Annotated in this window: 111 protein-coding genes and 1 tRNA gene (2 of these 112 cut by a window edge); 73 read left to right on the top strand and 39 right to left on the bottom strand. The window is 64.3% G+C overall.

Going from position 1 to position 111,231, the window contains the following annotated elements; genetic code table 11:
* The 22 genes from rplP to DFO50_RS01735 all read left to right on the top strand — a co-directional run.
* Nucleotides 1-64, top strand: the end of a protein-coding gene (gene rplP / locus DFO50_RS01840; protein ID WP_028500421.1) for a 50S ribosomal protein L16. It extends 353 nt beyond the left edge of the window; only the last 64 of its 417 coding nucleotides appear in the window; the start codon falls outside the window, past its left edge; its stop codon occupies nt 62-64.
* Nucleotides 65-253 carry a 50S ribosomal protein L29 gene (rpmC, locus tag DFO50_RS01835; protein WP_028500422.1) on the top strand — a complete coding sequence of 63 codons (189 nt, stop codon included), beginning with the start codon at nt 65-67 and terminating at the stop codon, nt 251-253.
* Between the two features lies 1 nt (nt 254).
* Nucleotides 255-521: a 30S ribosomal protein S17 gene (gene rpsQ, locus DFO50_RS01830; protein ID WP_028500423.1), complete on the top strand. Its 267-nt coding sequence runs from the start codon at nt 255-257 to the stop codon at nt 519-521.
* Between the two features lie 181 nt (nt 522-702).
* The gene (gene rplN, locus DFO50_RS01825; RefSeq protein ID WP_028500424.1) at nt 703-1,071 is read left to right on the top strand and encodes a 50S ribosomal protein L14; all 369 of its coding nucleotides are present in this window, start codon (nt 703-705) and stop codon (nt 1,069-1,071) included.
* A gap of 12 nt (nt 1,072-1,083) precedes the next feature.
* Nucleotides 1,084-1,404, top strand: coding sequence for a 50S ribosomal protein L24 (rplX, locus tag DFO50_RS01820; protein ID WP_028500425.1), 321 nt, complete (start codon nt 1,084-1,086; stop codon nt 1,402-1,404).
* A 9-nt stretch (nt 1,405-1,413) separates the two neighbouring features.
* Nucleotides 1,414-1,956, top strand: a complete 543-nt coding sequence (rplE, locus tag DFO50_RS01815) for a 50S ribosomal protein L5 (RefSeq protein ID WP_028500426.1) — start codon at nt 1,414-1,416, stop codon at nt 1,954-1,956.
* Nucleotides 1,957-1,960: 4 nt separating this feature from the next.
* Complete coding sequence (gene rpsN, locus DFO50_RS01810) at nt 1,961-2,266, top strand: 30S ribosomal protein S14 (protein WP_028500427.1); 306 nt, start codon at nt 1,961-1,963, stop codon at nt 2,264-2,266.
* Between the two features lie 14 nt (nt 2,267-2,280).
* A complete protein-coding gene (gene rpsH, locus DFO50_RS01805) occupies nt 2,281-2,676 on the top strand; it encodes a 30S ribosomal protein S8 (protein WP_028500428.1) in 396 nt (131 codons plus the stop codon).
* 13 nt (nt 2,677-2,689) lie between these two features.
* Complete coding sequence (gene rplF / locus DFO50_RS01800) at nt 2,690-3,223, top strand: 50S ribosomal protein L6 (protein ID WP_028500429.1); 534 nt, start codon at nt 2,690-2,692, stop codon at nt 3,221-3,223.
* A gap of 13 nt (nt 3,224-3,236) precedes the next feature.
* Complete coding sequence (rplR, locus tag DFO50_RS01795; protein WP_028500430.1) at nt 3,237-3,590, top strand: 50S ribosomal protein L18; 354 nt, start codon at nt 3,237-3,239, stop codon at nt 3,588-3,590.
* A gap of 13 nt (nt 3,591-3,603) precedes the next feature.
* Nucleotides 3,604-4,119, top strand: coding sequence for a 30S ribosomal protein S5 (gene rpsE / locus DFO50_RS01790; RefSeq protein WP_028500431.1), 516 nt, complete (start codon nt 3,604-3,606; stop codon nt 4,117-4,119).
* Nucleotides 4,116-4,301, top strand: a complete 186-nt coding sequence (gene rpmD, locus DFO50_RS01785; protein ID WP_028500432.1) for a 50S ribosomal protein L30 — start codon at nt 4,116-4,118, stop codon at nt 4,299-4,301. Before rpsE ends, rpmD begins: the two co-directional genes overlap by 4 nt.
* Nucleotide 4,302: 1 nt before the next feature.
* The gene (rplO, locus tag DFO50_RS01780; protein WP_028500433.1) at nt 4,303-4,737 is read left to right on the top strand and encodes a 50S ribosomal protein L15; all 435 of its coding nucleotides are present in this window, start codon (nt 4,303-4,305) and stop codon (nt 4,735-4,737) included.
* Between the two features lie 18 nt (nt 4,738-4,755).
* Nucleotides 4,756-6,078: a preprotein translocase subunit SecY gene (secY, locus tag DFO50_RS01775; RefSeq protein WP_028500434.1), complete on the top strand. Its 1,323-nt coding sequence runs from the start codon at nt 4,756-4,758 to the stop codon at nt 6,076-6,078.
* Between the two features lie 18 nt (nt 6,079-6,096).
* The gene (gene infA / locus DFO50_RS01770) at nt 6,097-6,315 is read left to right on the top strand and encodes a translation initiation factor IF-1 (protein WP_107888849.1); all 219 of its coding nucleotides are present in this window, start codon (nt 6,097-6,099) and stop codon (nt 6,313-6,315) included.
* A 29-nt stretch (nt 6,316-6,344) separates the two neighbouring features.
* Nucleotides 6,345-6,458, top strand: coding sequence for a 50S ribosomal protein L36 (gene rpmJ / locus DFO50_RS01765; protein ID WP_084300338.1), 114 nt, complete (start codon nt 6,345-6,347; stop codon nt 6,456-6,458).
* 59 nt (nt 6,459-6,517) lie between these two features.
* Nucleotides 6,518-6,880: a 30S ribosomal protein S13 gene (rpsM, locus tag DFO50_RS01760; RefSeq protein WP_028500436.1), complete on the top strand. Its 363-nt coding sequence runs from the start codon at nt 6,518-6,520 to the stop codon at nt 6,878-6,880.
* A gap of 15 nt (nt 6,881-6,895) precedes the next feature.
* The gene (gene rpsK / locus DFO50_RS01755; protein ID WP_028500437.1) at nt 6,896-7,288 is read left to right on the top strand and encodes a 30S ribosomal protein S11; all 393 of its coding nucleotides are present in this window, start codon (nt 6,896-6,898) and stop codon (nt 7,286-7,288) included.
* A 20-nt stretch (nt 7,289-7,308) separates the two neighbouring features.
* Complete coding sequence (rpsD, locus tag DFO50_RS01750; protein WP_028500438.1) at nt 7,309-7,929, top strand: 30S ribosomal protein S4; 621 nt, start codon at nt 7,309-7,311, stop codon at nt 7,927-7,929.
* 22 nt (nt 7,930-7,951) lie between these two features.
* Complete coding sequence (locus DFO50_RS01745) at nt 7,952-8,935, top strand: DNA-directed RNA polymerase subunit alpha (RefSeq protein WP_028500439.1); 984 nt, start codon at nt 7,952-7,954, stop codon at nt 8,933-8,935.
* A gap of 30 nt (nt 8,936-8,965) precedes the next feature.
* Complete coding sequence (gene rplQ / locus DFO50_RS01740; protein WP_028500440.1) at nt 8,966-9,361, top strand: 50S ribosomal protein L17; 396 nt, start codon at nt 8,966-8,968, stop codon at nt 9,359-9,361.
* Nucleotides 9,362-9,524: 163 nt separating this feature from the next.
* Nucleotides 9,525-10,286, top strand: a complete 762-nt coding sequence (locus tag DFO50_RS01735) for a basic amino acid ABC transporter substrate-binding protein (protein WP_112691944.1) — start codon at nt 9,525-9,527, stop codon at nt 10,284-10,286.
* Between the two features lie 36 nt (nt 10,287-10,322).
* Here the strand turns inward: DFO50_RS01735 and DFO50_RS01730 are convergent, their stop codons facing one another.
* On the bottom strand, nt 10,323-11,069 hold the full coding sequence (locus DFO50_RS01730) for a pteridine reductase (protein ID WP_028500400.1): 747 nt from the start codon (nt 11,067-11,069) through the stop codon (nt 10,323-10,325).
* An 84-nt stretch (nt 11,070-11,153) separates the two neighbouring features.
* On the opposite strand from DFO50_RS01730, the gene DFO50_RS01725 reads away from it, so the two are divergent.
* Both DFO50_RS01725 and DFO50_RS01720 read left to right on the top strand, forming a co-directional pair.
* On the top strand, nt 11,154-12,308 hold the full coding sequence (locus DFO50_RS01725; RefSeq protein ID WP_028500401.1) for a class I SAM-dependent methyltransferase: 1,155 nt from the start codon (nt 11,154-11,156) through the stop codon (nt 12,306-12,308).
* Between the two features lie 70 nt (nt 12,309-12,378).
* Nucleotides 12,379-12,455 (top strand) — tRNA-Met (locus DFO50_RS01720).
* Between the two features lie 107 nt (nt 12,456-12,562).
* Here the strand turns inward: DFO50_RS01720 and DFO50_RS01715 are convergent.
* The gene (locus tag DFO50_RS01715; protein ID WP_146744999.1) at nt 12,563-13,387 is read right to left on the bottom strand and encodes a hypothetical protein; all 825 of its coding nucleotides are present in this window, start codon (nt 13,385-13,387) and stop codon (nt 12,563-12,565) included.
* A gap of 377 nt (nt 13,388-13,764) precedes the next feature.
* Here DFO50_RS01715 and DFO50_RS01710 point away from each other — a divergent pair, with 377 nt between their 5' ends.
* Genes DFO50_RS01710 through DFO50_RS01700 form a run of 3 tightly spaced genes read left to right on the top strand, consistent with a single transcriptional unit; the run spans nt 13,765 to nt 22,328 of the window.
* Nucleotides 13,765-18,729 carry a S8 family serine peptidase gene (locus DFO50_RS01710; RefSeq protein WP_158537388.1) on the top strand — a complete coding sequence of 1,655 codons (4,965 nt, stop codon included), beginning with the start codon at nt 13,765-13,767 and terminating at the stop codon, nt 18,727-18,729.
* Nucleotides 18,730-18,762: 33 nt separating this feature from the next.
* Entirely contained in the window at nt 18,763-20,898 is a 2,136-nt protein-coding gene (locus DFO50_RS01705; RefSeq protein ID WP_112691942.1) for a type I secretion system permease/ATPase, read from the top strand.
* A complete protein-coding gene (locus DFO50_RS01700; protein ID WP_036385129.1) occupies nt 20,895-22,328 on the top strand; it encodes an HlyD family type I secretion periplasmic adaptor subunit in 1,434 nt (477 codons plus the stop codon). The genes DFO50_RS01705 and DFO50_RS01700 overlap by 4 nt, the downstream gene beginning before the upstream one ends.
* On the opposite strand, the gene DFO50_RS01695 is transcribed toward DFO50_RS01700, so the two are convergent.
* The 3 genes from DFO50_RS01695 to DFO50_RS01685 all read right to left on the bottom strand — a co-directional run bounded on the left by DFO50_RS01695 (nt 22,329) and on the right by DFO50_RS01685 (nt 26,230).
* Complete coding sequence (locus DFO50_RS01695; RefSeq protein ID WP_158537387.1) at nt 22,329-23,906, bottom strand: methyl-accepting chemotaxis protein; 1,578 nt, start codon at nt 23,904-23,906, stop codon at nt 22,329-22,331.
* Nucleotides 23,907-24,099: 193 nt separating this feature from the next.
* Nucleotides 24,100-24,963: a c-type cytochrome gene (locus DFO50_RS01690; protein WP_199489715.1), complete on the bottom strand. Its 864-nt coding sequence runs from the start codon at nt 24,961-24,963 to the stop codon at nt 24,100-24,102.
* Nucleotides 24,950-26,230 (bottom strand): cytochrome c, encoded by a 1,281-nt coding sequence (locus tag DFO50_RS01685; protein WP_112691939.1) that lies wholly within the window; start codon nt 26,228-26,230, stop codon nt 24,950-24,952. Before DFO50_RS01685 ends, DFO50_RS01690 begins: the two co-directional genes overlap by 14 nt.
* 391 nt (nt 26,231-26,621) lie before the next feature.
* Here DFO50_RS01685 and miaB point away from each other — a divergent pair, with 391 nt between their 5' ends.
* From miaB to DFO50_RS01650, 7 genes are all read left to right on the top strand, one after another.
* Nucleotides 26,622-27,956, top strand: coding sequence for a tRNA (N6-isopentenyl adenosine(37)-C2)-methylthiotransferase MiaB (gene miaB, locus DFO50_RS01680; protein WP_112691938.1), 1,335 nt, complete (start codon nt 26,622-26,624; stop codon nt 27,954-27,956).
* A gap of 37 nt (nt 27,957-27,993) precedes the next feature.
* Complete coding sequence (locus tag DFO50_RS01675) at nt 27,994-28,974, top strand: PhoH family protein (protein WP_036385123.1); 981 nt, start codon at nt 27,994-27,996, stop codon at nt 28,972-28,974.
* Nucleotides 28,971-29,468, top strand: coding sequence for an rRNA maturation RNase YbeY (gene ybeY, locus DFO50_RS01670; RefSeq protein ID WP_112691937.1), 498 nt, complete (start codon nt 28,971-28,973; stop codon nt 29,466-29,468). Before DFO50_RS01675 ends, ybeY begins: the two co-directional genes overlap by 4 nt.
* Nucleotides 29,469-29,477: 9 nt before the next feature.
* Nucleotides 29,478-30,341 carry an HlyC/CorC family transporter gene (locus tag DFO50_RS01665; RefSeq protein ID WP_028498159.1) on the top strand — a complete coding sequence of 288 codons (864 nt, stop codon included), beginning with the start codon at nt 29,478-29,480 and terminating at the stop codon, nt 30,339-30,341.
* Between the two features lie 94 nt (nt 30,342-30,435).
* A complete protein-coding gene (gene lnt / locus DFO50_RS01660; RefSeq protein ID WP_233495162.1) occupies nt 30,436-31,947 on the top strand; it encodes an apolipoprotein N-acyltransferase in 1,512 nt (503 codons plus the stop codon).
* A 253-nt stretch (nt 31,948-32,200) separates the two neighbouring features.
* Complete coding sequence (locus DFO50_RS01655; RefSeq protein WP_028498158.1) at nt 32,201-32,773, top strand: xanthine phosphoribosyltransferase; 573 nt, start codon at nt 32,201-32,203, stop codon at nt 32,771-32,773.
* Between the two features lie 63 nt (nt 32,774-32,836).
* Nucleotides 32,837-34,066, top strand: coding sequence for an MFS transporter (locus tag DFO50_RS01650; protein ID WP_107888841.1), 1,230 nt, complete (start codon nt 32,837-32,839; stop codon nt 34,064-34,066).
* Nucleotides 34,067-34,130: 64 nt separating this feature from the next.
* Here DFO50_RS01650 and DFO50_RS01645 read toward each other — a convergent pair whose 3' ends face one another.
* Genes DFO50_RS01645 through DFO50_RS01635 form a run of 3 tightly spaced genes read right to left on the bottom strand, consistent with a single transcriptional unit; the run spans nt 34,131 to nt 36,515 of the window.
* Complete coding sequence (locus tag DFO50_RS01645) at nt 34,131-34,568, bottom strand: SCP2 domain-containing protein (RefSeq protein ID WP_028498157.1); 438 nt, start codon at nt 34,566-34,568, stop codon at nt 34,131-34,133.
* A 1-nt stretch (nt 34,569) separates the two neighbouring features.
* Nucleotides 34,570-35,469, bottom strand: a complete 900-nt coding sequence (locus DFO50_RS01640) for a U32 family peptidase (protein ID WP_373280109.1) — start codon at nt 35,467-35,469, stop codon at nt 34,570-34,572.
* Between the two features lie 38 nt (nt 35,470-35,507).
* Nucleotides 35,508-36,515, bottom strand: coding sequence for a peptidase U32 family protein (locus DFO50_RS01635; protein WP_028498155.1), 1,008 nt, complete (start codon nt 36,513-36,515; stop codon nt 35,508-35,510).
* Between the two features lie 209 nt (nt 36,516-36,724).
* Here DFO50_RS01635 and DFO50_RS01630 point away from each other — a divergent pair, with 209 nt between their 5' ends.
* From DFO50_RS01630 to DFO50_RS19865, 4 genes are all read left to right on the top strand, one after another.
* Nucleotides 36,725-37,942 carry a SpoIIE family protein phosphatase gene (locus DFO50_RS01630; protein ID WP_199489713.1) on the top strand — a complete coding sequence of 406 codons (1,218 nt, stop codon included), beginning with the start codon at nt 36,725-36,727 and terminating at the stop codon, nt 37,940-37,942.
* Nucleotides 37,942-38,529 (top strand): SiaB family protein kinase, encoded by a 588-nt coding sequence (locus DFO50_RS01625; protein ID WP_233495161.1) that lies wholly within the window; start codon nt 37,942-37,944, stop codon nt 38,527-38,529. Before DFO50_RS01630 ends, DFO50_RS01625 begins: the two co-directional genes overlap by 1 nt.
* Nucleotides 38,530-38,537: 8 nt before the next feature.
* Nucleotides 38,538-38,921, top strand: coding sequence for a DUF1987 domain-containing protein (locus tag DFO50_RS01620; RefSeq protein WP_107888840.1), 384 nt, complete (start codon nt 38,538-38,540; stop codon nt 38,919-38,921).
* Between the two features lie 89 nt (nt 38,922-39,010).
* Complete coding sequence (locus DFO50_RS19865; RefSeq protein ID WP_304598466.1) at nt 39,011-41,161, top strand: methyl-accepting chemotaxis protein; 2,151 nt, start codon at nt 39,011-39,013, stop codon at nt 41,159-41,161.
* A 16-nt stretch (nt 41,162-41,177) separates the two neighbouring features.
* On the opposite strand, the gene DFO50_RS01610 is transcribed toward DFO50_RS19865, so the two are convergent.
* Both DFO50_RS01610 and DFO50_RS01605 read right to left on the bottom strand, forming a co-directional pair.
* A complete protein-coding gene (locus tag DFO50_RS01610; protein WP_028498150.1) occupies nt 41,178-41,558 on the bottom strand; it encodes a SirB2 family protein in 381 nt (126 codons plus the stop codon).
* A gap of 3 nt (nt 41,559-41,561) precedes the next feature.
* Nucleotides 41,562-42,107, bottom strand: coding sequence for a gamma carbonic anhydrase family protein (locus tag DFO50_RS01605; protein WP_036385114.1), 546 nt, complete (start codon nt 42,105-42,107; stop codon nt 41,562-41,564).
* 92 nt (nt 42,108-42,199) lie between these two features.
* On the opposite strand from DFO50_RS01605, the gene DFO50_RS01600 reads away from it, so the two are divergent.
* On the top strand, nt 42,200-44,233 hold the full coding sequence (locus tag DFO50_RS01600) for a M3 family metallopeptidase (RefSeq protein ID WP_112691936.1): 2,034 nt from the start codon (nt 42,200-42,202) through the stop codon (nt 44,231-44,233).
* A 76-nt stretch (nt 44,234-44,309) separates the two neighbouring features.
* Here DFO50_RS01600 and DFO50_RS01595 read toward each other — a convergent pair whose 3' ends face one another.
* On the bottom strand, nt 44,310-44,762 hold the full coding sequence (locus DFO50_RS01595) for a GNAT family N-acetyltransferase (RefSeq protein WP_112691935.1): 453 nt from the start codon (nt 44,760-44,762) through the stop codon (nt 44,310-44,312).
* A gap of 2 nt (nt 44,763-44,764) precedes the next feature.
* Nucleotides 44,765-45,181 (bottom strand): MaoC family dehydratase, encoded by a 417-nt coding sequence (locus DFO50_RS01590; protein ID WP_028498146.1) that lies wholly within the window; start codon nt 45,179-45,181, stop codon nt 44,765-44,767.
* A gap of 214 nt (nt 45,182-45,395) precedes the next feature.
* On the opposite strand from DFO50_RS01590, the gene DFO50_RS01585 reads away from it, so the two are divergent.
* From DFO50_RS01585 to DFO50_RS01545, 9 genes are all read left to right on the top strand, one after another.
* On the top strand, nt 45,396-46,145 hold the full coding sequence (locus DFO50_RS01585) for an electron transfer flavoprotein subunit beta/FixA family protein (RefSeq protein ID WP_028498145.1): 750 nt from the start codon (nt 45,396-45,398) through the stop codon (nt 46,143-46,145).
* A gap of 2 nt (nt 46,146-46,147) precedes the next feature.
* Entirely contained in the window at nt 46,148-47,086 is a 939-nt protein-coding gene (locus tag DFO50_RS01580; protein WP_028498144.1) for an electron transfer flavoprotein subunit alpha/FixB family protein, read from the top strand.
* A gap of 169 nt (nt 47,087-47,255) precedes the next feature.
* Nucleotides 47,256-49,040, top strand: coding sequence for an acyl-CoA dehydrogenase (locus DFO50_RS01575; protein ID WP_112691934.1), 1,785 nt, complete (start codon nt 47,256-47,258; stop codon nt 49,038-49,040).
* Between the two features lie 281 nt (nt 49,041-49,321).
* Nucleotides 49,322-51,382, top strand: a complete 2,061-nt coding sequence (locus DFO50_RS01570) for an LTA synthase family protein (RefSeq protein ID WP_112691933.1) — start codon at nt 49,322-49,324, stop codon at nt 51,380-51,382.
* Between the two features lie 229 nt (nt 51,383-51,611).
* Nucleotides 51,612-52,742 carry a glutamine-hydrolyzing carbamoyl-phosphate synthase small subunit gene (carA, locus tag DFO50_RS01565; protein WP_028498141.1) on the top strand — a complete coding sequence of 377 codons (1,131 nt, stop codon included), beginning with the start codon at nt 51,612-51,614 and terminating at the stop codon, nt 52,740-52,742.
* A gap of 23 nt (nt 52,743-52,765) precedes the next feature.
* Complete coding sequence (leuE, locus tag DFO50_RS01560) at nt 52,766-53,422, top strand: leucine efflux protein LeuE (RefSeq protein ID WP_107888835.1); 657 nt, start codon at nt 52,766-52,768, stop codon at nt 53,420-53,422.
* A gap of 28 nt (nt 53,423-53,450) precedes the next feature.
* A complete protein-coding gene (gene carB, locus DFO50_RS01555; protein WP_107888834.1) occupies nt 53,451-56,660 on the top strand; it encodes a carbamoyl-phosphate synthase large subunit in 3,210 nt (1,069 codons plus the stop codon).
* Between the two features lie 176 nt (nt 56,661-56,836).
* A complete protein-coding gene (gene greA / locus DFO50_RS01550) occupies nt 56,837-57,313 on the top strand; it encodes a transcription elongation factor GreA (protein WP_028498138.1) in 477 nt (158 codons plus the stop codon).
* Between the two features lie 34 nt (nt 57,314-57,347).
* Entirely contained in the window at nt 57,348-57,788 is a 441-nt protein-coding gene (locus DFO50_RS01545) for a DUF4149 domain-containing protein (RefSeq protein WP_051528645.1), read from the top strand.
* A gap of 93 nt (nt 57,789-57,881) precedes the next feature.
* Here the strand turns inward: DFO50_RS01545 and yhbY are convergent, their stop codons facing one another.
* Nucleotides 57,882-58,196: a ribosome assembly RNA-binding protein YhbY gene (gene yhbY, locus DFO50_RS01540; protein WP_233495174.1), complete on the bottom strand. Its 315-nt coding sequence runs from the start codon at nt 58,194-58,196 to the stop codon at nt 57,882-57,884.
* A 44-nt stretch (nt 58,197-58,240) separates the two neighbouring features.
* Here yhbY and DFO50_RS01535 point away from each other — a divergent pair, with 44 nt between their 5' ends.
* From DFO50_RS01535 to hemB, 5 genes are all read left to right on the top strand, one after another.
* Nucleotides 58,241-58,858 (top strand): RlmE family RNA methyltransferase, encoded by a 618-nt coding sequence (locus DFO50_RS01535; protein ID WP_107888833.1) that lies wholly within the window; start codon nt 58,241-58,243, stop codon nt 58,856-58,858.
* An 82-nt stretch (nt 58,859-58,940) separates the two neighbouring features.
* On the top strand, nt 58,941-60,848 hold the full coding sequence (gene ftsH, locus DFO50_RS01530) for an ATP-dependent zinc metalloprotease FtsH (RefSeq protein WP_028498134.1): 1,908 nt from the start codon (nt 58,941-58,943) through the stop codon (nt 60,846-60,848).
* A gap of 100 nt (nt 60,849-60,948) precedes the next feature.
* A complete protein-coding gene (gene folP, locus DFO50_RS01525; protein ID WP_112691932.1) occupies nt 60,949-61,782 on the top strand; it encodes a dihydropteroate synthase in 834 nt (277 codons plus the stop codon).
* 56 nt (nt 61,783-61,838) lie between these two features.
* Nucleotides 61,839-63,191 (top strand): phosphoglucosamine mutase, encoded by a 1,353-nt coding sequence (gene glmM / locus DFO50_RS01520; RefSeq protein ID WP_028498132.1) that lies wholly within the window; start codon nt 61,839-61,841, stop codon nt 63,189-63,191.
* A 149-nt stretch (nt 63,192-63,340) separates the two neighbouring features.
* Nucleotides 63,341-64,351: a porphobilinogen synthase gene (gene hemB, locus DFO50_RS01515; protein ID WP_107888831.1), complete on the top strand. Its 1,011-nt coding sequence runs from the start codon at nt 63,341-63,343 to the stop codon at nt 64,349-64,351.
* 90 nt (nt 64,352-64,441) lie between these two features.
* On the opposite strand, the gene rpoS is transcribed toward hemB, so the two are convergent.
* From rpoS to nadA, 5 genes are all read right to left on the bottom strand, one after another.
* The gene (gene rpoS, locus DFO50_RS01510; RefSeq protein WP_028498130.1) at nt 64,442-65,383 is read right to left on the bottom strand and encodes an RNA polymerase sigma factor RpoS; all 942 of its coding nucleotides are present in this window, start codon (nt 65,381-65,383) and stop codon (nt 64,442-64,444) included.
* A gap of 51 nt (nt 65,384-65,434) precedes the next feature.
* A complete protein-coding gene (locus DFO50_RS01505; protein ID WP_233495160.1) occupies nt 65,435-66,517 on the bottom strand; it encodes a peptidoglycan DD-metalloendopeptidase family protein in 1,083 nt (360 codons plus the stop codon).
* A 148-nt stretch (nt 66,518-66,665) separates the two neighbouring features.
* Nucleotides 66,666-67,343, bottom strand: a complete 678-nt coding sequence (locus DFO50_RS01500; protein WP_028498128.1) for a protein-L-isoaspartate(D-aspartate) O-methyltransferase — start codon at nt 67,341-67,343, stop codon at nt 66,666-66,668.
* Nucleotides 67,328-68,071, bottom strand: coding sequence for a 5'/3'-nucleotidase SurE (gene surE / locus DFO50_RS01495; protein WP_028498127.1), 744 nt, complete (start codon nt 68,069-68,071; stop codon nt 67,328-67,330). The genes DFO50_RS01500 and surE overlap by 16 nt, the downstream gene beginning before the upstream one ends.
* 115 nt (nt 68,072-68,186) lie before the next feature.
* Entirely contained in the window at nt 68,187-69,110 is a 924-nt protein-coding gene (gene nadA, locus DFO50_RS01490; protein WP_028498126.1) for a quinolinate synthase NadA, read from the bottom strand.
* 432 nt (nt 69,111-69,542) lie between these two features.
* On the opposite strand from nadA, the gene DFO50_RS01485 reads away from it, so the two are divergent.
* From DFO50_RS01485 to DFO50_RS01460, 6 genes are all read left to right on the top strand, one after another.
* Entirely contained in the window at nt 69,543-72,251 is a 2,709-nt protein-coding gene (locus DFO50_RS01485) for a bifunctional acetate--CoA ligase family protein/GNAT family N-acetyltransferase (protein WP_028498125.1), read from the top strand.
* Nucleotides 72,252-72,344: 93 nt separating this feature from the next.
* Complete coding sequence (rpsP, locus tag DFO50_RS01480; protein ID WP_028498124.1) at nt 72,345-72,590, top strand: 30S ribosomal protein S16; 246 nt, start codon at nt 72,345-72,347, stop codon at nt 72,588-72,590.
* Between the two features lie 52 nt (nt 72,591-72,642).
* Complete coding sequence (gene rimM / locus DFO50_RS01475) at nt 72,643-73,149, top strand: ribosome maturation factor RimM (RefSeq protein ID WP_199489712.1); 507 nt, start codon at nt 72,643-72,645, stop codon at nt 73,147-73,149.
* Complete coding sequence (gene trmD / locus DFO50_RS01470) at nt 73,149-73,916, top strand: tRNA (guanosine(37)-N1)-methyltransferase TrmD (protein WP_028498122.1); 768 nt, start codon at nt 73,149-73,151, stop codon at nt 73,914-73,916. The genes rimM and trmD overlap by 1 nt, the downstream gene beginning before the upstream one ends.
* A 2-nt stretch (nt 73,917-73,918) precedes the next feature.
* On the top strand, nt 73,919-74,293 hold the full coding sequence (rplS, locus tag DFO50_RS01465; RefSeq protein WP_028498121.1) for a 50S ribosomal protein L19: 375 nt from the start codon (nt 73,919-73,921) through the stop codon (nt 74,291-74,293).
* Nucleotides 74,294-74,398: 105 nt separating this feature from the next.
* The gene (locus tag DFO50_RS01460; protein WP_036385189.1) at nt 74,399-74,878 is read left to right on the top strand and encodes a methylated-DNA--[protein]-cysteine S-methyltransferase; all 480 of its coding nucleotides are present in this window, start codon (nt 74,399-74,401) and stop codon (nt 74,876-74,878) included.
* 49 nt (nt 74,879-74,927) lie between these two features.
* Here the strand turns inward: DFO50_RS01460 and clpA are convergent, their stop codons facing one another.
* Together clpA and clpS are read right to left on the bottom strand one after the other, a co-directional pair.
* Nucleotides 74,928-77,237 carry an ATP-dependent Clp protease ATP-binding subunit ClpA gene (clpA, locus tag DFO50_RS01455; RefSeq protein ID WP_028498119.1) on the bottom strand — a complete coding sequence of 770 codons (2,310 nt, stop codon included), beginning with the start codon at nt 77,235-77,237 and terminating at the stop codon, nt 74,928-74,930.
* Entirely contained in the window at nt 77,234-77,545 is a 312-nt protein-coding gene (gene clpS / locus DFO50_RS01450) for an ATP-dependent Clp protease adapter ClpS (protein ID WP_028498118.1), read from the bottom strand. Before clpS ends, clpA begins: the two co-directional genes overlap by 4 nt.
* A gap of 241 nt (nt 77,546-77,786) precedes the next feature.
* Between clpS and DFO50_RS01445 the strand changes: the two genes are divergently transcribed.
* The gene (locus DFO50_RS01445; protein WP_028498117.1) at nt 77,787-77,993 is read left to right on the top strand and encodes a cold-shock protein; all 207 of its coding nucleotides are present in this window, start codon (nt 77,787-77,789) and stop codon (nt 77,991-77,993) included.
* A 93-nt stretch (nt 77,994-78,086) separates the two neighbouring features.
* On the opposite strand, the gene DFO50_RS01440 is transcribed toward DFO50_RS01445, so the two are convergent.
* On the bottom strand, nt 78,087-79,469 hold the full coding sequence (locus DFO50_RS01440) for a PLP-dependent aminotransferase family protein (RefSeq protein ID WP_028498116.1): 1,383 nt from the start codon (nt 79,467-79,469) through the stop codon (nt 78,087-78,089).
* Between the two features lie 119 nt (nt 79,470-79,588).
* Here DFO50_RS01440 and DFO50_RS01435 point away from each other — a divergent pair, with 119 nt between their 5' ends.
* A complete protein-coding gene (locus DFO50_RS01435) occupies nt 79,589-80,455 on the top strand; it encodes a DMT family transporter (protein ID WP_107888828.1) in 867 nt (288 codons plus the stop codon).
* Between the two features lie 79 nt (nt 80,456-80,534).
* On the opposite strand, the gene icd is transcribed toward DFO50_RS01435, so the two are convergent.
* Nucleotides 80,535-81,779, bottom strand: a complete 1,245-nt coding sequence (icd, locus tag DFO50_RS01430) for an NADP-dependent isocitrate dehydrogenase (protein ID WP_028498114.1) — start codon at nt 81,777-81,779, stop codon at nt 80,535-80,537.
* Between the two features lie 473 nt (nt 81,780-82,252).
* Between icd and aceK the strand changes: the two genes are divergently transcribed.
* Nucleotides 82,253-84,064: a bifunctional isocitrate dehydrogenase kinase/phosphatase gene (aceK, locus tag DFO50_RS01425; protein WP_051528643.1), complete on the top strand. Its 1,812-nt coding sequence runs from the start codon at nt 82,253-82,255 to the stop codon at nt 84,062-84,064.
* 74 nt (nt 84,065-84,138) lie between these two features.
* Complete coding sequence (locus DFO50_RS01420) at nt 84,139-84,789, top strand: pseudouridine synthase (RefSeq protein WP_107888826.1); 651 nt, start codon at nt 84,139-84,141, stop codon at nt 84,787-84,789.
* A gap of 68 nt (nt 84,790-84,857) precedes the next feature.
* Here DFO50_RS01420 and DFO50_RS01415 read toward each other — a convergent pair whose 3' ends face one another.
* The 5 genes from DFO50_RS01415 to DFO50_RS01395 form a co-directional block, all read right to left on the bottom strand.
* Entirely contained in the window at nt 84,858-85,283 is a 426-nt protein-coding gene (locus DFO50_RS01415; protein ID WP_146744998.1) for a hypothetical protein, read from the bottom strand.
* 221 nt (nt 85,284-85,504) lie between these two features.
* Entirely contained in the window at nt 85,505-88,039 is a 2,535-nt protein-coding gene (gene mutS / locus DFO50_RS01410; protein ID WP_036385183.1) for a DNA mismatch repair protein MutS, read from the bottom strand.
* 340 nt (nt 88,040-88,379) lie between these two features.
* Nucleotides 88,380-88,712: a helix-turn-helix domain-containing protein gene (locus DFO50_RS01405; RefSeq protein ID WP_028498111.1), complete on the bottom strand. Its 333-nt coding sequence runs from the start codon at nt 88,710-88,712 to the stop codon at nt 88,380-88,382.
* Nucleotides 88,709-89,053, bottom strand: a complete 345-nt coding sequence (locus tag DFO50_RS01400) for a type II toxin-antitoxin system RelE/ParE family toxin (protein ID WP_112691930.1) — start codon at nt 89,051-89,053, stop codon at nt 88,709-88,711. The genes DFO50_RS01405 and DFO50_RS01400 overlap by 4 nt, the downstream gene beginning before the upstream one ends.
* A gap of 184 nt (nt 89,054-89,237) precedes the next feature.
* The gene (locus DFO50_RS01395) at nt 89,238-90,449 is read right to left on the bottom strand and encodes an MFS transporter (RefSeq protein ID WP_036385105.1); all 1,212 of its coding nucleotides are present in this window, start codon (nt 90,447-90,449) and stop codon (nt 89,238-89,240) included.
* 134 nt (nt 90,450-90,583) lie between these two features.
* Here DFO50_RS01395 and DFO50_RS01390 point away from each other — a divergent pair, with 134 nt between their 5' ends.
* Nucleotides 90,584-91,351: a helix-turn-helix domain-containing protein gene (locus tag DFO50_RS01390; RefSeq protein ID WP_036385103.1), complete on the top strand. Its 768-nt coding sequence runs from the start codon at nt 90,584-90,586 to the stop codon at nt 91,349-91,351.
* Here DFO50_RS01390 and DFO50_RS01385 read toward each other — a convergent pair.
* Nucleotides 91,348-92,367 carry a zinc-binding alcohol dehydrogenase family protein gene (locus DFO50_RS01385; protein WP_028498107.1) on the bottom strand — a complete coding sequence of 340 codons (1,020 nt, stop codon included), beginning with the start codon at nt 92,365-92,367 and terminating at the stop codon, nt 91,348-91,350. The genes DFO50_RS01390 and DFO50_RS01385 overlap by 4 nt on opposite strands.
* Before the next feature lie 106 nt (nt 92,368-92,473).
* Between DFO50_RS01385 and DFO50_RS01380 the strand changes: the two genes are divergently transcribed.
* Nucleotides 92,474-93,376, top strand: a complete 903-nt coding sequence (locus DFO50_RS01380; protein WP_028498106.1) for a LysR family transcriptional regulator — start codon at nt 92,474-92,476, stop codon at nt 93,374-93,376.
* 53 nt (nt 93,377-93,429) lie between these two features.
* On the opposite strand, the gene DFO50_RS01375 is transcribed toward DFO50_RS01380, so the two are convergent.
* The gene (locus DFO50_RS01375; protein ID WP_028498105.1) at nt 93,430-94,218 is read right to left on the bottom strand and encodes an inositol monophosphatase family protein; all 789 of its coding nucleotides are present in this window, start codon (nt 94,216-94,218) and stop codon (nt 93,430-93,432) included.
* A gap of 142 nt (nt 94,219-94,360) precedes the next feature.
* Between DFO50_RS01375 and DFO50_RS01370 the strand changes: the two genes are divergently transcribed.
* The 3 genes from DFO50_RS01370 to DFO50_RS01360 are packed head-to-tail and all read left to right on the top strand — an operon-like array spanning nt 94,361 to nt 96,503.
* Nucleotides 94,361-95,122 (top strand): RNA methyltransferase, encoded by a 762-nt coding sequence (locus tag DFO50_RS01370; protein WP_112691929.1) that lies wholly within the window; start codon nt 94,361-94,363, stop codon nt 95,120-95,122.
* A gap of 5 nt (nt 95,123-95,127) precedes the next feature.
* Entirely contained in the window at nt 95,128-96,042 is a 915-nt protein-coding gene (locus tag DFO50_RS01365) for a DUF1853 family protein (protein WP_051528641.1), read from the top strand.
* Entirely contained in the window at nt 96,039-96,503 is a 465-nt protein-coding gene (locus DFO50_RS01360; RefSeq protein ID WP_233495159.1) for a flavodoxin family protein, read from the top strand. The genes DFO50_RS01365 and DFO50_RS01360 overlap by 4 nt, the downstream gene beginning before the upstream one ends.
* 7 nt (nt 96,504-96,510) lie before the next feature.
* Here the strand turns inward: DFO50_RS01360 and fnr are convergent, their stop codons facing one another.
* Nucleotides 96,511-97,266 (bottom strand): fumarate/nitrate reduction transcriptional regulator Fnr, encoded by a 756-nt coding sequence (gene fnr / locus DFO50_RS01355; protein WP_028498102.1) that lies wholly within the window; start codon nt 97,264-97,266, stop codon nt 96,511-96,513.
* 103 nt (nt 97,267-97,369) lie between these two features.
* Between fnr and hemN the strand changes: the two genes are divergently transcribed.
* The gene (gene hemN / locus DFO50_RS01350) at nt 97,370-98,782 is read left to right on the top strand and encodes an oxygen-independent coproporphyrinogen III oxidase (RefSeq protein ID WP_051528640.1); all 1,413 of its coding nucleotides are present in this window, start codon (nt 97,370-97,372) and stop codon (nt 98,780-98,782) included.
* Between the two features lie 15 nt (nt 98,783-98,797).
* Here the strand turns inward: hemN and DFO50_RS01345 are convergent, their stop codons facing one another.
* From DFO50_RS01345 to DFO50_RS01335, 3 genes are all read right to left on the bottom strand, one after another.
* Nucleotides 98,798-99,802, bottom strand: coding sequence for an RHS repeat-associated core domain-containing protein (locus DFO50_RS01345; RefSeq protein ID WP_158537386.1), 1,005 nt, complete (start codon nt 99,800-99,802; stop codon nt 98,798-98,800).
* 140 nt (nt 99,803-99,942) lie between these two features.
* Complete coding sequence (locus DFO50_RS01340; RefSeq protein ID WP_028498099.1) at nt 99,943-100,524, bottom strand: DNA-3-methyladenine glycosylase I; 582 nt, start codon at nt 100,522-100,524, stop codon at nt 99,943-99,945.
* A 16-nt stretch (nt 100,525-100,540) separates the two neighbouring features.
* On the bottom strand, nt 100,541-101,011 hold the full coding sequence (locus DFO50_RS01335) for a DUF1841 family protein (RefSeq protein ID WP_028498098.1): 471 nt from the start codon (nt 101,009-101,011) through the stop codon (nt 100,541-100,543).
* 71 nt (nt 101,012-101,082) lie between these two features.
* Between DFO50_RS01335 and DFO50_RS01330 the strand changes: the two genes are divergently transcribed.
* Nucleotides 101,083-101,592 carry a glutathione peroxidase gene (locus DFO50_RS01330; protein ID WP_112691927.1) on the top strand — a complete coding sequence of 170 codons (510 nt, stop codon included), beginning with the start codon at nt 101,083-101,085 and terminating at the stop codon, nt 101,590-101,592.
* Here the strand turns inward: DFO50_RS01330 and DFO50_RS01325 are convergent.
* The 3 genes from DFO50_RS01325 to DFO50_RS01315 form a co-directional block, all read right to left on the bottom strand.
* Complete coding sequence (locus DFO50_RS01325) at nt 101,566-102,489, bottom strand: RHS repeat-associated core domain-containing protein (RefSeq protein ID WP_107890276.1); 924 nt, start codon at nt 102,487-102,489, stop codon at nt 101,566-101,568. The genes DFO50_RS01330 and DFO50_RS01325 overlap by 27 nt on opposite strands.
* 101 nt (nt 102,490-102,590) lie before the next feature.
* Nucleotides 102,591-103,289, bottom strand: coding sequence for a tRNA (guanosine(46)-N7)-methyltransferase TrmB (trmB, locus tag DFO50_RS01320; RefSeq protein WP_028498095.1), 699 nt, complete (start codon nt 103,287-103,289; stop codon nt 102,591-102,593).
* A 35-nt stretch (nt 103,290-103,324) separates the two neighbouring features.
* Nucleotides 103,325-104,260, bottom strand: coding sequence for an NAD-dependent epimerase/dehydratase family protein (locus DFO50_RS01315; RefSeq protein WP_233495158.1), 936 nt, complete (start codon nt 104,258-104,260; stop codon nt 103,325-103,327).
* Nucleotides 104,261-104,370: 110 nt separating this feature from the next.
* Here DFO50_RS01315 and DFO50_RS01310 point away from each other — a divergent pair, with 110 nt between their 5' ends.
* Both DFO50_RS01310 and DFO50_RS01305 read left to right on the top strand, forming a co-directional pair.
* Nucleotides 104,371-105,396 carry a CDP-6-deoxy-delta-3,4-glucoseen reductase gene (locus DFO50_RS01310; protein ID WP_028498094.1) on the top strand — a complete coding sequence of 342 codons (1,026 nt, stop codon included), beginning with the start codon at nt 104,371-104,373 and terminating at the stop codon, nt 105,394-105,396.
* 347 nt (nt 105,397-105,743) lie between these two features.
* Nucleotides 105,744-107,072, top strand: coding sequence for an amino acid permease (locus tag DFO50_RS01305; RefSeq protein WP_112692028.1), 1,329 nt, complete (start codon nt 105,744-105,746; stop codon nt 107,070-107,072).
* 65 nt (nt 107,073-107,137) lie between these two features.
* Here the strand turns inward: DFO50_RS01305 and DFO50_RS01300 are convergent, their stop codons facing one another.
* The 3 genes from DFO50_RS01300 to DFO50_RS01290 all read right to left on the bottom strand — a co-directional run bounded on the left by DFO50_RS01300 (nt 107,138) and on the right by DFO50_RS01290 (nt 110,677).
* On the bottom strand, nt 107,138-108,640 hold the full coding sequence (locus tag DFO50_RS01300; protein ID WP_051528638.1) for an amino acid permease: 1,503 nt from the start codon (nt 108,638-108,640) through the stop codon (nt 107,138-107,140).
* Nucleotides 108,641-108,728: 88 nt separating this feature from the next.
* Nucleotides 108,729-109,286 (bottom strand): adenine phosphoribosyltransferase, encoded by a 558-nt coding sequence (locus DFO50_RS01295; RefSeq protein WP_028498092.1) that lies wholly within the window; start codon nt 109,284-109,286, stop codon nt 108,729-108,731.
* Nucleotides 109,287-109,363: 77 nt separating this feature from the next.
* Entirely contained in the window at nt 109,364-110,677 is a 1,314-nt protein-coding gene (locus tag DFO50_RS01290; protein WP_373280108.1) for an NCS2 family permease, read from the bottom strand.
* Between the two features lie 178 nt (nt 110,678-110,855).
* Here DFO50_RS01290 and gmk point away from each other — a divergent pair, with 178 nt between their 5' ends.
* A protein-coding gene (gene gmk / locus DFO50_RS01285; protein ID WP_107888821.1) for a guanylate kinase crosses the window boundary here: on the top strand, nt 110,856-111,231 show its 5' portion. Its footprint extends 245 nt past the window's final position; only the first 376 of its 621 coding nucleotides appear in the window; the start codon lies at nt 110,856-110,858; the stop codon falls past the right edge of the window.

Below are 111,231 nucleotides of genomic sequence, written 5' to 3'. Positions count from 1 at the left end.
CCGGCTGGCCGCTGCGAAGCTGCCGATCCCGACCACTTTCGTTGTGAGACAGGTAGGTCAATAAATGAAAGCGTCCGAACTGAGAGCCAAGTCTGCTGACGAGCTCAAGACCGAACTGCTGAGCCTGTTGAAGGCGCAGTTTGGCCTGCGTATGCAGCTTGCTACGCAGCAGCTGAGCAAGACCAGCGAACTGAAAAAGGTGCGCCGCGATATCGCGCGCGTTCGCACCGCTTTGCACGAGAAGGCAGCTTGACATGACCGAAACCAACAAAGTCGTCCGTACGCTGACCGGCAAGATCGTCAGTGACAAGATGGACAAGACCGTGGTTGTGCTGGTTGAGCGCAAGGTCAAGCACCCCATCTACGGCAAAGTGATCCGACTCTCCAAGAAGTACCACGCCCACGACGAGAACAACGAGTTCGGCGCCGGCGACACCGTGACCATCACGGAATGCCGTCCGTACTCGAAGACCAAGACGTGGAAAGTGGCTTCTCTGGTCGAGAAAGCACGCCAGGTGTAAATCGCTGTTGCGGAAGGGGAAACCCTTCCGTATAATGCGATTTCTTTCGCCACCTACCCAGGTGGAAATGCCCTCCGGGCTCGAAAACTGGCCGTCCGTGCGCCGCACAAGCCATTGTGCGGCGTTTCGTCATGATTGCTGTGGCGAAATGGCGGGTTAAGTTCGAAAAAAGGAAAATCCGATGATTCAAATGCAGACCATCTTGGAGGTCGCTGACAACACCGGTGCGCGCAAAGTGATGTGCATCAAGGTGCTCGGTGGCTCCAAGCGTCGCTACGCTTCTGTTGGCGACATCATCAAGGTGAGCATCAAAGATGCTGCGCCGCGAGGCCGTGTCAAGAAGGGTGATGTCTACAACGCCGTTGTTGTGCGTACTGCCAAGGGCGTTCGTCGTCCGGACGGTTCGCTCATCAAGTTCGATGGCAATGCCGCCGTTCTGCTGAACACCAAGCTTGAGCCGATCGGCACCCGCATCTTCGGGCCGGTGACACGCGAGCTGCGTACCGAGCGATTCATGAAGATCGTCTCGCTCGCGCCGGAAGTGCTGTAAGGAGAAGGCTCAATGCACAAAATTCGTAAAGGCGACGAAGTCGTCGTCATCACCGGCAAAGACAAGGGCAAGCGTGGCGCAGTTTTGCGCGTGCTCCCGGTTGAAGGCCGCCTCCTGGTCGAGGGCGTGAATGTCGTCAAGAAGCATCAGAAGCCGAATCCGGTGAAGGGTGTTCCTGGCGGTATCGTGGACAAGACCATGTCGATCGACGTATCGAACGTCGCCATCTTCAACCCGACTTCCAAGAAGGCCGACCGTGTCGGTTTCAAGACCCTGGAAGACGGTCGCAAGGTTCGCGTGTTCAAGTCGAACGGCGAAGTGATCGGCGCGTAAGGAGCAATCATGGCAGCCCGTTTGCAAGAGTTCTACAAGACCACGGTTGTGCCTGAGCTGGTCAAGCAGTTCGGCTACAAGTCCGTGATGGAAGTGCCGCGCATCGAGAAAATCACCCTGAACATGGGTGTCGGTGAAGCGGTTGCTGATAAAAAAGTGATGGATTTCGCCGTTGGCGACCTGCAGAAAATCTCGGGTCAAAAACCGGTCGTGACCAACGCCCGCAAGTCGATCGCCGGTTTCAAGATCCGCGAAGGCTACCCGGTCGGTTGCAAGGTCACGCTGCGTCGCGAACGCATGTTCGAATTCCTTGACCGCCTGGTGACCATCGCGCTGCCGCGCGTTCGTGACTTCCGTGGTATCAACGGCAAGTCGTTTGACGGCCGTGGCAACTACAACATGGGCGTTCGCGAGCAGATCATCTTCCCGGAAGTCGAGTACGACAAGATCGACGCGCTGCGTGGCATGAACATTACTGTCACCACGACCGCGAAGACCGACGAGGAAGCCCGCGCCCTGCTGGCAGCGTTCAAGTTCCCGTTCAAGGGTTAAGCACATGGCAAAACTTGCACTGATCAACCGCGAAGAGAAGCGCGTCAAGCTGGCAGCGAAGTTCGCTGCCAAGCGCGAAAAGCTGCTCGCCATCATCAACAATGCGAGCCTCTCCGATGAAGAGCGCTACGCAGCCCGCCTGCAGCTGCAACAACTGCCGCGCAACGCCAGCCCGGTTCGCCAGCGTAATCGCTGCGCCATCACCGGACGTCCGCGTGGCGTGTTCCGCAAATTCGGTCTGGCCCGCAACAAACTGCGTGAAATCGCAATGCGTGGCGAGATTCCGGGTATTGTCAAAGCGAGCTGGTAAGAGGGATATCGACTATGAGCATGCATGATCCGATCTCCGATATGCTGACTCGCATCCGCAACGCCCAGCGCGCTGCCAAAGCGACCGTGACGATGCCGTCTTCGAAGCTGAAGCTGGCCATCGCTGCAGTGCTGAAGGATGAGGGTTACATCGAGGAATTCTCGGTGGCCGGTGAGGAAAAGAAACCGGTCCTCGACATTCAACTGAAGTATTACGCCGGCCGCCCGGTCATCGAACGCATCGAACGCGTTTCGCGCCCTGGCCTGCGTATCTACAAGAGCACCGGAGACATTCCGAAGGTCATGAACGGTCTGGGTATTTCGATCGTTTCGACTTCGAAGGGTGTCATGACCGATCGCAAGGCCCGTGCGGCCGGCATCGGCGGTGAGCTCCTGTGCATCGTGGCGTAATGGGGGTGAACTAATGTCTCGCGTAGCTAAGAATCCGGTAGTCCTGCCGGCTGGCGTCGAAGCCAAGTTCACCGCTGACGAACTCGTTATCAAGGGTTCGCTCGGCCAACTGGCCCTGGCGCTGAACAGCGAAGTCGATGTGCGTCTTGAAGAAGGCGCCCTGAAGTTCGCTGCCAAAAATGAAAGCAAGTTCTCGCGTGCTATGTCCGGCACCCTGCGCGCTCTGGCTGCCAATGCGGCAACCGGCGTGTCCAAGGGTTTCGAACGCAAGCTGCAACTGGTTGGCGTGGGCTATCGTGCCCAGGCCGCTGGCGACACGCTGAACCTCACGCTTGGTTTCTCGCACCCGGTCGCCCACAAGATGCCGGAAGGCGTCAAGGTGGAAACCCCGTCGCAGACCGAAGTCATCCTTAAGGGTGTCGACAAGCAACAGGTCGGCCAGGTTGCTGCCGAAATCCGCGCTTACCGTGCCCCGGAGCCGTACAAGGGCAAGGGCGTCCGCTATGCGGACGAGCGCGTGGTTTTGAAAGAAACCAAGAAGAAATAATTGAGGCTCAGTCATGGATAAGAAACAAACTCGACTCCGCCGCGCACGCAAAACCCGTGCACGGATTGCGGAGCTCAAGATGGTGCGTCTCTCTGTGCATCGCACCAACTGCCATATCTACGCCCAGATCATTGATGAGACTGGCGGCAAGGTCCTGGCTACGGCTTCGACGCTGGAAGCCGAAGTCCGCAAGGAACTGGCCAACGGTGGCAATGCTGCGGCTGCAACCTTGATTGGCAAACGGATCGCCGAAAAGGCGAAGGCTGCCGGTATCGACAAAGTCGCCTTCGACCGCTCCGGTTTTCAATACCACGGTCGTATCAAGGCGCTGGCTGATGCCGCGCGTGAAAACGGCCTCGTATTCTGATTTGGAGTAGACAATGGCTAAGCACGATATTGAAGAGCGTGGCGACGGTCTCACCGAGAAAATGATCGGTGTGAACCGCGTGACCAAGGTGGTGAAGGGTGGCCGTATCATGGCTTTCTCGGCACTCACCGTGGTTGGTGACGGCGATGGCAGCATCGGCATGGGCAAGGGCAAGGCGAAGGAAGTTCCGGTCGCCGTGCAAAAGGCCATGGACCAGGCTCGCCGCACGATGGTCAAGATCCCGCTGAAGAACGGCACCCTGCAGCACGCCGTTATCGGTCAGCACGGCGCGACCACCGTGTTCATGCAACCGGCGCCGGAAGGCTCGGGCGTGAAGGCGGGCGGCGCCATGCGTGAAGTGTTCGATGCGATGGGCGTCCACAACGTGTCCGCAAAGGTGCACGGTTCGACGAACCCGTACAACGTCGTTCGCGCCACGCTGGACGGTCTCTCGAAGATCAACACCCCGGCCGACATTGCCTCCAAGCGTGGCAAGACCGTCGCCCAGATTCTGGGGATTGAAGAATGAGCGACAAGAAAACCGTCAAAGTCACCCTGGTGAAGAGCCTGATCGGTCGTATCGAAGCCCACCGTGCCTGCGCGCGCGGCCTGGGTCTCAAGAAGATCAACCAGACCGTCGAAGTGCTCGACACCCCCGAAAACCGCGGCATGATCAACAAGATCTGCTACCTGGTTAAATGCGAGGGTTAAGATGTTTCTGAACACCATCAAACCTGCCGAAGGTGCCAAGCACGCCAAGCGTCGCGTGGGCCGTGGCATCGGCTCGGGCCTGGGCAAGACCGCTGGTCGCGGTCACAAGGGCCAGAAGTCCCGTTCGGGCGGCTTCCACAAGGTCGGCTTCGAAGGCGGTCAAATGCCGCTGCAACGTCGCCTGCCGAAGCGTGGTTTCAAGTCGCTGACGAAGGGCCTGACGGTCGAAATTCGTCTCGACGACCTGAATCGTCTGCCGGTCGATGACATCGACTTCCTGGCGCTGGCGCAAGCCGGCCTGGTGAAGACCGGTGCCAAGGCGGCCAAGGTGATTCTCGCCGGCAAGATCGATCGTGCACTGACGCTGCGTGGCATTGCTGCCACTGCAGGCGCCAAGGCTGCGATCGAAGCCGCCGGCGGCAAGTTCGTCGAGTAACGAAAGGCACGACAATCCGTGGCTACTCCTTCTCTAGCGGCTAACGCCAGCAAGTTCGGCGATTTGAAGCGTCGCATCCTGTTCCTGATCGGCGCCCTGATCGTCTACCGCATTGGCGCGCATATCCCGGTCCCCGGGATCAATCCGGCCGAACTAGCGAAGTTGTTCCAGTCGTCGCAGACGGGCCTCCTCGACATGTTCAACATGTTCTCGGGCGGGGCCCTGTCCCGGTTTACGGTATTTGCCATCGGCATCATGCCGTACATCTCGGCATCCATCATTCTGCAGCTGGCAGGCGAAGTCATTCCGAGCCTCAAGCAGCTGAAGAAGGAAGGCGAACAGGGACGACGCAAGATCACTCAGTACACGCGCTACGCGACTGTGGTGCTCGCGACCTTCCAGTCGTTCGGCATCGCGGTCATGCTGTTCAAGCAGCCTAACCTGGTGCTGAGCTCGCAGTTCGAGTTTTACCTGACGACGGTCGTGACCCTGGTCACCGGGACGATGTTCCTGATGTGGCTGGGCGAACAGATCACTGAACGTGGTATCGGCAACGGCATCTCGATGCTGATTTGCGCCGGTATCGCCGCCGGCGTGCCGTCGGCGATCGGCAAGACCCTGACCCTGGCGAGCCAGGGCAGCCTTCCGATCCTGCTGGTGATCGCGCTGTTCGTTGGCGTGGTGGCGGTGACGTGTCTCGTCGTATTCGTCGAGCGCGGTCAGCGCAAGGTGCTGGTGAACTATGCGAAGCGCCAGGTCGGCAGCCGCGTCATGCAGGGCCAGAGCACGCACATGCCGCTCAAGCTCAACATGGCCGGTGTGATTCCGCCGATCTTCGCGTCGAGCATCATCCTGTTCCCCGCTACGGTGGTGGGCTGGTTTGGCAACACCGAAGGTCTGGGTTGGCTGAAGAATATCGGTAACGCATTGCATCCGGGACAACCGATCTATGTGTTGCTGTACGCCGCAGCCATCATTTTCTTCTGCTACTTCTACACGGCGTTGGTGTTCAACCCGAAGGAAACGGCCGACAATCTGAAGAAGAGTGGGGCGTTCATCCCTGGCATCCGCCCGGGTGAGCAGACCTCCCGGTACATCGAGAAGATCATTCTCCGCCTGACGCTCATCGGTGCGATCTACATCGCTCTGGTGTGCCTGATGCCGGAGTTCCTGATCCTCAAGTGGAATGTACCGTTCTACTTCGGTGGCACGTCCCTGTTGATCATCGTCGTCGTGACCATGGACTTCATGGCGCAGGTGCAGTCGTACATGCTGTCGCATCAGTACGAAAGCCTGCTCAAGAAGGCCAACTTCAAGAACGGCGGTCTCCTGTCGCGTTGATGGGGTGGCCGGGAAGTCATGTCGAAAGAAGATACGATCCAGATGCTGGGGGAGGTGCTTGAAAACCTCCCGAATGCAACTTTCCGGGTCAAGCTGGAAAACGGTCATATTGTCTTGGGACATGTCTCCGGCAAGATGCGGATGCACTACATCCGCATCCTGCCCGGTGACCGGGTCACGGTGGAGTTGACGCCGTACGACCTGTCCCGTGCACGCATCGTGTTCCGCGCCAAGTAAGGGCGCGTAGTGAATCTGAAAGGAAAAACATGCGAGTTCAGCCTTCGGTCAAGAAGATCTGCCGCAACTGCAAGATCATCCGCCGCCACGGTGTGGTGCGAGTGATCTGCACGGACCCGCGTCACAAGCAAAAGCAAGGCTGATTTGAAGCCAGCGCTTTTTGCGTGTAACATCAGCAACTTTTCGAGTTTGGGGTAAATGTATGGCCCGTATTGCAGGGGTAAACATTCCTAACCATCAGCATATCTGGGTTGGCCTGCAGGCAATCTACGGTATCGGTGCAACCCGCGCTAAGAACATCTGCGCGGCGACCGGTGTCGTGACCAGCACCAAGGTCAAGGATCTGACTGATGCGGAAATGGAAAAACTGCGTGACGAAATCGCGAAGTTCACCGTAGAAGGTGACCTGCGCCGTGAAGTCACCATGAGCATCAAGCGTTTGATGGACCTAGGCTGCTACCGCGGCTTCCGTCATCGCCGTGGGTTGCCGTGCCGCGGCCAGCGCACCAGGACCAATGCGCGTACGCGCAAGGGCCCGCGCAAGCCTATCGCCGGCAAGAAGTAAATCTAAGGATTGACAATGGCTAAAGCAAACACAGTCCGCGTACGCAAAAAAGTGAAGAAGAGCGTTTCCGAAGGGATCGTTCACGTTCACGCGTCCTTTAATAACACCATCATTACCATCACCGATCGCCAAGGGAATGCACTGTCTTGGGCTACCTCGGGCGGTGCTGGTTTTAAGGGGTCGCGCAAGAGTACGCCTTTCGCAGCGCAGGTCGCAGCGGAAGCAGCTGGTAAAGTTGCCCAAGAATACGGTGTCAAGAACCTCGAAGTTCGCATCAAGGGCCCTGGCCCGGGCCGCGACTCGTCGGTACGCGCTTTGAACGCACTTGGCTTTAAAATCACCAGCATCACTGACGTGACGCCGATTCCGCACAATGGCTGCCGTCCGCCCAAGAAGCGCCGGATCTAATTGGGAGAATGTGAGAAATCATGGCACGTTATACTGGTCCGAAATGTAAACTGGCTCGTCGTGAAGGCACCGACCTCTTCCTGAAGAGTGCTCGCCGTTCGATCGACAGCAAATGCAAACTCGAAAGCCGCCCCGGCCAACACGGTGCTAAACAGCCGCGTCTGTCCGACTACGGTGTGCACCTGCGCGAAAAGCAAAAGATCCGTCGTATCTACGGCGTTCTGGAGCGTCAATTCCGCAAATACTTCGCTGAAGCCGAGCGCCGCAAGGGCTCGACTGGCGAAAACCTGCTCCAGATTCTTGAGTCGCGTCTGGACAACGTCGTCTACCGCATGGGCTACGGTTCGACCCGTGCCGAAGCACGTCAGCTGGTCAGCCACAAGGCCATCACGGTCAACGGCCAGGTGGTGAACATCGCTTCGTTCCAGGTCAAGACGGGTGACGTCGTTGCCGTTCGCGAAAAGGCCCGGAAACAGGCTCGTATCGCCGAAGCGGTCGCGCTCGCTGAACAGATTGGTTTCCCGGGCTGGCTGACGGTCGATTCCAAGAAACTGGAAGGTACGTTCAAGAACGCACCGGAGCGCTCCGAACTGTCTAGCGATATCAACGAGCAACTTGTGGTCGAGTTCTACTCCAAGTAATCGCTAGCCAAAAGGAACCACTATGCAAAACAGCGCTTCGGAATTTCTCAAGCCGCGTCTGATTGACGTGCAGCCGGTCTCGGCCTCGCAAGCGCGTGTGGCCATGGAGCCGTTCGAGCGTGGGTACGCCTATACGCTCGGTAACGCCCTGCGCCGCATTCTGCTGTCGTCGATGCCCGGCTTCGCTCCGACCGAAGTGTCTATCGCTGGCGTTTTGCATGAGTACTCCGCACTGGACGGGGTTCGGGAAGATGTCGTAGACATCCTCCTGAACCTTAAAGGTGTGGTGTTGAAACTGCATGGTCGTGAGTCGGTTCTGCTTGCTCTCAAGAAAGAGGGCGAGGGCCCGGTTCTGGCCAGCGATATCGATTTGCCGCACGACGTCGAGGTGGTGAACCCCGACCACGTCATCTGCAACCTGGCAGCTGGCGGCAAGATCGACATGGAGATCAAGGTCGAGAAGGGCCGTGGCTATCAGCCGGCTCCGGTTCGGATCAAGCAGGATGACAACCGGCAAATCGGTACGATTCTGCTGGATGCGTCCTTCAGCCCGGTTCGCCGCGTCAGCTTTGCTGTTGAAAGCGCCCGCGTTGAGCAGCGTACTGACCTTGACCGTCTGGTGCTGGATATCGAGACCAATGGTGTTGTCGAGCCGGAAGAGGCTGTGCGTTCTGCCGCCCGTATCCTGATCGATCAACTCTCGATTTTCGCCGATCTCCAAGGCACTACCGTCGAAGTGATCGAAGAACGTGCGCCGCAGGTCGATCCGATCCTGTTGCGTCCGGTTGACGATCTCGAATTGACCGTTCGTTCGGCCAATTGCCTGAAGGCGGAAAACATCTATTACATCGGCGACCTGATTCAGCGTACCGAAACCGAGCTTCTGAAGACGCCGAACCTCGGCCGCAAGTCGCTCAACGAGATCAAGGAAGTGTTGGCTTCCAAGGGTCTCACGTTGGGGATGAAGCTGGAAAACTGGCCGCCGGCTGGTCTCGAGAAGCCCTAAGGCCCTCGGTCACAGTTAAAGGACTCTACAATGCGTCACCGTCTAGCCAATCGCAAACTCAACCGCACGTCGAGCCATCGTCTCGCCATGCTGCGCAACCTGGCCAACTCGCTGCTGCGTCACGAAGCTATCGTGACCACGCTGCCGAAGGCAAAGGAACTGCGTCGCGTAGCAGAGCCGCTGATCACCCTCGGCAAGCAGTCGTCGCTGGCCAACCGTCGTCTGGCCTTCGACCGCACGCGCGATCGCGAAATTGTCGTCAAGCTGTTCGACATTCTCGGCCCGCGCTATGCCAACCGTAATGGTGGCTACCTCCGCATCCTGAAGTACGGCTTCCGTCAAGGCGATAACGCGCCGCTGGCGCTGGTCGAACTGGTGGACCGCCCGGAAGTGGACGCTGTTGCTGAAGAGCAAGCTGCTGCTTGATTGCGTAAGCCGTTCATGGAAAAGCCAACCCTCGGGTTGGCTTTTTTACGTTTTGGCGCCGGTGCGAACTTCGCGTACCCTTGCGCACGGCCCCTCACAGGGGCTGACACATTCAAAGAAATACAAGGAGTTTGACGTGAAGCTGCACCGGATCCTGATAGCAATGATGACGACCGCCGTACTGGCCGCCTGCGGAGGCAAAAGCGAAGCCCCCGCCACCGATGCCGCCGCCGCACCGACCGAGAAGGTCTACAAGGTCGGCATGAACGCTGCCTTTGCCCCGTTTGAATCGGTCGACGCATCCGGCAAGCTGGTCGGCTTCGAGATTGACCTGACCCAGGCCGTGGCTGACGCTGCGGGCATCAAGGTCCAGTTCAACAACACGCCGTGGGAAGGCATCTTCGCGTCGCTGGAAAATGGCGACAATGACCTGCTGACCTCGGCCGTGACCATTACCGACAAGCGCAAGGAGAACATGGACTTCTCCGAACCGTACTTCGAGGCCGAGCAACTGATTCTGGTGACCAGGGGCCAGAGCATCTCCAGGGTTGAAGACCTGCAGGGCAAGAAAATCGCCGTGACCACCGGCACCACCGCCGATGCCGTCGCGCAGAAGCTGTTCGGCGCCAACAGCCCGAACACCAAGCGCTTCGAAAGCCTGCCGCTGGTGCTGAAGGAAGTCGAAAGCGGTGGCGTCGATGCCGCGATCGGCGACAACGGCGTGGTGGCCAACTACGTGAAGAACAACTCCGACAAGGGCTTCACCACCGTGCGCGGCGCCGACTTCGACAAGGAGTACTACGGGATGGCCGTGCGCAAGGGTGACAGTGCGCTGCTGGCCAAGCTGAACGCCGGCATTGCCAAGGTCAAGCAGGACGGCACTTACGACAAGCTGTACGAGAAGTACTTCGGTCGCAAGTCCTGATCTGAACTGCATCGCCTCCGCAAGGAGGCGATGTCTTTACAGCACCACGCTGCGACCGCCATCGACCGCCAGTATCTGACCGGTCACATAGCTGGCGTCGAACAGCAGGAAGCCCACTGCCCGGGCGATATCGTCCGGCGTGCCGATACGGGCCAGCGGAATGGTTGCTTCAATGCGGCGGCGCTCGTCCTGATCGAACACGCTGTCGCCCTCCGGCCACAGATTGACGCCGGGCGATACGCCGTTCACGCGGACATGTGGCGCCAGATCGCGCGCCAGCGCACGCAGTGTGGCCGCGTGGCCGGCCTTGGCGGCGGTGTAGACCGCATGGGCGGTCATTGGCCGGTCGACATGGATGTCGATCAGCCCGACCAGCGCACCGCGGCTTGCCGTGAGTGCCGGGGCGGCAGCCTGGGCAAGAAACAGCGGTGCTTTCAGATTGCTGCCGATCAGGTCGTCCCAGGCGGCTTCGTCGATCTGGCCGATCGGGGTCGGAAAGAAGCTGGAGGCGTTGTTGACCAGCCCGTCGAGCCTACCGAAGGCAGACAGCGTCGCCTCGACCAACGCCGGCAACGCCGGAATGTCGAGCAGGTCGGCATGGACCGTGACGGCTGAACCGGCGCGCTGCCGGTTCAGCTCCGTGGCCAGTGTCCGGGCGGCGTCTTCTGCACCGCGGTAATGCAGCATGACACTGGCGCCACGCGCGTGCAGCCCGCGGGCAATGCCCGCGCCGACGCGTCTGGCCGCGCCCGTGATCAGTACCGTTTTGCCGAGCTGATCCATGCCTCCCTCCATCAAGTCTGTTCTCCGCTACCGGCGAATCCTGTTTTGCCGCAGAATTGCTCCATTCTGTCATAGCCACACACAATGCACACACTGCCACAACCAGACCGCGACGCGGTCGCCGCCAGCGCCGGACTGGTCCGGCGCATCCAGCAGGAAATCGACCTCAATGGCGGCTGGCTGCCGTTCTCCCGTTACATGGACCTGGCACTGTATGCGCCGGGGACCGGATATTACACGGGTGGCAGCCGCAAGTTCGGGGCTGACGGCGACTTTGTCACCGCACCGGAAATTTCGCCGTTCTTTGCCGCCGCACTGGCGCAACAGATTGCCGATCTGCTGCCGCTGACCGGCGGCGACCTGTACGAATTCGGCGCCGGCAGCGGCCGGCTGGCTGCCGACCTGCTGCTGGCGCTGGAAGCGGACCAGGCATTGCCGCAGCACTACCGGATCATCGAAGTCTCAGGCGAACTGGCGGCCCGTCAGCGCGAACGCATCGAACAGGCCGCGCCACACCTGCTGTCCCGGGTCGAATGGCTGGAGGCGCTGCCGGCGCGCATGGATGGTGTGCTGATCGGCAACGAGGTGCTCGACGCCATGCCGTGCGAGCTGATCCACTGGGATGCGCAGGGTACCCCGCTGCAGCGCGGCGTCATCCGTGCCGGCGACGGTTTTGACTGGCAGGACCGGCCACTGGCCGATGGTGAGGCACTGGCACGCGCCGAGGCACTGGCGCCGGGCGCCGAATACCTGTCCGAACTGCCGCTGGCGGCATCGGCCTTTGTGCGTACGCTTGGTGAACGGCTGGAACGCGGTGCGGTGCTGCTGCTCGACTACGGCTTCCCGGAAAGCGAGTTCTATCATCCGCAACGCCGTGCCGGCACGCTGATGTGCCATTACCGCCACCATACCCACCCGGACCCGTTCAGCTGGCCGGGGCTGACCGACATCACCTGCCACGTTGATTTCACCGCCATCGCCCAGGCCGGGCTCGATGCCGGGCTTGATCTTGCCGGCTATACCTCGCAGGCGATGTTCCTGATGAACTGCGGCATTGCCCAGTTGCTGGGGCGGCTGGACCCGGAAGACATCGCGAACTACCTGCCCCAATCGACCGCCGTGCAGAAGCTGCTGTCGCCGGCCGAGATGGGGGAACTGTTCAAGGTCATCGGTTTCAGCCGCGGACTGGATGCCGGCTGGCGCGGCTTCGCGGTTGGTGATCGTCGCCGCAATCTGTAAAAGATGCAGGTAGGGGCTTGACAGCCTGCCAGCCCCTCTTTAAGATTCGGGCTCTCTCAAGCGAGAGAACGGCGAATTAGCTCAGTCGGTTAGAGCGACGGAATCATAATCCGCAGGTCCGGGGTTCGAGTCCCTGATTCGCCACCAGTATTTCCAAGGGGTTAGCGCAAGCTAACCCCTTTTCGTTGTGCCGGAAAAATGCGGGGAGGGGGCGTAACCACGCAAGGCCGGACGCCTCTCCCCCTGAGGCCGGCTTACTGTGCTGAAGCGCTGGCGGCAGCCGAAATGGCATTTCGTACCGCGGCATCATTCTGTTGCAGCAGCGCCTGCAGACGGGACAGTGCTTGCTGGTACTGGCCCTGTACGACAGGGTCGCTGAAGTTCAGCTGCTGACCGTCCGGGCTGACATGGCCCTGATGCTGCGCGGCCAGCGCGGCCATGGTGGACGCTTCGACAAGCATGTCATGCCGCAACTGATCCTGTTGTACCGTGAATCCTTCCGTGATCTGGATGGCCTTGTGCAGCTCGATCCGCAATGCATCCTTGATGCCTTCCGGTGCGTGGCTGGTTTCGATGATCTGTTTCATCCCGAGCGTGGCGGACTGGTTGGCCTGGACAAATTGCTGCTGAAGCTCGCCGAGCCTTTTCAGGTCAGCCACGGACTGTGCCGCACCGGCACGCGTGCTCAGACGGGCAGGGTTGATGTTCTGCGCCAGACTGATCTTGCCCATCCGGGCATCCAGCATTTTTGTCTGGCTGTTCATCGCGCGCAATGCCGCAGCCAGTTCATTGAGCAGCTGATTGCTCGCCATCTGCCATTTGTCTTGTGCCGTCAGCGCAACGGGGGAAAGGAATGGCACCGGCACCGTGGCTGCCCCCTGGTTGGCCGCCGCCAGATTCTTCTGCGCCGCAAGCGATGCCTGGCGCAACAGGAACTGGTTGGAGATGACAAGCACCGACCACAGCAGAAACAGGCCGCCCATCACCAGCCGGGCCCGGGTGTAGAAGGCACGGCGGCGGGCGACCAGCGCCAGCAAACCGTAACCCGCCCCCATGCACAGCAGCATCAACCACATCATTTGCCCGCTGGCATCGCCGAATTGCATCAGCAGTGTGGCAACAGGCAGGACAAGCAGGGCGACGAGAGGCAGTGCCCATATGGCCTGCGCCGAAACAGTACGGAATTGCGGAAAGCGTATTGGCATACTGAAAATACTGAATGAATAGGGACGGGCAGTATGCCCTGACCAGGCCCTTTCATAAACAGCACACAGAGAGTTACTCCCGGCCGGGACGAGTCATATCAGACCTCGTGCCGTTCACTGTCTGTTCGCCGCAGGTTCAAGCAGTTTCTGCTATGCCGAATTTCAGATTCGTCCTATAGAAAAGCCGCACGACTCTGGCCTTTAATGCCTCCAGCGTAACGATGCCGGTGGCACTGAGGAGCGATGCAGCAATGAACGAACGGACAGAACGCACAGTGGCGGACGACATTCAGGTCCGTCTGGCGCAGACGGCCGGGAGCGTGCCAGACGTTCCTCCTTCTCCGGTAATCAATGCATTTGACGTATATGCCGGCCGCAACCAGCCGGGCCAGCGCCAGCTCGAAAGCGGTTTCGGCTGGCGACTGATTGTGGACGAGGACTGGCTGGAGCTGGGGCTGTCGGCGACGACCCGCTTTGCCGGCCATGCCGCCGCCGTCTGGATCCTGGCCGACGGCCTGAAGCCCAACAACGGCAATCCGCTGCCCCTCCCGCCATCCCCGTTTCTTCTCGGCAGTGAGGGGCACGACGCCATGCTGTGGCAGACCGGTGAACCGAGCCGGTCCGTTCTCGATGTCGGCATCGTACAGCTGACCGGTGATGCCGGCGTGAGCAAGAACCTGGGCAATGTTGGCCCGGGGGCCGGACTTGCGGTACTGGGCAGCGCCGGTGCCGATGTGCTGTGGGTCAATGATCAGTACCGGGACAGCCTGTTCGTTCACGGTGGTGATGGTGATGACCAGGTGCATGGCGGTGCGGCCAACGATGCCCTGTCCGGCGGTGAAGGGGCAGACTGGCTGCATGGCCGGGACGGAAACGACATCCTGCGCGGGCACCGGGGGCAGGACCGTCTTTATGGTGGCGCGGGCCATGACTACCTGGATGGCGGGCTGGACGACGACAGGCTGTATGGCGGGGCTGGCGACGACATCCTGCAGGGCGGGCCGGGCTGCAATGTCATTGATGGCGGCGAGGGGCAGGATATCGTCCGGTTGTCCGGCCTGTTTGCAGAGTACCGGTTGTCGCGGGAGGACGCCGGGCGGATCCGCATTATTGATACCGTGAACGGCCGGGATGGCGACAACCTGCTGAAGAATGTCGAAAAGCTGCATTTCATCGACTTTAGAATGAACAACATCCCGGACCTGACCCTCAGCGGGCCGGATGCCCCGCTCCCGGCCACGGATGTCCTGACCCATGATCGTGATGGCCTGCGGCTGGGACGGCAGGGCGCCTTCGTGCTGGCTGCCAGGCAACTGCTGGGAAACGATGTCGACTGGCAGCAGGACGCGCTCCGGATCAGTTCGCTGTCCGGCGCGGTCGGGGGTACGGTCAGCCTGGAGCCGAATGGCGACGTGACATTTGTACCGCAGCCCGGCTTCGGCGGCCTCATGCGCTTCAAGTACACCATTGCGGATGCCCGGGGGCACAGGGCCGCCACCCTGCGGAGCGGCGCCGGCGATGAGTCGGCGCGCATGGCTGCCGAGGTCATGCTGCTGACGCCGGACCTGCCCGATGATCCGGCCCTGTACCGGCAATGGCATCTGCAAGAGGCGCGGGTGCTGCCCGTGTGGCGCGACTACACCGGCCGGGGGGTGCGCATCGGCATGTACGAACCCTCTGACATTCATGCCCGCAGCAAGGAAATCATGGATATGCACCACCCGGAGCTGCGGGCCCGCCTGGATCCGGTCTGGCTGGCCGAGGCGCGTCCGGGCCGGCTGGCCGGGATAGGCAGCGACGGGGAGTACAGCCGGCACGCCACCCAGGTGGCCGGCGTGATGGTGGCAGCGCGCAATGGCGATGGCGGTGTCGGCGTGGCTTATGGCGCCACGATGGGCGGACACTGGCTCACCGGGGGGGACTTTGCGTCACTGTCTAGCATGCCTGGATACGATGTGGTCAACCATAGCTGGTCGCTGCGGCAGCCATTCAGCCTGTCTTATTTCTCCGCGGAGGTGGACAGGATATTCAGCGATTACCTGGCCGCGGTCCGCAATGGCCGGGGCGGGCTGGGAACGACGAACGTGGTGTCGGCCGGCAATGGCTGGGCCGGCGGCGGCAATGCCAATTACTCCAACATGACCAACAGCCGGACGAACGTCGTCGTGGCGGCGCTTGATCCGGCCAGCGACCTGTCCATCCTGCGGACAGATGGCAAGCGCTTTTCCAACCCCGGGGCCAATGTGCTGGTCAGTGCGCCGGGCATGAGCATCGTGTCGGCCCAGCGCCGGGTGCAGCTCGACAATGGCTCGATTACGGGGGCGGAGCTGGACTCGGTGAGAGGGACCAGCTTTGCCGCCCCCATTGTGGCGGGGACGGTGGCCCTGATGCTGGAGGCGAATCCGCATCTCGGCTATCGCGATGTTCAGGACATCCTGGCATTGTCGGCGCGGCGTACCGGGCAGGGAGACTGGCAGGAAAATGGCAGCCGAAGCTGGAATGGCGGCAGCATGCATGTCAGCCACGACTACGGTTTTGGCTCGGTGGACGCCCTTGCTGCCGTGCGTCTGGCCGAAACCTGGAACAGGCAGCGTACCGCTTACAACGAATCCTCGATGAGCAGTGCGCTGGCTTCCGGCACGCTGGCCATGGCCATCCCCGATTACCAGGAAAACGGGGTTCGCCACAGCCTGCAGGTGACGGGCCTCGACCTGCAGGTCGAGACGGTGGCAGTCAGGGTAGTGCTGACGCACGAGCATGCCGGCGATCTGGTGCTGAAGCTGGTGTCACCGTCGGGGACCGAATCGATCCTCATGGACCGGCCTGGCAAGAGCAGGCGGCCTGGAGAAGGGACGCAGCACGGCAGCCGCCACTTCAATGACACTAACCATCTGGATTTCGTGTTTTCGAGCACGCACCATCGCGGCGAGGACCCGAATGGCGTCTGGACACTTGAAATCAGCGACCGCGGGGCGGCGAATACCGGCACGCTGGAGCACTGGAGCTTCAATGTATTCGGGTCTGCCGGGCTGGCGGACGATCATTACGTGTACACCGACGAGTATGCGGCGCTGGCATCAGATCCATTGCGCAACTGCCTGTCGGATGACAATGGCGGGCATGACACGCTGAACCTGGCCGCCTTGTCCGGCGCCTGCCAGGTCGATCTCAAACGGAGTACGGCGACGCTTGCCGGTACGGCGCTGACCCTGATTGACGGCCGGCAGATCGAAGACGTGCTGGCGGGCGGGTTTGACGACAGCATTCATGGCAACGAGGGCGCCAATCTGCTGCGCGGGGGGCGTGGTGATGACCGGCTGTACGGGGCTGGCGGGGGGGATACGCTGGAAGGCGGGCCGGGGAACGACCGGATGACAGGCGGCGGCGGGGCCGACCTGTTCATCATTGAGCCGGAGGCGAATGCACAGGACGTGATCCTGGATCTCACCTCCAGCGAAGCTGGGGAGGGGGATATCGTGGCGCTGGTCGGGTTCACCCCGAACCTGCTGGCGGGCAGGAAGTACACCAGCCGAAGGACGAAGGAAACCGGACCGGAAACCCTGATTGAGCTGGGCAATGGCCAGACACTGTTGATCATGGACGGATTGATGAAGCCTGACAGCAGAATCATCGATTTTGCCGACCGTGCGCAGTTGCAGCAATGGCAACAGGCAAGGCATGCGACACCACTGATCGAGGGCGAACGGATACTGGATGCGCGCCGGGGACGTGTCAATCATAAAACCGGCGAGATTGGCGACGGTGCATTTCTCGGCGGAAAAGGGCCTGATCGTTTTCTGGTGCTGGCCAATACACGGCCGAACTGGTGGGTCAGCCTGCTCGCCTCCGTGACCATCAGGGTGTCCAACCTGATCATCGATTTCGACCCGGAGGCCGATACGATCGACCTGAGCCAGTTCGGCGGGCTGCACGATATCGGACAGTTGCGCATACGCGTGGCATACAGGACGTTTGGCTGGGATGGACAGTTGACCCAGGTGGCTGCCGAGCAGGGCGGGCAGTCGCTGATAGTGAATCTGTACAACGTTTCTCCGGAAGCCCTCAGTGAACGCAATTTCATCTTCGCCTCACCCGGAACCGCCGTGCCGCCGCCCGACCATCCCCCCGGCCCGCCGCGCGTCGGTGCGCCGCCTGTGCTGCTTGAGCGATTCGCCCCTGCCGCATTGCCGGTACCGGTCATTGCCGGCACCGGTGCTGCCGATACGCTGCTTGGTGACGCCGGCGGCAATCGGCTGATTGGCGGTCCGGGGGCCGACCGGATGGAGGGCGGTGCTGGCGACGACACCTATGACGTGGATGATGCCGGCGACAGGGTGATTGAACTGGCGGGCGGGGGCCATGACCTGGTGCGTTCGCGCATCGATTTCACCTTGCCGGACGAGGTCGAATGGCTGGAGCTGACCGGTAACGGGGACATCGACGGCACCGGCAATGCCGGCAGCAACCGCCTGGTCGGCAATGGTGCCGCCAACCTGCTGGATGGCCGTGCCGGCAGCGACACCCTGCTTGGCGGAGAGGGGAACGATGGCTACCGGGTCGATGACAGTGCCGACCGGGTTATCGAACTGGCCGGGCAGGGGCACGATACTGTTTTCGCCACGCTCTCGTTCACCCTGCCGTCGCATGTCGAAGACCTGGTGCTGAGCGGGTCGGCCTCGCAGGATGGCAACGGGAATGATCTGGACAACAACCTGACCGGCAACGCGTTGGCAAACCGGCTGTCCGGCGGCGCCGGCGATGACCGGATATACGGTCTGGACGGGCCGGACAGACTGAGCGGCGGTCGGGGGGACGACCTTCTGTACGGCGGGATGGGGGGGGACGTGTTCCAGTTCGGCCGTGGGGACGGGCGGGATGTCATCGGCGATTTCGACTGGGACGATGACATCCTGCGCTTTGGTCCGGATATCGGCATGGAGCAGCTCTGGTTCCGGCGGAGCGACGCGGGGGACGTGAATGTCGGCGTGATCGGTACCGGCGACAGCGTCACCCTGGCTGGCGCCGGGCCGGCGGCGGCGGCGGTGCGCTACGATTATGCGATCGAGCTCCAGAATGGCAAGCAGTTGCTCAGCCACCAGGTCGATCAGCTGATCGAGGCCATGGCCCGCTTTGCGCCGCCGCCGATGGGGCAGCAGAGCCTGCCGATGGCCAATCATCCGGTGCTGGCCAGCCTCGTCGCCAGCAGCTGGCGATGAGGGCGTCGCTTTCTCTCTGCCCGGTGCTGCGCCATGCCGGATAAGTCCGCGGTCGAGGTGCTGCCCGACACCGGCCTGATCTGCCTGGCGATGATGGCCCGGCTGCATGGCAAGATTGCCGATCCGGTGCAACTGGCCCATCAGTTCATGCCTGACGGGGGGCGCTTCGGCACTGCCGATATCCTGCTGGCGGCCCGCTCGCTGGCGCTGCATGCCCGTGCGGTCCGGGTTCCGGCCGACAGACTGGCGCGCACACCGCTGCCGGCACTGGCCCAGGATGCAGACGGGCGCTTCTATCTGCTGGCCCGCGTTGACCGGGACAGCGCACTGATCCACGACCCTTGCCAGCCGCAGCCGGAACGACTGTCGCTGGCGGCGTTGCGGGCGCGGGGCTGCGACGAACTGATCCTGTTCACCTCGCGGGCATCAGTGCTGTCCCGTCTCGGCCGTTTCGATTTCAGCTGGTTCATCCCGGCGATCGTCAAATACCGCCGGCTGCTGCTGGAAACACTGCTGGTCAGTGTTGCGCTGCAGTGCTTTGCCCTGATCACGCCGCTGTTTTTCCAGGTGGTGATGGACAAGGTGCTGCCGCATAACGGACTGTCGACGCTCGACGTGGTGGCCACCGCGTTTCTGGTCGTGGTCATCTTCGAGTCGGTGCTGGGCGCCTTGCGCGATTATGTTTTCGCCCATACGGCCAGCCGCATCGACGTCGAGCTGGGCGCAGTGCTGTTCCGCCATCTGCTGAAACTGCCGCTGTCCTATTTTCTGGCCCGCCGGGTGGGGGATTCGGTGGCCCGGGTGCGCGAGCTGGAAAATATCCGCGCATTTCTGACCGGCAATGCGATCACCCTGATCCTGGACCTGGTCTTTTCGCTGCTGTTCATCGTCGTCATGCTGTTCTACAGCGCCTGGCTGACACTGGTGGTGCTGGCCTCGTTGCCATGCTACGTCATGCTGTCGCTGCTGGTGACGCCGGTATTGCGCGCGAGACTGGACGAGAATTTCAATCGCGGCGCGGAGAACCAGGCGTTTCTGGTCGAGTCGGTTTCCGCCGTGGCGACGATCAAGTCGATGGCGGTCGAGCCGCAACTGACCCGGCACTGGGACCGGCAACTGGCCGCCTATGTGACATCCAGCTTCCGGGCCGGGGCCGTCGGCACGCTGGCGCATGCCGGGGTGGGGCTGATCGGCAAGCTGGTCACCGTCGCCACGCTGTGGCTCGGGGCGCGGCTGGTGCTGGAGCAGCAGCTGACCGTCGGGCAACTGGTGGCCTTCAACATGCTGGCCGGCCATGTGGCACAGCCGGTCATGCGGCTGGCCCGGCTGTGGACCGATTTCCAGCAGGTCGGCATTTCGATGCAGCGGCTGGGCGACATCCTGAATGCGCCGACCGAGGCGGCCGGCAACAGGACCATGATGCCGACGCTGGGTGGCGACATCCGCTTCGAGCAGGTGTTCTTCCGTTATGGGCCGGATGGGCCGGATGTACTGAAGAACGTCACGCTGGCGATCGCGCCGGGTGAGGTCATCGGCATCGTTGGCCGTTCGGGCTCGGGCAAGAGCACGCTGACCCGGCTGGTGCAGCGGCTGTATGTGCCGTCGCGCGGCCGGGTGCTGGTGGACGGCATGGATCTGGCGCTGGTCGACGCGTCATCGCTGCGTCGACAGATTGGTGTCGTGCTGCAGGAGAACATCCTGTTCAACCGGTCCATCCGGGAAAACATTGCGCTGGCCGACCCCGGTGCCAGCCTGGAAGCCGTCATGGCCGCAAGCCGGCTGGCCGGCGCGCATGACTTCATTGCTTCGCTGCCGGAGGCATACGACACGCCGGTCAGCGAACAGGGGGCGAGCCTGTCCGGCGGGCAACGGCAGCGCATTGCCATTGCCCGTGCGCTGATGGGCCGGCCGCGCGTCCTGGTGCTGGACGAGGCCACCAGCGCGCTGGATTACGAATCCGAGCGCATCGTCCAGGAAAACATGCGGGCTATCTGTCAGGGACGAACCGTCATCATCATTGCGCACCGCCTGTCCGCCGTGCGCGATGCCCACCGCATCGTGGTGATGGATGACGGCGAGATCGTCGAACAGGGGGCGCATGCGGCACTGCTGGCGATCCCCGGCGGGGTGTATGCCGGGCTGCACCGCCTGCAGCAGGGGGAAACATGAGGGGCCGGATCCGTGTCGGCCTGCAGGCTGCACTGCTGGTCCTGAGGCAGCATGCCGATGTCTGGCGGCTGACGTGGCGCCAGCGCAAGCTGCTGGACCCGCCACGGCGGCTGGCACAGGAAAGGGAATTCCTGCCCGCTGCGCTGGCCCTGCAGGACACCCCGGTGTCGCCGCTGCCGCGGCTGGCAATGTGGCTGCTGATCGGATTCCTGCTGATCGCCCTGCTGTGGTCCTGCATCGGCCAGGTCGACGTGGTGGCGGTGGCGGGCGGCAAGGTCATTCCGAACGGGCATACCAAGACCATCCAGTCGATGGAGGCGGCGGTCGTTCGCCAGATCCGGGTCGCCGACGGGCAGCGAGTCAGGGCCGGCGAGGTGCTGATTGCGCTGGACACGACCGGCGTGCATGCCGACCGGGACCGGATCCGGGGCGAGCTGGCCGTGGTCAGTGCGCAGCTCGCACGCAGCCAGGCCATGCTGGCGGGGCTGGGGCTGGGCCGTCTGCCGGCCATGGCACGGCCTGCCGGTGTGGATGATGCGCTGTGGAGCGAGGCCATCCGGCTGGCACAGGGGCAGTTCGACGAGTTTGTTGCCCGGCGGCGGCGGATCGAGGCGGAAGTGGCGCGGCGCGAGGCCGAACTGAAAGCCTCGCAGGCCCTGGTCCACAAGCTGGAGCTGACGCTGCCGTTTGCCCGTCAGCGCGAGGCATCGTACAAGGATCTGGCCGAACGGCAGTTCGTCTCCCGCCATGGCTATATGGAGCGCGAGCAGGCCAGGATAGAGCTGGAGGCGGACCTGGCGGCGCAGCGCAGCCGGCAGCAGGAAACGACGGAAGCGCTTGGCGAGGCGCGGGCGCGCCTGGTCGAGCTGGACACGGAGACGCGCCGGATTCAGCTGCAGGGCATCAACGACAGCCTGCAGAAAACCGCGGCACTGGAGCAGGACCGCATCAAGGCCGACATGCGAACCCGCTGGATGACGCTGACCGCACCGGTGGACGGGACGGTCCAGCAACTGGCAGTGCATACCGTCGGCGGGGTGGTGACGCCGGCCCAGCCGCTGATGCTGGTGGTGCCGCGGGACGGCGCGCTGGAGGTGGAGGCGTTTGTCGCCAACAAGGATGTCGGTTTCGTCCATGCCGGGCAGTTGGCCGAGATCAAGGTGGAGACCTTCCAGTTCACCCGCTACGGCACGATCCCGGCAACGGTCGTTTCGGTGTCGCACGATGCGATCAACGATGAGCGGCGCGGGCTGGTCTATGCGGCCCGGATCCGGCTGCACCGGACGTCGATCCGTGTCGACGGGCGCGAGGTCGGGCTGGCGCCGGGCATGGCGGTCTCGGCCGAGATCAGGACCGGCACGCGCCGGGTGATCGATTTCTTCCTCAGCCCGCTGCAGCAGTACCGGGACGAAAGCCTGCAGGAACGCTGATCAGGTGTGGCTGGCCGGCAGGCGGAAGATGGCGACGGTCTGCTCCAGCGCCTCGACCGTTGCATTCAGCGTGTCGGTGGTGCTGGCCAGATTCTCCGTGGCCTGGTGATTGTTGGCGGTCATGCTGGCGACCTGCTCGACACGCCTGGCGATATCGAGCGCGCCGGTCCGGGTTTCGCTCAGGGCGGCCAGGATGCGGCCCAGCTCGCTGCGCGCCGTGTCGGCGTCCTGGCGGACATCGCTCATGATGGCCAGCGCCTGGTTTGCGTCGCTGACGGTGCTTTGCACCTGCTCGGCCCCGTCGTGAATGCTCCTGACCGCCTGGCGGGTCAGGCCGGTCACGTCGATGGTGACCCGGTTGATCGATTCGGTCGCGGTCGCCGTGCGCTCGGCCAGTTTGCGGACTTCGTCCGCCACCACGGCGAAACCGCGACCGGATTCGCCGGCGCGCGCCGCCTCGATGGCGGCATTCAGCGCCAGCAGATTGGTCTGGTCGGCCACGTCGCGGATCAACTGCACGATATGGTCGATTTCGACGATCTTCTCGTCGAGTTGCTGGATCTCGTCGGCAGCCTGGCCGACCGTTGTCGCAGCATGGGTCACCAGATTGACCACACTGCGGATGCTGGCCTCGCCCTGCAATGCCGATTCGCCGCTTTCCTCGACCTTGCGCGTCGCGTCGAGCATGGTGTCGATGGCGACCGACAACTGCTCGGTCGCCGACGCGATGGCATCGGTGGCCAGCGTTTGCTGGCGGCTGTTGCCGCTGAGCGAATGCGCGTGTGCACCGACATCGACCGAGACGCGCTGCAGTACCTGCGCCTGCTGGTTCAGCCGGGACAGAATGTCGCGCCAGCGCGACTGCATGTTGACCAGTGCCGTCAGCAGGCTGTTCTCGCTGGAGGCGCCGGTCTTGATGGTGTGGGTAAAGTCGCCATCAGCAATCGACTGGGTCAGCTTGCGTGCCGTGACCGGTTCGCAGCCGAGCTGGCGGAAAATGCTGCGGTACAGACCCCACGAGGCGATGATGACCACCGCCAGCGAGATCAGGCACAGCAGGATCAGCCCGTAGCGCGTCATGTCGAGAGCGTTGAGCTGTTTTGCCCCGCTGTCCCGGGCTTCGGTGACAATTTTCTCGCGCAGGGCCTGCAGGCGCTGGTCCGACGCGCTGGTCTGGGCATCGAAGCCATCGGGCGCCTGCATGATGGCATTGCCGGCTTCGCGGCTCTGCTGGTAGGCGGCGGCCATGCGGATGCCGGTGTCGTACAGATGCCGGGCCGCACTGGCGAGTGCCTGGCTGTCGTCGCGCAGGGGCGGGGCCAGCCTGGCGATATCGTCGAGGCGGGCCAGTGCGTCATCGCGGGCCTTGGCGGCTTCCTTCAGACTGTCGGCGTTGCCAGTGGCGGCGGTGTCGGTCATGAACTGCTGGATCTGCACGAAGTCGTAGCGGACCTCGGCCAGATCGGCGACCAGCGGCTCGACCACATTGCGGTTGGTATCGTACAGGGCGGACAACTGTTGCAGACGCAGCAGCGGGACGATGGTCAGCGCCAGAATCAGACCGATGCTGAGCAGCATGAAACCCTTCAACAGGGGCCCGACCCGATTCATTGACAGCCGCATGCCGCTCTTTCATTGTCGGTTGGAGTAACTACGACAATAGCATGCGGCTTTGCCATGCACTGCAAAATCCTTAGCGCCGGGCGGGCGCCGGGCAAAAAAAACCCGCCATGGCTGGCGGGAAAAGTAACCTTGAAAAAAACCTGGAGAATCAATCGCGGGCGTCTTTGGGTTTGCCTCCTTTCGGCCAGTCTTTCAATCGGTCGGGGAAATCGGGTCGCGGCTGGTGGGTGAAATATTCGGCCACGTCGACGGCGTCCTGCGGGCTCAGCGCGCCGCCCTGACCCAGCGGGGCATTCAGTCCGTGCGCAATCGGCATGTTGTGCAGCACGAAGGCCGCGGCGGTATAGGTCCGGGCCATGCCGGCGCCGATATTGAAGGACTGGGGGCCCCACAGCGGCGGGAACACGAACTCGCCATCCCGCTTCCTGCCCTGCCCGTCGTCGCCGTGACAGCTGGCGCAACTGGCGGCGTATACCGCCTTGCCGCGTACCGGATCGGGAACCAGATCCTTGTTGATCTTGCCGATGCCGCGACCGGTCCTGTCACCGCGCGGCACGTCGGCCGACAGCCAGCGCATATAGGCCAGCATTGCGCGCATCTCGCGCGAATCGGGCGGCAGCGGCTTGCCGTTCATCGAGCGGCGGAAACAGCCGTTGATGCGTTCGGTCAGCGTGACGTCGCGACCGGCGCGCGGGTTGTAGCCGGGATAGTCGTTCCAGACGCCGACGAATGGCGAAGCCTTCGCCACCTTGCCGGCGCCGAGGTGGCAGCTCGAACAGTTGAGCGCGTTGCCGACATTGCCCGGCAGCAGGCGCGCGGTCTCATTGGTCAGCCGCTGTCCGAGCCGGATCTGCGCGCCGGCCTCGCCGGGCGGCATGCTGCTGTCGCGCGGCGGCGAGAACGGGCGCGCGCCGGCCGGCTGCGCCCAGGCGGGCGACGCGGCCAGGCAGAACGCCAGGGTGGCGGCGCCGGCCCAGCCGGCGAGGACGGAGATGCGGTCAGCGGCGTTCATGCGATTTCTCCAGCGATTCGCGGACAGCGGCGACATCGGCCTCGCTGACCGCGCTTGCGTGATTGCCCCAACTGGAGCGGATAAAGGACAGGACCTCGGCGGTTTCGCGGTTGTTGAGCTGCGGCAGGCCAGGCATGGCAAAAGCCATGGTGTCGGCGACGGTATGCGGCATGCGCCCGCCCTCGAGCACGATGCGGATCAGCGAGCGCGTATCGTCGGTCAGCAGTACCGAGTTGCCGGCCAGCGCCGGATAGATGCGCGGGAAGCCGCCGCCATCATCGCGGTGACAGCTGGCGCAGAACTCGACATAGGTACTGGCGCCCGGCTGACGGTAGTCGCCGCTGCGCAACTGGCCCCGGGTGACATGGGCGCCGGCGGCCGAATAGACCGTTGGCGCACCGGCACTGGCCGGCAGGGCCTTCAGATAGGTCGCCACGGCGGCCAGATCAGTCCGTTCCAGATGGCTGCTGCTGTGCTCGATGACCTCGGCCATGCCACCGAATGCCGCGCTCTTGTCATTGCGGCCGGTTTTCAGGAATTCGACGATATCGGCCTCGCTCCAGTCGCCGAGCCCGCGGCCCTTGTCGCCGCGCAGGCTCTTGGCGAACCAGCCGCCGATATTGTTGCCGGCCAGGAACTCGCTGCCGTCGCGCGCGCTCAGTGCCTTTTCCTGATAGGCGAGGCCGCGTGGCGTGTGACAGGAACCGCAGTGGGCCAGCCCCTCGACCAGATAGGCGCCACGATTCCATGCCGCACTCCTGTCCGCCTGGACCCTGTAAGGCCGCGCATCGACGAACAGCCAGTTCCAGATCTTCAGCGGCCAGCGCATGCTCAGCGGCCACGGGATGTCGCTGCCCCGGTTTGGCTGGCTGACTGCCGGCACGCCGGCCATGAAGAACGCGTACAGATCGCGCATGTCGGCGTCGCTGACGCTGGCATACGACGGATACGGCATGGCCGGGTACAGCGGGTCGCCATTGGCGGCCACGCCTTCGCGGACCGCACGGGCAAACTGGTCGTAGCTGTAGTTGCCGATGCCGGTTTTCCGGTCGGGCGTGATATTGGTCGCGTAGATGCGGCCGACCGGCGTGTCGAACGGCAGACCGCCCGCGTAGGCGGCGCCACCCGGCCGGGTATGGCAGGCGATACAGTCGCCGGCCCGGGCCAGGTACTGACCGCGTCTGATCGAATCCGTGCTGAACGCGGCCTGCACGCAGGCAGGCAGCAACAGCAGCATGAGCGCGGCGCTGAGTCCTGAATGTCGCATGGCACCCCCCTGGATGAATCGCTATGGAATGCCGCCAATCTATCCATCGGCCCGCCGGCCGGCATGGGGGAGACGCGCAACCCGGCTAGGCGATCAACACAATTGTCCGGTAGGCGGAAATGTGCTAGCCAGTCAGGGGGTTGAAGCAACTGTTTGATTCTGATGCGGTTTCATGAAATGTCGTCGTTCTGCGCCGCAGGCGGACAAATGCATGCCGTTTGCTGCAGATCAACCGTGCCGGGGCCGGGGCTGCGCGCCAGAGACGGGATATTGTACGGCCGGCGGTTTTTCGCCCGGTTGATGCAGATGCTACAATTCGCGTAACCGAATTCATTTCGAGGCACAAAAACCGGCATTGGCCGGTTTTGCCTTCTTATTTTCATAAAGTCGCATGAAAAAGCTCTATATCAAGACCTTCGGCTGCCAGATGAACGAGTACGACTCGGACAAGATGGCCGATGTGCTCGGCGCAGGCGAGGCACTGTCCAGAACCGACTCGCCGGAAGACGCGGACATCATCCTGTTCAACACCTGTTCGGTGCGGGAAAAGGCCCAGGAGAAAGTGTTCTCCGATCTGGGGCGCGTTCGCCACCTGAAACAGTTGAACCCGGATCTGGTGATCGGCGTCGGTGGCTGCGTGGCCTCGCAGGAAGGGGACGCCATTGTCCGGCGCGCACCGTTCGTCGACGTGGTGTTCGGGCCGCAGACCCTGCACCGTCTGCCGGAAATGATTGCCGCACGCCGTGCCGAAGGCCGGGCCCAGGTCGATATCTCGTTCCCGGAAATCGAAAAATTCGATCACCTGCCGCCGGCCCGGGTCGACGGTGGTGCCGCCTTCGTGTCGATCATGGAAGGCTGTTCCAAGTACTGTACCTTCTGTGTCGTGCCGTACACGCGCGGCGAGGAAGTCAGCCGGCCGCTGGCCGACGTGCTGGCCGAAATCGCCGGGCTGACCGCGCAGGGCGTCAAGGAAATCACGCTGCTGGGCCAGAACGTCAACGCCTATCGCGGCCGGATGGACGATGGCGAAATCGCTGACTTCGCCTTCCTGCTCGACTGCGTGCACGAGGTGCCCGGCGTCGAGCGCATCCGCTTTACCACCAGCCACCCGCGTGAATTCACCGACCGGCTGATCGACTGCTTCGCCCGGCTGCCGAAGCTGGTGTCACACCTGCACCTGCCGATCCAGTCCGGTTCCGACCGCCTGCTGGCGGCGATGAAGCGCGGCTATACCGTGCTCGAATACAAATCGATCGTGCGCAAGCTGCGCGCGGTACGTCCGGACCTGTGCCTGAGTTCGGACTTTATCGTCGGCTTCCCCGGCGAGACCGACGACGACTTCGCCCGCACCCTCAAGCTGGTCGAGGAACTGGACTACGACGCCAGCTTCGTGTTCATCTACTCGCCGCGCCCCGGTACGCCGGCGGCAGACCTGCCGGACACGACGCCGCACGAGGTCAAGATCCGGCGCCTGCAGGCACTGACGGACGTGCTGGACCGCAATACACTGGCGATCAACGAAGCCATGGTGGGTACCGTGCAGCGGGTGCTGGTCGAGGGCGTATCCCGCCGCGACGGCAACGAGCTGGCGGCGCGCAGCGCCAACAATCGCGTGGTAAATGTGGTCGGTCATCCGCGTTTGCTGAATTCGATGATCGAAGTTGTCATCACGGAAGCCTATTCTCACAGCGTGCGTGGAGAAATCCTCACCGTCGAGTCCGATTAACCCCATCGTCCCCTCGCCACAGCGGGGGGCAAGCCGTATGCCCCATATCGAACATATCGCCTTCAATCCGGTCGACAACGCGCGGCTCATGAACCTGTGCGGCGCGCTGGACGACAACCTCAAGCAGATCGAAACCGCGCTCGATGTTGCCATCTCGCGCCGCAACGAGAAATTCAAGATCGCCGGCAGCCGTGCCCGTGAAGCGGTGCAGGTGCTGGAGTCTTTCTACCTGCGCGCGCAGCGGGCGCTGGATGTCGAGGATATCCAGCTCGGGCTGATCGAACTGAAGCGCGGCATGGATCCTGAGACCACGGCCGAGGTCGAGGGCGGTACGCCGGCGCTGATGACGCGCAAGGGCGACCTGTTCGGCCGCACGCCGGGGCAGAACGTCTATATCCGTGCCATCCAGAATCACGATGTGACTTTCGGCATCGGCCCGGCCGGTACCGGCAAGACCTATCTGGCGGTCGCCAGTGCGGTCGACGCGATGGAGCGCGACGCGGTCAAGCGCATCGTGCTGGTCCGTCCCGCGGTCGAGGCCGGCGAGAAGCTTGGCTTCCTGCCCGGCGATCTGGCACAGAAGGTCGACCCGTATCTGCGGCCGCTGTACGACGCGCTGTATGACCTGATGGGCTTCGACCGGGTGGCCAAACTGTTCGAGAAGAACCTGATCGAGATCGCGCCGCTGGCCTATATGCGCGGCCGGACGCTGAATCACGCCTTCATCATCCTCGACGAGGCGCAGAACACCACCCCGGAACAGATGAAAATGTTCCTGACCCGCATCGGCTTCGGCTCGCGCGCGGTAGTGACCGGCGACGTGACCCAGATCGACCTGGCCCGGCACCAGAAGAGCGGGCTGGTCGAGGTCGAACGCATTCTCAGCAATGTGCGCGGCATTGCCTTTCACCATTTCAACAGCGAAGACGTCGTGCGCCATCCGCTGGTGCAGAAGATCGTCGACGCTTATGACCGCTGGAACGAAACCGGCGACGCAGCAGAAGAAAGACACGCATGAAACTTGCCAGGACACGCTTCCGTCCCGCCCCGAAACAACTCGACCTCGATGTCGGACTCAGCGTCTGTCCGCCCGGCACGCCGTCGCCGTCGGCCTTTGCGCGCTGGATCAGCGCCGCGCTCGGCAACACCCGCCGTGCGCAGCTGTCGCTGCGCGTGGTCGATGAAGAAGAAGGCCGCGCGCTGAACCACCAGTACCGCGACAAGGACTACGCGACCAATGTGCTGACCTTTGCGCTGAGCGAGGGCGAGGACAGCATCGCCGGCCTGCCGCTGTTCGGCGACATCGTGCTGACCGCGCCGGTGGTGGCGCGCGAGGCGGAAGAGCAGGGCAAGAGCATCGAAGCGCATTATGCCCACCTGACCGTGCACGGTGTCCTGCACCTGCAGGGCCACGACCACCAGTCGGACGAGGAAGCGGAAGCGATGGAGTCGCTCGAAACCCGCATCCTGGCCCGCCTGGGATACCCCGACCCTTACGCCGAGGAGCGTTGAACCCCGCTTATGGACGACCCCAGTAGTAGTCACAAACCCGGCTGGCTGGAACGCCTGTCCGCCATGCTGCTGCGCGAACCCGAGGACCGCAAGGAACTCGTGACGCTGCTGCATTCCGCCTTCGAGCGCAACCTGCTCGATGCCGAAGCGCTGTCGATGATCGAGGGCGTGCTGGCCGTGTCCGAGCTGGCCGTGCGCGACGTGATGATCCCGCGCAGCCAGATGGACGTGGTGCAGGTCGACGACTCGGTCGAGACCTTCCTGCCGTTCGTGCTCGAGTGCGCGCACTCGCGCTTCCCGGTCATCGGCGACAGCAAGGACGAGGTGATCGGCATCCTGCTGGCCAAGGAACTGCTGCAGTACTTCGCTGATCCGGCCGGCTTCGACCTGCGCGACAGCCTGCGGCCGGCGGTGTTCATCCCCGAATCCAAGCGCCTGAACGTGCTGCTGCGCGAGTTCCGCCAGACGCGCAACCACATGGCCATCGTCGTCGACGAGTATGGCGGCGTGGCCGGCGTGGTGACCATCGAGGACGTGATCGAGCAGATCGTCGGCGATATCGAGGACGAATACGACTTCGACGAGACCGAGGGCTATATCGTCCCCGGCCGCAACGGGCGCTGGCGGGTCAAGGCGATCACCGAGATCGAGGACTTCAACGAGGCGTTCCACACCGATTTCCCCGATGACGAAGTCGATACCATCGGTGGCCTGGTGGTCGCGCAATTTGGCCATCTGCCGAAGCGTGGCGAAGTGGTCGAGTTTGCCGGCTGGCGCTTCACCGTCCAGCGGGCCGACAGCCGGCGGGTACAGGTGCTGCTGGTCGAGCGCCTGCCCGAGCAGATGTCGCTTCTGGCTTCTTCCGACGAATGAGCGGCCGGCAGGGGTGTACCTTGCCCGCCCGTCATTCCCTGTCTGCAATCCGCCGCGCGGCTGGCCGCGCGGCCTTTTTGTTTGAACCCCATCCGTGAAGCGTCTGCTGCCCTTTCTGTTCACCGGCCTTGTCGGTCTCGCCTATCCTGCCACCCTCGCACCGTACGGACATGGCTGGCTGGTCCTGCCGCTGCTGGCGATCCTGTTCTCGCAGGTGTTCACCGCCCGTCCCGGCCGCGCCTTCGTGCTGGCCTATCTGTGGGCGCTGAGCGGCTTTACCGCCAGCTTCTACTGGACCTATCTGAGCCTGCACGACATTGCCGGCCTGCCGGCGGTGTTTGCCGGTCCGCTGACCCTGCTGCTGCCGGCCTGGCTGGCGCTGTTCCCGGCTGTCGCCACGGCGCTGGCGGCGTGGCTGGCCCAGGCCAGCGGCCGTCGCAGCGGCGCCTGGCTGCTGGCCTGGCCGGCGCTGTGGACGATCTTCGAGTGGGTACGCGGCTGGCTCATCACCGGTTTCCCGTGGGGCTCGCTCGGCTATACGCAGATTCCCGATGGCCCGCTGGCCGGTTATGCGCCGGTGCTCGGCATCTTCGGTGTCAGCTGGGCGGTGGCGTCCAGTGGCGCGGTGCTCGGCTGGCTGCTGTCGCTGCTCGGCGGCAGCCAGACCACGGTGCGCCGGCCGTGGCAGGCGGCACTGTCGACCGGGCTGGTCGCCGTGCTGTGGGCCGGTGGCGCGTCGTTCGCCCGGGTGGAGTGGACCCGTCCGGTGGGGGCGCCGCTGACCGTGTCGCTGGCCCAGGGTGCGATCCCGCAATCGATGAAATGGGACCCGGCCTCGTTTGAACTGACGCTGCAGGTCTATGCGGAGCAGGTGGTGGCCGCGCGCGGCAAACTGATCGTGCTGCCGGAAACCGCCTTCCCGCTGATGTACGACCAGATGCCGCCCGAGTACCTGCAGGCGATGCGCAAGCTGGTCGAGTCGCGCGGGGCCGAACTGGTGTCCGGCGTGCCGGACCGGGGCGATGGCGACCGCTACTACAACAGCGTGGTCAGCGTGACCGGCGGGCAGCAGCGCTACAGCAAGGATCACCTGGTGCCGTTTGGCGAGTTCGTCCCGCTGCCGTGGCTGACCGGCTGGCTGTACCGCTACATGAACATGCCGCTGGCCGGCTTTACCCCGGGCGGCGCCAACCAGGCGCCGATGACGCTGGCCGGACAGCGCGTGGCCTTCAACGTCTGCTACGAGGACAGCTTCGGCGAAGAGCTGATCGGCCCGGCGCGCGAGGCGACCCTGCTGGCCAACGTCAGCAACATGGCGTGGTTCGGTCACTCGAATGCTGCCTGGCAGCACCTGCAACTGGCACAGGCACGCGCGCTGGAAACCGGGCGACCGATGATTCGTGCGACCAATACCGGCCTGACGGCCGTGGTCGACCATCGCGGTCGTGTCGTCGCCAGCCTGCCGCAGTTCCAGCGCGGGGTGCTGGAAAGCACGGTGCAGGGCCGCACCGGGCTGACACCCTACATGCGGCTCGGCAACGGCCCGGTCATCGTGCTGGCGCTGCTGGTGCTGGGGCTGTTTGCGGGCAGACGGCGACGGCGCTGATTCCGCGTAGCGAAGAACGGACGAGCGCCGCGAAGTCTCCACGCGACGGCGGGGCCGGAAGGGGCCGGGCGCAATCAATCCGCCAGACTGCGGTACTCACGACAGGTTCTGCCCGTCGGGCGTGTGCCGACGCCACGGTGGCTGTCGGTGCCCACCGCCATGAGCCCTTTTCGCCGCCATTGATCCCATTCCTGCCCACGAAAGCGGTGGCTGCTGTAAAATCGCGCGCTTTACGCGATTTCCCACTCCCGCCATGGAAACCCTGAAGCGCAAGATCCTCGACGAGGGTCGCCTGCTCGACGGCCACATTCTCAAGGTCGACAACTTTCTCAACCACCAGATCGATGTCCGCCTGCTCGACGCCATCGGCGCCGAATTCGCCCGTCGTTTCGACGGCGAGGCCATCGACAAGATCCTGACCATCGAGGCTTCCGGCATTGCCGTCGCCGTGGCGGCCAGCCCGCACTTCGACCATGCCCCGGTCGTGTTCGCCAAGAAGACCCAGAGTCTGAACCTGGATGGCGAAGCCTACGAATCGTCGGTCTACTCGTATACCAAGCAGGCCACCTACAAGGTCCGCGTGTCCAAGCGCTATCTGCGTGCCGGCGAGCGCGTGCTGATCATCGACGACTTCCTCGCCAACGGCGCGGCGGCCACCGGGCTGATCGACATCGTCCGCCAGGCCGGTGCGGTACCGGTCGCGGTCGGCATCGTCATCGAAAAGGGCTTCCAGCCCGGGCGCAGCAAGGTCCAGGATGCCGGCGTGCGGGTCGAGTCGCTCGCGGTGATCAAGAGCTTCGACGACAACCGCGTCCACTTCGACTGATACCCCTTTCGCGCCGGCCCAGTCCGGCGCGTTGCATTTTCTCTCCCAGCCAGAGTCTTCCCCATGACCGTTACTCCCCGCCTCGGCGGCCCCGTCGCCTGGGCCAACTGGATCGTCGGCACGCTGTTCGTCGTGCTGCTGTTCGACTTCCAGACCGGCTATGCCATCGTCAACAGCGACCTTGCCCGCGATACCGGGCTCGGACTGGGCGACGTCGTTGCGCTCGGCGCGATCTACACCTGGGTGTTCGCCGTCAGCCAGCTGTTCTCCGGCGCGCTGCTTGACCGGGCTGGCGCGCGCATCATGCTGCCGCTGGCGATCGGCTGCTTCGCACTCGGCGCAGCGCTGTTCGCGATGGCCGATTCGTTCGCCATGCTGGCCTGGGCGCAGGCGGTGGTGGCGATCGGTTCGTCGTTCGGTTTCGTCGGCGCCGGCTTCCTTGGCGGACGCTGGTTCGGTTTTGCCAGGTTCGGCCTGATGTTCGCCATGGTGCAGGCCATCGCCGCCATCGGCTCGACCCTGGGCCAGGCCGGCCTGCAGGCCGCCCTCGCCCATGTCGACTGGCGGGCGATGTCGTGGTGGGCCGCCGGCGCCGGTGCCGCACTGACACTGGTGGCGCTGGCCGTGGTGCGCGACCCGCAGCCTCAGCCTCGCTCCAGTGGCGGCGTCGCCGGTTTCGTGACCGGCGTGCTGCACGACATCCTGTCGGTATGCCGCATTCCGCAAGTCTGGTTCGGCGTGATCGCCGGGGCGGTACTGTTCGGTCTGCTGCTGGCGCTTGGCGTGCTGTGGACGCCGAAGATCCTGGCCGCCCATGGCCTGAGCGGGACCGAAGCCGGCTATGCGACATCGGTGTTGTGGCTGGGCCTGGCCGTCGGTGCACCGCTGACCGCGCGCTGGTCGGACGCGGTGCACTCGCGCCGGCTGCCGATGCTGCTGATGACCGTGCTGCTGGTGCTCGGCATGGCCGCACTGCTGTTCCTGCCGCTGACGGCGCTCAGTGCCGGCGTGGTCTGCTTTGTCATCGGGCTGGCCACCGGGGGACACATGCTGTCGTTCGTGACCGCGGCCGAACTGGTCGAGCCGCGACTGATCGGCACCTCGGCCGCCATCGCCAACGGTGCCAAGTTCATTGCCGCCGGGCTGCTGATGGCGCTGCCGAACCGCTGGCTGGCCAGTACCGAACCGTCGCTGGCTGATTACCAGCTGGCGTTCTGGCCGTATTTCGCACTGCTGGTCGTGGCGGCGCTGCTGGCGTGGGGCATGCAGGAAACCTGGCGCGACGCGGAGTAAGGCCAGGTATCAGCAGGCATGAAAAAGCGCGACACTGTCGCGCTTTTTTCATTCTGGCAGGCCCTTACACGGCGATAAAACGCGCCAGCGGCGTGCCGCTCCAGTCGATCGCATCGAGCATGTTCTTCACGATCAGTCCCAGTTCGGTATCGCCCTCGATATCGAGCTTGCGGTTGAAGAACAGCGTGTCCGGATCTTCCTCGCGCAGCGCCAGCCGGGCAAAGTCGCAGGCGCGGGCGGTGAAGTGCAGGTCCGGCGTGTCCGGCCGGGCAATGGCGACGAACTGGCCATTGCGGACGGTGAACGATGCGGTCAGGCCGGCATCGCTGGACTCGACCACGAAGGTGCGCTCTTCGAGCAGCTCCAGCGAATCGGCCGGCAGGATGCCGCGCCGGCCGGCCAGGTTCAGCGCGGCGACCAGCGCCATCGACAGCGGGCGCTGCGGCAGCTTGCGGGCCAGTTTGCCGAGCGGGGCCGGCAGGGTAATGTCGGGAATGCTCATCTCAGGCTCCTGATTGCATGATGCCGGCCTGGCCATGCCAGTAGCCGTTGACCAGCGGGGCGTGCGCCAGCGCGGCCAGATCGGTGCCGGCTGCCGGGGCGCCGTGCGCCATGGCCTGACGGAACGCGGCGGCCACCGCCAGCGTATCGCGCGATTGCGGGCTGATGCGGACGATATCGACACCGGCGTCGGCCAGACCGGGCAGGTCGCCGCACAGGTTCATCACGCCGCCGGACAGGGTCTGGATGCCGTTGACGGTCAGGAAGTCCTGGCCTTCGCGGGTATCGAGTTCCATGCCGTCCGGGTGTTCCAGACAGCGGAACTGGCAGTCATCCTTGTTCAGATTGAAGTGGCGGGCGGTAAAGCAGCGTGCCGAGAACGCCAGCGGCAGCTTGCCCCAGGCGAATACCTCGCATTCAAGGCCGGCCGGCCGGGTCGCCAGCACGGCGGCGATGCGCTCGCGCGGCATTTCCACCGGCGGCACCCAGCGGAAGGCGCCGAGACGGACTACCTGGGCCAGCGTGTCCTCGTTGTAGATATTCAGGTGCGGGCCGGCGATGACCCGGCAGCCGGCATCGCGGGCCAGTTTCAGTGCGCCGAGGTCATTGGCCTCGATGGCGAACTCGCCATGCTGGACGAATTTGCGCTGGCGCTTGAGGTCGGATTCACTTTCCAGCAGTGCCTGTGCCGACAGCACGACTTCCTTGCCGGCGTCGGCCAGGTCGCGTGCCAGACCGAGCCAGTCGTCGGTGCGGATCTGCTGGCGGCGGGAACAGACCACCTCGCCGAGGTAAATGGTGTCGATGTCGGGGCATTGCGAGACATCGGCGTAGAACTGCATGACCGTTTCGCGTGGCCAGAAGAACAGCAGGGGGCCGAGAGAGAGTTTCATGGGGGGCATCGAATCCGGTTGGGGAGATCGCGGCGGCGGGGCCGCGATTATTTCCATGGGCGGTTGTAGGCGCCCAGCGTCTGCTGCTGGCCTTCGGACAGCTTGCCGAGCTCCGTCTGCCACGCCGGTCGCACGACGAAGCGCGAGTCGTCCTGCCAGGCGGCGTCGATGGCGGTGCGCAGCACGCGGGTCACCTGTGCCGCGTAGGCCGGGCTGCGCTGGCGGCCCTCGACCTTGATCGCCGACACGCCGATCGACATGATCTGCGGCAGCATCTCCAGCACGTTCAGACTGGTCGGCTCTTCCAGGGCGTAATAGGTTTCGTCGTTGACGTCGAAGCGGCCCTTGCACAGGGTCGGATAGCCGGCGGCCTCGTCCTTGCCGTAGCGGTCGATCAGGATGCCGTTGAGACGCGCTTCGGTACCGGTGGCGGTCCGTTCCCATTTGACGAACTTGGCCGGCGAGCACACGCCGTGGGTGTTCGGCGATTCGCCGGTCGCATAGCTGGACAGCAGGCAGCGGCCCTCGACCATCACGCACAGGCTGCCGAAGCCGAATACTTCGATCTCGACCTCGGTATGGTCGATCACGTGGCGCACCTGGTCGAGCGTCAGCACGCGCGGCAGCACCGCACGCTGGACGTTGTACAGCTCGCGGGCAAGGTTGATCGCCTCGTAATTGGTGGCCGAGCCCTGCACCGACAGGTGCAGGCGCAGTTCGGGATGACGGCGCGAGGCATAGTCGAGCAGGCCGAGGTCGGCGACGATGATGGCGTCGATGCCGAGTTCGGCCGCTTCGTCGATGGCGCGGTGCCACTTGGCCATTTCTCCGGCCTGGGCATAGGTATTGATGGCCATCAGCACCTTGCGCTGTCGCGCATGGGCATAGGCGATGCCGTCGCGCGCCGACTTGTCGTCAAAGTTCAGACCGGCGAAATTGCGCGCGTTGGTGTTGTTCTTCAGGCCCATGTACACGGTATCCGCGCCATGATCGATCGCGGCCTTCAGGGCCGGCAGACTGCCTGCAGGGCAGACGAGTTCGGGTTTTTTGCGCATAAGCGGGATGTTCTGGCGTCCGGGCGGGCAAATGGGAATGAGCGTAGCAAAGGCGGCCCGCCGGGCCATTGAGTCACATCAATTCCAACAGGCTTGCGGATGTCGTATCTGCCGCGAATCTGTTCATCTGCCTGTCATTGAACGGACAAGGCGATTTAACACGCGCTGCCTACCATCCTGTCCATCCCATTGCCGCAGTGAACCTAGCCATGCGCCAGACCCCTGCCAACCGCCAGACCGCTGCTGCCCTGATGTCGGTGGCGCCGGCCGCCACCCCGGGCCAGACCAACGACGACATCCTGTCGATCTTTACCCGCCATCCGCACCTGAGCGGCCTGCCGGTGGTCGAGAATGACCGCCCGATCGGCCTGATCAATCGCAACCAGTTCATGAACCACCTGGCGCGACCGTTCCATCGCGAGATTTTCGGCCGCAAGAGCTGCATTGCCTTCATGGACAACACGCCGCTGGTGGTGGCGCATGACACGCCGCTGACCGACCTGTCGTACCTGGCGCTGGCCAATGGCGACAAGACCCTGAATGACGGCTTTATCGTCACCGACCACGACCGCTATGCCGGGGTCGGGCTTGGCGTCGACCTGATGCGTGCCATGACCGACCTGACCGCGGAAAAGAACCGCCAGGTGATGGAGTCGATCCACTACGCCAGCGTGATCCAGCAGTCGTTCCTGCGCCATTCGCGCCGCGACATGGCGGCGACGCTGGACGACTACTTCATGCACTGGGCGCCGCGCGATGTGGTCGGCGGCGACTACTACTACTTCGTGCGTCGTCCGGAAGGCTTCTTTGCCGCCGTGATCGACTGCACCGGTCATGGCGTGCCCGGTGCGTTCATGACCCTGATCATGGCCAGTGCGCTGAATCAGGTGCTGCGCCACGCCGATCTGCGCGATCCGGCCGGGCTGCTGGGCGAGATCAACCGCATGGTCAAGGCCTCGCTGGGCCAGCAGGCGGACGAGGTCGTCGCCGCCGACAGCCAGCAGTCGGATGACGGCATGGATACCGCCTTCCTGTTCGTCGACAGCCAGACCCGGCGCATGACCTTTGCCGGCGCCAAGACGCCGGTATTCCTGCTGACGCCGGGCTCGGATGCGTTCGAGGTGCTGGACGGCAACCGGATGGGGGTCGGCTATGTGGCCACGCCGGACGATTACTGCTGGGACAACCGCGAAGTGACGCTGGCGCCGGGCACGACGGTCTATGTGAGTACCGACGGGCTGATCGACCAGATCGGCGGCAGCAAGCGCATCGCCTTCGGCAAGCGTCGGCTGCGCGAAACCCTGCTGCGCTGCCGCGAGCAGCCGCTGCCGGCCCAGCAGGCGGAATTGCTCGAGACCTTCGACCGCTGGCAGGGCAGCGAGCCCCGCCGCGACGACGTGACCGTCTTCGGTTTCCGGCTGCCCTGATGGCGCCGTCCCCTTCCCACTACGGACTGATCATGCTGCAGCATTTTGCCCGTTTCCGTGAGCTCGCCGCCGAGCATCAGGTGGTGTTTTTCTACAACGGTACCTTTTCCCAGCCGGTCATCGCCGCGATGGCCGATGCACTGCGCGCCCGGCTGACGGTGCAGGGCGCGGCCGGCGTGCGCCAGCGCAAGCTGTTCTCCAGCTTCATCGAGATGGCGCAGAACATCGTCCACTACTCGGCCGCCTGCGTCGGCAGCCCTGACCAGCGCGATCACGAGCTGCGCGACGGGGCGCTGTATGTCGGCGAACGTGACGGCCAGCACGTGATCGTCTGCGGCAACCTGATGGACGCACTGGAAGTGCCGCGGCTGACCGCGCGGCTGGAACCGCTGCGACGCATGAGCAGCGAGGAAATCCGCGCGCAGTACCGCCAGGCGCTGCGCGCGGAAAACGAAGCGACCAGCAAGGGCGCGGGGCTGGGCTTCCTGACCGTCGCCCGCGATGCCGCCGAACCCATCGAGTACCGGTTTGCCGCCAGCCCGGCGCATCCCGGCCATGTGATGTTTTACCTGCAAGCCATCATTTGAGGTTGCCCATGAAAGCCATCCATCTGCCGGCCACGGCCTATACGCCGCAAGTCGATTTCGACTTCTCCACCCATCGTCTGTCGCTGCGCGGCGAGTCGTATCCGGAAAACGCCGCCTCGTTCTACCAGCCGCTGATCGACGCCGTGGTGCAGTACATCGGCCAGTTGCAGGAAACGCGCATTACCGTCGATGTCGCGCTGGCCTATTTCAACAGCTCCAGCACCAAGCTGCTGTTCAGCCTGTTCGACCACCTGAACCAGGCAGCGCTGGCCGGCAACGACGTGTCACTGAACTGGCACCATGATCCGGAAGACGACACCATCGTCGAGTTCGGCAATGAGCTGGCCGACGACTTCAACGCGCTGGAATTGCGGCTGGTCGAGATCGTCTGACCCCGGCCGGGCGGTTCACCCGCGGGCATTCTTGGTACGCATATTGCATAGCGGTGTGACGATATCGAGCATGAACGGGATGGAACGCCATGAGCCAATTCAGTGAACGCATGGCGCTGAGCGCGTCCGAACGGCGCTGGCTGCCGTGGTCCGGCCGGACCGGCAAGCTGGCCATGCGCCATGCCTGCTGGCTGAACCGCGACCGCTGTCCGGCCATCGAGAGCACTTTCGATGCGTTCTCGCGCACCCGGGTGGCCCTGCTGACCCAGTGGACCGAGCAGCTGTGGCAGTACCTGGACGGGGCGGCCGAACGTCTGGCCAGCCTGCCGCCGGCGTCGTGTGCCGATACCCTGTCATCCCAGCTGGCCGAGCTGTCCGACGTGACGGAGCTGTTTCTGCTCGGTGCCGACAACTGCGTGCTGGCGTCGAGCGCGCCCGGCCGCACTGGCCGGAGCGGGCCAAACGCCCAGGCACTGGAACAGGGGCTCGGGCGCCCGTTCCTGTACGGGCCGTACTGCGATGCGGACACCGTGGCGCTGGGGCCGCGCTCGTCGCGCTTTCACGACGAGGTGACCCTGCTGTTCCTGCGTCCGGTCCAGCGAGACGGCGAGTGCATCGGCTGCCTGTGCGCACGGGTGCCGAACGATGTGCTGGGTGACCTGATCCAGCGCGAAGCCGGGCATATCTTCCACGAGTCGGGCGACAACTATCTGTTCATGGTCGAGTCGCGCTTCGATCCGACCATTGCGCCGGGCACGGCGCTGTCGCGTTCCCGCTTCGAGGACCGCACTTTCAGCAGCGGCGACAACCTGAAAGATGGCGTGCGCACCGCCTATGGCACCGTAATGGTGCACGAACACACCGAATTCGAGCTGGTGTTCAACGACCCGGCGACCGGTCGGCTGCACCCCGGGGTGCGCGAGACCATCCGCAACGGGCAAAACCTGTTCGTGGCCTATCCGGGCTATGCCGATTACCGCCATATCCCGGTGATCGGCAAGGGCATGGTGTTCCAGCTGCCGGGATCGCCCGACCGCTGGGGCATGATGTGCGAGGCCGATCTGGAAGAGGTCTACCGCTACCGTTCGATCAGCTTCCAGCTGATGTGCGGCTTCATTCTGGTGCAGGCGCTGCTGGCCATCATCGGTCTGGCGGTGCAGGCGCAGTGGTCGCCGTCGGTCTGGGGCATGGCGCTGGTGCATGGCGTGCTGCTGCTGTTCGGCGCAATCGGTTTTCGCCAGGTGATCGCCCGGCCACTGGCGCTGCGGCTGAAAGACACCATCGGCATGGTGCGCAATCTTGCCGAGGGCGATGGCGACCTGACCCTGCGCATCGACCGCAGCCGGCTGAAGGCCGACGAAACCGGCGGGATGGCGCAGTGGGTGAACAGCCTGATTGATCATCTCGACACCACTATCGGCCAGGTGGTGCGGGTCAGCCATGTGCTGGAACACCACAACCGGGCCATGGAGGCGCACAACACCGCCGCCGTGGTGGCGGCCGGGCAGGTATTCAGCACGGTGGAACGCACTCGTGACGGCATTGCCCAGCAACTGCTTGCGCTGGACGAGGCCAGCCGTGATGCCGGGCAGATGGAAACGGCGATGGTGCAGCAGCGCGAGGCCGCCCGCCTGCAGCTGGCCGCCGTCAGCGAACGTACCCTGCATATCCGTGAAACCGTGGGCGAATCGGCACGAACCATCGTCGCCCTCGGCGACAGCACGCGCGAGATTGGCCTGGTGGTAGAGCTGATTCAGGGCATTGCCAATCAGACCAATCTGCTGGCGCTGAATGCCGCCATCGAAGCGGCGCGCGCCGGCGAATCCGGGCGCGGCTTCGCCGTGGTCGCCGATGAGGTGCGCAAGCTGGCCGAACGGACCAGCCAGTCGACCCACGAGATCGGCAGCATGATCGAGCGGGTGCAGGGACAGGCGCAGAATGCGGTCGATACCATGCAGGTCGGCATGGAAAACCTGGAGGAGGGGCTGGCGCTGGCTGAAGCCTCGGCAGGGGAGAACGCCGAGGTCCGGCAGATTGTCGGCACGCTGCTGTCGACCATCGACCAGCTGACCGAATCCGGGCGCGCCCATGCCGGCGAGACCGGCATGATCGGCACCGTGGCCGGCTCGATGCAGAAGGCCCAGTACAGCCTGACGGTCAGTGCCGCGCAGACGCGGCACACCATCGGCTGGCTGGCACTGCTGGCCGGCCGTTTCCGGGTCAGCGCCGCCGGCCGCTAGGCCGGGGCGCGCCGGGTCAGAAGAACGGCAATACCATCTTGGTCTTGGCGATGGCGATGATCCACATCACCACGAACAGGCCGAGCACGAAGGCGATGCTGCGCTGCGACCGGGTCGGGCCGCGGCGCAGCGCCCAGACCCCGAGCAGCACATAGACGACCAGCAGCACGATCTTGGCCATCAGCCACGGCTGTTCCAGCGGGTTGTACTGCGCCTGCCAGGCCAGCATCACGCCGAACACCAGCAGGAAGGTGTCGATGACATGCGGCGCAATGCGGGCGAGGCGCGAACTGCGCCATGGCGAGCCCGCCAGCATCAGCAGGCCGCGAATGAAGAACGACAGCGCGGTCAGGTAACCGAGTCCGGCGTGCGCGTGTTTCAGTGCCAGGTAGTCCATCGCTTACTCCCCCGAGCGGTGTTTGGCCGCAAGGCGGACATAGTGGGCGGCGGAATACGGCAGGAAGGCGCGATCCTCGTCGGTCAGGTCGCGCAGGCGCTTGACCGGGCTGCCGACGTACAGGCCGCCGGACAGCAGGCGCTTGCGCGGCGGCACCAGGCTGCCGGCGCCGACGATCACGTCATCCTCGATGATGGCGCGGTCCAGCACCACGCTGCCGATGCCGATCAGCACCCGATTGCCGACCGTGCAGCCGTGCAGCGTCGCATGATGGCCGACGGTGACGTCGTCGCCGATCACCAGCGGTGCGCCTTCCGGGTCTTCCGGCGGGCGACGGTGGCTTTCGTGCAGCATGGCGAAATCCTGGATATTGCTGCGCTTGCCGATGCGCACCGCGTTGACGTCGGCGCGCACGACCGCCATCGGCCAGACCGAACTGTCCTCGCCGAGCACGCAGTCGCCGATCACCAGCGCGGTGTCGTCGACGAAACAGCTATCGGGAACGGTGGGCGTGATGCCGTCAAAGCGGCGGATATTGCGTTTCTCCATGCGGACCCCATTTGCCTAATCTGAAGTGAATCATTCTCAATGTTGACCGTGACGCGGCAAAAAAGCCATGCCGCCGTCGCCAGGAAGCCGCCATGACCGCACCCAACCCGCTGATCGACTACCCGAACCTGCCGCCGTTCGCCGCCATTCTCCCCGAACACGTGACCCCTGCCGTCGAGCAGGTGCTGGCCGATGCCCGCGCGGTGGTGGCGTCGCTGACCGCCGGGACGTCGACGCCGGACTGGGACACCTTTGTCGAACCGCTGAACGACGCGACCGAGCGCATCGGCCGGGTATGGGGGCCGGTGTCGCACCTGCAGTCGGTGGTCAATACGCCGCCGCTGCGTGAAGCCTACAACGAAAACCTGCCGAAAATTTCGGCGTTCTTCACTGAACTCGGGCAGAACCTGGCACTGTTCGACAAGTTCAAGGCCCTCGTGGCCTCGCCGGAGTATGCAAAGCTGAGTCCGGCGCGGCACAAGGTGCTGGAAAACGAACTGCGTGACTTCCGCCTGTCCGGCGCCGAGCTGCCGGAAGCGCAGAAGCCGCGCTTTACCGAAATCCAGCTCAAGCTGTCCGACCTCGACGCCCGCTTCGAGCAGAACCTGCTTGATGCCACCGACGCCTTTGCCTACTACGCCGAAGAGAGCGAAATTGTCGGCGTGCCCGATGACGTCAAGGCCATGTACCGCGAGGCGGCCGAGACCGACGGCAAGGCCGGCTACAAGATCACGCTGCAATTCCCGTTTTACTACCCGCTGCTGCAGTATGGCGAAAATCGGGCGCTGCGCGAGACACTGTATCGTGCCTATGTGACGCGCGCGTCCGAGTTCGGCGACGAAAAATGGGACAACGGTCCGCTGATCCGCGAAATGCTGACGCTGCGTGCCGAAGAGGCCCGCATGCTCGGTTTCGCCAGTTTTGCCGAACTGTCGCTGGCGGCGAAGATGGCCGATACCCCGGTCCAGGTCACCACCTTCCTGCGTGATCTGGCCGCGCGCGCCAGGCCGTTCGCGGTCAAGGACCGCGAGGAACTGGAGGCGTTCGCCCGCGACACGCTCGGCCTCGACACACTGGAAGCCTGGGACGTGTCGTTCGCGGCCGAGAAGCTGCGCGTGCAGCGCTACGCCTTCAGCGAACAGGAAGTGAAGGCCTACTTCCCCGAAGCCCGCGTGCTGGACGGCCTGTTCGGCGTGGTGCGCACCCTGTACGGCATCGACGTGGCCGAAACCCGGGCCGAGGTCTGGCATCCGGACGTGCGCTTCTTCGAGATCCGCAAGGACGGCAGCAAGCTCGGCGAGTTCTATCTCGACCTGTATGCCCGCGCACAGAAGCGCGGCGGCGCCTGGATGGACGATGCGCGCGGCCGTCGCCGCAAGGGCGCGACGCTGACCACGCCGGTCGCCTACCTGACCTGCAACTTCTCCGCCCCGGTGGCCGGCAAGCCGGCAACCTTCACCCATGACGAAGTGATCACGCTGTTCCATGAATTCGGGCACGGCCTGCACCACCTGCTGACCCAGGTCGACGTGCCGGGCGTGGCCGGCATTTCCGGCGTCGAGTGGGATGCGGTCGAGCTGCCGAGCCAGTTCATGGAAAACTTCTGCTGGGAATGGGATGTGGTGTCCGGCATGAGCGCCCATGTCGAGACCGGTGCGCCGCTGCCGCGCGTGCTGTTCGACAAGATGCTGGCGGCGAAGAACTTCCAGAGCGGGATGATCACCGTGCGCCAGATCGAGTTCGCGCTGTTCGACATGCTGCTGCACAGTGACTTCGACCCGGTCGGTGGCGACTGGCGTGCGCTGCTCGACGAGGTCCGGCGCGAAGTGGCGGTGAACTTCCCGCCGGCGTACAACCGCTTCGTCAACAGCTTCAGCCATATCTTTGCCGGCGGCTATGCGGCGGGTTACTACAGCTACAAGTGGGCGGAAGTGCTGTCGGCCGATGCCTACGCGGCGTTCGAGGAACACGGCGGCGCCAATGCGGAAACCGGCGCGGCATTCTGGCGCGAGATTCTGGCCGTTGGCGGCTCGCGGCCGGCCATGGTGTCGTTCAAGGCCTTCCGCGGTCGCGAACCGGCGCTGGATGCGCTGCTGCGCCACAACGGCATGACGGCAACTGCCTGAGCAGCAAGCCAGCGTGAAAACGCCGTCTCCCGGTATCGGGGACGGCGTTTTTTTGTCTGCACCGCGCGACGGCAGCCTATTTCGCCAATGGTTTGGCGAAATGGAAGGTGGCGATATGCATGCCTTCGCGGAAGTAGAAACGGTGTGCATCATGGCGATGCGTGGCCGAATCCAGGTGCAGCGTGTCGGCACCGGCGGCGAGGGCGCGGGCTTCGAGCGCGGCGATCAGCTGCTGGCCGACCCCCTGTGAGCGCTGCGTGGCCCGGGTGACCAGATCATCGACATAGAAGAACGGTCCGTTGGCCCAGGTGTTGATGTGGCAGCGCCACACCGCCAGCCCGAGCACGTGCCGTTCCGCATCCAGCGCCACCAGCATGCGGCCGCCACCAGCGAACAGCCCGGCCATGAACGCCGGGTAGTCGGCCGGCAGTCCCGGCCGCAGTTCGCGATGGACATCGGCCGCCTGCGCCAGCAGATCGGGGCGCAGCAGCGCGCCGACCGCGTCGGTGACGTCTATGATGTCGATCATGCTCAGCCCCGGCTGGGAGCAATCACAAGTGACTCACCTTCAAGCACTACCGTATCCTTGACCCGGCATTCGGTCTTCAGCGTCACGCGCTTCTTGACCGGGTCCAGGGTGGTGACGGTGCAGCGGGTGTTGACGGTGTCGCCGATGCGCACCGGCGCCTTGAACTTGCAGCTGTTTGACAGGAAGATCGTGCCTTCGCCCGGCAGACGCGTGCCGAGGATGGTGGAAACGAAGCTGGCGGTCAGCATGCCGTGAGCGATGCGCGACTTGAATGGCGTGGCTTCGGCATACTCGGCATTCAGGTGCATCGGGTTGGTGTCACCGGAAACGGCTGCAAACATCAGCACGTCGGCATCGGTGATGGTCTTGCCGAATTCGGCGTACTGGCCGATTTCCAGGTCTTCAAAGTAGAGGGTCATTCCATTACTCCTTTGTTGGTTTGTCGGGCAAAAGTTGCGATGTTGCAATGCAGCACATTACCATGTGTACCCACTTATGCGTCAGAGTGGCCGTTCAGCGCAAGATGCGATTGTCGGCCAGCAAAAAGTCGGGTATAAATTCAAACGCTCGTTTGAGAGTCGCGGAGCCGCGCCGGTCTGTCGGTCGACGCTCACTGAATTCTGCTGGAGGAATATGAAAGCACTAGTCGCCGTGAAGCGCGTTGTCGATTACAACGTGAAGGTCCGCGTCAAGGCGGACGGATCGGATGTCGATATCGCCAACGTCAAGATGTCGATGAATCCGTTCGATGAAATCGCCGTCGAAGAGGCCGTGCGCCTCAAGGAAGCCGGCAAGCTCAGCGAAATCGTCGCCGTGTCCTTCGGGGTCAAGCAGTGCGAGGAAACCCTGCGCACCGCGCTGGCGATGGGGGCCGACCGTGCCGTCCACGTCGAGACCGATGCCGAGCTGCAGCCGCTGGCCGTGGCCAAGCTGCTGGCCAGACTGGTCGAGAAGGAAGCGCCGCAACTGGTGATCCTCGGCAAGCAGGCCATCGACGACGATGCCAACCAGACCGGCCAGATGCTGGCTGCGCTGATCGGTGCCGGCCAGGGCACGTTCGCCTCCAGGGTTGAACTGTCGGCGGAATCGGTGACCGTGACCCGCGAAATCGACGGCGGGCTGGAAACGGTCAAGTTCGGTCTGCCGGCGGTCATCACCGCCGACCTGCGCCTGAACGAGCCGCGCTACGTCAAGCTGCCGAACATCATGGCCGCCAAGAAGAAGCCGCTGGAAAAACTGACCACGGCCGATCTGGGCGTAGATGTCGCCCCGCGACTGAAGACGCTGAAATTCGCCGAGCCGGCCAAGCGCTCCGCCGGCATCAAGGTGGGTTCGGTCGCCGAACTCGTGGCGAAACTGAAGAACGAAGCAAAGGTGCTGTGAGCATGGCCATCCTCGTTATTGCAGAACACGACACCGCCGCGCTGAAGTCGGCAACCCGCAACACCGTCGCCGCCGCGCAGAAGCTCGGCAGCGACATCCACGTGCTGGTCCTGGGCCAGAACGTCGGCGCCGTGGCCGCCCAGGCTGCCGCGCTGGCCGGCGTGCAGAAGGTGCTGACGGCCGACAACGCCGCCTTCGCCCATGCGCTGGCGGAAAACCTGGCCCCGGCCGTGGCGGAAATCGCCCGTGGCGGTTACAGCCACGTGCTGGCCCCGGCCACCACCTTCGGCAAGAACCTCGCCCCGCGCGTGGCCGCCCTGCTGGACGTGGCGCAGCTGTCCGACATCGTTGCCGTGGAATCGGCCGACACCTTCGTGCGTCCGGTCTACGCCGGCAACGTGCTGGCCACGGTGCAGTCGATCGACCCGATCAAGGTCATTACCGTGCGGACGACGGCATTCGAGCCGGTCGCCGACGGCGGCAGTGCCGCGGTTGAAGCCGTGGCGGCGGGCAGCGATGCCGGCCTGTCGGTCCACATCGGTTCGGAGCTGACCAAGTCCGATCGCCCGGAACTCGCCGCAGCCCGGATCGTCGTATCCGGCGGTCGTGCCCTCGGTTCGGCCGAGCAGTTCCAGGCCGTGATCGAGCCGCTGGCCGACAAGCTCGGTGCCGCCGTCGGTGCGTCGCGCGCCGCGGTCGACGCCGGCTACGCGCCCAACGACTACCAGGTCGGCCAGACCGGCAAGGTGGTGGCGCCGGAACTGTACCTGGCACTCGGCATCTCCGGTGCGATCCAGCATCTGGCCGGCATGAAGGACTCCAAGGTGATCGTCGCGATCAACAAGGACGAAGAAGCGCCGATCTTCCAGGTCGCCGACTACGGGCTGGTGGCCGATCTGTTCACCGCCGTGCCGGAGCTGATGGCCGAGCTGTCGAAGTAAGCACCATGACCAGGGTCGCACAGACGGCCCGGTCGGGACGGGGCCTCAGGCCCTGCCCACCCGATTTCACGAGGCGGCGCCACCCTGTCCGGTAACGGACCGGGTCGCCGCCTTTTTGCCGCCGATTACGGCCGGCATCCCGAACAGACGAGAAACAAAGGAGTACATCATGAGCTATCAGGCCCCGCTGAAAGAGATCCGCTTCGCGCTGGAACAGGCGGAACTGACCGCCGTCTGCACCCTGCCGGGTTATGAGGACTGCAACGTCGAACTGACCGATGCGATCCTGGACGAAGCCGCCAAGTTTGCCGAAGGCGTACTGGACCCGATCAACCGTGCCGGCGACAAGGGCAACGTCTGGGCCGACTACGCGGTGACCACCGCCGAAGGCTTCAGCGAGGCGTATGCCCAGTTCCGCGACAGCGGCTGGGGCGGTCTGCGCGCGCCGCAGGCATTCGGTGGCCAGGGGCTGCCGGCGCTGGTGGCGATGGCGACCGAGGAAATGTGGTGCGCGTCCAACCTGTCGTTCAGCCTGGCACCGCTGCTGACGCTCGGCGCGATCGAGGCCCTGGCCCATCATGCCGATGCCGAACTGCAGGCGGTCTATCTGCCGAACATGTGTGCCGGCATCTGGACCGGCACCATGAACCTGACCGAACCGCAGGCCGGCTCCGACCTGGCCCAGGTCAAGACCCGGGCCGTACCGGCCGACGACGGCAGCTACCTGATCACCGGCCAGAAAATCTTCATCACCTGGGGTGAGCACGACATGGCCGACAATATCGTCCATCTGGTGCTGGCCCGCCTGCCGGACGCGCCAGCCGGCGTGAAGGGCATCTCGCTGTTCGTGGTGCCGAAGTTCCTGGTCAATGCCGATGGCAGCCTCGGCGCGCGCAATGACGCCCGCTGTGTATCGATCGAGCACAAGCTCGGCATCCACGGCTCGCCGACGGCGGTGATGAGCTTCGGCGACGAGGGCGGTGCGGTCGGCTATCTGGTCGGCGAAGCCAACAAGGGCCTGTCGTACATGTTCACCATGATGAACCACGCCCGCCTCGGCGTGGCGGTGGAAGGCATGGCGATCTCCGAGCGTGCGTACCAGCAGGCGGTCGACTATGCGCGTGACCGCGTGCAGTCGCGCGAACTCGGCAGCCCCAATCCGGCACCGGCGGCGATCATCCGTCACCCGGACGTGCGCCGCATGCTGATGACCATGCGCGCCCAGATCGAAGCGCAGCGCCTGCTGACCTATCTGGCCGGCGCGACGCTGGACCGTGCGTCCCATCACCCGGTGGCGGCGGAAAAGGCGCGCAACCAGGCGCTGGTCAATTTCCTGATCCCGATCGTCAAGGGCTGGAACACCGAACAGGCGAATGAAATCACCTCGCTCGGCGTGCAGGTGCATGGCGGGATGGGCTTTATCGAGGAAACCGGCGCAGCGCAGTACTACCGCGATGCGCGCATCACCTCGATCTACGAAGGCACGACCGGCATCCAGGCCATGGACCTGATCGGCCGCAAGCTGGCCAGCGAAAACGGCGCGACCGCCCGGGCGCTGCTGGAAGCGGTCAAGGGCGACGCCGCGCGCCTCGATGCGCTGGGCGCGCCGTTCGCCGCCACCCGCGCGCATCTGGAAGCCGGTGTGGCTGCCGCCGAGGCGTGCATCGACTATGTGCTGGCGAATTTCGCCACCGCGCCGCAGGGCCCGGCCGCCGGCTCGGTACCGTTCCTGAAGCTGATGGGCATTCTGCTTGGCGGCTGGCAACTGGCGCGTGCCGCGCTGGTGGTCGACGCCCAGCGCCAGAACGCCGATGCCGACACGGCCTTTATCGACGCCAAGCAGATCACTGCGCGCTTCTTTGGCGAACACCTGCTGCCGCAGGTGCCGGGCCTGGCCGCTGCGATCACTGGCGGTGCCGACTCGGCGCTGGCGCTGGACGACGCTGCATTCTGAGCGGGTCGGCTCATAAAGGCGGGCACCGGCGGCAGCAATGGCGTCGGTGCATGCCGGACTGACAGAAACTGCCGCCAGAACGGCAGTCCGCCTGATTGAATCCTGCCCGTTCCATCCCCGCCGCCGCAGGGGAAACGCCGCTTCGCTGCGGGCGGGGTTTATGGACAGGCTGAAACCGCGTCACCGCAAGGTGACGCGGTTTTTTCGTCCGGGGAGCAAGGTCTGCCGACCGGCGGCCTGCTACACTCGCGCCTTTATGCCGCTGGTCGCTGGTCCGGGAAATGCGCACATACCAATTTGAGTCGTCCGCCGAAGCGGGTTTCTGGGGGCGTTGCCGCCAGGGGCTGCTGCTGGCGGTATTGTTGCTGGTGTTCCTGACCGGAATGCGGGTCTGGCTGGTGCTTGGCTATGCGCCGGCGGATACCGCCGCGCTGAAGCAGGACTGGCTGCATGCCCTGCTGATGGGGCTGCGCTTCGACGCCAAATGGGTCGCCTCGACGCTGCTGCCGGCCTGGCTGCTGCTGGCGCTGGCCCAGGCGTTGCCGGGCGGGCTGCGCCGTCTGCTCGATCAACTGCTGGTGCGGGTCTATGCGCCGCTGGCGGTGGCGGCCCTGACCCTGGTGTCGATCGTCAATCATTTCTATTTCGGTTTCTATCTGAGCCCGATCAATCCGATCGTGTTCGGGCTGTTCGAGGACGATACCGGCGCCATCCTGTCGACGGTGTGGCGCGACTATCCGGTGGTCAGCGGCACGCTGGCCTGGCTGGCCGCCACCGCGCTGATCCTGTGGCTGGCCGGCCGCAGCCGCGGCCGTTCGGCCATTGCCGGCTGGGGCAAGCCCGCCCAGGCGCTGATGGTGGTGCTGACCGTGCTCGGCTTCACCCTGCTGGCGCGCGGCAGCCTCGGCACTTTCCCGCTGCGCGAAACCGATGTGGCGGTATCGACCAACTCCTTCATCAATTCGACGGTGCCGAACGGCCCGCAGGCGCTGTATACCGCCTGGGGCATCCGCAAGGAAATGGACCTCGGCCGCGATCCGTATGCCGGCCTGAAGCGCTTCGGCTTCAAGACGCCGCTGGAAGCCGCACACGCACTGGGCTGGCAGGGCGACGACGAGGCTGCACTGGCCCGCTCGGTCTCGACCTTCGCGAAACCGTCGCTGTCGGCGCCGCGTCCGCACGTGGTGTTCGCGCTGATGGAGTCGTTCGGCCGCGAACTGCTGAATACGCAGGACCCGGTCGCCAATGACGTGCTCGGCCGGCTGGCGCCGCATTTCGACCAGGATTATTACTTTTCGCGCGCGATCTCCATCGAGCACGGGACCTTCCCCAGCCTGGAAGGCCTGCTGTACGGTACACCGATCTCGCCGCTGACCCAGAGCGGCTACGGCTACAAGCCGTTCCCGTTCTCGGCGGTCAAGCCGTTCAAGGACGCCGGCTACAAGGTGGTGTTCATCACCTCCGGCAGCGCCAGCTGGCGCGGGCTGGACCGCTCGCTGAAAGTGCAGGGCTTCGACGAAGTGGACGGCATGCAGCGCATTCTCCAGCGCTTCCCCAATGCGACCACCGGCACCTGGGGCGTCGACGACGACTACATGTTCCGCTTCGCCAGCGAGCGGCTGGCCGAGGCCGACCGCAAGGGCGAGAAGCTGATGCTGTTCACGCTCAGCGTGACCAATCATCCGCCGTACCGGCTGCCGGCCGACTACAGGAAGCGGCCGCTGGACGTGAACCGGCTGCCGGCGCACCGGACGGCCGACACCCGGCTGGCGCAGAGCATCATGGAAACCTACCAGTATGCGAACGACAGCCTCGGCGGCTTCATGGACCGGGTCAAGGGCAGCGCACTGGCGTCGCACACCATTGTCACCGCCACCGGCGACCACAACTCGCGCTCGATTTTCGAGTACCCGGACTCCAGCATCCTGCCGCTGAAATACGGCGTGCCGATCTATCTGTACCTGCCGCCGGCCATGCGACCGCACGGCAAGGTCGACACCCGGGCCTGGGCCAGCCACCGCGACATTTTCCCGACCCTGTATGCGCAGGCGCTGGGCATGGCGCCGTCGTGGTGGGCCGGTCGCAATCTGCTGGCGCCGGCCAGCCGGCCGACGGCGGTCAGCTTTATCCAGGACGAGGGCGGGCAGGGCATCGTCATCAGCGACGACGGCGCCGCCCAGAACCTGACCCGGCCGGCCTATCTGCGCTGGAATGGCGACCAGTTGCAGCCGGCCGGTGCCAATGTGCCGGAAGCGCTGCGCGCCGAGACCCGGCGTGCCCAGGCCTGGCTGGCGCTGTCGGACTGGCGGGTGCGCCGCGCGGCGCTGGCGGAGAAACGCTAGCGGCCTGCGATGACAGGGTGATGGCGACGGAATGATCGATGCAGAGCGGTTTTGCAGAATATTCGCAAGACCTTATTTGCAAATTGAAACATTCATGTCGCTTGATTGAAAATATTGCGACGCAGTAAAATCCGAAGGTTTGACCGAACGGGATGAGCGGCCGACGAGCCTGCTTGTCCCGTTTGGCGCATCTAGCGTCCGTATTCTGCATCACACACAGGAGCAGCCCGTGTCCGATCACCCAGCAATTCTCGCGCTTGCCGACGGTACCCTTTTCCGCGGCCGCGCCATCGGCGCGTCAGGCGTCACGGTCGGCGAGGTGGTGTTCAATACCTCGATGACCGGCTATCAGGAAATCCTCACTGATCCGTCCTATACCCGCCAGCTCGTCACTCTGACCTACCCGCATATCGGCAACGTCGGCGCCAACGCCGAAGACGTCGAGTCGCGCGGCGTGTTCGCCGCCGGCCTGATCATCCGCGATCTGCCGCTGATCCATTCCAGCTTCCGCGCCACCGAGTCGCTTGGCGACTACCTGACCCGCAATGGCACCGTCGCCATCGCCGATATCGATACCCGCCGGCTGACGCGCCTGCTGCGCGAAGGCGGCGCCCAGCCGGGCTGCATCATGGCCGGCGACATCGACGCCGGGCGCGCGGTGGAACTGGCGCGCGGCTTCGGCTCGATGGCCGGCCAGGATCTGGCCCGCGTCGTGTCCTGCAGCGAAGCGTATCCGTGGAAGCAGGCCGAATGGCAGCTCGGCAGCGGTTATCGCGACAGCACTGCCCCGCGTTTCCGCGTCGTCGCCTACGACTTCGGCGTCAAGTACAACATCCTGCGCATGCTGGCCGAACGCGGCTGCGACATCACCGTGGTGCCGGCGCAGACCCCGGCCCGCGACGTGCTGGCGCTGAACCCGGATGGCGTGTTCCTGTCCAACGGCCCTGGCGATCCGGAACCGTGCGACTACGCGATCGCCGCCATCCGCGAACTGCTGGACAGCGGCGTGCCGGTGTTCGGCATCTGCCTCGGCCACCAGCTGCTCGGCCTGGCCACCGGCGGCAAGACCAGCAAGATGAAATTCGGTCACCACGGCGCCAACCACCCGGTGCAGGATCTCGATTCCGGCCATGTGATGATCACCAGCCAGAACCACGGCTTCCAGGTCGACGAGACCAGCCTGCCGGCCAATGTGCGCGTCACCCACCGCAGCCTGTTCGACGGCACCGTGCAGGGCATCGCCCTGACCGACAAGCCGGCGTTCAGCTTCCAGGGGCACCCGGAAGCCAGCCCGGGCCCGCATGACGTCGCCTACCTGTTCGACAAATTCATCGGCCTGATCGAAGCGCGTACGCGCTAGGACGGACCCGGGGAGACAACAGCATGTTCGGCATCACCGATCCCGCCACCTACCTGATCGGCACGATTTTCATCGTGCTGCTGCCAGGCCCCAACTCACTGTACGTGCTGTCGGTCGCCGCATCGCGCGGCATTCGCGCCGGCTATCAGGGGGCGCTGGGCGTGTTCGTTGGCGATGCCGTGCTGATGACGCTGGCCGCGACCGGCATGGCAGCGGTGCTGAAAGCCTATCCGGTGCTGTTCTGGGGGCTGAAATACGTCGGTGCCGGCTATCTGGCCTGGCTCGGCTGCAACATGCTGCGCGCCGCGTGGCGCGCCTGGCGGCAGGCCGGCAGGCCCGCCGCGCCGATCGCGCCGCCGGCCGCCGCCGTGCAGGGCGGGCAGCCGTTCCGCAAGGCGCTGGTCATCAGCCTGCTGAACCCGAAAGCCATCCTGTTCTTCCTGTCGTTCTTCATCCAGTTCGTTGATCCGGCCTATCCGCATCCGGCCGTCACCTTCCTGGCGCTGGCGGCCATCCTGCAGGCATGCAGTTTCACTTACCTGACCGTGCTGATCCTGGCCGGCAGCCGGCTGGCGGACGCGTTCCGTCGCCGGCAGCGGCTGGCATCCGGCGTGGTCGGCGGTGTCGGTGTCATGTTCCTCGGCTTCAGTGCCAAGCTCGCCACGGCGAGCATCCATTAAGATTTCTACAGATTCAGCGGAAGCAGCCATGCCCAAACGTACCGACATAAAGAGCATCCTGATCATCGGCGCCGGCCCGATCGTGATCGGCCAGGCGTGCGAATTCGACTATTCCGGCGCCCAGGCGTGCAAGGCACTGCGCGAAGAAGGCTACAGGGTCATCCTGGTCAATTCGAACCCGGCCACGATCATGACCGACCCGAACATGGCCGACGTCACCTATATCGAGCCGATCACCTGGCAGATGGTGGCCAAGATCATCGACAAGGAACGTCCTGACGCCGTGCTGCCGACCATGGGCGGCCAGACCGCGCTGAACTGCGCGCTCGAACTGGCCCGCCACGGCGTGCTGGAACAGTTCAATGTCGAACTGATCGGCGCCTCGGTCGAGGCCATCGACAAGGCGGAAGACCGCGACAAGTTCAAGCTGGCGATGCAGAAGATCGGCCTCGAGTGCTCGCGCTCGCGCGTCGCCCACAGCATGGACGAAGCGCTGGAAATCCAGGCCGGACTCGGCTTCCCGACCATTATCCGCCCGTCGTTCACCATGGGCGGCTCCGGTGGCGGCATCGCCTACAACCGCGAAGAATTCCTGACCATCTGCGAGCGCGGCTTCGAGGCCAGCCCGACCCACGAGCTGCTGATCGAAGAATCCATGCTCGGCTGGAAAGAATACGAGATGGAAGTCGTGCGCGACCGCGCCGACAACTGCATCATCATCTGCTCGATCGAGAACCTCGACCCGATGGGGGTGCATACCGGTGACTCGATTACCGTTGCCCCGGCGCAGACGCTGACCGACAAGGAATACCAGATCATGCGCAACGCGTCGCTCGCGGTGCTGCGCGAGATCGGCGTCGATACCGGTGGTTCCAACGTGCAGTTTGCCGTCGAGCCGGAAACCGGCCGCCTGATCGTGATCGAAATGAACCCGCGCGTCAGCCGCTCGTCGGCGCTGGCGTCGAAGGCGACCGGCTTCCCGATCGCCAAGGTGGCGGCCAAACTGGCGGTCGGCTACACGCTGGACGAACTGAAAAACGACATCACCGGCGGCGCGACCCCGGCCTCGTTCGAACCGTCCATCGACTACGTGGTCACCAAGATTCCGCGTTTCGCCTTCGAGAAGTTCCCGATGGCGAACGACCGCCTGACCACGCAGATGAAGTCGGTTGGCGAAGTGATGGCCATCGGCCGTTCGATCCAGGAATCGCTGCACAAGGCGCTGCGCGGCCTGGAAACCGGCCTGGCCGGCTTCGACCCGCAGACCACTGACCTGGACACCATCCGTGCCGAAATGGGCGCGCCGGGCCCGAACCGGCTGCTGTACGTCGCGGATGCCTTCCGTGCCGGCCTGTCGGTCGACGAGGTGTACGGCATCAGCCGCATCGATCCGTGGTTCCTGGTGCAGATCGAGGACCTGATCCGCGATGAACAGCAACTGGCCGGCCGCACGCTCGGCACGCTGGATGCCGGCGCAATGCGCGCGCTGAAGCGCAAGGGCTTCTCCGACCGCCGCCTGGCGGCGCTGTTCGGCGTCGACCAGGGCGTGGTGCGCCAGCACCGCTGGGCGCTGGGCGTCCGTCCGGTCTACAAGCGGGTCGACACCTGCGCGGCCGAGTTCGCCACCAGCACCGCCTACATGTACTCGAGCTACGAGGAAGAGTGCGAAGCGCGGCCGACGTCGCGGCGCAAGGTGATGGTGCTCGGCGGCGGCCCGAACCGTATCGGCCAGGGCATCGAGTTCGATTACTGCTGCGTGCATGCGGCGCTGAGCCTGCGCGAATCCGGCTTCGAGACCATCATGGTCAACTGCAACCCGGAAACGGTGTCCACCGACTACGATACGTCGGACCGGCTGTACTTCGAGCCGCTGACGCTCGAGGACGTGCTGGAAGTGGTCAATGTCGAGCAGCCGTGGGGCGTGATCGTCCAGTACGGTGGCCAGACGCCGCTGAAACTGGCGCGCGCGCTGGAAGCCAACGGCGTACCGATCATCGGCACCTCGCCGGACATGATCGACGCCGCCGAAGACCGCGAGCGCTTCCAGAAACTGTTGCAGGACCTCGGTCTGAAGCAGCCGGCCAACCGCACTGCGCGCAATCCGCAGGACGCGCTGCGGCTGGCGGCCGAGATCGGCTATCCGCTGGTGGTGCGCCCGAGCTACGTGCTGGGCGGCCGGGCGATGGAAATCGTCCACGAACAGGCCGACCTCGAACGCTACATGCGTGAAGCAGTCAAGGTATCGAACGACAGCCCGGTGCTGCTCGACCGCTTCCTGAACGACGCGATCGAAGTCGACGTGGACGCGATCGGCGACGGCAAGGACGTGGTGATCGGCGGCATCATGCAGCACATCGAGCAGGCCGGGGTGCACTCCGGCGACTCGGCGTGCTCGCTGCCGCCGTACAGCCTGTTCCCGGCGCTGCAGGACGAGATCCGCCGCCAGACCGTGGCCATGGCCAGGGCGCTGAACGTGGTCGGGCTGATGAACGTGCAGTTCGCGATCCAGGGCGATACCATCTTCGTGCTGGAAGTGAACCCGCGCGCCTCGCGGACCGTGCCGTTCGTGTCCAAGGTGACCGGCCGGGATCTGGCCAAGGTGGCCGCGCGCTGCATGGCCGGCATCACGCTGGCCGAGCAGGGCATCACCGGCGAAGTGGTGCCGCCGTACACCGCGGTCAAGGAGGCGGTGTTCCCGTTCATCAAGTTCCCGGGCGTCGACACCATCCTCGGGCCGGAAATGAAGTCCACCGGTGAAGTGATGGGGGTCGGCCGCAACTTTGCCGAAGCCTTCGTCAAGGCGCAGATGGGGGCCGGCGACCGCCTGCCGACATCGGGCAAGGTGTTCATCTCGGTCCGCAACGGCGACAAGCACGGCATCGTCGACGTGGCGCGCGAACTGCAGCGGGCCGGCTTCGGCCTGTGCGCGACGCGCGGCACGGCCAGGGTGCTGGCCGACGCCGGCATGGGTGTGCAGCGGGTCAACAAGGTGACCGAGGGTCGTCCGCACGTGGTCGACATGATCAAGAATGGTGAAATCGCCATGGTGATCAACACCGTGGAAGAAAAGCGCCAGTCCATCATCGACAGCCAGTCGATCCGTTCCAGTGCCCTGCAGGGCCGGGTGCCGTTCTATACCACGCTGGCCGGTGCGCGCGCCGTGGCGCATGGCCTCAGCGAGAGCCAGGCGCTGGACGTCTATCCGCTGCAGGATCTGCACACCCAGTTGAAGGGCTGAATCGGCCGCAATGACGATGACGTTGGCAAACGCTTGGATTGACCGGCGTTTGCCGCTAGAATCGTCGGCAACCGATTGAATCGAGAGAAGCCGCCGTCCCCGTGACGGCGGCTTGCATTTTATGTCGCGACCGTCGCACCGCGGGTGCCGGACGGACGAGAAGGAGGATGAGTGAAATGATCAAAGTGCCGTTGACCAAGTTTGGCGCCGAGCAGCTCCGGAACGAACTGCAGAACCTGAAGTCCGTGGCCCGTCCGGAAGTGATCGCCGCCATCGCCGAGGCGCGCAGCCACGGCGACCTGTCGGAAAACGCCGAATACGACGCCGCCAAGGAACGCCAGGGCTTTATCGAGGGCCGGATCGCCGATCTGGAAAGCAAGCTGTCCAACGCGCAGGTCATCGACCCGGCGCAGCTCGATGCCGATGGCCGCATCGTGTTCGGCGCCACCGTGCAGCTGGTCGACCTGGAAAGCGATGACCAGGTCACCTACCAGATCGTCGGCGACGACGAAGCCGACATCAAACTGGGCAAGGTCTCGGTGAATTCGCCGATCTCGCGTGCCCTGATCGGCAAGGAAGCCGGCGACGTGGCCGAAGTGGTCGCGCCGGGCGGCATCCGCGAATACGAAGTGCTCGACGTCAAATACCTCTGACGTCCTGATCCTGGCCGCAAGCGGAGGGATGGCGATGGATGGAACACTGGACTGGCTGCGCCGCGTGGCGCAGACCCTGTGGATCGGCGGCATCTGGGCCATTGGCCTGATCGTGGCGCCGGTGCTGTTCACGCGCCTGGAGCGCGGAGCGGCCGGAGCGATCACCTGGCATGTGCTGGGGGTGATGGGCTGGATCGGCCTGGTCTGCGGCCTGGTGCTGCTGATCGACTGGCTGTGGCGGCAGGGGCTGGCCGGCATGCGTGACGGCGGCTTCTGGCTGATTGTCGGCATGCTTGCCTGCACGCTGGTCAACCATTTCGCCATTGCGCCGATCCTGGTCGGAGTCAAGGCCAGCGCGGCCAGTGCCGCGACCGGCATGTTCGGCGGCGGCTTTGGCACCTGGCAGGCGATTTCCAGCCTGCTGCTGCTGGTGCAGAGCCTGATGGGGCTGCTTTTTGTGACCCGGCACGGCTGAGCTGTCCCGTTTCTAAGCAAATCTAAGCAAAATAAAAGGCGCAGCGGTTAGGCTGCGCCTTCGGATTGCGGCATGGCTCAGGCCGGACGGCAGTCAGCGGCCGCGGGGCTTTTTTGCCGCCGGCAGCACGATGCGCTGTTTGTCCGACGGACGGTAGACCACCAGCAGCTTGCCGATGACCTGGACCGGCGCGGCATCGAGATCGTCACAGATCTGTTCGTAAATGGCGAGACGGGCTTCGCGCTCATCGCCGAGTACGCGGATCTTGATCAGCTCGTGCGCGTCGAGGTTGATGGCGATCTCGCGGACCACGGCGTCGGTCAACCCGTTGTTGCCGATCATCACGACCGGGTTCAGGTTGTGGGCCAGACCCTTGAGATGCTGGCGTTGTTCCGGCGTCAGTTCGATTTTCATATTCTGCAAATTGCGGTTTCAAAAGGTGATTTTACGGTATGGCCCGATCCAAGACCAGTGCGGCCTGGCTACACGAGCATGTCAACGATCACTGGGTCCATCAGGCCCAGAAGGATGGCTACCGTTCGCGTGCCGCCTACAAGCTGCTGGAGATCAATGAAAAGGACAAGCTGCTCAGGCAGGGGATGACAGTGGCCGACCTCGGCAGCGCGCCGGGAAGCTGGTCCCAGGTCGCGGCCCGCATCGTCGGCGATCACGGACGGATCTTTGCGCTGGATATCCTCGAAATGGCGGCGATTCCTGGCGTAGACTTCATCCAGGGCGACTTTCGCGAGGACGAGGTGCTGGCACGCTTCGAGGCGTTGCTGGACGGACGTCCGCTTGATCTTGTGATTTCCGATATCGCCCCCAACATCACGGGGATGAGTGCGACCGACCAGGCCCGCTCCGCGTATCTGTGCGAACTGGCGCTGGAATTTGCCCGGCAGCATCTGAAACCGGGTGGTCATTTCCTCGTCAAAGTCTTCCAGGGCAGCGAATTCAATGCTTACCTGGCAGAAATGAGAAGCAGCTTTACCCAGGTTGTGTCCCGCAAGCCAAAAGCGTCGCGGGACCGATCGACAGAAATATACCTATTGGGCAAGGGTTTGCGCTGACAGGCCACTAGCTCATGATTACAATCGAATCATCTTTGCTTTGAAAGCTGGCGTGCGCCCAGTGGCGTAAAGGAGCCTTCACTTGAACAACATCGGCAAGAACATCGCCATCTGGGTGATCATCGGTCTGGTGCTGATGACTGTGTTCAATCAGTTCAGCAAGCGTCAGGACACGCAGAACCTGGTCGAATATTCGCAGTTCATCAGTGACCTGGAGTCGGGGCGCGTGCAGAGCGTGACCATCGAAGGCCATCCGCTGCGCGGACAATGGCTGAAAGGCAAGTTCACCGGCGGCGGCGCGTTCACCACCTACGCGCCGTACGACCCGAAACTGGTCGACGACCTGATCAAGAACAACGTCCGCTTCCAGGCCAAGCCGGATGAGGAACCGTCGATGCTGATGAATATCTTCATCAGCTGGTTCCCGATGCTGCTGCTGATCGGCGTCTGGGTCTTCTTCATGCGCCAGATGCAGGGTGGCGGTCGGGGCGGCGCGTTCAGCTTCGGCAAGAGCCGCGCCAAGATGCTCGACCAGGACACCAACACCATCACCTTCGCCGATGTCGCCGGTTGCGACGAGGCCAAGGAAGAGGTGAAGGAAATCGTCGACTACCTGCGCGACCCGAGTCGCTACCAGAGCCTCGGCGGCCGCGTGCCGCGCGGCATCCTGCTGGCAGGCAGCCCGGGTACCGGCAAGACGCTGCTGGCCAAGGCCATCGCCGGCGAAGCCAAGGTGCCGTTCTTCTCGATCTCGGGTTCCGACTTCGTCGAAATGTTCGTCGGTGTCGGTGCGGCGCGCGTTCGCGACATGTTCGAGAACGCCAAGAAGAATTCGCCGTGCATCATCTTCATCGATGAAATCGACGCGGTCGGTCGCCAGCGTGGCGCCGGCCTCGGCGGTGGCAACGACGAACGCGAACAGACGCTTAACCAGTTGCTGGTGGAGATGGACGGTTTCGACACCAACTCGACCGTCATCGTCATCGCCGCCACCAACCGTCCGGACGTGCTGGACCCGGCGCTGCAACGCCCGGGCCGCTTCGACCGCCAGGTGGTGGTGCCGCTGCCGGACATCCGCGGCCGCGAACAGATCCTGAACGTGCACATGCGCAAGGTGCCGATCGCCAACGACGTGGCGCCGGACATCATTGCCCGCGGCACGCCGGGGTTCTCCGGCGCCGACCTGGCCAACCTGGTCAACGAGGCCGCGCTGTTTGCCGCGCGTCGCAACAAGCGACTGGTGGACATGGAAGATTTCGAATCCGCCAAGGACAAGATCATGATGGGCGCCGAGCGCCGCAGCATGGTCATGACCGACGAGGAAAAGAAGAACACCGCGTACCACGAGTCCGGTCACGCCGTGGTGGCCAAGCTGCTGCCGAAGTCCGACCCGGTGCACAAGGTCACCATCATCCCGCGCGGTCGCGCGCTGGGCGTGACCATGCAGTTGCCGGAACAGGACCGCTTTGCCTACGACCGTGGCTACCTGATGGACCGGATTGCCATCCTGTTCGGGGGCCGGATCGCCGAAGAGCTGTTCATGAACCAGATGACTACCGGCGCCAGCAACGACTTCGAGCGTGCGACGCAGATGGCGCGCGACATGGTGACCCGCTACGGCATGTCCGATGCGCTGGGCCCGATGGTCTATGGCGACAACGAGGGTGAAGTGTTCCTCGGCCGCTCGGTGACCACGCACAAGAACATGTCCGAAGACACGATGCGCAAGGTCGACCAGGAAATCCGCCGCATCATCGACGAGCAGTATGCGCTGGCGCGCCGGCTGCTCGACGAGAACCGCGACAAGGTCGAGGCGATGACTGCAGCGCTGCTGGAATGGGAAACCATCGACGCCGAGCAGATCAACGACATCATGGACGGCAAGCCGCCGCGGCCGCCGAAGCCGACCGCCAGTGTCGGCGGCAGCAGCCCGACGCCGCCGGCCGGCCCGACCCCGGCGCCGAGTTCCACGCCGGCACAGGAAATCTAGTCCTGACGGGCTGCCCGGTTTGAGACCGGGTACGAAATTCAGTGGATAATGACGCGACAGCCTGGCTGTCGCGTTTTCATTTAGCCTTTCCCTACTGCCTATGAATACTCTGCACTGCGGCCGCTTCACGCTGTCGCTCGAACGTCCGCTGGTGATGGGCATCGTCAATGTCACACCGGATTCCTTTTCCGACGGCGGTCGCCATGCGCGGCCGGACCAGGCGCTTGACCATGCACTGAAGCTGGTGCGCGACGGCGCCGACATCCTCGACATCGGGGGCGAATCGACCCGGCCGGATGCGGCGCCGGTAACGGTCCAGCAGGAAATGGACCGGGTGCTGCCACTGCTGGAACGGCTGCGCGACATCGGCGTGCCGCTGTCGCTGGATACGCGGCACACGGTGGTGATGCAGGCCGGGCTCGCGATCGGTGTCGATCTGATCAACGATGTGGCGGCGCTGGAGGACGACGGCGCCGTGGCGCTGCTGGCCGGCAGCGACGCCGCAGTGTGCCTGATGCACAAGCAGGGCGAGCCGCAGAACATGCAGCACGATCCGTCCTATCAGCGCGACGTGGTCGACGAAGTGCAGGCCTACCTGACTGAACGGGTCGCCGTCTGCATCGCTGCCGGCATCGGCCGCGAGCGGCTGCTGGTCGACCCGGGCTTCGGTTTCGGCAAGACCGTCGACCACAACTATGCGCTGCTGGCACATCTGGACCGCTTTGCGACCATCGCGCCGGTTCTGGCCGGGCTGTCGCGCAAGACCATGCTCGGTGCGGTCACCGGCATTGCCGAGCCCGCGGCACGAGTCAGTGCCAGCGTGGCCGGGGCGCTGATCGCCGCCGGGCGTGGCGCGGCCATTCTGCGCGTGCACGACGTGCGTGAAACCTGCGAAGCGCTGGCGGTCTGGCGCGCGACCCGGGCCGCCGGCTAGGTCGTTTCCTACTTTCCCTTACCCCCCGTGCGGCCAGCCCGCATCCGGAGAAACTCATGGCGCAACGCAAGTATTTCGGTACCGATGGTGTTCGCGGCGAAGTCGGCAAGCACCCGATCAGCCCCGATTTCGTACTCAAGCTCGGCTATGCGGCCGGGCGGGTACTGGTCAAGGCCGACAGCCCGCATCCGACCGTGCTGATCGGCAAGGACACGCGGGTCTCCGGCTATATGCTCGAAGCCGCACTGCAGGCCGGGTTTACGGCGGCCGGGGTCAATGTCCGGCTGACCGGCCCGCTGCCGACGCCGGGCATCGCCTACCTGACCCGGGCCTTGCGCCTGGATGCCGGCGTGGTGATCTCGGCATCGCACAACCCGTATTCGGACAACGGCATCAAGTTCTTCGCCGCTGGTGGCAACAAGCTCGACGATGCGCTGGAAGCCGAAATCGAAGCGCTGATCGATGCACCGATGGACACCAAACCGTCGCGGGAACTGGGCCGCGCCAAGCGCATCGACACGGCTGCCGACCGCTATATCGAATTCTGCAAGAGCACGTTCCCGAACGAGTTCGACCTGCGCGGGCTGCGCATCGTGGTTGACTGCGCACACGGCGCGACCTATCACATCGCGCCGTCGGTATTCCACGAACTCGGCGCCCAGGTCATCGCCACCGGCGCCGCCCCGAACGGCTTCAATATCAACGACGGCTGCGGTGCGACCCACCCGCGCCATCTGCAGGCCGCCGTACTGCAGCACGACGCCGATATCGGCGTGGCGCTGGACGGTGACGGCGACCGGCTGATCATGGTCGACAATGCCGGCCGCGTGTATGACGGCGACCAGCTGATCTACGTGATCGCACGGGCGCGGATGCAGCGCGGCGAACTGCAGGGCAGCGGCGTGGTCGGCACGGTGATGACCAACCTCGGCATGGAACTGGCGCTGCAGAACCGCGGCATCGAGTTCGCCCGCTCCAGGGTCGGTGACCGCTATGTGCTGGAAATGCTGAAGGCGCGCGGCTGGCTGCTCGGCGGCGAAGCCAGCGGCCATATCCTGTGCCTGGACAAACACTCGACCGGCGACGGCATCGTGTCGGCGCTGCAGGTGTTCGCTGCGATGAAAACGCTGGATGCGTCGCTGGAGACCATCTGCCGTGACTGGCAGCCGTTCCCGCAGACCATGATCAATGTCCGGGTGCAGAAGGGGACCGACTGGAAGCCGGCGACCGTGGCGCCGATGGCGGCAGCCGAACAGGCGCTGGCCGGACGCGGCCGGGTCGTGCTGCGGCCGAGCGGCACCGAACCGGTCGTCCGGGTGATGGTCGAGGCCGATGATGCCGAGCTGGCCGCCCGCTGGGCGCGCGAGATTGCGAACGCCATCGAAACCGCCGCCCACAGCGCCGCTTAAGGTCCCCGGGCGTATACTTTCGTTGCCATGCGAACCGGATATGACCGTATTCGAAAACACCTGGTTCTGGATCCTGCTCATCGGCGCCAAGCTGGTCCTGACGCTGTGCACGATGATCCGTTTACTGAAAAAAAACTGAGGAAAGCGTAATGACCCCGATCGACCGCCCGTTCCCGGCCTGGCGCGCGCGCCGCATGCGCCGCGACGATTTCTCCCGTCGCCTGATGCGGGAAAACGTGCTGACTGCCAATGACCTGATCTACCCGGTCTTCGTGCTGGACGGCCAGAATCGCGAACAGGCTGTCGAATCGATGCCTGGCGTCAAGCGCCAGAGCCTGGACCTGCTGCTGCGCACGGCAGAAGAGGCGGTGTCGCTCGGCGTACCGGCGCTGGCGCTGTTCCCGGTCATCGAGGACGGCAAGTCGCTGGATGGTGCCGAGGCCTACAACCCGGACGGGCTGGTGCCGCGCGTCGTGCGCGCGCTGAAGCGCGAGTTCCCGCAGCTGGGCATCATCACCGATGGCGCGCTCGACCCGTACACCACCCATGGCCAGGACGGCGTGATCGACGAAAACGGCTACGTGATCAATGACGTGACCACCGAAGTGCTGGTTCGCCAGGCACTGTGCCATGCCGCGGCCGGCGTCGACGTGGTCGCGCCGTCCGACATGATGGACGGCCGCATTGGCGCGATGCGCCAGGCGCTGGAGGCCGAAGGCCATATCCACGTCCGCATCATGAGTTATGCCGCCAAGTACGCTTCGTGTTTCTATGGCCCGTTCCGCGACGCGGTGGGCTCGTCGGCAAACCTGGGACGCGCCGACAAGAAGACCTACCAGATGGACCCGGCCAACAGCGACGAGGCCCTGCAGGAAGTGGCTGCCGATCTGGCCGAAGGTGCCGATATGGTCATGGTCAAGCCGGGCATGCCGTATCTGGATGTCATTCGCCGGGTCAAGGACCAGTTCGGCGTGCCGACGTTCGCCTACCAGGTATCGGGCGAGTACGCGATGCTGCAGGCGGCGATCCTCAACGGCTGGCTCGATCGTGACAAGAGCATCATGGAGAGTCTGCTGGCCTTCAAGCGTGCCGGTGCCGACGGCATCCTGACCTATTACGCGCTGGACGCCGCGCGCCTGATCAAGGCCGGAAATCACTGATCGCCGTGCGGGCGATCAGTGCAGGCTGACACTCCGGAACGCCGCTGGCTGAAGGCCGGCGGCGACCCGGAGTGACGTACGTGGACGCAATCAGAACAGCATGTCCTTGGTCACGCCCTTGCGCCGCAGGATGCGGCGCAGGCTTTCCAGCCCTTCGATCTGGATCTGGCGCACCCGTTCCCGGGTCAGGTTCAGGCTTTCGGCCAGTTCCTCCAGCGTGCAGATCTCGTAGCCGTTCAGCCCGTAGCGGCGCTCGATGACCATGCGCTGCTTGTCGGTCAGCTGCTTCAGCCATGCCCGCACGTAGCGGGTGACCTGATTGCTGTGCAGCTGGACGTCAGGCTCTTCGTGCTGCTCGTCCGGAATCGACTCGCCGATGGTCAGCATCGGGTCGATGTCCAGCGGCGCATCCAGTGATGCCATGCGCTCGTTCAGGCTCATCACCCGGCGCACCTCGTCCGGCGACTTGCCGACCATGTGGGCAATTTCTTCCACGGTCGGCTCGCGGCCGATCTGGCTCTCCAGATGGCGCGAGGCACGCAGGTAGACGTTGAGCTCCTTGATCACATGGACCGGCAGGCGAATGGTTCGCGACTGGTTCATGATCGCGCGCTCGATCGACTGGCGAATCCACCACGTCGCATAGGTCGAGAAGCGGAAACCCCGCTCGGGGTCGAATTTCTCCAGCGCATGCATCAAACCGATATTGCCTTCCTCGATCAGATCGAGCAGGGCCATGCCGCGGTTGATGTAATGCTTGGCGATATTCACCACCAGGCGCAGGTTGTGCTCGATCATGCGCTGTCGCGCCTCGAAGTCGCCCTGTACCACGCGGCGGGCAAGCGCACGCTCCTGATCCGGCGTCAGTAACGCGTTATTGCCGATGTCGTTGAGGTAGATCTGCGTGACATCGGCGATCTCCTCGTAGGCGGGGGTACTGGCTTCTTCTTCGTCCGCATCGCTGGCTTCTTCTTGTGCTTCCGCGATGTCGTCCAGGTTTTCTTCCAGGCGGTCGGTTTCGTTGCTGTCCATGCGTTTCCCCTCATTTGGCCACGCAGTCCGGAGTCGGTCAGTCTCCAGCTACTAGCGTTTGGCCAGATAGTTTTCGGGGTCTACGGGCTTGCCGTAGCGGCGAATCTCGAAGTGGAGCTTCACCTGGTCGGCGTCCGTATTCCCCATTTCGGCGATCTTCTGCCCTTTCTTCACGGCTTGGCCTTCCTTCACCGACAGCGCGCTGTTGTGCGCGTAGGCGGAGAGGAAGGTCTTGTTGTGCTTGATGATGACGAGCTTGCCATAGCCGCGCAGTCCGCTGCCGCTGTAGACAACCTTGCCGTCGGCCGCCGCGACGATGGTCTGTCCGCTCTTGCCGGTAATATCCAGTCCCTTGCTGGTCGCGTTGTAGCGGCCAGCGATCTTGCCATCGGTCGGCCACAGCCAGCCGCCGGCCACCTGTTCATCGCCCGCTGCCGCTGCCGGGGAGGGCGTCGTGGCTGCCGCCGGCTTGTCGGCCGCCGCCTTGTGTTCTTCCGGCGCCGTTCTGGCCGGCGCACTGGCGACAGCCGCCGCGCCATTGCCGTTCTGGCCTTCACTCAACTGTGCCAGCCGGGTGGCGGCATTGTCGCCATACGGCAGCTTGATCGCCTTCGGGTACTGCCTGGACTCGCCATTGCCGCTGCTGATGGGGGCTGACGACGCGCTGGCGGTCTCTGCCGGCACCTCGGCCGCTGCCGTTGCTGCCGGCGTGTGCGGGGTCGGGCTGGCCCCCTGTTCGGAGGCACGCAATTTCAGTACCTGGCCGACCTTGATGTCGGCCGGATTGCCAATGCCGTTCAGTTCGGCCAGTTCGCGGTAGCCGAGGCCATTGTTCAATGCAATCCGGAACAGGTTGTCACCGGGCTTGACCGTATAGGACTCCGGCGCGTCGGAGGCGTTCGCTGCCGGGGCGGAGATTGTCGACGTGCGGCTGCCGCTGATCGGTGCAATGCGCTCGGCCGGCTTGACCGCGTAGACATCCGAGCTGCTGGCGCCGGTGTCCGGGGCCGGCGCCGGCGCGCTGGTGGTCGCCGCGCGGCCGCCGTACTGGACGACCGGTGCGGCGGGCTGCGTCATCGACGAGCAGGCTGCCAGCAGCGTGACACTGCCGATAATCAATGCAATTCGTTTCAAAATAGGGTGTGCGCCGTGCATAGAATCTTTTGGGCTGATACGTGTAAGGGCGAATTGGGCAAATGTCCAGCACTAAATCGGGATTCAGCAATGGCGGCTTTTCCCGTGCCGGTGCATTCTGCCGGACCGTTCGCGGCGGGTGGGAGGCTCAGGACTTGCCTGGCAGCAGCGGGACGAACTTGACCGCGTCGTAGCGGGTCCGGTTGACCCCGTGTGCGGTCTTGTCGACCACCCACAGATACTGTTCCTGCTCGTTGCCGATCGGCAAGACCATCCGGCCGCCGGGGGCAAGCTGGTTGATCAGTTCCTCGGACAGCGCCGGTGCGGCGGCGGCCATCAGGATGCTGTCGAACGGTGCGGCCTCGATCAGACCGAGCCGGCCATCACTGTGCACCAACCGGGGTGTGACCAGCTTAACGGTGCGCAAGTTCATTCTGGCGCGATCGAGCAGGGCACCAATCCGTTCGACCGAGTAGACCTCGCGGATCAGCCGGGCCAGGACGGCGGTCTGGTAACCGCAGCCGGTACCGATTTCCAGTACCTTTTGCGGCTGGCGACCGTCGGCAAGCAGCAGCTCGCTCATGCGCGCCACGGTCCATGGCTGGGAAATGGTCTGGCCGTGACCGAGCGGCAGCGACGTGTCGTCGTAGGCGCGCGACGACAGCGCCGGATCGACGAAGACGTGGCGGGGAATCTCGTACATGGCCGCCAGCACGCGTTCGTCACGGATGCCGTTCTCGCGCAGGCGGTCGATCATGCGCCGGCGGGTGCGCTCGGAAGTCATGCCGTAGCCCCCGCCCGGGGCGAGGCTCAGCGGGTCAGCCATTGGGTCAGTCCGGGAAGTTGGCGATGCGAGGTCAGATCGATGGACAGCGGCGTGACCGACACATGGCCGTTCTTCACCGCGTGGAAATCAGTGTCCGGACCGGCATCCTGCGCCGGGCCGACCGCGCCGACCCAGTACACGGTGTCGCCGCGCGGATTCACGCTCCTGACCACCGGCTCGGCATGGTGGCGGCGGCCGAGGCGGGTGATCTTCATGCCCTTCAGCGCCGAGTACGGCAGGTCGGGCACATTGACATTCAGCAGCGTCGGCTCGGACAGCGGCTGTTCGATCAGCCGCTCGACCAGATCAAGGGTCACGCGGGCAGCCGTGTCCAGCCAGGCGCCGGGCTTGCTGACCAGCGACACCGCGATCGACGGCACGCCGAGCAGGAAACCTTCGGTCGCCGCGGCGACCGTGCCGGAGTACACGGTATCGTCGCCCATGTTGGCGCCGTGGTTGATGCCGGAGATCACCATGTCGGGAATGCTGTCGAGCATGCCGGTGACCGCCAGGTGCACACAGTCGGTCGGCGTGCCGTTGACGAAGTAAAAACCGTTGGGGGCACGCCGCAGGGACAGCGGACGGTCCAGTGTCAGCGAGTTGCTGGCCCCGCTCCTGTCCCGTTCCGGCGCGACCACGGTCACGTCGCCATACGGGCGCAACGCCGCCGCCAGTGCCTCGATACCGGGTGCAAAGTAGCCGTCGTCATTGCTGAGCAGGAATTTCATGCGGAACCTCGAATTGAACTTGTCCGATTGTAACCGTCCCGGCCGGCAAGAGAACCCCCGCTGCAGCTATTGATGGCGCGGGACCGGCCCCGGTTCCGCGCCGCCATGACCTGTATCAGGCGCGGTAGCGCTGCTGGCTGAATTCGAGCATGCGTTCGATCGGCAGACGGGCGGCATCCATCTGTGCCGGCGTCAGGTAATCGATGACCGTGCCGGCGCCCGCCTGCGCGCGGCGCACGGCGTCAACCGTGTTCAGTTTCATGTACGGACAGGAGTTGCACTGACAGCCGGTATAGATCGGCGCCTGGCGCAGGTCCAGATCGGGGCGCGCCTGATGCATGTTGTACAGAATGCCGTCCTCGGTGGCGACGAACAGCACGGCGGACGGGTCGCCGGCGTAATCCCTGACCCAGTTCAGCATGCCGGAGGTCGAGCCGATGTAGTCGGCGCGCTTGAGCACCGGCAGCGGGCTTTCCGGGTGGGCGATCAGGAAGCGGGTGCCCTTGCCGTCGATGGCGGCAAACGCCTCGTCGAGCGCCGCTTCGTTGAACTTGTCGTGCACCTCGCACACCGCACTCCACAGCGGCATGTCGTAGCCGTACTGGAAGTTCAGGTAGGCGCCCATATTGCGGTCCGGCGAGAAAATGACCTTTTTGCCCTGGCTGTACAGGTCGGCGATGATGTCGTCGACGTTGCGGCTGGTGACGATCCAGTCGGACAGCGCCTTGTGCTCGGCCGACGAGTTGATGTACGACACGTGCACGTGGTCCGGGTAGCGCGCGCGCCAGGCCGCCAGGGCACCGACATCGGTCTGGGTGACCAGCGAACAGGTCGAGCCGCTGTCCGGCAGGATCACGGTCGCGCCGGGGTTCAGGATCTTGGCGGTTTCGGCCATGAAGCGGACACCGGCGAACACGATGATGTCGGCTTCGGCGTCACGGGCGTACAGCGACAGCTCCAGGCTGTCGCCGACCTTGTCCGCCATCTGCTGGACTTCGGGCTGGGTGTAATAGTGTGCCAGCGTGACAACGCGGGTCATGGTGCTACTCTCCGGCCGGCGCAGGCGCCGGCAGCTAGTGAATCGAATGCAGAAGTCAGACCGTCTGGCCGGGCGGACGTTCGCCGCCAGCGCCCATGCACGGCCGTCCGGACGGACAAAACCGGAAAACATTATCAAAAAAACCACAGCGCTGCAGCCCATATGCATGAACGGGCGCCGGACAATTGACGGCGCGCAAGCGCTGTCAGGCCATATTGCAGTAATGATGCTCTGGCATGATGTCGCGGCGGCTGGCATTGTGCATGTTCGTCATCCGTCCGGATACCGGGGCCCAGGCCCTGTCCGGACGCGGCGAGTGTTGGACAAACAGGCAGGCCGCCACACTCACGATCCTTTCAATCAGCCGGGCAGGCGCCCGACGCCACTGAAACTGTTGAGCCCCATAACGCAAGTCCGCCTATCAGGATCACCATGAAGCCGCACTACCTCACGCCACTGCTCTCTCCCAAACACATTGCCGTCATCGGGGCCAGCGAAACGCCGGGTTCGGTGGGGCAGGCGGTATTCACAAACCTGATGGCCGGCGGGTTCAAGGGCAAGCTGTATCCGGTCAACCTCAACCACCGCGTGGTCGGCGGCATGGCCGCCGTCAGTTCGGTGCGCTCGATAGAGGGACCGGTCGACCTGGCCGTGGTGACCACGGCGGTGCGCAGCTGGCCGGGCATCATGAAGGACTGTGGCAAGAAAGGCGTCAAGGCGGTGCTGCTGGCCAAGGAGTTCGCCGACGCCGACCCGCTGTCCAGCGAAGTGATGCAGGAGGCGGTGTCGATTGCCCGCCATTACGGCATCCGCGTGCTCGGCCCGAACATGCTCGGTCTGATGCGGCCGGTCATCGGCCTGAACGCCAGCAACTATTCCGGACGCGTCCGCAGCGGCAACCTGGCGCTGGTGTCGCATTCGTCGGCGCTGTGCGCGGCAATGCTCGACTGGGCCGACGCCAAGGGCATCGGCTTTACCAGCGTGATCTCGATGGGCGACAGCGTCGACCTCGACTTCGGTGAAATCCTCGATTATCTGGTGGTGGACCCGCAGACCCAGGGCATCCTGCTGCACGTCCATCACCTGCATGACGCCCGCCGCTTCATGAGCGCGCTGCGCATGGCCGCGCGTACCAAGCCGGTGGTGGTCATCAAGTCGCGGCGCGACGATGCGCCGCTGACCGGCGTCACCCATTCCAGCCATCTGGTCGCCAGCGAGGATGTCTATGACATCGCACTGGAACGGGCCGGCGTGCTGCGGGTCAACACCATCGCCCAGCTGTTCACCGCCGCGCGGGTGCTGGCGGCCAATTACCGGGTGCAGGGTGGCCGGCTGGCCATCGTGACCAACGGCATCGGGCCGGGGATTCTCGCCGCCGACAGCGCGCGCGCCAATCATGTCGAACTGGCCACGCTGTCCGAGGACACCATCAAGCTGCTGAACGATGTGCTGCCGGTCAACTGGTCGCGGCGCAATCCGGTCGACATCATCGGTGACGCCAGCCCGGCCCGCTACCGCACGGCGGTCAAGGCCTGTCTGGACGACCCCGGCGTCGACGGCGTGCTGACCATCCTGACACCGCAGATCGGTACCGATCACTTTGCCACCGCCCAGCTGATGGTCGGACTGCAGAAAGAAATCCACAAGCCGCTGTTCCTGTGCTGGCTCGGCGACACCAAGGTGGCGGAAAGCCGTGCGCTGTTCGTGCAGAACCGCATCGTGCACTTCCACGCGCCGGAGTTCGCCGTCGAGGTGTTCCGCGCGCTGGCGACCTTCCACCGCAACCAGCAGCTGCTGATGCAGACGCCGGGGCCGCTCGAATACGTGGCACAAGTGCCGACCCACCCGAACCGGGCGCGCAAGATCATCCAGGAAGCGCTGGCCGAAGGCCGCACCGTGCTGTCCGAACAGCAGTCGAAAGCGGTACTGGCCGCATTCAACATCCCGGTCAACGAGGCGCGACTGGCGCACGATTCCGACGAGGCCGTCGCTCATGCGCAGGCACTCGGCTATCCGGTGGTGCTGAAGATCGACTCGCTGGACATCATCTACAAGTCCGATGTCGGTGGCGTGGAGCTGAACCTGCGCACCGAAGCGGCCGTGCGGGCAATGTTCGATGCCATCCTGCAGCGTGCGCGGCTGAACCGGCCGGATGCGGTCATCAACGGCATTCTGGTCCAGCCGATGACCCGCCCGCGCTATGGCCGCGAACTGATGATTGGCGTGACCCACGACGAGTCGTTCGGTCCGGTGGTGACCTTCGGCATGGGTGGCATTGCCGTCGAGGTGCTGGACGACACCAGCCTGGCGCTGCCGCCGCTGAACGACTACCTGGTGCGGCAGATGATTGCGCGCACCCGGGTGTCGAAAATCCTCGGCGCGTTCAAGAACATGCCACCGATCGACATGATGGCGCTGACCCAGGTGCTGCTGCGCGTCTCGGAAATGGTCTGCGAGCTGCCCGAGCTGTACGAAATGGACGTCAATCCGCTGATTGCCGACGAGAACGGCGTGATCGCGCTCGATGCGCGGGTCGTGGTGCGCAAGGCCAAGCGCGCGCGCCGCTACTCGCACATGTCGGTGATGCCGTATCCGAGCGACCGCGTCCACAGCGCCAAGCTCAACGACGGCACCATCGTCACCATCCGCCCGATGCGGCCGGAAGACGCCGAGATGCAGCAGACCTTCGTGCGCGGGCTGTCGGAGGAGAGCCGCTACAACCGCTACATGTCGAGCATCAAGCAGCTGTCGCAGCAGCTGCTGGTCCGCTTCACCCAGCTCGACTACGACCGCGAGCTGGCCTTCGTCATGATGCGTGAAGTCGAGGGGCGCGAAGTCGAGCAACTGGCGGTATCGCGCTACTTTACCGAGTCGGACAACGAGACTTGCGAGTTCGCGCTGGTGGTTGGCGATGCATGGCAGGGGCGCGGGATCGGGCCGATCATGATGCAGGCGATTTTCTCCGCGGCGCACGAGCAGGGCCTCAAGAGCATGTATGGCGAAGTGCTTGCCAGCAACAAGGGCATGCTGAAGCTGATGCACAAGCTGGGCTTCAAGATCGAGCCGCATCCCGAGGATCGTGCCCTGACCCTGTGCACGGTCCAGCTGGACGAGGCCAGCAAGGCCAAAGCCACCGCTTGACGACACGTACGTCTTCTGCTTGCCTCTGAGCGGAAAAACCCAGTAAAATCCGCTGTTTCACGTTCACCCGGTTTTTTAGAAAGAGGCAACTCAATGGTTGTGATTCGTCTTGCCCGTGGCGGTGCCAAAGACCGTCCGTTTTACAATGTGGTCGTTACCGACTCGCGTAATCGCCGCGACGGCCGTTTCATCGAGCGCGTGGGTTTCTACAACCCGGTCGCGACCGAAGGCACCGAACGCGTGCGTCTGAACCTGGACCGTCTGAACCACTGGACCAGCGTCGGCGCCCAAGTGAGCGATGCTGTCGCCAAGCTGCTCCAGCAACAAAAGGCTGCCTGATTCAGGCAACCTGATTTCGAATTGAATTGAATTGCAGCAAGGTTCGGCATTAGTGGATACACAAGATCTGGTCGTCATGGGGTATGTCTCCGGCGTTTTCGGCATTCGCGGCTGGTTGCGCGTGCATGCCGACACCGAGTTCGATGACAGCCTGTTCGACTACCCGGTCTGGTGGCTGGGACGTAACGGCGAGTGGCGCGAATACCGCCTCGAGGAAGGCGCAGCCCAGAACAAGGGCATTACCGCCAAGCTCGAAGGCGTTGACGACCGCGATGTGGCCTTTGGCCTGCGCGGCTGTCAGGTGGCCGTGCCGCGGGCGCAGTTGCCTGCACCCGCCGACGGCGAATACTACTGGAACGACCTGGTCGGTCTGGCGGTGTTCAACCGGGCTGGCGAGTCGCTCGGGCAGGTCGAAAGCCTGTTCGAGACCGGTGCGTCCGCCGTCATCGTCGTCCGCGACACCGATACCAAGCACCTGATTCCGTTTGTCGGCGTCTATGTTCTTGATGTCGACCTGCCGGGCAAGCGCCTGACAGTGGACTGGGAACGCGACTACTGATGCAGATCGATGTCGTCACGCTGTTTCCGCCGATGTTCGACGCGGTGACGCAGCACGGTGTGACGCGACGGGCAGTCGAGCAGGGCATCTGGGGCTTTCAGGCCTGGAACCCGCGCGACTACGCCACCGACAATTACAAGACGGTCGATGACCGTCCGTATGGCGGTGGGCCCGGCATGGTCATGCTGGTGGACCCGCTGGCGCAGGCGCTCGATGCCGCGCGGCGGCGACAGCAGGCATTGGGGGTCGAGCGGCCCAGGGTCATCTACCTGTCTCCGCAAGGCCGGCCGCTGACGGATGCCAGAGTGTGCGAACTGGCGGCGACGCCGGGTATCGTGCTGCTGTGCGGTCGCTACGAAGGTGTGGACGAGCGCTTGATTCAACGCGAAATCGACGAGGAAATCTCGATCGGCGATTACGTACTGTCCGGCGGGGAACTCCCCGCCATGGTGCTGATCGATTCGATCGTGCGCAGATTGCCCGGCGTGCTGAACGACGCGCAATCCGCCGAGCAGGACTCGTTCGCGACCGGACTGCTCGATTGTCCGCACTACACGCGGCCCGAGGAATACGACGGCCAGCGCGTACCGGATGTGTTGCTTTCGGGCAACCATGCCGAAATCGCCAAATGGCGACTGAAAATGTCGCTGGGGCGGACCCTCGAAAGACGGCCCGACCTGATGGCGAACAAGCAGCTCAGTAAACAGGAGGCTCGGCTGCTGGCTCAGTACCAGCAGGAACAAGCCCCGGAAAACAACAGGAGTTAACCATGAATCTGATTCAGCAACTCGAGCAGGAAGAAATCGCCCGCCTCGACAAAACCATTCCCGCCTTCGGCCCGGGTGACACCGTTGTGGTGCAAGTGAAGGTCAAGGAAGGCAACCGCGAACGTCTGCAAGCGTTCGAGGGTGTGGTCATTGCCAAGCGTAACCGCGGTCTGAACAGCGCGTTCACCGTGCGCAAGATCTCGTCGGGCGAAGGCGTGGAACGTACGTTCCAGACCTACTCGCCGCTGGTCGTCGCCGTTGACGTCAAGCGTCGTGGTGATGTCCGCCGTGCAAAGCTGTACTACCTGCGCGAACGTTCGGGCAAGTCGGCTCGCATCAAGGAAAAGCTGACCAAGCGCGTGCAACCGGCGGCGTAATGCCGGCGCCGTCGATCCGTCGATGGCGATGCAGCGAACAAAAAGCGCGAACTCAGTTCGCGCTTTTTGTTTGTCCAGACCATGCACAGCGAGAAGGAGGCCTGCATGTACAGCGCCGTGATACCCGCTCCCTGGGGCGGCCGGCTCGGCATCCGTGACGATGGCGCCGTGCTGACCGGGCTCGATTTCCTGCCGGCGCCGACCGCCGTGCAGCCGCCACGGGGCGAACTGGCCATCCAGGTCTGCCATGAGCTGGAACACTACTTCAGCGACCCGTCAGCAACGTTCAGCGTTCCGCAACGGCGCGGTGGCACGCCGTTCCAGCAGCGGGTATGGGCGGCGCTGGTGGCCATTCCGGCCGGCCGCGTGCTGCGCTACGGCGAGCTGGCGGTGCAGCTGGGGTCGAGTGCGCGGGCGGTCGGCCAGGCGTGCGGCAGCAACCCGCTGCCGCTGCTGGTGCCCTGTCATCGCGTGCTGGCCGCGCGCGGGCTCGGCGGCTTCGATCATCGCCAGGACGGCGAGCGGCTCGACATCAAGTTGTGGCTGCTTGGCCATGAAGGCTATCTGCTGCCACTGGTGTCGTGAACGAAAACGCCCGGCTTGCCGGGCGTTTTCTGTTGCACTGCAGGATCGATCAGATTGCTGCCGCCGGGGCCGGTTGCGGTTTCTTCGTTTCCGGTTCGTCGAACAGCAGCACCACGCCGCCCTCCTGGTCGAGATCGACGGTGACGCTGCCGCCGTCGGCCAGGCGACCGAACAGCAGCTCGTCGGCCAGCACCTTGCGGATGGTGTCCTGGATCAGGCGCGCCATCGGCCGCGCGCCCATCAGCGGATCGAAGCCCTTGCTGGCCAGATGCTTCTTCAGCGGCTCGGTGAAGTGAACTTCCACCTTCTTCTCCGCCAGTTGCGCTTCGAGCTGGATCAGGAACTTGTCCACCACCTGCAGGATGATGTCCTCGTTCAGCGTCTTGAACGAAATGATCGCATCCAGCCGGTTGCGGAACTCCGGCGTGAACAGGCGCTTGATATCGGCCATTTCGTCACCGGCCGCCTTGGTCGACGTGAAGCCGATGCTGCCCTTGCTCAGGTTTTCCGCGCCGGCATTGGTGGTCAGGATGATGATCACGTTGCGGAAATCGGCCTTGCGCCCGTTGTTGTCGGTCAGCGTGCCGTGGTCCATCACCTGCAGCAGCACGTTGAAGATGTCCGGGTGCGCCTTTTCGATTTCGTCCAGCAGCAGCACCGAGTACGGGTGCTTGCTGATGGCCTCGGTCATCAGGCCGCCCTGCTCGAAGCCGACATAGCCCGGCGGGGCGCCGATCAGTCGGCTGACTGCATGGCGCTCCATGTATTCGGACATGTCGAAGCGGATCAGCTCGATGCCCAGTGTGTAGGCAAGCTGACGCGCGACCTCGGTCTTGCCGACACCGGTCGGGCCGCTGAACAGGAACGAACCGATCGGCTTTTGCGGGTTGCCGAGTCCGGAGCGCGACATCTTGATGGCCGCAGCCAGCGCATCGATGGCCTGGTCCTGACCGAACACGACGTTCTTCAGGTCGCGGTCGAGGGTCCGCAGGGCATTGCGGTCGTCGTTCGAGACCGTCTTGGCCGGGATGCGGGCGATCTTGGAGATGATTTCCTCGATCTCGTGCTTGGAAATCACCTTTTTCTGCCGGGATTTCGGCAGGATCTTCTGCGCAGCGCCGGCCTCGTCGATCACGTCGATCGCCTTGTCGGGCAGGTGGCGGTCGGTGATGTAGCGCGCCGCCAGCTCCGCCGCCGACGTCAGGGCCGCCACGGTGTACTTGACGCCGTGGTGCGACTCGAAGCGTGACTTCAGCCCCTTGAGGATCTGGATGGTCTGCTCGACCGTCGGCTCGACCACGTCGATCTTCTGGAAGCGGCGCGACAGCGCATTGTCCTTCTCGAAGATGCCGCGATACTCGGTGTAGGTCGTGGCGCCGATGCAACGCATGCTGCCGTTCGACAGCGCCGGCTTCAGCAGATTGGATGCATCGAGCGTGCCGCCGGAGGCCGCACCGGCGCCGATCAGCGTATGGATTTCGTCGATGAACAGGATCGCGTGCGGGTCGTCCGCCAGCTGCTTGATCACTGCCTTCAGCCGCTGCTCGAAGTCGCCGCGGTACTTGGTGCCGGCCAGCAGCGCGCCCATGTCCAGCGAGTACACCGTGGCTTGCGACAGCACGTCCGGCACTTCGCCCCTGACGATGCGGCGGGCCAGCCCCTCGGCGATGGCGGTCTTGCCGACACCGGCCTCGCCGACCAGCAGCGGGTTGTTCTTGCGCCGGCGGCACAGGATCTGGATCACGCGCTCAAGCTCGTGGTCGCGGCCAATCAGCGGGTCGACCTTGCCGGCCTGGGCCAGCTGGTTCAGGTTCTGGGTGTAGTTTTCCAGCGCGCCGCCGGCTGCGGTCGCTTCGGCTTCCTGCTCGGCTTCGCCCTCGGGGGCAGGCGCGGCGGCGCCGCGTGCCGGCGTGGCGTCGCTGCTCTTGTTCTTGGTGATGCCGTGCGAGATGTAGTTGACCACGTCGAGACGGCTGATGTTCTGCTGGTGCAGGAAATACACCGCGTGCGAGTCCTTCTCGCCAAAGATGGCGACCAGGATGTTCGCGCCGGTCACTTCCTTCTTGCCGGAACTCTGGACATGCAGGATGGCGCGCTGGATCACGCGCTGGAAGCCCAGCGTGGGCTGGGTTTCGACGTCCTCGGTACCGGGAACGGTCGGGGTGTGCTGGTCGATGAACTCGGCCAGCTGCCGACGCAACTGGTCGATGTTCGCATTGCATGCGCGCAACACTTCCGCGGCCGACGGGTTGTCGAGCATGGCGAGCAGCAGGTGCTCGACGCTGATCAGCTCGTGCCGTTTCTGGCGCGCCTCCATGAACGCCATGTGGAGGCTGACTTCGAGTTCTTGGGCGATCATTGGTTTTCCTCCATCACGCACTGTAGCGGGTGCTGGTGCACCTTGGCGTATTCCGTTACCTGGACCACTTTGGTACTGGCGACATCCTTGCTGTAGACGCCGCACACACCGCGACCTTCTGTATGCACTTTGAGCATGACTTGGGTCGCATGTTCCCGGTCCATATGAAAAAAGCGCTCCAGTACGATTATCACGAAATCCATTGGCGTGAAATCGTCGTTGAGCAAAACCACTTTGTACATGGGCGGAGGCGCAAGGCGGGTCCGCTCGGGAGCCAGCTCTGTGCCGGGTTGGTGCTGGTTAGGCATACGACGGACTTTCTCACAGCACTATGCTTTCAATTTTGTCCCGCCGGGGACCTTTTTCAAGCGCTGATGAAGTTATGCAATATGGCTTGACGGTAACATCGTACTCGCGTAGAAAGTTTAGCGGTGGTCGATGAAGCGATCGGCTTGACGCCGTGCAACGCCGTCATGTCTGGCTTCGAATGACACACGTAAATGGGTGCGTCACCCGGTTAGGCAACATATAAGCAAGGAAACGTTTCAGATGGCAACTGGTACCGTAAAGTGGTTCAACGACGCCAAGGGTTTCGGTTTCATTACGCCGGATGACGGTGGGGAAGATCTGTTCGCCCACTTCTCGGCCATCAACATGAACGGGTTCAAGACCCTGAAGGAAGGCCAGCGCGTCTCCTTCGAGGTCAACCAGGGTCCGAAGGGCAAGCAGGCCAGCAATATCCAGGCCGCTTCCTGAGTCGTTGGTGAATGTAGAAAGCCCTGCGTCGCTGCAGGGCTTTTTTGTTGCCCTGCGCCCGGTGCCGGCCACCGTGAGCGCACGCGCAGCCCGCTATCCGCGCAGTGCCCGTGCCAGTACCTCGAAGACCCGGCCATCCATCGACTGTGCCACATTGAAGCGCAGGTAGCGACCGGCATCCGGCGAGTGACTGAATGCGTTGCCCGGTGCCAGCACCATCTGCTCCTGCAGGCAGGCACGGGCCACGGCGGGCGCCTCGGCGCCGGCCGGCAGCCGGCACCAGAGGAACATGCCGGACCGGGGAACGTGCCAGGGCGTGATGCCGAGCGCTTCGAGCCGTGGAAGGGTCTGGTCCATGGCTTCCGCCAGCCGCAGCCGCACCGTATCCATGTGCTTGCGGTAGCCGCTGTCGGTCAGCGCCGCCAGCAGGATGTTGGCGGCCAGCCGTCCGCCACTGAAGCTGGTGGCGATCCTGAGGTCGGTCAGGCCGTCGATCCAGTCTGCCCGCGCTGCAATGTAGCCGCAGCGCAACGAAGCCGAGATGGTCTTGGAGAAGCTGCCGATATGGATCACGCGGCCGAGCCCGTCGAAGGCCGCCAGTCTCGGTGCCGGGCTGGTTTCGAGATCGGCAAAGATGTCATCCTCGACGATCACCAGGTCCGAATGGTCGGCCAGCTTCAGCAGCCGGTGCGCCGTGACTGCCGTGAGCGTGGCGCCGGTAGGGTTGTGGATGCCGGAGTTGGTGATGTAGAGCCGGGGCGAGTGCGCCTGCAGGGCGGCGCCGAAGGCCTCGACATCCGGCCCGGCCGGCGTGTACGGCACGCCGACGACCTTGACCCGGTGCGCTTTCAGCAAGGCGCGGAAATTGAAGTAGCAGGGGTCGTCGACCAGTACGGTGTCGCCCGGTTCCAGCAGAAAGCGGCAGATCAGGTCGATGGCATGGGTCCCGGATTCGGTCAGCATGATCTGCTCGGCGGGGACGTCGATGCCGGTGGCGGCCAGCCGCCGGGCGAGGAACAGGCGCAGCGCCGGCAGGCCGGGCGGCGTGGCATATTCCGCAAGCTCCACCGTGTCGGCGCGCGCCATGGCCCGCAGCGCGCGGCGCATTCCCGCTTCGTACATCCACGAGGCGGGAAGCCAGCCGCAGCCGGGCTTCAGTATGCCGGCATCCGTTTCAAGCGATTGCCGCGAAATCCACAGCGGATCGACATCCCTGTCCTGTCTGGGTTCGATCTCCGCCAGCGCCAGCGGGGCCGCCGGCCCGGTGACATAGAATCCCGAGCCCGGCCGCGGGCAGATGATGCCTTCGGCCGCAAGGCGCTCATAGGCTTCGACGACGGTCGAGACCGAAAGCTGCATGGCCTTTGCCTGCGCCCGGACGGAAGGCAACCGCATTCCCGGCAGGTAGGTGCGGGAGGCGATGCCGGTCCGGATCGCGTGCATGACGACATCGATCCGGGTGCTGTGTGGCGTCATTTCATTCCTGACTGTATTGCTTGCTGTGGGATAACAGTTCTTTTGAATTGTACTGGATTGTATCTGGGTAAGCCGGCAGCCCCATGCTCTACTTGAGCCCAATCTGAAAGGGGCGGGCTGTGGACAAGACGACGAGTGGCTGGATAAACGGGTTTATCGGGGTGGTGATTTTTGCCGGCTCATTGCCGGCGACGCGGGTCGCGGTCAGGGATCTCGATCCGGTGTTCCTGACCTGTGCCCGGGCGAGCATCGCCGCCCTGCTCGGGCTGGCGCTGCTGCTGGTCCTGCGGCAGCGTCGCCCGGCGGCAGGCGATGTGCCCTCGCTGGTGCTGGTGGCGCTGGGCTGCGTGGTCGGCTTTCCGCTGCTGACCGCGCTGGCGCTGCAGCACGTGACGTCCGCGCACTCGATGGTCTTCGTGGGGCTGCTGCCACTGTGCACGGCGATCTTTGGCGTGCTGCGCGGTGGCGAGCGTCCCCGGCCGGCCTTCTGGCTGTTCTCGATGCTCGGCAGTGCCTTTGTCATCGGCTATGCGCTGCTGGGCGGCATTGCGGCATCGCTGCCGGGCGACATGCTGATGCTGGCGGCGATTGGGGTGTGCGGTCTGGGCTATGCCGAGGGTGCGCGGCTCTCGCGCCGGCTCGGGGGCTGGCAGGTCATCAGCTGGGCGCTGGTCCTGTCGCTGCCGGTCATGCTGCCGATGACCGCGTGGACGCTGCCGGCATCGCTGGACGCGGTTGGCGTGCCGGCCTGGCTCGGGCTCGGCTACGTTGCCCTGTTCAGCATGCTGATCGGTTTCGTGTTCTGGTATCGCGGCCTGGCGCAGGGCGGCATTGCGGCGGTCGGCCAGTTGCAGTTGCTGCAGCCGTTCTTCGGTCTCGCGCTGGCCGCGCTGCTGCTGCACGAGGCAGTCAGCTGGGCGATGCTGATGGTGACGCTCGGTGCCGTGGCCTGCGTGATGGGCGCGCGAAAGTTCGCAGCGGCCTGACAGGGGCCCGGAAACGAAAACGCGCCCTCATGAGAGGGCGCGTCTGTCCGGGCCGGCCGGCAGTTGCCGGCCGTCGGTATTACATGCGGGCGATCATCGCGTCGCCGAAGGCCGAGCAAGACACTTCCTGCGCGCCTTCCATCTGGCGGGCGAAGTCATAGGTCACGACCTTGTCGCCAATGGCGGCTTCCATCGACTTGATGATCAGGTCGGCGGCTTCGGTCCAGCCCATGTGGCGCAGCATCATTTCGGCCGACAGGATCAGCGAACCCGGGTTCACCTTGTCCTGGCCGGCGTACTTCGGTGCCGTACCGTGGGTGGCTTCGAACATGGCCACGGCGTCGGACAGGTTGGCGCCCGGGGCGATGCCGATGCCGCCAACCTGTGCGGCCAGCGCGTCGGACACGTAGTCGCCGTTCAGGTTCAGCGTGGCGATCACGCTGTATTCGGCCGGACGCAGCAGGATCTGTTGCAGGAACGCATCAGCGATCGCGTCCTTGACGATGATGTCGCCGCCGGTCTTCGGGTTCTTGAACGAGCACCACGGGCCGCCGTCGATCGGCTTGGCGCCGAATTCCTTTTGTGCCAGTGCGTAGGCCCAGTCACGGAAGCCACCTTCGGTGTACTTCATGATGTTGCCCTTGTGCACGATGGTCACCGACGGCTTGCCGTTGTCGATCGCGTACTGGATGGCCTTGCGCACCAGGCGCTCGGTGCCCTGACGCGACACCGGCTTGATGCCGATGCCCGAAGTTTCCGGGAAACGGATCTTCTTCACGCCCATTTCGTTCTGCAGGAAGGCGATGATCTTCTTCGCGCTGTCGCTTTCGGCTTCCCACTCGATGCCGGCGTAGATGTCTTCGGTGTTCTCACGGAAGATCACCATGTCGGTCAGGTCCGGGCGCTTCAGCGGCGAGGGCACGCCGGTGAAGTAGCGCACCGGGCGCAGGCAGGTGTACAGGTCGAGTTCCTGGCGCAGTGCCACGTTCAGCGAGCGGATGCCGCCGCCAACCGGCGTGGTCATCGGGCCCTTGATCGAGATCACGTAGTCACGCAGGGCGGCCATGGTCTCTTCCGGCAGCCAGACGTCGCCGCCGTAGACGCGGGTCGACTTCTCGCCGGCGTAGATTTCCATCCAGTGGATCTGCTTCTGGCCGGCATAGGCCTTCTTCACTGCGGCGTCGACGACCTTCTTCATCACCGGGGTGATGTCGATGCCGATGCCGTCACCCTCGATGAACGGGATGATCGGGTTGTTCGGGATCGCTTGACCCGCGATGATTTTCTGACCGCCTTGTGGCACCTGAATGTGGGACGTGCTCATGCCTGCTCCATCTTTTGTTGAACGGTTATGACAAGTGACCCCGCCGCAGGGGAGGGCTTCGGCGGGACGGACGGAATGCCAGAGAAGGAGAAATGGCAGGCGCGGGCCGGATACGGAAGGAAACGGGCGAGCGCCGCAGTCGGTTTTTTACATCTTTTCGTTATTTTCGGCTTCTCTTCGTCGAGCATCATTATCCGAAAAAAAGCGAGCGGTTGCTAGAGGCGCGCCCGTGCTTTGTCTGTATCCGAAAAGCCGGGCGTCAACCGGCGAAAAACAGCGGTGTTGCGATGCAATATCGCGCCATGTTGACGGCTTGCCGCTGTCCGACAAATGCCCGACCATGCAGGAAAACACCGGCATGACGGCGGCGTTCCGGCCCATGACACGGCGCACAAGCCGGGCCGCGGCGGCGCCCCGCCGGCCACGGTCATTATCCGACAGCAGGCCCCGCACGGCGGGCAGAGAAGGCGAACATGCGCATCCCCGAGGAGAGCAATCCGGTTGCCCGCGACATCGCGCAGGCACTGGTGGACGGTTTCGACAAGCATTACAGCCTGTTTCGTGCCAGTTCGGCCCGTTCGCGCGCCTGGTTCGAGGAAGGCGACTGGGCCGGCATGCAGCAGGGCATCCGCGACCGGATCCAGTTCTACGACGACCGGGTCGAGGAGACCATCCAGCGGCTGCGCACCGAGTTTCATGCCGATCTGCTCGACGACGATATCTGGCAGCAGGCGAAATTCAACTATATCGGCCTGCTGACCAACCATCGCCAGCCGGAACTGGCCGAGACCTTCTTCAACTCGGTGTTCTGCCGCGTGCTGCATCGCGATTACTTCAACAACGACTTCATTTTTGTCCGGCCGGCGATCAGCACGGAGTATCTCGAATCCGACCCGCCGACCTACCGCAGCTACTATCCGGCAGCGGCGGGCATCCGTGCCACCATCGAGCGCATCGTCGCCGATTTCGGCTGGCAGCGGCCGTTTGCCGACCTGCGCCATGACATTGTCTGCCTGCTGCGGATGGCGAAGGACTTCCTTGGCGGCCAGTGGCCGCGACTCGAAGCCAACTACCAGATCCAGGTACTGTACTCGGCGTTCTACCGCAACAAGAGCGGTTACATCATCGGCAAGGTCATCAACGGCGGGCAGAGCTGGCCGTTCGCGATCCCGGTGCGTCATGATGACGACGGACTGCTGTACCTCGATACCATCCTGCTCGAGGTCTGGCGGATCGGCATCCTGTTCAGCTTCAGCCGTGCCTATTTCCTGGTCGACATGGCAGTACCGTCGGCCTATGTGCGCTTCCTGCGCAGCATGCTGCCGATGAAGTCGTCGGCCGAGCTGTACACCATGCTGGGCCTCGGCAAGCAGGGCAAGAACATCTTCTATCGCGACTTCATGCACCACCTGCAGTACTCGGACGACCATTTTGTCGTGGCGCCGGGCATTCGCGGGCTGGTCATGCTGGTGTTCGTGCTGCCGTCGTTCCCGTACGTGTTCAAGATCATCAAGGACGTGTTTGGCGGCACCAAGGAAGTCGACCGGGCGACGGTCAAGCAGAAGTACCTGCTGGTCAAGCATCACGACCGGGTCGGCCGCATGGCCGACACGCTGGAGTTCTCCAATGTGGCCTTTCCGCGCGGGCGCTTCGACCAGGCGCTGCTGGACGAAATCCGCCGCCTGGCGCCGTCGATGCTGGAAGAGGACGACGGCCAGATCATCATCAAGCACCTGTACATCGAGCGGCGGATGAAGCCGCTGAACATCTACCTCGACGAGGCGGCCGACGAGCAGAAAATCGAAGCGGTGCGCGAGTACGGCAATGCGATCAAGGACCTGGCCACCGCCAATATTTTCCCCGGCGACATGCTGTTCAAGAACTTCGGCGTGACCCGCTACGGGCGGGTGGTGTTCTACGACTACGACGAAATCGAATACATGACCGACTGCTGCTTCCGGGACATTCCCGAGGCACAGACGCCGGAACAGGAAATGGCGGCCGAACCGTGGTATCCGGTTGCCCGCAACGACGTGTTCCCGGAGGAGTTCGGTCGCTTCCTGCTCGGCGATCCGGTGGTGCGCCGCACCTTTCTCCACTATCACCGCGATCTGCTGACGCCGCAGTTCTGGCGTGAAAAGCAGGACCGGATCCGGGCGGGCATCCTTGACGATTTCTTCCCGTATCCGGAGGAAATGCGCTTCAGTCGCCAGCGCCGGCGGCGGCCGATGACGGTCTCTCCCGGTGCCGAGGTGGCCGTTCCGGTGCTTGAAGGCGGCAAGTAGTCTTCGCGCGCCGTCACTTGCTGCCCGTGCAATCCGATTACAATCCGGCTCCCGTTTCTGCAAGGAGCCGGTCCATGCCGCGCCTCATCCTGCTCAACAAACCGTTTGGCACCATCTGCCAGTTCAGCCCGAGCCCGCCGCACGCGACACTGGCCCAGTGGGTGCCGGTGGCCGGCGTGTATCCGGCAGGGCGGCTGGATACCGATAGCGAAGGTCTGCTGCTGCTGACAGATCACGGTCCGCTGCAGCATGTGATTGCCCATCCGCGCGCCAAATCGCCCAAGGCCTATTGGGCGCAGGTGGAAGGCACGCCGTCGGCGGAACAGCTTGATGCACTGCGGGCGGGCGTGGATCTCGGCGATTTCGTGACCGCGCCAGCCCAGGCGCGGCTGATCGACACGCCGGACGGACTGTGGGAGCGGGTGCCGCCGGTACGTCACCGGCTGTCGGTGCCGACGGCATGGCTGGAGATCGTGATCAGCGAGGGCAAGAACCGCCAGGTGCGGCGGATGACGGCCAGTGTCGGGCTGCCGACATTGCGGCTGGTGCGGGCAGCCATCGGGCCGCTGCGTCTCGATGGCCTGCTGCCGGGGGCGTGGCGCGAGGCCGGCCCGGAGGCCCTGCCGCCGGCCTGGCGTCAGGCGTGGCTGCAGCCGGCCGCGGACAGGCAGCGGCCGTCGATGCCACGCGCGCAGGACGGCTGGCGCCGGCGCGGGAAGGCATGAGGGAAATCGGGGAGGGGCGCCGTGTCGGCGTAGCCGTTTCCGGCTACGCGACAGGGTTCGACATGGTGTCAGGCACCTGTCGTGAAGTAGGCGACCGGGCCGGTCGTCGTCAGGCCGATGTGGAAGCGCTCATTGTCCTGACGGGGCGCACAGGCCGATGAGGTTTCGAGTGTCCTGACCGTTTCGAACAGGACTTCGGCTTCCTTGAAATACTGGGCTGCCTGGATATCGCAACACAGCACGGCATCGATCAGGTCCGCATCCGGGTGAGCACCGTGGATTGCCATATTGCCTTCCGAAGTGCCGAACAGGTCCAGTGCCGGTGGCAGGCTGATCCCGTGCGCGCCGATCAGCGACATGGCATGTCGGGAAAACTTGCCCAGACAGCGCTGGGCAAGGCTGCGTACCTCGGCCAGCGACGGAGCAACATGGTTGTCATCGGGGCAAAGCAAGGATTGCAAGGCAGGGGCCGTGGCTCCAGGTTGCGCGGACATGTGCTGTTTTCCTTCAGTGCAAGGGACCTGGAAGGGAGGGCCCCTGGGTTATGGTTATGAATGTTGACTAATGGGTTTTGTTTTTGTGTTTTCTACCCATTATGGGTGTCAATTTCTCGCTGTCATCACGGAGTATAAAACCGCTTTTGCTGGGGTTCCGGGTCCGTTGACATAGCCAATATAGAAAACTGTTGGATAATTGCTGGGAATTTTCGGAAAAATCAGAATTTTCCTATTTTTTGTTTGATTCGGAACAGGAACGCCAGTGCCTCGCGCGGGCTCAGCGCATCCGGGTCCAGGTCGGACAGGGCATCGAGCACGGCGGAAACCTCTTCCGGAACCGTTGCTGGCGCTGTTGCCATCGAGAACAGGTCGGGCCCGTCATGTCTGGCTGCCTGGTTTTCCAGTTCGGCCAGTTTTTTCCTGGCCTCACGAACAACCCGGGCCGGCACGCCGGCCAGACTGGCGACTTCGATACCGTAGCTCTGGCTGGCCGGCCCGTCTTCGACATGGTGCAGGAAGACGATGCGATCCTTGTGTTCGACGGCGGACAGATGGACATTGGCCACCGTCGGATAATCCGATGCCAGCCGGGTCAGTTCGAAATAGTGGGTTGCAAATAGAGTATAGGCGCGATTTTTCTCGATCAGCTGGCGGGCGATGGCCCAGGCCAGTGCCAGGCCGTCGAACGTCGACGTGCCGCGTCCGACTTCATCCATCAGCACCAGGCTGTTTGCGTCGCTGTTGTGCAGGATATTGGCGGTTTCTGTCATTTCGACCATGAAGGTCGAGCGACCGCCGGCCAGATCGTCCGAGGCGCCGATGCGGGTGAAAATCCGGCTCAGCTGCCCTATCGACGCCTGCTGCGCCGGCACGAAGCTGCCGATATGCGCCAGCAGCGCAATGTGCGCCACCTGGCGCATATAGGTCGATTTGCCGCCCATGTTCGGCCCGGTGACCAGCAACAGTTTCCGGTCGGCCGCCAGCCGGGTGTCGTTCGGGATGAAACGCTCGACCTGGGACTCGACCACCGGGTGACGACCGGCCTGGATATCGATCACGCTGCTGCTGGTCAGCACCGGCTTGCAGTAGCCGAGGGTGGTGGCACGCTCGGCCAGATTGGCCAGCACGTCGAGCGTGGCAACGGCGCGGGCAATGCGCTGCAGCTCGGGAATGTGCGGGGCCAGTTCGTCGAGCAGTGCCTCGTACAGGCGTTTTTCCAGCGCCAGGGCGCGCTCGTTGGCCGACAGCGCCTTGTCCTCGAAGGTCTTGAGTTCCGGCGTGATGTAGCGCTCGGCATTTTTCAGCGTCTGGCGGCGACGGTAGTCGTCGGGCACCTTGTCGGCCTGGGCGCGGCTGACCTCGATATAGAAACCGTGGACCTTGTTGAATTCGACTTTCAGCGTGGTGATGCCGGTGCGCAAGCGCTCACGGTTTTCCAGCGCCAGCAGGAACTCGCCGCAGTTGTGCTGGATATTGCGCAACTCGTCGAGTTCCGGATGAAAACCGCCGGCGATGACGCCGCCGTCGCGCACCATGGCCGCCGGTTCGGCACTGATGGCCAGTGCCAGCCGTTCGGCGATCGGCGACTGCGCCGGCAGGGCATCATGCAGCACGGCCAGCAGCGCGGCCGGCTGACCGCCGGCCAGTTGCGCCCGCAGCGCCGGCAGGCGCAGCAGGCTTTCGCGCAGGCTGGCGAGGTCGCGCGGGCGGGCACTGCGCAGGGCAACGCGGGCGGTAATGCGCTCGATATCGGCCACGCCGTCCAGCGTGGCGTGCAGCTCGCTGCCGGATGACTGCAGGGCAGCTACCGCATCCAGCCGTGCACGGATGGCGGCCGGATCACGCAGCGGGTGGTGCAGCCACTCGCGCAGCAGGCGGCTGCCCATGCTGGTCGCACAGCGGTCCAGCAGTGAGGCCAGTGTCGGCGACGACTCGCCGCGAATGGTCTCGGTCAGTTCCAGGTTGCGGCGGGTGGCCGCATCCATGTCCAGATACTGGCCGGTATGCTCGACGGTCAGCCCGCCGACATGGCTCAGTTCGCCCGACTGGGTATTCTTTACATATTCGAGCAGGGCACCGGCAGCACCGAGCGACACGCCGAGGTCCTCGGCACCAAAACCGGCCAGATCCTGTACGGCGAAGTGGCGCGCCAGCCGCTGGCGGGCGCTGCTCTCGTCGAAGTGCCAGGGCGGCAGCCGCTTCAGGCTGGCGGCCAGCCCGCCGGGCAGCGCCGGCGTGGCACTGTCGTCGGCGACCAGCATTTCGGCCGGTTTCAGCCGTTCCAGTTCGCTGGTCAGCCGCTCGGCATCGGTTTCGAGTACGCGGAAATCGCCGCTGGCCAGCGACAGCGCGGCAATGCCTAGCCGCCCCTTGCGCCAGGCCAGCGCAACGATCCGGCTTTCGCGCTTGTCGTCGAGCAGTGCGGCATCGGTCAGCGTGCCCGGGGTGACCACCCTGACCACCTTGCGCTCGACCGGTCCCTTGCTGGTGGCCGGGTCGCCGATCTGCTCGCAGATCGCCACCGATTCACCGAGACGCACCAGTCGGGCCAGGTACTGCTCGACGGCATGGAACGGCACGCCGGCCATCGGAATCGGCTGGCCGCCGGACTGGCCGCGGGCGGTCAGCGTGATGTCCATCAGCCGTGCGGCCTTGACCGCGTCGTCGTAGAACATCTCGTAGAAGTCGCCCATGCGGTAGAACAGCAGGCTGTCCGGGTGGTCGGCCTTCAGTCCCAGGTACTGCTGCATCATCGGGGTGTGCTGCGGCGTGCTGGCGGAATCGGTTGCGGGGGTGGGTGTCGGCTTGCCGGCCATCGTGTCCTCAATAAGCGACCGTCCGTCGGTTTACCGGGCGGACGGGACGTGAATGCAAACCGCTATTGTGCAATGCCGCGCCGCGGAACACATACCCCGGATGCGAGAACGCCGGCAGAATCTGCCGGCGTCGGGGGGCAGGATGTCGCAAAAGTGCATCAGACGGCGGAGGGATTGCGTGCACACCGGTGTACCGTGTTCACGATATTTTCTGCCGGTCGGCGTGTGCCGACGCCTCTGTGACCGGCTGTGCCCGCCTTCATGAGCCGTCTGGAGGTCAGTCAATCTCCAGCCTGACCGGTTTTCCTATGCGACCGAGCATCTCGATCAGGGTGTCGATGGAGAACTTCGACGTTTTCCTGTTGATGACATCCGAGACGCGCGGGCGAGAAACCCTCAGGATGCTGGCTGCTTCTGTCTGCTTGAGGTGATGATGTTCAATCCACGATGCCAGCTCGGTCATCAACTGCACCTTGAGACGCTGTGTCTCGTTGATTTCCCTGGCGGCGGCGGCCTGCAGACGCCCGGCCTCCTCTGGCGAAAAGCCGAGTTCGGAGAAGAGGTTGGCGTCTGCCCTGGTCACATGGCGGATTTCGGTATCAATTTTCATCGCTCGAACTTTCTGGCATTGACCACGGCGCGGTAACGCAGCCTGGCGATGTGCTTGTCGCGCTCGCTGGTCGCCCGCGTTTTTTTCCGGAAACTGTGCAGGACATAAACCGCTTCCTCGAACTTGGCGACGTACATGATCCGGTAGATGCCATCACTCTCCCTGATGCGTATTTCCCGTGTGCCGGGACCGATCTCGTCGAACGGTTTCCAGTCGGCAGGGTCGAGCCCTGCCTGCACCCTGCTCAGCTGAAAGCCGGCTTGCCGGCGGGCGTCCTCGGGGAAATCCAGCAAATCGGTGTAGGCCGAGCCTGCCCAGCGAATTTCCTTGTCGATTTCCATGATACGTCATGTATAAAATTTTATACCACGATCAGTGGCCGCGTGTGGGGTCACCCGCAGAGGGCAAGCGTCCTCCTGCGACGTGCCTGCAGCAAATCCCTCCACAGGGTTGCAGGCACAATGTCGCAAAAGTGCATCAGACGGCGGAGGGAACGGTCGCCACCCGGGACCGGGTGGCGGGACCTCAGCGTTTTTCCGCCCGGCGGCCGAGGTCGGGCAGGAAGGCGGTCAGCAGGCCGATCAGCGGCAGGAACGCGCACAGCTGGTACACCATGTCGATACCGTACACGTCGGCCAGCCGGCCGAGGGCGGCCGCGCCGATGCCGCCCATGCCGAAGGCAAAGCCGAAGAACAGGCCGGATACCGCCCCGATCTTGCCCGGCAGCAGTTCCTGGGCGAATACCAGAATGGCCGAGAAGGCCGAAGCGAGGATAAAGCCGATGATGAAGGTCAGCGGGCCGGTCCAGGCCAGGCTGGCATGCGGCAGCAGCAGCGTGAACGGCGCCACGCCAAGGATCGAGCCCCAGATCACCCGCTTGCGGCCGATGCGGTCGCCGATCGGGCCGCCAAGCAGGGTGCCGGCGGCAACGGCAAACAGGAACACGAACAGGTACAGCTGCGCGGACTGCACCGACAGCTGGAACTTGTGGATCAGGTAGAAGGTGTAATAGCTGGTCAGGCTGCTCAGGTAGAAATACTTCGAGAAGATCAGCATCAACAGCACGCCGACGGCCAGTGTGACCTGGCGCGACGACAGCGCATGGCCGGGTGCGGTGCGGGCAGCGGTCTTGCGGGCGCGCTGCTGGCGGCGATACCAGCCGCCGATTTTCCACAGCACGACCATGGCCAGCAGGGCGGCGGCCGAGAACCAGGCGACGCTGCGCTGGCCTTGCGGAATGATGATCCAGGCGGCCAGCAGCGGGCCCATTGCGCTGCCGGCATTGCCGCCGACCTGGAAGATCGACTGGGCTAGGCCGTGGCGGCCACCGGATGCCATGCGTGCCACGCGCGACGATTCCGGGTGGAAAATCGATGAACCGGTGCCGATCAGCGCGGCAGCCAGCAGCAGCGTCGGATAATCGGTCGCCGCCGCCAGCGTCAGCAGACCGACCAGGGTGCAGCCCATGCCGATGGCCAGCGAGTACGGTTGCGGTCGCTTGTCGGTATACAGTCCGACCACCGGCTGCAGCAGCGAGGCGGTGATCTGGTAGGTGAGGGTGATCAGGCCGATCTGGGCAAAGCTCAGATGGAAGCTGCTTTTCAGCAGCGGATAGATCGCCAGGATCAGCGACTGGATCATGTCATTCAGGAAATGCGAGAAGCTGATGGCGCCGAGCACGCGAAAGCCGGTGCGTTCGCTGTCGGCCCGGGGCGGGGCAGTGGTGGTGGTGGTCATGACGTCGGAGCGCAGGGTGGGTGGCGATAGCGACTGATCATAACTGGCGACCTGCTGCCCGTCCTGCGAGAATCAGGCAGCAACTGGCGCAAATCGGGCAGGTGGACTGCACCGATGCCAGCGAAAGGTCATCGATGCAGCTCCCTCCCCGCTATCTGGCCTACGACCGGCGTGACGTGCCGGTGATTGCGATGGCGATCGATTATGCCGACGGTCATGTCACGCCGCCGCACAGTCACCCGAACGCACAGCTGATCCATACCGTGCAGGGGGTGCTGGTGGTCGGCACCGCGCATGGACAGTGGGTGGTGCCGCCGACGCGCGGGCTGTGGATGCCGGCCGGCACCTCGCACTGGGTGCGCATGGTTGGTGATGTGCGCATGCGCACGGTCTTTATCCGCTGCGATGCCGCGCCGGACTTGCCGGACAGCTGCCGGGTGCTCGGCATTTCCGGGCTGCTGCGCGAGCTGATCCTGGCTGCCATCGATGTCCGGATACCTTATCTGTCTGACTCTCGCGACGGGCGGCTGATGCGGTTGCTGCTGGATGAGCTGCGCGAGATTCCGACCCTGCCGTTGCAACTGACCCTGCCGTCGGACCCGGCCCTGCAGCAATTGTGCGCGGCACTGGTGGCCAGCCCCGACGATGCCACCACACTGGCGCAGTGGGCGGCGCGACTGGCGCTCGATCCGCGCACCATTGCCCGGCGTTTTGTGCGCGAGACCGGCATGACCTTCGGCCAGTGGCGGCAACAGGCCCGGCTGCAGGCAGCGCTGGAAGCACTGGCCACCGGCAGCAAGGTGGTCGATGTCGCCCTTGGCCTCGGCTACGACAGCCCCAGTGCGTTCACCGCCATGTTCAAGCGCCAGTTTGGTGTCGCCCCGAGTGTGTTTTTCCGTTAGGACCAGCCTTCCAGTACCAGCTTGCCGATGGTGTGGCCGGCCTCGAGCCGGGCGTGGGCGCGACGCAGGGTAGTGGCGTCGATCGGGCCGAGCACTTCGCCGAGCGTGGAGCGCAGCCGGCCGGCGTCGATGCCGTCGGCGATGCGTGCCAGCAGACGGTGCTGCTCGATGCGGTCGTCGGTGCGGAACATGGCGCGGGTGAACATGAACTCCCAGGCAAAGGCCGCGCTCTTGCTTTTCAGCAGCTCGACCGGCAGCGGGCGGGCATTCTCGACGATGGTGACGATGGTGCCCTGCGGCCGGATCAGCTCGGCCAGTGCCGGGAAGTGCTGGTCGGTGTCGTTGAAGCAGGCGATGTAGTCGACCGTGTCCAGCCCCAGTGCCCGAACCTGTGCGACCAGGTCGCCGCGATGGTCGATGACATGATCGGCACCGAGCTCGCGGCACCAGCTTGCGGATTCGGTTCGTGAGGCGGTGGTGATCACCGTCAGCCGGCCGAGCGTTCTGGCCAGCTGGATGCCGATCGAACCGACCCCTCCCGCACCGCCGACGATCAGTATCGTCTTGCCGGCATCCTGCCCGTCCGGGCTGATGCCAAGACGGGTGAAGCAGGCCTCCCAGGCGGTGATGGCGGTCAGCGGCAGAGCGGCCGCGGCGGCAAAGTCGAGGCTGGCCGGCATCGGGCCGACCAGGCGTTCATCGACCAGCTGGAACTCGGCGTTGCAGCCGGGACGGGTGATGTCGCCGGCGTAGTAGACCCGGTCGCCGGGTTTGAACAGCGTGACATCGCGGCCGACGGCATCGACCACGCCGGCTGCATCCCAGCCAAGCACGCGCGGCGTGCTTTCCTGTTGTGCTTTTGGCGCGCGCACCTTGGTATCGACCGGATTGACGGCAATGGCGCGCACGGCGACGCGCAGGTCATTCGGTCCCGGTTCCGGCAGTGGCAACTCGATATCGAGCAGCGACTCGGCGTGGTCGATGGGCAGGTAGCGGTACAGGCCGACGGCTTTCATGGTGGTGTCTCCAGGCGATGACGATGAGTGATGCCGGAAGTGTAGTCGGCGGTGGATTCGCCGATTAGACTGCCCAATGTGGAAACTTTGTCCGTCAGGATGAACAATGACGCCGGAATTCGACCGGATGGCAGTCTTTGTGCAGGTGGTGGAAAGCGGCAGCTTTACTGCTGCGGCGCAGGCGCTCGGCCTGCCCAAATCCACGGTCAGTCAGCAACTGGCCAGGCTGGAAGCCTCGCTGGGTGTGCGGCTGTTGCAGCGGAGTACGCGCAAGCTGAGTCTGACTGCCGCCGGGCAGCTGTATGTCGGCCACTGCCAGCGCATGGTCGAAGCCGGTCGTGCCGCCGATGCGGCCGTTTCCCGGCTGCGCGATGCGCCGGCCGGCCAGTTGCGCATTACTGCGCCGGAGGCCTCCGGCGCGCTGCTGTTCGCCGGGCTGGTGCCGGCATTTCGCCGCCGCTACCCGCTGATCAGCGTCGACATGCTGGTGACCGATGCCCATCTCGACCTGATCGGCGAGCGCATCGATCTGGCGTTTCGTACCGGGCGGCTGGCGGATTCGAGCTTTGTCAGCCGGCATGTCGGCGAGGTGCGCCGTGCTCTGGTGGCGGCCCCGGACTATGTGGCGCACGCCGGCCTGCCGGTTTCACCGGCCGATCTCGCCGCTCATGCCTGTCTGGTTCATCATCCGGCCCCGGACTGGCCGCTGACGGGGGCGGATGGCCTGCAGCGGGTCGTGCCGTCGCCGGGCATGCGCAGCAGCAGCCTGATGTATCTGCAGCAGGCTGCCGTTCATGGTGCCGGCATTGCCATGCTGCCGGCGTTCATGTGCCGGTGCGAGCTGGCCAGCGGGCAACTGGTCGAACTGCTGGCAGCGTATCCGCCGTTGCCGAACCAGTATTTCGCTGTCTATCCGACCCGCACCCACGTGTCGGCCGCGCTGCGCGCCTTCCTGGATTTTGTCGGAACATGGGGGCTGGCCGAGCGGCTGGCAGCCGTCGATAAATGAAAATGGCAGACCGGAGGTCTGCCATGGGGCGGATCGCAAACTGCCGGAAATGATTACCGGACGTGCGGTGCCAGCGTGTGCAGCATCTGCGCCAGCACCTTCGGGTTGGCGGCGACCACGTCACCGGATTCCAGCCAGCCCTGCTCGCCGAACACGTCGGTGACAATGGCGCCGGCTTCCTGGGCGATCAGGCTGCCTGCGGCGATGTCCCACGATTTCAGGTTCAGTTCCCAGTAGCCGTCCACGCGGCCGCTGGCGACATAGCACAGGTCGAGCGCGGCCGAGCCTTCGCGGCGCACGCCGGCGGTCTTGCGGATCATGTCGGCGAACATGGCCAGGTACTGGTCCAGATAGCTGACGTCGGTGTACGGGAAGCCGGTGGAGATCAGGCTGTCGGCCAGGCTGATGCGCTTGCTGACGCGGATGCGGCGATCATTGAGGAAAGCGCCGCCGCCTTTGCTGGCGGTGAACAGGTCGTTGCGGTTCGGATCATAGACCACGGCCTGCTGGATCTGGCCCTTGTGCGCGAGGGCGATGGATACGCAATACTGCGGATAGCCGTGCAGGAAGTTGGTGGTGCCGTCCAGCGGATCGATGATCCACAGGTATTCGGCGTCGGACAGCGAGGCCCCGCCCGATTCCTCGGCTAGAATGGCGTGCTTGGGGTAGGCATCCCGGATCATGTCGATGATGGCCGCTTCGGCCGCACGGTCGACGTCGCTGACGAAGTCGTTGTGCTGTTTCTGCTCGGCGCGGATCAGGTCGAGGTTGTTCGACGCGCGTTGAATGATGTTGGCGGCGCGACGCGCGGCCTTGACCGCGATGGTCAGCATCGGATGCATGGGAGCCTCTCTGGCAAAGGGGGCGCGCCGCGAATTCTTGCCGCCGCGCGTCTGGATAGTCCGGGTTTAAGGAACGATAAAGACCCGGACAGTTGGATGTTCCGGGCCTTTTGATGGCCGGAATTTTAACGCAGTTTTCTCAATGTCGAAACCCGAAGTCCCTGATTTTTTGCGTAATGTGCGCGTCGTTCTGGCGCGTCCTTCCCATCCCGGCAATATCGGCGCCGCCGCGCGCGCGATGAAGACCATGGGCGTGACCCGCCTGTATCTGGTCGAGCCAAAGCGTTTTCCCGATGCCGAGGCGACCACGCTGGCATCCGGCGCGGCCGATGTGCTGGAGAACGCCGTGGTGACCGGCACGCTCGATGCCGCGCTGGAAGGCGTGTCCATCGCCTGTGCGCTGACCAGCCGCAAGCGCGAGCTGACCACGCCGCTGGCCGCGCCGCGCGACGCCTGTGCCGAGCTGCTGGCGGCGGCCCGCGACGGGGTCGAGGTTGCACTGGTGTTCGGCAACGAAACCTACGGACTGTCGATCGACGAGGTCGCGCGCTGCAACCGGCTGGTCACCATTGCCGGCAACCCGGACTATTTTTCGCTGAACCTCGGCCAGGCGGTACAGGTCATGTGCTATGAGCTGTTCAGCCAGTTGGCATTTCCGCTTGATCATTTGCGGGCCAATGCCGAACTGGCCAGTCATGAAGAGGTCGAAGGGTTCTATGGTCATCTCGACCGGGTGCTCGACGGTATCGGTTTCTATGACCGGCGCAATGGCGAACGGCTGATGCGCCGCTTGCGCACCCTGTATGACCGCGCCAGCCTGGAGCGGCAGGAGATCGATATCCTGCGCGGCATGCTGAAGCAGATCGAACGCCGCTGCGGGCCGGACCCGTACCGACACGACTGAGTCGCGTGAACTGCGCCGCCGATCCCCGCCTGCTGCCGTTGCTGGCCTCGTTGCGCGAACCGGCGGTGCGGGCACTGGCGTCACTGCTGCTCGGGCCGTCGCCGTGGGACAGCGGTGTCGAGTTCGACCGGGCCCTGCTGGCCGGACCGCGGGCTGCCGAACGGCTGCTGGCACTGGACCGCCGCCCTGCCGTATTGCTGGACTGGCTGGCGGCCCGGCGCACCGGGCGCCTTGGCGCCCATGCCGAGGCGCTGCTGGCCTTCTGGCTGGCACAGCGGAGTGCGCAGCTTGAACTGGTGGCGGCCAACCGCGCGGTGCGGGTCGAGGCGCATACCCTTGGTGAGTTCGATTTCCTGCTGCGGCTGGACGGACGGCCGCTCCATGTCGAAATGGCGTGCAAGTTCTATCTGGAAGTCGCGCCGCAGTGCTGGGTCGGGACCGACCTGCGCGATGCGCTGGCGCTGAAACGTGCGCAACTGGTGCGCCAGCTGGCGCTGGCCGGCGATGCGCGTGCGGCGGCGACCCTCCCGCCCGGTTTCGCCGGCTGCCCGGCCTTTACCGTGTTGCGCGGGCAATTGTTCCGGCCGGCCGGCAGCGGCGAACCGGTGCACTGGTGGCGGCATCAGGGGGAGGCCTGGCCGGCACGGGCGGCCGACAGCCGCTATCTGCACCTGCTCCGGCTCGACTGGCTGTCCCCGGCCCGGGCTGGCCGGGCCGACGTGCAGACCGCCGCCGAGCTGCAGGCGCGGCTGGCGGGCAGGAGAGAGGCGCTGATGGTGGCGGAAATGCAGGCCGTCGGCGATGACGACTGGCAGGAAGTGTCGCGCGGCTTCGTGGTGCCGGCGCACTGGCCGGAGCCCGGCCGGCTGGCCACCCTGATGGCGCGCATCGCGGCGCTGGATGGCGGGGAGAAGGAATGATGAAGCAGCTGCTGATCCTGTGGGCCGGTCAGACCGGGCGCAACCTGCAGCTGGCGCGGGCCGCGGCGGCGGCGGCCAGTGAGGCGGGCGAGGGGGAGATCGACGTGCGGCTGCTGCCGGCGCAGCAGGCCGGCATCGACGATCTGCTGGCCTGTCACGGCCTGATTGTCGCCACGCCGGAAAATTTCGGCTACATGGCCGGCACGCTGAAGGATTTTTTCGATCGCACGTTCTACCCGGCCCAGGGGCGGGTGGAAGGATTGCCGTATGCGATCCTGATCTGTGCCGGCAATGACGGCAGCGGGGCGCGAGTCGCGATCGAACGCATTGCGCGCGGCTATCCGCTGACGCCGGCCTGCGAGCCGCTGATCGTGCATGGGGAGCCCGACCAGGCCGCGCTGGAGCGCGCGGCCGAGGTCGGTGCGACGCTGGCGCTCGGCCTGTCGCTGGGACTGTTCTGAACCGGGTTCAGGTGGTGGCAATCGGCATGCTCTGCTGGCAGCCGCCGACCAGGGTCTTCAGGTTCTCCGGCTGAATCAGCTGGATGTGCTTGTGTTCGACAATGATCCAGCCCTGGGCCTGGAATTTCGACAGCGTGCGGCTGACGGTTTCCAGCTTCAGACCGAGGAAGGAACCGATTTCCTCACGGCTCATGCGCAGGATGAAATCGTTGGCGGCGAAGCCGCGGGCGGAGAAGCGCTGGGACAGGTTGAGCAGGAAGGCGGCCAGACGTTCTTCCGCCTTCATGTTGCCGAGCAGCAGCATGACCGACTGGTCACGGACGATTTCACGGCTCATCAACCGGAAGAAATGATGCTGCAGGGTCGGGATGTCACGACCGAGACTGGTCATGCGCGAGAACGGCAGTTCACAGACCTCGGCATCCTCGAGCGCGATTGCATCACAGCCGTGCAGGCTGCTGGAGACGCCATCCAGGCCCAGCAGCTCGCCGGACATCTGGAAACCGGTGACCTGCTCGCGGCCGTCATGGCTGGAAATGCAGGTCTTGAAAAAGCCGGTCCGGATGGCGAACATGGACTTGAACGCCTCGCCGGCGCGGAACAGGTACTCGCCGCGCTTCAGGCGCCGACTCTGCCGGATCACGGCGTCGAGCTGGCTCATCTCCTCGCGATTGAGTCCGATGGGCAGGCACAATTCGCGAAGACTGCAGTTCGAGCAGGAGATCTTCAGCGTGTGGGCAGTAAGCGGATTGTGTTCGGCCATGATGATCCGTTCAGGTTGTTATCATGCCAGGCTTGACGACTATCAAAGGCGCCCCTGCACGATTCAGGCAAAGTGGTTCACTGCCTGAGAGGTTTATCCATTTATGACGACAGCAATTCACGACAACGTGGCTCCCGCCCAGTTCATTTTCGACCGAGAGTTGATCGAACGCCTCGACGGCAGCGGTCCTCGCTACACCTCGTATCCGACGGCAGACCGTTTTACCACCGAATTCAACGGCGTAGATTATCGCCACTGCCTTGAGCAAAGGCAAATCGGCGCCAGCGCCAAGCCAGTATCATTATACGCTCATATACCGTTCTGTAATACAGTCTGCTACTACTGCGCCTGTAACAAGGTCATTACCAAGGACAAGACGCGTGCGGATACCTATCTGGGTTATCTCGAACGCGAGCTGGCGCTGCATGCCGAAGGGCTGGGGCCGCGCCAGGACCTGATCCAGCTGCACTTCGGCGGCGGCACGCCGACCTTCCTGTCCGACGAGCAGATGCAGCGGCTGATGGACGCGATCCGTCGCCATTTCAACCTGTTGCCCACTGGCGAATACTCGATCGAGATCGATCCGCGCAAGGTCAGCGCCGACACGGTGCGGCTGCTGGCGACCCAGGGCTTCAACCGCATGTCGGTCGGGGTGCAGGATTTTGATCTGCAGGTGCAGAAGGCCGTCAACCGGGTACAGAGTGTCGAGGAGACGCTGACGGTCATCGACGCCGCGCGGTCGTCCGGCTTCAAGTCGGTCAGCCTCGATCTGATCTACGGCCTGCCGCACCAGACCGTCGACTCGGTCCGGCGTACGCTGGAGACGGTGCTCAGCATCCGTCCGGACCGGCTGGCGCTGTACAACTACGCCCACCTGCCGACGGTCTTCATGCCGCAGCGGCGCATCAACGAAGCGGATCTGCCGTCGGCCGAGGTCAAGCTCGACATCCTGCAGATGGCGGTGCAGATGCTGACCGATGCCGGTTACGAATTCATCGGCATGGACCACTTCGCCCTGCCGGACGACGATCTGGCCGTGGCCCTGCGCCAGGGACGGCTGCAACGGAACTTCCAGGGCTACTCGACCCATGCCGACCATGATCTGGTGTCCATCGGGACCTCGGCCATCGGCAAGGTCGGCGCCAGCTATCACCAGAACGCAAAAGACCTCGAACAGTATTATGCGATGCTGGACGAAGGTCGGCTGCCGATCGTCCGCGGTCTGCTGCTGAGTGCCGACGACCTGCTGCGCCGGGCAATCATTCAGGCGCTGATGTGCCGCTTCTCGCTGTCGATGGAAGCGATGGGCGAGGGTTTCGGCATCGACTTCAAGCAGTATTTCGCGCCGGAAATGGCCCGGCTGGCCGAATACGAGGCTGACGGACTGGTCGAGCTGGATGACGAGTGGATCGCCGTGACGCCGCAGGGGCGTTTCCTGATCCGCACCATTGCCATGGTGTTCGACCGCTATCTGCGCGAGAAACAGACCCACGCCCGCTACTCGAAGACGATCTGAGCCGCTGACGCCGTATCAATGGTGTGCGTACAGCTGCCTCAGGTAAATCGCTGTGCTCTGCTGTTCGAACCGGACCGTATTGACCAGGCTGGTGCGCGCAGAGGTCCACATGCCCTGAGCCTGGAAGACCCGGACGTCCTCGTACGGCAGCTTGTGCAGCGTGAACGACTTCCAGAGGTACTCGGGTGAAACGGTTCCCTTGCCGGCCACGACAGTCTTGCCCAGCCGGTTTGCGACAACCTGGGCGACGGATGACATGCTGTTGCCCTGGCCTGCGTGACACGACCCCAGCAACACGGTGTCCGTGTCGGCGTCGAGCAGCGGGCGGATACGTCTGGCCAGTTGGGGGGCGCGCAACAGCTTGTTTGCGGCGATCGTCACATGGGGTGAGCCATGGATGCCGACTGTCTGTACGCCCGGCCCCTTGTTCCAGACTCTCAGTGACATGTCAAAATCGGGGTTTTTCCGCAGATGTCTGCCCAACCGCCATGCGCCGAAACCGATGGCGCCCAGGACCAGGCTAACCAGACTCGCGGCGACCCCCAGGCCGTAGGATACCCTTCCCAGCGTTGCTGCCTGTCCAGGGCTTGAGCCGGCCAGCAGATTGGAGGCCGCGCCGGTAGCGACGGAGATGATCGCCAGCGCCAGCCCCAGACTGGCCAGTATGGATGCCGTGCCAAAGGTGGCAATGGAGAGGACCAGACTGACCAGGCCGAGGGCGATTCCGGTGTTGGAAATCGCTGAATAACCGGAAGGATCACGATTGTTGACCGGGTCGCCCAGACAGAATGCATAGGGATTGATGCCTCCCGTCCCGAACGGGCTCAATGGGTCCGGTTGCAGGACGCGCTGAATCATCGGGTCGTAGCTGCGTACACCATTACCCATATGGTAGTAATTTTTGTTGCCGACATAGTCTGAAAGCATGCCATGCAGGCCGAGCCGTGGACGCTTTTTCCAGATTCTGACGGCTTGCGCTGCTGCCCTGGCCGCTGCCGGAGACGGGGGACGTGATGGCATGGCGTTTCCTCCTCGTGGAGTTCCTGGCCGCACATCAATTCGCGGTCGATGGACTGGTGTCTGAACGTTTCCTTCTTCCTGCATAGTAAGGGCTGGTCTGGCGCCGGTTGCAATTCCCGACGAATGGGCTGGCGCTGTCCTCAGACCGACGGTGGCCGGACGTGGTCCGGGTGCGAGGGGCAATCGGCCTGGTGGTCGCTGACCACGCCGACTGCCTGCAGGTACGCCTGGATGACCGTGCTGCCGACGAAATTCATGCCGGCTTTTTTCAGCGCCTTGCTGATCCGGTCAGACAGCGGGGTCGAGGCTGGCGCGTCGGTGTAGCGGGTGAAACGGCTGACGACCGGCTGCCGGTCCACGTGCGACCACAGCCAGTCGGAAAACGAACCGTGCTCGGCCTGCATGGCGACGAAGACCCGTGCATTGCGGCGGGCGCTGACCACCTTGAGCCGGTTGCGCACGATGCCCGGGTCCTGCAGTGCGGCCTCCAGCTCCTCGTCGCTCATCGCGGCGACCCGCTGCGGGTCGAACTGATGGAAGCGGCGGCGGTAACCGTCGCGCTTGCGCAGGATGGTGATCCACGACAGACCGGCCTGGGCGCCTTCCAGGATCAGCATTTCGAACAGCTTGCGGTCATCGTGGACCGGGCGCCCCCATTCCTCGTCGTGATAGGCGATATACAGCGGGTCGGTCCCGCACCACGGGCAGCGCTCACCGGTCATGCCGTTCTCCATCGGTTCAGGGTTCGTCGCCCGGCCGGGCGAGGTCGAAGGCTTCACCCTCGCCGATCCGGCGGCGCAGCACGTTCAGGTAGACGTTCGGGTCCGGCATGCTGCCGTTGCGCTGGGCCAGCCAGATCATCTCCGCCAGACCGTCCATCGCCGCATGCTGGGCATCGTGACGGGTGCCGAGCCGGGCCGCGAGGCGGTCGACCAGATCGCGGACGCCGGCGGGCTGATCGATCGACACCTGCTCCTCGATCGACAGATGCATCATCATGTGCAGGAACGGGTTGGTTTCGCCGCCCTCCGGACGCCAGTCGCGGTCGAGGTAGCGGTCGGGGTCGGCCAGCATCGGCTGGTATTCGGGGTGTTCCAGTTCGATGGCCAGCGCGATCCGTTCGAGGTCGGTCAGCGGCTGTCCGGCATGATGCTTCTGCCAGGTATCGAACAGGAAACGGCGGGCTTCGTCACGGCTGGGATTGAACATGCAGCGGCCAGGGGATAACTTGAGTAGATTGGTAGGGATTATACCCTGTGACCCATTGCCAAGGAGCAGCGATGCCGAGTGTCCATGATTTTTCCGCCGTGCGTCTCGACGGCAGCGAGCAGAAACTGTCCGACTATGCGGGCCAGGTCCTGCTGATCGTCAACACCGCCAGCGAGTGCGGTTTTACCCCGCAATACGCTGGCCTGCAGGCGCTGCAAGAGCGTTTCCATGACCGCCGGTTCAGCGTGCTCGGCTTTCCATGCAACCAGTTCGGCGGACAGGAGCCGGGCAACGAGGCGGAAATCGGCCAGTTCTGCACCACCCGCTTCGGGGTGAGTTTTCCGATGTTTGCCAGGGTCGATGTCAATGGCGCGCAGGCGCATCCGCTGTACGCCTACCTGACGCACGAGAAGCCCGGCGTGCTGAACACCGAGCGCATCAAGTGGAATTTCACCAAGTTTCTGGTCGACCCGCAGGGCGCGGTGGTCGATCGCTATGCGCCTGCGACCAGGCCGGCAGCGCTTGTCGACGCCATCGAGCGCCTGCTGCCGCGCTCAGACCAGAGTGCCTGGCAGTTGTGAGAGGCTGCTGTGCCAGGATAGGGAGCGCGGCAGCCCGCTGGTGAACTGGAGACCCCGCACGTTGAGTTCAAACAGGGACCCGGCAGCGGTCTCGGCATGGAATGCCGCATTGCTCTGGCCAGATGACACCGGCACCGATGCCGGGGCAGACCGCGTTCTGAATGGCGCGTGCCGGGGGGGTAATCTGTGGAAATGCTGCGAGACCCACTGCCGCGTGGTGCTGAACCTTTCTGACAGCATGGACACCGTTCGTGCGGGTCTGCGCCGCAAGTGCTGCAGTGCCGCGAGATTCGCCTGTCTCAGTTGTATCTTGTGGAGGGCGACCATCGCCTTGATGCCATGAACCGCCGTGGCAAAACCGATGGTGTTGCCGATGGCGACCAGGATATTGCCGGCCAGCGACAGAGCATTGCCCAGTGCGGAGTCCGCTCCCAGTGCGCTGCCGGCGCTTTGCAGCGACATGCCTGTCACTGCCACTACAAGGCCGACCGAGGCGATGATGAGGGCCAGCGTGCCGCCACTCATGAAGTTGAGGATGATGCCGGCCAGACTGGCCAGGATGCCGGTGGCGTTGGCAATGTAGCCAGTGATGTCGGTGGTGGTGCCAAGCACGTAATAGCCGGATGGATCGCGCCGGTTGACCGGATCACCGCTGCAGAATGCATACGCATTGATACCGCCCCTGCCGAACGGGCTGTGCGGGTCCAGACGCAGGAAACGCTGGGAAACCGGGTCGTAGCTGCGTGCGCCATTGCCAAGGTGATACCACTGGCGGGTGCCGATCCGGTCTACCAGCTGACCATGCATGCCGACCCGCGTGAGCGGGGCGGGTGACACCGCCGCAGTCAGGCGCGGGCGGGTAGCCGGGGACTGGGCATTCTGAACTGCAGGCATCATGATCTCCACGGCTGGCCGGCGGGGAGCGAGGCCGTACCGTGGTGTCCGGTAGCACTCTCTGCCTGGTCTTTATCTAGATCTAGGCAGGGGTTGCATGACTGTCATTGCGGACTGACGAGTGGTTTCCGGCGGAACACCAGGTCCCAGACCCCGTGGCCGAGGCGCAGGCCGCGCTGCTCGAACTTGGTCAGTGGCCGGTAGTCGGGGCGTGGCGCGTAACCGGCGGCGGTGTTGACCAGATCCGGATTGGCGGACAGCACGTCCAGCATCTGGATGGCGTAGTCTTCCCAGTCGGTCGCCAGGTGCAGGTAGGCCCCCGGCTTCAGTCGCGATACCAGCAGGGCGACGAATCCGGGCTGCACCAGCCGGCGCTTGTTGTGGCGTTTCTTGTGCCACGGGTCGGGGAAGAAGATATGGATGCCGTCCAGGCTGTCGGCCGGCAGCATTTCCCGCACGACTTCGACCGCGTCATGGCGGATGACGCGGATGTTTTCCAGTTGCTTCTCGCCGACCAGCTTCAGCAGGCTGCCGACACCGGGTCCGTGAACCTCGATGCCCAGGTAATCCTGTTCGGGATGGCGCTCGGCGATTTCCGCGCTGGCCTGGCCCATGCCGAAGCCGATTTCGAGGATTTTCGCTGCCTGGCGGCCAAAGGCGGCATCCAGGTCCAGCGGCTGGCCGGTGTACTCGATGCCGAAACGCGGGAACAGCGTGTCGTAGGCGCGCTTCTGTCCCGGGGTCAGGTGCCCCTGACGCAGGACGAAGCTCTTGATATGGCGCTGGAAGTCGGGATTTTCCATGTGGCGGGACGCGGGGAATGACAAAGCCGGCGATGTTACCCGGCGGCCGCGTCGGCGACCAGTTCGATGGTGGCATCAGCGGACGCCAGAAAGGCGTCCAGGGTCGGATAGCGCAAGGCAACGGGCAGTTCGGCATGCATGCGCGCATTCAGCAGCAGGCGAGACTCGCGCAGAAACGACCATTGCGCCGGCGACACGGCCGTGGCCAGTTCGGCATGCGGCAGACGCGGCGGGCGGGTCAGCCGGTAACGGTCGGCGATGGCATCCAGCCACTCGCCGGTGGCCAGCTGGCTGTCGTCGCAGACGTTGTAGCAGCGAATGCCACCATGGCGTTCGAGCGCGGCCACGCACAGCAGGGCCAGATCGTCGGCATGGATGCGGTTGGCCGGCGTGTCCTCGCTGGCGATCGCGCACGGCGTGCCGGCGCGCAGCCGTGCCAGCGGCAGGCGGTCACCGGCATAGATGCCCGGTGCCCTCAGTATGGTGACGCTGGCACCGGTCTGGCGGGCAAATTGTCGCCACAGCCGTTCTGCCGTCAGCCGGCGCATGCCGCGCGCCGAGTCCGGACGGCATGGCGCCGTTTCCGGTGTCGGCGCCCCGTGGCGGTCGCCGTACACGCCGCTGGTACTGATATAGACTATCCGGCGTGGTATGCTTGCCCGCCTTTTGAGTACGTTGGCAAGCCGCGCGACCCGGCTGTCACCACTGGCGGATTCGTCCGGCGGCGCGGTGTACAGCACGCAGTCGGCCAGCCCGGCCAGCCGCTCCAGCGACGCGCGATCGTCGAGATCGGCGTGGATTGGCAGCGCGCCCAGTGCCCGCCACATGGTGGCCTGTTCCGCCCGGCGGTGAACCACCAGCACGCGGTAGCGGCCGGTCAGACGAGGGAGCGCGCGCCGGGCGACATCGCCGGCGCCGACGACGAGCAGGGTCGGGAAATCGGGCATGCCGGCATTGTAGCCGGTCGCCAACGCCACCGCCGAACACGGGGCTTTTTTATCGCAATCAGCCCGGATGGCTGTCGCCGTGATGCGTGGGGTTTGCCGCGTCACCCGCTGTCCGCACCGCATCTGGATCGTTTATGTCCCAAGTGACTTTGCAACCGAGTGGCCGCTGTCTGACGGTCGAAGCGCAGGAAACCATTCTCGAGGCCGCACTGCGCCAGGGCGTGGCGCTGCCGTATGGCTGTCGCAACGGCGCCTGTGGCGCCTGCAAGGGCAAGGTGCTGTCCGGCGAGGTCAGCCACCGTCCGCACCAGGCCAAGGCGCTGCCCGATGCCGAACGCCAGGACGGAATGGCACTGCTGTGCTGTGCCGAGCCGGTCGGCGATGTCACCGTCTCGGTGCGCGAGGTCGAAGCGGCCAGCAGCATCCAGATCAAGACCCTGCCGTGCCGGGTCGAAAAAATCGAACGTGTTCACGACGTCGCCGTGCTCAAGCTGAAGATCCCGGTGTCCGAACGGCTGCAGTTCCTCGCCGGCCAGTACATCGACATCCTGATGAAGGATGGCAAGGCCCGCAGCTTCTCGCTGGCCAATGCGCCGCACGAGGACGGCCTGCTGGAACTGCATATCCGCCACATGCCGGGCGGGACTTTTTCCGAGTACGTGTTCCACCAGATGAAGGAAAAGGAAATCCTGCGTTTCCGGGGGCCGATGGGCAGCTTCTTCCTGCAGGAACACTCCGACAAGCCGATCGTGTTTCTGGCCAGCGGCACCGGCTTTGCACCGGTCAAGGCCATTATCGAGCATGCGATCCATATCGGCGTGACGCGGCCGATGGTGCTGTACTGGGGCGCGCGCACCCTGGCCGACCTGTACATGCCGGCGCTGCCGGAAGCGTGGAAAGCCCGGCTGCCGGACTTCCGCTATGTGCCGGTGCTGTCCGAACCGCTGGCGACGGACGGCTGGACCGGACGGACCGGTTTCGTCCACCAGGCGGTGCTCGACGACTTCAGTGACCTGTCCGGCCACGAGATCTACGCCTGCGGCGCGCCGGTCATGGTTGAGGCGGCGCACGGCAGCTTTATCCGCGAGCGCGGGCTGCCGGAAGATGCGTTTTTCTCCGATGCCTTCTTCCTGTCCAGGGACACCAAACCGGCAGCATAAGCAGGGAAAAATCGCGGCAGGAGAAACTGGGCCGGCATGTTATGACATGCCGGCCCAGACTGCTCATGAAGGAGGGCACCGACGGCAGCAGTGGCGTCGGTACACGCCCGACTGACAGGATCTGCCGTGAGCACGGCAGTCTGTCTGATTGAATCCTGCCTCTTCCGTCCCCGCCGCCGCGGGGAAACCTCGCTTCGCTCGTCCGTTCTTCGCGGGTTAGGGGTGGATGGACAGTCCGGGCCGGCATGTTATGACATGCCGGCTTTTTTACTTTCTGTGCATTTTTTGTTGGAAAACGAGCGGCAATGCCATTACCCTCTGGGTAGGTAAATCAGAGAAAGCTAATGATGGCTGAGAAGAAAAAGGGCCTCGGCTTGTGGATGTGCATTGCACTGGTCTGCGGCAACATGATCGGGTCCGGGGTATTCCTGCTGCCATCGTCACTGGCACCGTATGGCGGGATGGCGATCGTGGGCTGGGTGCTGACGGCGATGGGGGCGGTACTGATTGCGCTGGTGTTCGCCAGCCTGACGGCGCGGATGCCGCGCGACGGCGGACCGTATGCGTACACGCATGATGCGTTCGGCAGCTTTGCCGGCTTCTGGATCGCCTGGGGCTACTGGATTGCGCTGTGGGCCGGCAATGCCGCCATTGCGGTCGCCTTCACCAGCTATCTGTCCGGCTTTTTCCCGATCCTGGCCAGCAACCATTACGCCGGCGGTCTGTGCTCGATCGGCCTGGTGTGGCTGGTGACCTGCATCAATCTGCGCGGGGTCGAGAGCGCCGGCGGGGTGGCGGTGGTGACCACCGTGATCAAGCTGCTGCCGCTGGTGGCCATCGCGACCCTCGGCCTGTTCTGGTTCGATGCCGACAACCTGGTTTTCAATCCGAACAACCTGCCTGTCGGGCAGGGCATCAGCTCGGTCGCCGCACTGACGCTGTGGGCCTTCCTCGGCCTCGAATCGGCGGCGGTGCCGGCCGGCGATGTTGAAAACCCGGAAAAGACCATCCCGCGCGCCACACTGATCGGCACGCTGATCGCTGCCGTGGTCTATATCGGCGTGACCGTTGCGGTCATGGGCGTGCTGCCGCACGACCAGCTTGCCAGTTCGCCGGCGCCGATGGCCGATGCCGCCCGGGTGATGTGGGGTGACTGGGCCTATACCGTGGTCGGCATCGGTGCGGCCGTGTCCTGCCTCGGCGCGATCAATGGCTGGTCGCTGATGCCGTGCCACGTGTCGGCCGCCGCCGCGCGCGACGGACTGTTTCCGAAACGTTTCGCCCAGCTGAGCAAGCGCCGGGTGCCGGCCTTCGGCCTGCTGGTGTCGTCGGTGCTGGTGACCATTCTGCTGATCTGCAACTACTCCGGCAGCCGCGGCATGGTGGAAATCTTCAACTTCATCATCCTGCTGGCGACCATGACCACCCTGCTGCCGTACGCGTTTGCCGCTGCGGCCGAGCTGCTGTTCATCGCCACCGGCCGCAAGCCGGCGCGCCATGTCGGCCGTGCTGTGGCCATTGCTTCGCTGGGCTTCGCCTATTCGGTCTGGGCGCTGTATGGCGCCGGGGCGGAAACCATCATGTGGGGCATGCTGCTGCTGATGCTGGGCCTGCCGATCTATGTGTGGATGGCCGCGGAGAAGCACCGCCACGGCGAGGACACCTCCGAGTCCTGACCCCGGTTGCCCAGGCAACGAAAAAGCCCCCGGCCTGTCTGGCCGGGGGCTTTTTGCAGCTGCTGTCAGTGCTTGTCGCCGGAACGCTCGTGGGCGCTGGTCGGGAACGACATTTCGCTGTACTTGACGAAGCGGGTCTTGTGCTTGATCCGGTAGCCCCACCAGATGGCGAGGAACAGCGGAATGCCGACATAGGTGGCGACGATCGCGCTCCAGTTGATCCGGTTGCCGAGGAAGGCCTCGTAGTTCTGTCCCAGCGTGATCACCATGCACAGGAAGAACGCGAACAGCGGGCCGAACGGGAAGTACGGCGAGCGGTACGGCAGCTCGTCCAGCGAGTGGCCCTGCAGCAGGAAGCCCTTGCGGAAGCGGTAGTGGCTGATGGCGATGCCGAGCCAGGCGATGAAGCCGCACATGCCGGACGTGTTCAGCAGCCACAGGTAGACCACCTGGTCGCCGAACAGCGACGAGGTGAAGCACAGCATGCCGATGGCCGTGGTGGCATACAGCGCATTGCGCGGTACGCCGCCGCTGGACAGCCGGGCGAAGATCTTTGGCGCCATGCCGTTGGTGGCCATGTTGTACAGCATGCGGGTCGACGCATACATGCCGGAGTTGCCGGCCGACAGGATGGCGGTCAGGATCACCGCGTTCATCAGCCCGGCGGCGAAGGCCAGCCCGGCGCGCTGGAAGACCAGCGTGAACGGCGAGGTGCCGATGTCGGTCACGTCGTTCTTCAGCAGCAGCGGATCGGTGTACGGCAGCAGGGCGCCGATAATGAAGATGGCGAACACATAGAACAGCAGGATGCGCCAGAACACCTGCTTGATGGCGCGCGGAATGTTCTTTTCCGGGTTTTCCGATTCGCCGGCGGCAACGCCGATCAGTTCGGTGCCCTGGAACGAGAAGCCGGCGATCATCGCCACGCCGACCATGGCCGGCAGTCCGCCGGCGAACGGGGCGTCGGCAATGAAGAAATTGCTCAGTCCCGGCGACGTGTGGCCGCTCATCACGCCGAAGATCATGGCCAGACCGACGCCGATAAAGACGATGACGGTAATGACCTTGATCATCGCGAACCAGTATTCGGCTTCGCCGAAGCCCTTCACCGAAATGAAGTTCAGCAGGAACATCAGCGCGAGGAAGATCACGCTCCAGTACATCCCGGGAACGTGAGGGAACCAGTAATGCATGACGATCTGGGCCGCGGCGAGTTCGACCGCAATGGTGACCGCCCAGTTGAACCAGTAGTTCCAGCCGAGCGCGAAGCCGAAGCCCGGGTCGACGTAACGTTCGCCATAGGTGGCGAACGAGCCGGAAACCGGCATGTAGGCAGCCAGTTCGCCGAGGCTGGTCATCAGGAAATAGACCATCAGGCCGATCAGCGCATAGGCGACCAGTGCGCCGCCAGGGCCGGCCTGGGCCACCGATGCTCCGGAGGCGACGAACAGCCCGGTGCCGATGGAACCGCCGATGGCGATCATGGTCAGGTGCCGGGCCTTCAGGCTGCGGTGGAGCCCTTCCGGCCCGGCGGCCGGCGGCGTGGTAGTGGGGGGAGTTTGCTGCATTCTCGCTCTCCTGTATGAGGCGGTGGTCTGACCATCTTTGGTTCTGGACAGGGGACCCCGGCGTCATCCGCGCCGGGGAGCGGGCGAATCAGTGGCCGGCGAAATCGCAGACGGTGAACAGCGGGATACCGGCATCGCGGATCACCTGCGAACCACCGAGTTCCGGCAGATCGACGATGGCGCCGGCTTCGACGATGTCCGCACCGAGCCGGCGGAGCAGCTTGACCCCGGCGGTCATGGTGCCGCCGGTGGCGATCAGGTCGTCGATGACGACGAAGCGCTGACCCGGCGTGCAGGCATCGGCATGGACCTCGACCGTGGCACTGCCGTATTCGAGTTCGTACTGCTCGGCGATGGTGGTGAACGGCAGCTTGCCCTTCTTGCGGATCGGGACGAAGCCGACGTTCAGCTCATAGGCAACGACCGAACCGAGAATGAACCCGCGCGCATCGAGCCCGGCCACCATGTCCACGCGCTGGTCCATATAGCGATGGACAAAAATATCGACCAGTACGCGGAAGGTTTTCGGATCCTGCAGCAGCGGCGTGATGTCGCGGAACTGCACGCCTGGCTGCGGCCAGTCGGAAACGGTGCGGATATGCGCCTTGATATAGTCGGCGTAAGTGAGGTGTTGCAACTCGGCCATAAAAATTTTCCAGCTGTCTGGCGCCCGCCTGGTGGCGGGCGCAGCGGACGATGGTAGTCCCGTCGGTAGTGTGGTGGTCAGTGGAAGAACGCAAACTTGACCGCGAACAATGCCGCAATGATGACCACGGTCGGGGTGATGTCGCGGTAACGTCCCGACAGGATCTTGATCAGGGTATAGCTGATGAAACCGAACGCGATGCCATCGGCAATCGAGTAGGTAAACGGCATGCCAACGGCAGTGATCACCGCCGGCGCCGATTCGGTCAGGTCGTCCCAGTCGATTTCCGACAGGCCGCGTGCCATCAGCACGGCGACATAGCACAGTGCCGGCGCGGTGGCGAAGGCCGGAACGGTGCCGGCCAGCGGCGACAGGAACAGCGCCGCCAGGAAGCACAGCGAGACGACGACGGCGGTCAGGCCGGTGCGGCCGCCGACGGCGGTGCCGGCTGCCGATTCGACATAGGCGGTCACGCTGGAAGTGCCGAGGATGCCGCCGGCCATGATGGCGGTGGAGTCGGCGAACAGCGCCTTCTGCAGTCGCGGCAGGCGGCCGTTCTTGTCCAGCAGTCCGGCGCGGTGCGACACGCCGACCAGGGTGCCGGTGGTGTCGAACAGGTCAATGAAGAAGAAGATGAAGATCACGCCGATCAGGCCGCTGTGGAAAGCGCCGGCCAGGTCCATCTTCATGAAGGTTGGTTCGATCGACGGCGGTGCGGCGAACACACCCTTGAATTCGGTCAGGTTCAGCAGCACCGACAGCAGCGTGACCAGCAGCACGCCGATGATGATCGAGCCGGTCACCTTGCGGTATTCGAGTGCGACGATGACGATGAAACCGAACACCGCCAGCAGCGTGCTCGGCGACTGGATGTCACCGAGCGTGACCATGGTGGCCGGCGACGCGGCGATCACGCCGGCGCCCTTCAGACCGATGATGGCGAGGAACAGGCCGACGCCGGCTGAAATCGCCAGCTTCAGCGAATGCGGAATCGCATTGACGATCAGCTCACGGATTTTCAGGCTGGTGATGGCGACGAAGATCACGCCGGAAATGAACACCGCGCCCAGCGCGGTTTCCCACGGTACGCCCATGCCCTTGACCACGGCGAAGGTGAAGTAGGCGTTCAGGCCCATGCCCGGAGCCAGTGCGATCGGGTAGTTGGCCACCAGCCCCATCACCATGGTGCCGAGGGCGGCGGCAATGCAGGTGGCGACGAACACGGCGTTGAAGTCCATCCCGGTCTGGGACAGGATCGCCGGATTGACGAAGATGATGTAGGCCATGGTCAGGAAGGTGGTCAGGCCGGCAATCACTTCGGTTTTGACCGACGTGCCGTGTTCCTTCAGCTTGAAAAACGAATCGAGAGAAGCCATCTCGGCGCATCCCATAAGGTTTGGATAAGGAGGAAGGCGCGTATTCTACGCAAAAAATGCCTGCGCCAACGCGCTGTTATCGCACGGGACTGCGCTGGATCATGTGATCGGCATGGCTGCCGGTGTCGGCGGCGATGGCCTTTTGTGATAATCTGGAAAATTCGACAATTTCGAATCCTTGCCTTCCAATCCCATGCAGAGCGGTAATATCTTCATCGTCACCGCGCCTTCCGGCGCCGGCAAGACCACGCTGGTCGCAGCCCTGCTTGCAGCCGACAAGCAGGTGCAGCTCTCGGTGTCCTATACCACGCGCGCACCGCGGGACGGCGAGACGCACGGCCGTCACTACCATTTCGTCGACCGGGCCACGTTCGAGTCGATGATCGACCGTGGCGACTTCCTCGAATACGCAGAGGTCTACGGCAACTACTACGGCACCAGCGAAACCTGGATCCGCGAGCAGCTGTCGACCGGACGCGACATCCTGCTGGAAATCGACTGGCAGGGCGCGCAGCAGGTACGGCGCACGTTTCCGGAAGCGATCGGGATCTTTATCCTGCCGCCGTCGG

It is taken from the genome of Microvirgula sp. AG722 (assembly GCF_003269145.1).
Lineage (GTDB): Bacteria > Pseudomonadota > Gammaproteobacteria > Burkholderiales > Aquaspirillaceae > Microvirgula > Microvirgula aerodenitrificans.
Note: the sequence above shows the minus strand (reverse complement) of the source record. Positions and strands in the feature narration are given on the sequence as shown.

Bases quoted from the DNA above. Each gene is read 5' to 3' on its own strand.
- hemN (WP_051528640.1), top strand. From the start codon at position 97,370: ATGACGACAGCAATTCACGACAACGTGGCTCCCGCCCAGTTCATTTTC.
- DFO50_RS01690 (WP_199489715.1), bottom strand. From the start codon at position 24,963: ATGAACGCCGCTGACCGCATCTCCGTCCTCGCCGGCTGGGCCGGCGCC.
- DFO50_RS01605 (WP_036385114.1), bottom strand. From the start codon at position 42,107: ATGGAGAAACGCAATATCCGCCGCTTTGACGGCATCACGCCCACCGTT.
- greA (WP_028498138.1), top strand. From the start codon at position 56,837: ATGATCAAAGTGCCGTTGACCAAGTTTGGCGCCGAGCAGCTCCGGAAC.
- DFO50_RS01460 (WP_036385189.1), top strand. From the start codon at position 74,399: ATGTACAGCGCCGTGATACCCGCTCCCTGGGGCGGCCGGCTCGGCATC.
- DFO50_RS01635 (WP_028498155.1), bottom strand. From the start codon at position 36,515: ATGCGCAAAAAACCCGAACTCGTCTGCCCTGCAGGCAGTCTGCCGGCC.
- miaB (WP_112691938.1), top strand. From the start codon at position 26,622: ATGAAAAAGCTCTATATCAAGACCTTCGGCTGCCAGATGAACGAGTAC.
- DFO50_RS01440 (WP_028498116.1), bottom strand. From the start codon at position 79,469: ATGACGCCACACAGCACCCGGATCGATGTCGTCATGCACGCGATCCGG.
- hemB (WP_107888831.1), top strand. From the start codon at position 63,341: ATGACCCCGATCGACCGCCCGTTCCCGGCCTGGCGCGCGCGCCGCATG.
- rpsE (WP_028500431.1), top strand. From the start codon at position 3,604: ATGGCTAAGCACGATATTGAAGAGCGTGGCGACGGTCTCACCGAGAAA.
- DFO50_RS01645 (WP_028498157.1), bottom strand. From the start codon at position 34,568: ATGAGCATTCCCGACATTACCCTGCCGGCCCCGCTCGGCAAACTGGCC.
- clpS (WP_028498118.1), bottom strand. From the start codon at position 77,545: ATGCCTAACCAGCACCAACCCGGCACAGAGCTGGCTCCCGAGCGGACC.
- DFO50_RS01295 (WP_028498092.1), bottom strand. From the start codon at position 109,286: ATGGCCGAGTTGCAACACCTCACTTACGCCGACTATATCAAGGCGCAT.
- DFO50_RS01570 (WP_112691933.1), top strand. From the start codon at position 49,322: ATGCGCACATACCAATTTGAGTCGTCCGCCGAAGCGGGTTTCTGGGGG.
- surE (WP_028498127.1), bottom strand. From the start codon at position 68,071: ATGAAATTCCTGCTCAGCAATGACGACGGCTACTTTGCACCCGGTATC.
- DFO50_RS01500 (WP_028498128.1), bottom strand. From the start codon at position 67,343: ATGGCTGACCCGCTGAGCCTCGCCCCGGGCGGGGGCTACGGCATGACT.
- rplO (WP_028500433.1), top strand. From the start codon at position 4,303: ATGTTTCTGAACACCATCAAACCTGCCGAAGGTGCCAAGCACGCCAAG.
- fnr (WP_028498102.1), bottom strand. From the start codon at position 97,266: ATGGCCGAACACAATCCGCTTACTGCCCACACGCTGAAGATCTCCTGC.
- trmB (WP_028498095.1), bottom strand. From the start codon at position 103,289: ATGGAAAATCCCGACTTCCAGCGCCATATCAAGAGCTTCGTCCTGCGT.
- DFO50_RS01705 (WP_112691942.1), top strand. From the start codon at position 18,763: ATGCCGGATAAGTCCGCGGTCGAGGTGCTGCCCGACACCGGCCTGATC.
- rplE (WP_028500426.1), top strand. From the start codon at position 1,414: ATGGCAGCCCGTTTGCAAGAGTTCTACAAGACCACGGTTGTGCCTGAG.
- rpsD (WP_028500438.1), top strand. From the start codon at position 7,309: ATGGCACGTTATACTGGTCCGAAATGTAAACTGGCTCGTCGTGAAGGC.
- DFO50_RS01400 (WP_112691930.1), bottom strand. From the start codon at position 89,053: ATGGAAATCGACAAGGAAATTCGCTGGGCAGGCTCGGCCTACACCGAT.
- rpsN (WP_028500427.1), top strand. From the start codon at position 1,961: ATGGCAAAACTTGCACTGATCAACCGCGAAGAGAAGCGCGTCAAGCTG.
- rpmD (WP_028500432.1), top strand. From the start codon at position 4,116: ATGAGCGACAAGAAAACCGTCAAAGTCACCCTGGTGAAGAGCCTGATC.
- icd (WP_028498114.1), bottom strand. From the start codon at position 81,779: ATGAGCACGTCCCACATTCAGGTGCCACAAGGCGGTCAGAAAATCATC.
- DFO50_RS01735 (WP_112691944.1), top strand. From the start codon at position 9,525: ATGATGACGACCGCCGTACTGGCCGCCTGCGGAGGCAAAAGCGAAGCC.
- rpmJ (WP_084300338.1), top strand. From the start codon at position 6,345: ATGCGAGTTCAGCCTTCGGTCAAGAAGATCTGCCGCAACTGCAAGATC.
- DFO50_RS01385 (WP_028498107.1), bottom strand. From the start codon at position 92,367: ATGAAAGCCGTCGGCCTGTACCGCTACCTGCCCATCGACCACGCCGAG.
- DFO50_RS01420 (WP_107888826.1), top strand. From the start codon at position 84,139: ATGCCGCGCCTCATCCTGCTCAACAAACCGTTTGGCACCATCTGCCAG.
- DFO50_RS01715 (WP_146744999.1), bottom strand. From the start codon at position 13,387: ATGATGTGGTTGATGCTGCTGTGCATGGGGGCGGGTTACGGTTTGCTG.
- DFO50_RS01640 (WP_373280109.1), bottom strand. From the start codon at position 35,469: ATGCCCCCCATGAAACTCTCTCTCGGCCCCCTGCTGTTCTTCTGGCCA.
- DFO50_RS01375 (WP_028498105.1), bottom strand. From the start codon at position 94,218: ATGCATCCGATGCTGACCATCGCGGTCAAGGCCGCGCGTCGCGCCGCC.
- DFO50_RS01370 (WP_112691929.1), top strand. From the start codon at position 94,361: ATGTCGAAACCCGAAGTCCCTGATTTTTTGCGTAATGTGCGCGTCGTT.
- DFO50_RS01630 (WP_199489713.1), top strand. From the start codon at position 36,725: ATGCGCCAGACCCCTGCCAACCGCCAGACCGCTGCTGCCCTGATGTCG.
- rplQ (WP_028500440.1), top strand. From the start codon at position 8,966: ATGCGTCACCGTCTAGCCAATCGCAAACTCAACCGCACGTCGAGCCAT.
- DFO50_RS01665 (WP_028498159.1), top strand. From the start codon at position 29,478: ATGGACGACCCCAGTAGTAGTCACAAACCCGGCTGGCTGGAACGCCTG.
- DFO50_RS01390 (WP_036385103.1), top strand. From the start codon at position 90,584: ATGCAGCTCCCTCCCCGCTATCTGGCCTACGACCGGCGTGACGTGCCG.
- DFO50_RS01695 (WP_158537387.1), bottom strand. From the start codon at position 23,906: ATGCTGCTCAGCATCGGTCTGATTCTGGCGCTGACCATCGTCCCGCTG.
- aceK (WP_051528643.1), top strand. From the start codon at position 82,253: ATGCGCATCCCCGAGGAGAGCAATCCGGTTGCCCGCGACATCGCGCAG.
- glmM (WP_028498132.1), top strand. From the start codon at position 61,839: ATGGCGCAACGCAAGTATTTCGGTACCGATGGTGTTCGCGGCGAAGTC.
- DFO50_RS01360 (WP_233495159.1), top strand. From the start codon at position 96,039: ATGATGAAGCAGCTGCTGATCCTGTGGGCCGGTCAGACCGGGCGCAAC.
- rpsP (WP_028498124.1), top strand. From the start codon at position 72,345: ATGGTTGTGATTCGTCTTGCCCGTGGCGGTGCCAAAGACCGTCCGTTT.
- rplF (WP_028500429.1), top strand. From the start codon at position 2,690: ATGTCTCGCGTAGCTAAGAATCCGGTAGTCCTGCCGGCTGGCGTCGAA.
- DFO50_RS01300 (WP_051528638.1), bottom strand. From the start codon at position 108,640: ATGCAGCAAACTCCCCCCACTACCACGCCGCCGGCCGCCGGGCCGGAA.
- DFO50_RS01685 (WP_112691939.1), bottom strand. From the start codon at position 26,230: ATGCGACATTCAGGACTCAGCGCCGCGCTCATGCTGCTGTTGCTGCCT.
- DFO50_RS01575 (WP_112691934.1), top strand. From the start codon at position 47,256: ATGAGCTATCAGGCCCCGCTGAAAGAGATCCGCTTCGCGCTGGAACAG.
- mutS (WP_036385183.1), bottom strand. From the start codon at position 88,039: ATGATGCAGCAGTACCTGGGACTGAAGGCCGACCACCCGGACAGCCTG.
- DFO50_RS01535 (WP_107888833.1), top strand. From the start codon at position 58,241: ATGGCCCGATCCAAGACCAGTGCGGCCTGGCTACACGAGCATGTCAAC.
- rpsQ (WP_028500423.1), top strand. From the start codon at position 255: ATGACCGAAACCAACAAAGTCGTCCGTACGCTGACCGGCAAGATCGTC.
- rplR (WP_028500430.1), top strand. From the start codon at position 3,237: ATGGATAAGAAACAAACTCGACTCCGCCGCGCACGCAAAACCCGTGCA.
- rpsH (WP_028500428.1), top strand. From the start codon at position 2,281: ATGAGCATGCATGATCCGATCTCCGATATGCTGACTCGCATCCGCAAC.
- nadA (WP_028498126.1), bottom strand. From the start codon at position 69,110: ATGACCCGCGTTGTCACGCTGGCACACTATTACACCCAGCCCGAAGTC.
- carB (WP_107888834.1), top strand. From the start codon at position 53,451: ATGCCCAAACGTACCGACATAAAGAGCATCCTGATCATCGGCGCCGGC.
- DFO50_RS01745 (WP_028500439.1), top strand. From the start codon at position 7,952: ATGCAAAACAGCGCTTCGGAATTTCTCAAGCCGCGTCTGATTGACGTG.
- clpA (WP_028498119.1), bottom strand. From the start codon at position 77,237: ATGATCGCCCAAGAACTCGAAGTCAGCCTCCACATGGCGTTCATGGAG.
- leuE (WP_107888835.1), top strand. From the start codon at position 52,766: ATGTTCGGCATCACCGATCCCGCCACCTACCTGATCGGCACGATTTTC.
- DFO50_RS01310 (WP_028498094.1), top strand. From the start codon at position 104,371: ATGTCCCAAGTGACTTTGCAACCGAGTGGCCGCTGTCTGACGGTCGAA.
- DFO50_RS19865 (WP_304598466.1), top strand. From the start codon at position 39,011: ATGAGCCAATTCAGTGAACGCATGGCGCTGAGCGCGTCCGAACGGCGC.
- DFO50_RS01725 (WP_028500401.1), top strand. From the start codon at position 11,154: ATGCACACACTGCCACAACCAGACCGCGACGCGGTCGCCGCCAGCGCC.
- DFO50_RS01380 (WP_028498106.1), top strand. From the start codon at position 92,474: ATGACGCCGGAATTCGACCGGATGGCAGTCTTTGTGCAGGTGGTGGAA.
- DFO50_RS01585 (WP_028498145.1), top strand. From the start codon at position 45,396: ATGAAAGCACTAGTCGCCGTGAAGCGCGTTGTCGATTACAACGTGAAG.
- rpsK (WP_028500437.1), top strand. From the start codon at position 6,896: ATGGCTAAAGCAAACACAGTCCGCGTACGCAAAAAAGTGAAGAAGAGC.
- DFO50_RS01590 (WP_028498146.1), bottom strand. From the start codon at position 45,181: ATGACCCTCTACTTTGAAGACCTGGAAATCGGCCAGTACGCCGAATTC.
- DFO50_RS01395 (WP_036385105.1), bottom strand. From the start codon at position 90,449: ATGACCACCACCACCACTGCCCCGCCCCGGGCCGACAGCGAACGCACC.
- trmD (WP_028498122.1), top strand. From the start codon at position 73,149: ATGCAGATCGATGTCGTCACGCTGTTTCCGCCGATGTTCGACGCGGTG.
- DFO50_RS01700 (WP_036385129.1), top strand. From the start codon at position 20,895: ATGAGGGGCCGGATCCGTGTCGGCCTGCAGGCTGCACTGCTGGTCCTG.
- DFO50_RS01340 (WP_028498099.1), bottom strand. From the start codon at position 100,524: ATGACCGGTGAGCGCTGCCCGTGGTGCGGGACCGACCCGCTGTATATC.
- rpsM (WP_028500436.1), top strand. From the start codon at position 6,518: ATGGCCCGTATTGCAGGGGTAAACATTCCTAACCATCAGCATATCTGG.
- rpmC (WP_028500422.1), top strand. From the start codon at position 65: ATGAAAGCGTCCGAACTGAGAGCCAAGTCTGCTGACGAGCTCAAGACC.
- DFO50_RS01650 (WP_107888841.1), top strand. From the start codon at position 32,837: ATGACCGTTACTCCCCGCCTCGGCGGCCCCGTCGCCTGGGCCAACTGG.
- DFO50_RS01415 (WP_146744998.1), bottom strand. From the start codon at position 85,283: ATGTCCGCGCAACCTGGAGCCACGGCCCCTGCCTTGCAATCCTTGCTT.
- DFO50_RS01600 (WP_112691936.1), top strand. From the start codon at position 42,200: ATGACCGCACCCAACCCGCTGATCGACTACCCGAACCTGCCGCCGTTC.
- rplX (WP_028500425.1), top strand. From the start codon at position 1,084: ATGCACAAAATTCGTAAAGGCGACGAAGTCGTCGTCATCACCGGCAAA.
- ybeY (WP_112691937.1), top strand. From the start codon at position 28,971: ATGAAACTTGCCAGGACACGCTTCCGTCCCGCCCCGAAACAACTCGAC.
- folP (WP_112691932.1), top strand. From the start codon at position 60,949: ATGAATACTCTGCACTGCGGCCGCTTCACGCTGTCGCTCGAACGTCCG.
- DFO50_RS01485 (WP_028498125.1), top strand. From the start codon at position 69,543: ATGAAGCCGCACTACCTCACGCCACTGCTCTCTCCCAAACACATTGCC.
- DFO50_RS01625 (WP_233495161.1), top strand. From the start codon at position 37,942: ATGGCGCCGTCCCCTTCCCACTACGGACTGATCATGCTGCAGCATTTT.
- DFO50_RS01305 (WP_112692028.1), top strand. From the start codon at position 105,744: ATGGCTGAGAAGAAAAAGGGCCTCGGCTTGTGGATGTGCATTGCACTG.
- DFO50_RS01325 (WP_107890276.1), bottom strand. From the start codon at position 102,489: ATGATGCCTGCAGTTCAGAATGCCCAGTCCCCGGCTACCCGCCCGCGC.
- rplN (WP_028500424.1), top strand. From the start codon at position 703: ATGATTCAAATGCAGACCATCTTGGAGGTCGCTGACAACACCGGTGCG.
- DFO50_RS01610 (WP_028498150.1), bottom strand. From the start codon at position 41,558: ATGGACTACCTGGCACTGAAACACGCGCACGCCGGACTCGGTTACCTG.
- DFO50_RS01620 (WP_107888840.1), top strand. From the start codon at position 38,538: ATGAAAGCCATCCATCTGCCGGCCACGGCCTATACGCCGCAAGTCGAT.
- DFO50_RS01335 (WP_028498098.1), bottom strand. From the start codon at position 101,011: ATGTTCAATCCCAGCCGTGACGAAGCCCGCCGTTTCCTGTTCGATACC.
- DFO50_RS01595 (WP_112691935.1), bottom strand. From the start codon at position 44,762: ATGATCGACATCATAGACGTCACCGACGCGGTCGGCGCGCTGCTGCGC.
- DFO50_RS01290 (WP_373280108.1), bottom strand. From the start codon at position 110,677: ATGGGATGCGCCGAGATGGCTTCTCTCGATTCGTTTTTCAAGCTGAAG.
- DFO50_RS01445 (WP_028498117.1), top strand. From the start codon at position 77,787: ATGGCAACTGGTACCGTAAAGTGGTTCAACGACGCCAAGGGTTTCGGT.
- DFO50_RS01405 (WP_028498111.1), bottom strand. From the start codon at position 88,712: ATGAAAATTGATACCGAAATCCGCCATGTGACCAGGGCAGACGCCAAC.
- rplS (WP_028498121.1), top strand. From the start codon at position 73,919: ATGAATCTGATTCAGCAACTCGAGCAGGAAGAAATCGCCCGCCTCGAC.
- DFO50_RS01330 (WP_112691927.1), top strand. From the start codon at position 101,083: ATGCCGAGTGTCCATGATTTTTCCGCCGTGCGTCTCGACGGCAGCGAG.
- rpoS (WP_028498130.1), bottom strand. From the start codon at position 65,383: ATGGACAGCAACGAAACCGACCGCCTGGAAGAAAACCTGGACGACATC.
- DFO50_RS01710 (WP_158537388.1), top strand. From the start codon at position 13,765: ATGAACGAACGGACAGAACGCACAGTGGCGGACGACATTCAGGTCCGT.
- DFO50_RS01545 (WP_051528645.1), top strand. From the start codon at position 57,348: ATGGATGGAACACTGGACTGGCTGCGCCGCGTGGCGCAGACCCTGTGG.
- DFO50_RS01345 (WP_158537386.1), bottom strand. From the start codon at position 99,802: ATGCCATCACGTCCCCCGTCTCCGGCAGCGGCCAGGGCAGCAGCGCAA.
- DFO50_RS01580 (WP_028498144.1), top strand. From the start codon at position 46,148: ATGGCCATCCTCGTTATTGCAGAACACGACACCGCCGCGCTGAAGTCG.
- DFO50_RS01675 (WP_036385123.1), top strand. From the start codon at position 27,994: ATGCCCCATATCGAACATATCGCCTTCAATCCGGTCGACAACGCGCGG.
- DFO50_RS01655 (WP_028498158.1), top strand. From the start codon at position 32,201: ATGGAAACCCTGAAGCGCAAGATCCTCGACGAGGGTCGCCTGCTCGAC.
- infA (WP_107888849.1), top strand. From the start codon at position 6,097: ATGTCGAAAGAAGATACGATCCAGATGCTGGGGGAGGTGCTTGAAAAC.
- DFO50_RS01730 (WP_028500400.1), bottom strand. From the start codon at position 11,069: ATGGATCAGCTCGGCAAAACGGTACTGATCACGGGCGCGGCCAGACGC.